Below are 115,343 nucleotides of genomic sequence, written 5' to 3'. Positions count from 1 at the left end.
CGTGCCGACGTCGGCCCGCAGGGCGACGGTGTTGGCCAGCAGCCCCACCGTCCGGTCGAAGCGCGCGTCGGTCCGGCCGGCCACGACCGTGCCGATCACCACGTCGTCGACCCCGGTGTACCGGCCGAGCAGGATCGCGTAGGCGGTCAGCAGCACCCCGAACAGGGTGGTGTCCGACGCGGCCGCGAGCACGCGCAGCCGCTCGACCACCTCGGCGGGCGGAGCGAAGACGTGGCTGCCGCTCGGCGCGCCCCGCGTCAGGGGCGGCGGAAAGGAGAGCGCCGGCGGCCCGTCGCCCAGCCTGTCCCGCCAGTACGTCCGTTCCCGATCGGCCTCCGCTCCCCGCAGGAACATGTCCTGGTCGGCGGTGAACACGCGGTACGGCACCGCGGGCGGCGCCTGCGCGGCGAACAGTTCCGCCAGCAGCAGCCCCACCGACCAGCCGTCGCTGACGATGTGGTGCATGCACAGCAGGAGCCGCCACCGCCGGGGGCCCGTGCGCAGCAGCCGGACCCGGAACAGGGGACCGGCCGCCAGGTCGAAGGGGCGGTCGCGCTCGGTGTCCGTCCAGCGGCGCACCGCGTCGTCCGGGAGCGACTCCCGCGCGGTCCCCGGCGGTTCGTCGTACCGCCAGTCGACGGCCGCGCCCTCGTCCACGACCTGGGTGAGCCGTCCGTCCCGGAGGGCGAACCGGGTCCGCAGCGCCTCGTGGCGGTCCACCAGGCGCTGCGCGGCGGCGGCCAGTTCGTCCGGCCGCAGGTCACCGCTGATCAGGCGGGCCACCGGCAGGTGGTGGACGGCCGAGGGACCGGCCGCGGCCTCCAGGTAGTACATCCGTTGCTGGGCGCTGGACGCCGGAAGTTCCATGGTGGTCTCCGCTGGGGAAGTCGAGCGAGAAGGTCGTGTGCGGTGCCTGTGACGGTGCGGGACTACGCCGGGGCCCGCTCGTGACCGGTGAGGGCGCCGTGCGCGGTCAGGAAGGAGACGACGGCTTCGGCCGTGCGCGGATCGCGCAGCAGGTCCGTGCGGTCGCACATGAGCCGCAGGCCGTCGCCCGGCGTGTGCGCCGACAGGATCCGCAGGGTCGGGCCGGTGCGGTCAGGCGGCGGTGCGTGGTGGGCGGCCAGCAGATGGGCGAGCCACCGCAGCGCGGAGTCCGTGACCGTCGAGATGAGGTCGTCGACCTCCTCGGTGGCGGCCCCGTCCGCGCGCAGGGCCGCGCCGACGTGGTCCGACAGCCGGGCCCGCGCCGTGGTGAGGAAGGCCTCGGGATCCGGGACCTGCGCGGTCAGGTGCCGCACCTCCCGGGGGTCCGGCCGGACACCGAGCTGGGCCAGGGTGTTGCCGTAGGCGGCCAGGACGGTCGCGGCGGTCACGGGTTCGGCGTCGAAGAGCACCAACGGCGCCGCACGGCCTGCGCGCCCGGCTCCGGCGGCGAGTACGGCGGCCAGCGGAGCCGAAGCGCAGTAGGCCAGCACCGCTCCGGCCGATCCCGGTGGCCGCCCGGCGGACAGCGCGGCCAGGTACCGGCCGGGCGGGAGGGGCGGCGGCGGTACGGCGAGCAGGTCGCGCGGTCCGGGCAGGCCCAGCTCGGCCACCCCGGCCTCCGGACGCTCCCCCGGGTAGTCGAGCACCAGCAGCGGCCCGTCGTGCCCGGAGCCCGCCGCGCTCACCACGGGAACCTCCGACGGGCGAAGGGGTGGCCGGGCAGCGGGGCCCGTGGGCCGGGGCCGTTCAGCGCGGCCCAGTCGAGCGGTGCGCCGCGCCGGTACAGCGCGGCGAGCCCGGCGGGTCCCCAGAGGTACCAGGCGCTGTCGGGCAGCACCCGGCGGCCGAAGTCCCGCAGCACGGGCGTCGGCGCGATCTCCACGAAGTCCCGGGTGCCGGCGGCGCCCAGGGTCCGCAGCGCGGGGTCGAAGAGCACCGGGTACCGGACCTGACGCACCAGACAGTCCGCCTCGGGGACCGTCCCCGCGGGCAGACGCTCTCCGTCGGCCGCGGAGGCCCACGGCATGCGCAACGGATGCCAGTCGAGGTCCCGGGCGTGCTCGGCCAGCCGGTCCAGGACCGGTTCCATGAGGTGGGAGTGGTACGCGGTCGTCATCGGCAGCCGCCGGTGGGGCACCCGGTGCCGGTCGAGCCAGGACTCCGCCCGGTCCATCAGGGCCTCCGGGCCCGACAGGGTGTGCGAGGTGGGCGCGTTGTGGGCCGCGAGGTCGGCCCCTGTCGCCGCCGCCGCGTCGAACGCCACGTCCACGGAAGCACTGATCGCCAGCATCCGCCCGGTTTTGGTGGACCGGGTCAACTCCTCGCGCACGAGTGCGAACCGGACCGCCTCGGCGAGCGGGAGGGCGCCCGCCGTGCACAGTGCCGCCAGTTCGCCGAGGCTGTGCCCGACGACGGCACCGGGCCGTACCCCGGCGGACTCCCACTGCCGGGCGAGCGCGACCTGGAAGACGACCTGGGCTGCCTGGGGCCGGTCCAGGACCTCGCCGAAGGGTTCCACGACGGACCGGAAGACCGGCTCGTCCCGGAGGGCTGCGAAGTCCACCGCACCGGCGCCCTGGCCGCGGAACGCGAACGCCGCAGGACCGAACGCGACCGGACCTTCGCCGTGCCGCGGCTCGTCCCGCCGCGGTGCGGCGAGCGCGGCGTCCAGGGCATCCGCCACCTCGCGGGACGTCCGCCCCGACACCGCCAGACGCGCGGCGGAGCGGGGCGGCCCGGCGTGCAGCCGCCTGGCCACGTCGCCCGCCGGGACGTCGTCGTGCCCGCGCAGCCAGTCGCGGAGCTGCTCGGCCCGGCGCCGCAGCGACGCCTGGTCCGGTGCGGCGAGCGGTACGAGCACCTCCCGCCCCGAGGCGCCCGCGACGGCGGGGGCGGGCGGTTGTTCCAGGACGACGTGCGCGTTGGTGCCGCCGAACCCCAGGGAGCTGACGCCCGCCCTGCGTGGTCCCGGGCCGGCCGGCCACGGTGCCCGTTCGGTGACGGGGAAGAACGGGCTGTCGGACCACGCCAGCCGGGGATCGGGGGCGGTCGTGTTCACCGTGGGCACCAGTTCGCCGTGGCGCAGCATCAGTACGGTCTTGACCAGACCGGCCATGCCCGCGCACGTGTCGAGGTGCCCGACCGACGGCTTGACCGAGCCGAGGCCGGTACGTCCGGTGGGACCCGGCCCGGCGGTCAGCGCCTCGGTGAGGGCCCGGAACTCGATCGGGTCGCCGACGGCGGTACCGGTGCCGTGGGCCTCCAGATAGCCGATCGTGTGCGGCTCGGCGCCGGCACGCGCCAGGGCGTGCCGGGCCGCCGCCGCGTGCCCGCGGACGGACGGGGCCGTGAAACCCGCTTTGGCCCGTCCGTCGTTGGTGACCGCCGACCCCAGGATCACCGCGTGCACGGTGTCGCCGTCGGCCAGTGCCCGCTCCAGCGGCTTGAGGAGGACCGCGGCGACGCCGTCCCCGCCCACGGTGCCGTCGGCGGCGGCGTCGAAGGCGCGCACGACCCCGCTGGGGGACAGGATGTACTCCGGGTCCGGCGGGCCGTCGGGTGCGGGCGTGCGGCGGACGGCCGCGGCACCCGCGAGCGCCAGGTCCGCGTCGCCCGTCAACAGGGCCTGGACCGCCAGGTGCACCGCGACCAGCGAGGTGGAGCAGGCGCTCTGCACGGTCACCGCCGGGCCGGTGAGACCGAGGTGGTAGGCGACCCGGGTGGCCAGGAAGTCCCCCTGGCCGCCGATGAGTTCGGCGACCGCGTCAAGGGGGTCGCCGGTCGCGTCGGCCCGCAGGAAGTACGGAGGCTGCGGACCGTAGAGGTTCATGCCGGACCCCGCGAAGACGCCGATCCGGGTCCCGTCGTCCGGGTCCGGACAGCCGCCGTCCTCCAACGCGTGATAGCAGGTCTCCAGGAGCAACCGGTGCGCCGGATCCGTCCGTTCCGCCTCGCGCGCACTCATTCCGAAGAACGCGGCGTCGAAGGAATCCACGTCGGACAGCGGCTCACCGACCGAGCAGACCCCGGCCCGCAGGTTCCGCCAGAACGCGTCGATGTCCGGCGCGCCGGGGAAGCGGGCGGCCATGCCGATGACGGCCACCCGCCGATCCACGGCCGACGGCGCACCGATCCGGACCGGGGGCCGCGGCTCGGTCCGGACGGTGCCGTCGAGATACCGGGCCAGGGCGGTCACCGTGTAGTGCTCGGTCAGTGCGGCGGCGGGCACGGGCCGGGCGAACTCCCGCTCCAGGCGCACCCGCAGCCGGGTGCCGAGGAGAGAGGTCAGGCCCAGCGCGCGGAAGGGGACGTTCCGCTCGACCGGGCCGCCGCCGAGCAGACCGGAGAGGGCCGCGGCGATGCGCTCCTCGGTGCCCCTCTCCGCGGCGCTCCGCTCCTCGGTGCCGTGTGCCGCGCCGCCGCGCGCCTCGGCGGCGGTCGACCCGACGCCCTGCTTGTCGGTGGCGGTCAAGGCATCGCCCCGCTTGTCGGCGGCGGTCGATGCATCGCCGCGCGTCCTGGTGCCGGTCATCGGACACCCTCGAAACGCCGCGCGAGGGCGCGGATCGTCGGCGCTCTCAGGAACTCGGCCATCGGCACCCGGTCGCCCGTCTCGGTGCGGATCCGCTCCAGCATCCGCACGGCGTTCAGCGAGTTGCCGCCCACCTGGAAGAAGGACACCTCCGCGGGAAGGCTCTCCGCCCCCAGTTCCAGGCACCACAGCCGGTGCACCCGTTCCTCCTCGGGCGTGGCGGGCGGACCGCCGGCCGGCAGCGTCTCGGCGACGCCCGAACTCCGCAGCAGGTCCCGGTCCAGCTTCCCGTTGGCGCCCACCGGGAGCCGGTCCACGGCGAACCAGGCCGCCGGGACGAGGTGACCGGGCAGCGATTCCGCCAGCCCCGCCCGCAGGACGGACACCCAGTCCTCCAGCGGCTCCCGCAGCACCACGTGCGCGACGAGCCGCGGTTCCGGCTCGTGCTCCGCGAGCACCGCCGCCCCGGCCACCTGGGGCAGCGCGCCCAGCGCCGCCTCCGCCTCGCCCGGCTCGACCCGGAACCCGCGGATCTTGACCTGGTCGTCGGTACGCCCGAGATGGTCGAGGGTGCCGTCGCGGTTCCAGCGGACGACATCCCCGGTACGGAACCAGCGCCGGGTTCCGTCGTCCACGAAGCGGCGCGCGGTGAGGGCCTCGTCGCCCGGGTAGCCGTCGGTCACCTGCTCCCCGCCGACCAGCAGCTCTCCGGGCACCCCGGGCGGGACCGGACGGCCGTCGCGGTCCTCGACGCGCAGCAGCACGCCGGTGACGGGGCGTCCGATCGGCGGACTCGGGCCGTCGTCCGGGGTCACCAGATGCTCGGTGACGATGATCGAGGTTTCGGTCGGACCGTACTGGTTGAACAGACGTGTCTGCGGCTGGGCCGCCAGGAACCCGCTGAGCGCGGGCAGCATGCGCAGGGGTTCACCCGCGCAGAAGATCTCCCGCAGCGAGGGCATCGGCCCGGCGCCTCGCAGCAGCGCCGCCAGCGGCGTGCCGGGCAGGCAGAGGCGTTGCACCTCGTGACGCCGTACGATCTCGCCCACGGTCGCCGGGTCGAGACGGTCGGCGTCGTCCAGGAGGACCAGTTCGGCCCCGACGGCGAGCGTCCCGAAGATCTCCTGCACGCTCACGTCGAAGCCGGGGGAGGTCCACTGGAGCGTGCGCAGCGCGGGGTGCGCCTGCGACTGCCAGCGCACCAGCGCGACCGGACCCCGGTGCGGCACCGCGACCGCCCGGGCGCCGCCCGTGGTCCCCGAGGTGAAGATCAGGTAGGCCGTCGAGCCGGGGTCGGTGCCCAGGCCCGGCGAGGTCGCCGGGAAGCCGGGGTCCGCCTGCGGGTCGGTCAGGACGAGCACGGCGCCGCTGTCGCGCACCATGGCGGTGCGCCGGGCCTCGGGCAGCGCCGGATCGATGGGGACGTACGCCGCCCCGCACTTGAGGACCGCCAGCACGGCGGTGATCAGTCCGGCTCCCCGGGGCAGCAGGACGGCCACGGTGCTGCCGGGGGACACCCCTTCGCCGATCAGACGGTGGGCGAGGCGGTTGGCGGCGGCGTCCAGCTCGCCGTACCGGGTCGTGCCGTGCGGGCCCGACAGCGCGACCGCGTCGGGCGTGGCGGACGCCGCCCGCTCGAACAGTTCGTGCAGACAGGCCGGTTCGTCGGCCGCGACGGCCCGGGCCGAGGAACCGTCCTCGGCCCGCTCGGGCTCCGCGTCCCCGGACCCGTCGTGGGACGCCACGAACCGCGCGTCCGCCTCGGTCAGTCCGGCCAGCGCGGACAGGGCGCCCGCCGAGTCGGCGAGTCCCCGGCCGAGCAGCTCCTCGACGTAGCGCAGCAACTGGGCGACCGTCTCCGGGTCGAAGAGGCGCTCGTCGTACTCCACCGTGCACCCCAGGCCGTCCGGGCGCGCCGCGAAGTAGAAGGTCAGGGCGAACGGCGCCTGCGCGCGCGGCACTTGCAGCAGCCGGGCGGACAGACCCCCTCCGCCCAGATCCGCGTCGGCCGTCTGCTCGAACTCCACCAGCACGTCGAACAGCGGGTTGGTACCCGGGACCCGCTCCGGGTTGACCGCCTCCACCACCGCGTCGAGGGGCACGTCCCGGTGCTCCAGCGCCTCCATGACCGCGCCGCGCACCCGCCGTACCAGACCGGCGAAGGACGGGTCGCCCGACAGGTCCAGACGCAGGGCCAGGGTCTCCACGTACATCCCGATCCGGTCCTCGGCGCCCGGCGGGCGGTGGGAGACCGCGGTGCCCAGCACGACGTCGTCGGTGTCGCCGAACCGGCCGAGCACGGAGGCGACCGCGCTCAGCAGCGTGGTGAACGTCGTGGCGCCGACCGAGCGGCCGAAGGCGCGGACGCGCCGGGCGAGCGCGCCGTCGAACTCGTGCGAGAGGGTTGCGCCGAGCGCGGGGCGCGAGACACCGCGCGGCCGGTCGAGGGGCAGCCGCAGCACCGGGGCACCGTCCAGCAGCCTCTTCCAGAACTCCAGACCGTCGCCGGCCGGGGGCGTGTCCGGGACCGGTGCCGGGGAGAGCGGGGGCAGCAGAGCGGCCTCGCCCCGATGGCACGCCGCGAGGTCGCGGAGGAAGACCATGGTCGACTGCGCGTCGAAGACGCTGTGGTGCGCCACCAGATACAGCAGATGGCGGTCGGGACCGAGCACGCCCAGCGCCACCCGCCACAGCGGACCGGTCGTCAGATCGAAGGGGGCCGAACCGTGCGCCGCGTGCAGCGCCGCCACAGCCTCCTCGCGCGTGCGCCCGGTGAGATCGGTGACGGGGCAGTCCGGGGTGAACGGCGGCCCGACGATCTGCCGCAGGACACCGTCCTCCTCCCGGAAAGCGGTGCGCAGCGCCTCCTGGCGGTCCACCACCGCGCGGAGCGCGTCGAGCAGCGCGTCCCGGTCCAGCGGACCCTCCAGCTCCACGGCCTTCGGCTCGTTGTGGACGGCGCGTCCCGGATCCATCCGGTCCATCAGCCACATCCGCCGCTGCTGCGGGGAGGCGGGCGCGGCCACGGCCGGGGACGGCTCGTCCGCGGCGACGGCGGGGGACGGTCCGTCAGGTGCGACGGCAGGCGACGGTTCGTCCTTGAGTACGGCCAGGTGGGGGAGACCCGCCAGCATGTCCGCGGCCGGAAGGCCGAAGTCCACGAACGCGCCCACCTCGTCCACGCCCGCCCGCACCAGCGCGTCCAGCACCGGCCGCACACCGTGCGGGGAGCCGATGAGGGCGCGGGTCGCGCAGTAGCGGTCGTAGGCGCGTTCCAGCAGGAACTCGACGTCGTCGGCCGGGGTCCGGGCGAGGTCCACCTCGACCCCGAGGCTGCGCACCGCGTTGTCGAACAGGGAGAGCGAGGACATCAGATAGGCGCGGAACGGCCCGTACGCCTCCTGCCGTGCCCGCTCGGCGTCGCCGCGCAGATAGGTGTGGACGAGGACGGTGACCCGGCCTTCCCGCGGGTCCAGCCCGCACCGGGCACGCGTGCTCCGGTACAGCGCGATGTTGCGCGCCAGGTCGTCGACGTCCTGCTGCATCAGGTTGGTCACCACGCCGACGTCCTCGCGCGCCGCCCGTTCCCAGCTCGCGGGGCTGGACAGGACGGCCACGGACAGCGGCGGCCGCGACTGCACGGGTGCCGGGAAGAGGGTCACCTCCACGGTGTCGCCGTCGCCGGAGACACCGGTGTGCGGCGCGCCCGACCACAGCCGGCGCACGGTGTCCAGGCGTTCGTACATCAGCTCGCGCCGGTCCTCGAAGTGCTCCGGCGCCAGGACGAAGTCGCCGGAGTGCCAGCCGGACGCCACGCACAGCCCGGCCCGGCCACCGGAGAGGTTGTCGACCATCGCCCACTCCTCGGCCACCCGCACGGGATGGTGCAGGGGCAGCACCACCGAGCCCGCGTGCAGCCGGATGGAGCGGGTGCGCACCGCGAGCGCGGCGGCCAGCACCGCCGGGTTGGGGAACAGCCCGCCGAAGGAGTGGAAGTGACGCTCGGGCACCCACAGGGAGTGGAAGCCGTTGCGGTCGCCGAACTCGGCGGCGGCCAGCAGCGCCTCGTACCGAGCGGGTCCGTCCCCGTGCGGGTAGTCGCCGAAGAAGTACAGGCTGAAGTCGACGGACGCGGCGGCCGGCGAACCGCCGGAGACGTCCGTGTCCGGGGTGAGCCGGGCGGTCACCGAGCGGACGGACAGCTCGTCCTCGAAGAGCGCGCGGACCGGCAGCCGCACCCCGAACCGGTCGTGGACCTTCCGGGTCAGGGCGAGCAGCACCAGCGAGTCCGCCCCCAGCGCGATCAGTGGCCGGTCCGGGTCGACGGAGTCCACCGGCAGCCCGAACACCTCGGCGACGAGGGCGCGCACGGCGGGGAGCGTTGCGTTCACGGGGTGGTTCCTTCCGGGGGCGTCAGGCGCCAGAAGGCACCCAGTCCGTCGATGTCCTCGATCTCCTCGGTCACCCCGTGGCGCTCGCGCCAGTCGTGCACGGCGTCCCGACAGGCCGGGATGTGGTAGTCGTCGACGATCACGAATCCGCCCGGTGACACCTTCGGGTGGAGGAGGTCGAGGGTCTCGACCGTGGAGGTGTACAGGTCGCTGTCGAGCCGGAGCACCGCGAGCTTCCCGATCGGCGCGGCGGGGAGCGTCTCGTGGAACCAGCCCGGCAGGAAGACGACCTGGTCGTCGAGGAGGCCGTACCGTTCGAAGTTCCGCCGCACGGTGTCCAGGTCCACGGCGATGACGTCGTTGTGGGTGTGCGCGGCCAGCGCGCGGTCGGCCGGGTGGGTGTCCGCGTCGGGCAGCGGCATGCCCTGGAAGGAGTCGGCGACCCACACCCGGCGGTCCGTCACGCCGTGGGCGCGCAGCACCGCCCGCATGAGGATGCACGCGCCGCCTCGCCAGACGCCCGTCTCGATCAGGTCGCCCGGCACGCCGTCCGCCAGCACCCGCTCCACGCAGAACTGGAGGTTGTCCAGCCGCCGTCGGCCGATCATCGTGTGGGCCTGGCTGGGCCAGTCGACGCCCAGTCTGCGGTTGAGCGAGTCGTAGACGGTGGAGGGCGCCCAGTCCGCGGGGATCGGCGGATCCTCGTAGATGGTGTTGGACAGCACCTTCTTCATGAGTTCCAGATACAGGTCCAGCGTCCGCGGGCTCATGCGTCCCCCACCGGGTCGGGCGTCTCGGTCAGTCGTCGGGCCAGTTCGCGCACGGTGGGCGCGGACAGGAAGCTGTGCAGGTCGACCCGGGCCGGGTAGCGGGCGCGCAGCCTGGCCAGGACCAGCGCGGCCGACAGGGACGTGCCGCCCAGCGACTGGAACAGCTGGTCCCGTCCGATGTCGGTGTGGCCCAGGACCGCCGACCACACCGAGGCGACGTCCCGCTCCACGGTCCCGGTCGGCGGGTCGCCGACCGCGCCGCGGCCGGCCGGGGAGGGCAGCCGCCCGCGGTCGACCTTCCCGTGCGCGGTGAGCGGGAGCCGGTCCACGGCCTGGATCCGCGCGGGCACCAGATGGGCGGGAAGCGCCGCGGCGAGCCGGGCCCGCAGTCCCGCTGTGTCCCCGGCGACATGAGCCGCCAACTGCGTCTCCCCGGCGACCTGTTCGGCCGTCACCGCGCACTCGCGCACTCCGGGCAGGCCGCCGAGAACCGCCTCCACCTCCGCCGGGTCGACCAGATGGCCGCGGATCTTGACCTGGTGGTCGACCCGCCCGAGGAAGCGCAGCAGTCCGTCAGGATCTCGTGTGACGAGGTCGCCGGTGCGGTAGGCCGTGGCGGTCCGGCCTCCGCCCGCGGTCCGCGTCGAGGCGTCTGTGGTGTGCGTCGAGTCGTCGGCGGTCCGGGCCGGGGCGTCGGCGGTCCGCGTCGAGGCGTCCGTGGTGCGCGTCGAGTCGTCGGCGGTCCGACCCGGGGCGTCGGCGGTCCGCGCCGGGTCGCCGGCGGGGACGAAGCGGCGTGCCGTCTCCGCGGGGTCGTTGAGGTAGCCGTAGCCCACACCCGGACCGGTCAGCCACAGCTCCCCGTCGACGATCCGTGCCCCGAATCCCGGCAGCGGGGTGCCGATCGGCGGCAGGTCCGGCCAGGACGCGGGCGGGCCCGTCAAGGTGTGTGCGACGGCCACATGGGTCTCCGACGGACCGTAGTGGTGGTGCAACCGGCATCCGGGCAGCTCCTCGAAGAAGCGCCTGAGCCCCGGGGTGATCCGGAGTGCCTCGCCCGCCACCGCCACCTGCCGCAGCGAGCGCGGGACCGTACCGGTGTACGACGCGACCGCGGCGAGCCGGTCCAGCACGACCGGCGGCACGAACAGCCGCTCGATCCGCCAGGCCTCCAGCAGTTCGGCCAGCCGCACCAGGTCCCGGCGTTCCTCCTCGGCGGGCAGCCGCAGTACCCCGCCGCTGCACAGCGCCGTGAACACCTCCTGCACGAACACGTCGAAGCCCAGCGGGGCGAACTGAAGGGTGCGCAGCGGCCTGCGCGAGGTGCTCGCCAGGGTCCAGTCGATCAGCGTGTCGACGGCCCGGTGGGGCATCCCCACCGCCTTCGGCCGTCCCGTGGAGCCGGAGGTGAACACCACGTACGCCAGCCCCTCCAGGGGCGGGCCGGGGTGTCCGGGACGCAGTTCAAGACCCGGGGCGACCACGAACCGGGCCCCGCTGTCGCGGTGGATCCGCCGGATCCGGGACGGGGGGTAGCCCGGGTCCACGACACAGAACGCGCCGCCCGCCCGCAGCGTCGCCAGGACGGCGACGAGCAGCTCGGCGGTGCGGCCCGTGCCGACGACCACGACCTCGCCGGGCCGCAGCCCCCGCGACGTCATGCTTGCGGCCAGCAGTCCCGCCCGCTCCCACAGCGCACCGCGGGTCAGGACGCCGTCCGCCGACTCCACCGCGGTGGCCTCGGGACGGGACCGTGCCCGCTCCTCCACCAGCTCAAGAACGCGTGATTTCACCTGCGTCTCCTCCAGGACAGGACACCTCGGGCCGCTGCCGGAGCCCGGCGGGGCCAGGACCCCCACTGCGCCAGCAGTGCACCAGAGCGGTGTTCCGGGTTCCGGGCCGAGCGGGTTCCGGCCCGGTGTCCGGCCGTTTCCGGCGCTGCCCGCCCGCGCGGGGCGGCGGCGACGCCGGGAGGTGAACGGCGCCGGGGCGCCGCGCTGTCGGAGGGAAACGCGAGAGGAGTGACCGGCTGGGGGACGCGGGAGAGCAGGGACGGTGATGGCCCGCAGGCCGTGGGCCGGCGTGCTGCGGACTGCCCGGAGGCCGCGGGCCGGGATGACTGCGACCGTCGAGGGACCGCGGGCCGGGGTGACTGCGACCGTCCAGGGACCGCGGGCCGGCGCCGCGACGACCGCCGAGCGTGGGGCGGGGGACCGGTGCCGCGTCGAACGGCGGCGTTCCCGCACCGTGCCCTCCGCGTTCCGGGGCCCGCTCGGCGGAGCCCCCCGGCGGAATCCCGACGGAGGGTCGCCCGGTACCGCCCCCACCTAGCGTGACGGCGTCAAGGCGACGCGGACCAGCCGGTCCGGGCCAGCGGGTCCGGGGGCACCGCGTGGCGTGCAGCAGACGGCCGTGGGCGAGGTGGGACCGGGTGGCGGGCATCGCGGGATGGACCGACGGACAGCGTGATCTGACACGCGCGGACGCTGAGGTGACCGGGATGCTCACCGGCCTGCGGGTCCGGGCCCCGCACGACGGCGGCACCTGGAGCGAACCGCGTGCCGCGCTCGTCCAGCGCGGCGACCCCGTCCGGCGCGGGCCCGCCGCCCCGGCCACCGTCCGCGAGGACGGCCGGACCGTCGCGGTCGCCGTGTGCGACGGCCATCTGCGCAACGCCGCGGCCCTGTGGGACGCGCTCGGCGCCGGCCGCCAGCCCGGTCCGCACCCGCCCTCCGCCTCGGAGGTGATCGCGCGGGCCTACCTGCGCTGGGGCACGGGACTGGCCGAACGGCTCGAAGGACTCTGCTCGTTCGCCGTCTGGGACACCCGGTCCGGTGACCTCGTGCTGGGCCGGGACCGGTTCGGCGTCCGTCCCCTGAGCTGGATCCGCACGCCCGGCGGCGTGGTCTTCGCCTCCGATGTCGCCGTCGTGACCGCGCACCCCATGGTCAGCCCCGAGGCCGACGCCGACGCCCTGTGCGCCCTGCTCACCCTGATGCGCGAGGACGGCCGCGGCGCCCTGAGCGGCGTCAACGAGGTCCCGCCCGCCACCGTGCTCCGATTCACCCCGGACGGCACGATCCGCGCCCGCGCCTACTGGTCCCTGGAGGCCCACGAACACGTCCTCGACGCGGACGCCACGGCCAAGGAGGCCGACCGGCTGCTGCGGGCCTCGGTCGCCGCAGACATCGAGGACGACGACACGGCCGTGCTCCTCTCCGGTGGGCTGGACTCCAGCGTGCTCGCCGGACTGGTCGCCACCGGGACCGGGCGCCGGCCGGTCACGGGCACCGTGTCCTTCGCCCGCACCACCTCCCGCATCCCCGACCGCCCCTTCATCGAGGACGTCGTCCGCTTCTGGGACTGCGACCACGAGGACGTCGTCGTCGACATCGACCATGTCCTCGACCCCGCGACCCGCGAAGAGGTGCTCGCCGCGAAGGACTACCCGACCCCCTGGGGCGACAAGAACGTCACCCCGTACCTGCTCAGCCGCTCCCTCGCCGTGCACTCCGCCGTCGGGCTCTCCGGCGAGGCCGCCGACACCATGTTCGGCGGCCTCTACGGCGACCTCGACGGCGTGCCCGAACTGACCACCTTCCCGTGGCTGGAACAGGCCCGCCGGTTCGGCGTCGCCCACGGCATCGGCACCGGTCTGTTCCACCCCGACCTGCTGCGCGTCCTCGACGTCGACGGATACCTGGAACGCGTGTTCCGCACCGCGCTCGATCGCGTCCCCGTCCTCCCGGACGACTCACCGGGCCGCCGCACCGTGCGGCAGATCGACCATCTGACCGTCACCCGGCTGCTGGAACAGACGATGCTGCACACCGAACGACTCGGCGCCGCCGCCGGGGTCCAGATGCGGTTCCCGTTCGCCGACCACGCGCTCTACACGTTCATGTACAACGTCCCGGTCGCGATGAAGTTCACCGGCGGACGCACCAAGAGCATTCTGCGCGACCTGGCCCGCGACCTCGTGCCGCCCTCCGTCCTGGAACGTCGGAAGTCCACCTTCCCCGCCCTCTACGACGACCGGTACAAGGCCTTCGTCACCCGCCGACTGCGCGACCTGCTCGACGACCCGTCGGCACCCGTGCACGCCGTCACGGACCTCGGCGCCGCCGCCCGGGTGGCCGACGACCCCCGGCTCCTCGACCGGGGCGGGTGGTTCGGGCGCGCGGACGTGGAGATGCTCCTCCAACTCGACGCCTGGCTGCGCCGCCACCGGGTACGGCTGCGGATCTGACCGGGCCGCCCCCTCCGCGGGCGAGGACGCCCCACGCGTCCGGCGCCCCTCATCACGACACCATCACGTGTGGAACCCGGGAGACGACCTTCGATGAACACCACCCCGCACACCACCCCGCACACCACCCCGATCACCACCTCACTCACGTCCCCGCACACCACCCCGCACAGCGTGCCCCTTTCCGTGGGGCAGGAGGCCATGAAGGTGGCCTGGCAGATCGATCCGCGGCAGTGGACCAACATCATCCCCGTCCCGCTCGCCGTCGACGGCGACCTCGATCCCGCCCGACTCCGCCACGCGGTCGACCGCCTGGGCACGGCGTTCCCCCAGCTCAGGGGGCGTGTGACGGGCAGCCCAGGCCGCCACCGGCTGGACTGGGGCGACGCCCCGCCGATCCCCGTCACCGAGATCACCTCGCACCTCGCCCGCGACGAGGCCGTACGCCTGGCCTGGCAGAGCCCGTTCGACCTGCGCACCGGCCCGCTGGCCCGGGTCCAGCTCCTCACCGGCCCCGACTGGAAGGTCCTGCTGCTGACGTTCCACCACATCGTGGCCGACGGCGCGTCCGTGCTGCTCCTGCTGGAGGCCCTGCGCCAGGCGTACGCAGGGGAACCGGTCGACGTGCCCGGCGACCCCCGCGCCCTCCAGGCGCACGCCCTGCGCTCGGTCCGGCTCGCGGAGGACACCGACGGCGAACGCCACCGGGCCTACTGGGCCGCCGAGCTGGGCACCGGGATCACCCCCCTCACCCTCCCGGCCACCCCCGCCGACCCGCCCCGCCCCGCCATGCTCAGCGACGTCCTGCCCGACGACCTGGTCTCCGGACTGCGCCACCGCGCCGAGACCTCCGGCGTCTCCTACGTCACCACCCTGATGGCGGGCTACTACGCCCTGCTGCGCCGTCACACCGGTGCCCAGGACGTCCTGTCGTTCCTGCCCTTCCACGGCCGCACCCTGGAGGAGACCCGGCAGCAGGTCGGCTATTTCGTCAACCTGCTCCCGGTGCGCGCCCAGGTGAGCGCGACCGACACCTACACGGACGTGATGCGCCGGCTCCGCGGACGGGTCAAGAGCGCCCTCGCCCACGGCGACCTGCCGCTGCCGACGATCATGCGCAGCGCCGGGCTGGTGGGCCCGCAGGCCCGCGAACTGACCCACCGCAGCATCTTCCAGTACTGGCACGCGGGCCTGCGCGACGGCCTGGACGTCATGGACCTGCGGCTGGACGCGCCCGGCTGCCACGCGGTGCTCAGCCTCCAGGACATCGAGAGCACCGCCGGTTTCACCCTGGCCGTCATGGTCCGCGAGGACAGCGCCGGCACCCATGTGCTGTGGAAGGACCCCGTCGGAGCCCTGGGAGAGCCCCTGCTCAAGGCCCTGGCCGCCGATTACCAGGACATCCTCTGGACCGTCGCCGACGACCCCGACACCCCGGTGGCCGGGATCCTCTCGAACCCGGCCTCCGATGCCGTGTCCGGCACCGGCCCGGCCGACCCCGCGCACACCGACGACGATGCCCTCGCCACCATGATCGGACTGTGGCAGGACGTCCTCGGCATCGACGACGTCCGGCCCGAGGACAGCTTCTTCGAACTGGGCGGCCACTCGCTCCTCGCCGAGAGCCTGATCATCGAGGTCTCCCGCCGGTTCGGCCGCGAGGTGGACCTGAGCGTGCTGTTCAGCCGGCCGCGCCTGGCGGAGTTCACCGAACACGTGGTCGGACCGCGCCCGTGAGCGGCACCGGCACCGCCCCCGACACCAGCGCCGCCCGCGGCGCCGGCCTGTGGCGCCACCCGGCGCTGCGGGCCGTGCTCGCCGCGGAGTGCGTGTCGATGCTCGGCAGCTCGCTGACCGTCGTCGCCGTGCCGTGGCTGATGCTCACCCGGACCGGATCGGCCGGTGCCATGGGCGTGGTGATGGCCGCTCAGATGGCCGGGACCACCCTGATCGGCACCCTGGGCGCCTCCTGGACCGGTCGCGCGGGACCCCGTCGCGTGATGCTGCTGGGCGACGGCTACCGCGGGGTACTGATCGCGCTCGTCCCGCTCCTGGCCTCGGCGGGAACCCTCGCGGTGCCCCTGACCGCCGCGGCGATGTTCGTCTTCGGCGCCGCGATGGCGCCCTACTCCGCAGCCCAGCAGGCCACGCTCACGGACGTCGTCGGCGAGGACGGGACACTCCTGAGCCGGGCCACCGCCGCCCTCCAGGGCGCCATGCGGCTCAGCATGACGCTCGGACCGCCCCTCGCCGGCGTCCTGGTCGCCCTGTGCGGCCCGGTCCCCGTGATCCTCGCCGACGCCGTCAGCTTCGCCCTGTCGCTGCTGGTGCTCCGCCGCTTCCTCCCCCCGGCCGTCCCGTCGCCGCCCCCTCCCTCGCGGCTGGGCCTGGCGGGCGTACGCGCCCTGCTCGCCGATCCCCTCACCGCCACCTGGTCGCTCGCCCTCGTCTGTTCCGAGTTCGCCTGGCAGGGCCTGTTCGCGGCCCTGCCGGTCATTGCCCTGGAGTTCGGCGAACGCGGGCCCACGGTCGCCGGAGCGCTGTCCGGTGCCTTCGGCGCCGCCGCCCTCACCGGAACCCTGCTCGTCGGCCCCCTGCTGCGGCACCTGTCCGCACCGGTGCTCGCGGTCGGCGGCCGGGTGCTCCTCGCTCTCTGCTTCCTGGTCCTGCCGCTGCAGCTCGGGATCACCGCCGTGTTCGGCTGCCTGGTCCTCGCCGGACTCTTCAACGGCGTCTCCAGCGCGCCGGTCGCCGCGGTACGCGCGCTGCGCCTGCCGGGCGCCGTCCGGCCCGAGGCGCTCACCGTGGCCACCGCCGTCGCCCTGGCCGGGGGTACCTGCGGACTGCTGGTCAGCGGCACGACGATCCGGGCGGAGGGAACCCGAACGCTCTTCGTCGTGCTGGCCCTGGCCCAGGTGGCGGCGGCCTTCCTGCACCTCGCGGGCTTCGCCGCGGACCGCCGTTCCACCGGTGCGGGACCCCGGACGCCTGCTCCGGGTCCGGTGCCCGACCACGACGGCGCCGACCCGATCGCGAACCCCGGGCCACCGCTGCGCGGGCAGGCGCCGGGCCGGTCGGCGCTCGCGGCCGGTGACGGCGTACCGCTCGCGCAGCCCCGCGATTCCTGAGGAGTTCCGTTGACCGCCCAACCCGCAGAGGTCCCGTCCGGCGCCCCCGCCGAGGTCCTGTCCGAAGCGTCCGACGAGGCCCCGTCCGGCGCCCCCGCCGAGGCCCCGCCCGGCCTCTGGCGCGGCGTCCCGCACCGGATGAGCATCGGCCTGCGCCACCAGCTCCGTGACGACGGTTCCCTGCCGTCGGAGAATCTGACCTGCTTCCTCTTCGCATTCCCCGGCGTCGACATCGACGTGCCCCGCCTGGAGGGGGCGCTGGCGCGTGCCGTGGTCCTCAACCCCGCGCTCGCGCACCGCTACCGGGTCGACCCCGACCACGGACCCCAGTACCGCGAGACGGACTGGCGTCCGCGGGTGGTCGTCGTCGAGCCGGTCGCCGCCGACCGGGAGTCCACCCGGGCGACCGCCCGCCGTCTCGCGGACGCCGAGATGACCAGGCCCTTCGACCTGCGCGACGGGCGCCTGCTGCGGGTCACCCTGGTGCGGCACCCGGGCGGCGAGGGCTGCGTCCTGGTCGTCACGGCCGATCACACGGTCTGCGACGGGATCTCCTACGCCCGTTTCCTCGACGACCTGTCCGCCGCGTACCGCGACGGTGCCACGACCGGAACCGACCGCGCCCGGCCCCGTGCCTCGCTGGCCCGGGTCGCCGCCGCCGAACGCCGTGCCCTGGCCGGCGCGGCCCGCGACGAACTCTGCGACGCGTGGCGCCGACGCCTGCCCGACGGCATCCCCGACATGGTGCTGGCCCGGCCCCTGTCCTGGACCGAGTGCACCCGGGAGGGCGAGCAGGCCGCCACCGTCCTCACCGGCGCCGCCTACGCACGACACGTCCGGCAGGCCGCCGAACTGTCGGTGTCCAGCTTCATGCTGGCCACCGCCAAGCTGCTGCACGCGATGCGCCCCAGTGTGCTGGGTCCCGGCCTCTCCTTCTTCTCCCCGCTGCCCGGACGCTTCGTGCCCGCCGCCCGGGACGTGCTCGGCAACTTCGTCAGCGTCCTGCCCGTCACGGTGCGGGAACCGCGGTCCGCCGACCTGACCGCCATGGCCGAAGCGGTCCGCGAGAGCGTGCTGTGGACCCTGCGCCACCAGGGCGTCCCCTTCGACGTGATCCGGGACGCGGTGGGCAACGGCGACGCCGGGAACGGGGAGTTCGCCTACCAACGCCGCTCGGTCTTCATCTCGGGCAACCCCGTCATGCGCCTGGAACTGGAAGGCGTGCGCGGGCAGTTGAGCGTCCCCACGCTGTCCGACGCCATGTTCGACCTCAGCCTGTGGATCTCGGACACCGGCGACGAACTCCGCTGCAGCGGCGTGTTCCGCAAGCGCCTCCTGGACCGTTCCCTCGTGGAGACCTGGCTCGCCGCCCTGGGCTGAGCCGGGATCAGGAGCCCCCGTGGTGCGCTCCCGGTGGCCCGGTGCGACAGGGCCGCGCCCCACGCCGTACCCATCGCTTTCCCTGCGTCCCGCGCACCGGGCGGTGGCCACGGAACGAACGGCAACGGAACGGGAATCGGCGGGTGCCAGGCTGCGATCAGTCGAACGGCCGCCGGAGCGAGGACCAGCCGCCCGGTCGCCGGCGACCCCCCTTCCCCGATCCCGTCCCTGACGGGCGTGCGCGAAAAACTGGAGGTCCACGGTATGTCGAAAGTCGATTCACGCCCGCCGCAGGGGCCGCTCGCCGAGGCTCTGCCGCGCTACCTGCGGATCCTGGACGACCCGCTGTACACCTCCCTGGTCGACCTCCAGGACCTGGTGAACTACGAGACCGCCGCGTTCTGGCGGGCCCGGCAGGTCAAGGCGCTCCACCTGCCCGTCACCACCTCCTCCATCTCCTCGCCGATGGGCCTGGGCAGCGACTCGCTGCCGGTCCAGGTGGACCTCTTCGGCGTCCCCACCTACCTCGCCGACTCCATGCAGTTCCTCCTGGAGTACGGCTGCCGCATCGCCGACCAGGGCTGCTACTACCTCATGCCGAGCTTCCGCGGCGAGGAGACCGATGCCACGCACCTCAGCCAGTTCTTCCACAGCGAGGCCGAGATCCCCGGCGGCCTCGACGACGTGATCGCGGTGGCCGACGCCTACCTGCGCCACCTCACGGAGGCCGTCCTGCGCGAGCTGGAGGGCCCCGTCGCCCGGATCGCCGGCGGCATCGAGCACCTCACCGACTTCCTCGCCAAGCCGACCGCCCGGATCACCTTCGACGAGGCCGTGACCGCCCTCGGCGGCGACCCGGAGTACTTCGAGTTCCACGACCAGTGGCGCACCATCACCAGGGCGGGGGAGCGCCGGCTCATGGAACTGCACGGTCCCGCCGTGTGGCTCACCCACTTCGACCACCTCTCCGTCCCCTTCTACCAGGCCACCGACGCCACCGGCGCCAAGGCCCTCAACGCCGACCTGCTCATCGGACCCGGCGAGGTCGTCGGCTGCGGCGAACGGCACACCGACGCCGCCCACGCCCTCGGCGCGCTCGCCGCACACGGCGTCTCGCCCGACGACTACGACTGGTACCTGCGGATGAAGCAGGAGAAGCCCCTGCACACCAGCGGCTTCGGCATGGGCGTGGAGCGCTTCTTCATGTGGGTCCTGCGCCACACCGACGTACGCGACCTGCAGCTCCTGGAGCGCGCCAACGGCCTCCCCGCCACCCCCTGACCCCTCCGGCTCCACCTCTCGGCCCGGATATCTCCCACCCCTCTCACAAGGAGCACCTCATGAACCTCGGCGACCTGACCGCCCAGCAGATCCGCGCGATGAACTACAACGAGCTGATCTCCGTCGTGCGCGAGACCAACCGCCCGCCCGGCGGCGTGAAGACCATCTCCCACCTGGCCGTCGGAGCCCACCTCGACAAGGACAGCCACGTCCTGGAGATCGGCACCAGCACCGGTATCACGGCCATCGAGCTGGCCCGTCTGGTGGGCTGCCGGGTCACCGCCATCGACATCAACGAGCGCAGCATCGCCGAGGCCAGGCGCCGCGCCGAGAGCCTCGGCGTGGCCCACCTGATCACCTTCGAGGTCAACGACGCCACCGCGACCGGCTACCCCGACGACACCTTCGACCTGGTCTTCTGCGGCAACGTCACCTCCCTCATCCCGGACCGCGCCAAGGCGCTCGCCGAGTACTCCCGGGTGGTCAAGCCGGGCGGGTTCATCGCCGCCATCCCGATGTACTACGTCAAGCAGCCCTCCGAGCAGCTGCTCGCCGACGTCACCGCCGCCATCCAGGTCACGGTGGAGCCCCTGGAGGAGTCCTACTGGCTGGACTTCTTCCTCGGCGACGGCCGCATCCCGTTCTCCCGCGAGCAGTACACCTTCGACTGGATCTCCGACGAGGTCGTCGAGTCCTTCATCCAGGACATCCTCGCCCGTCCGCACCTCGACGAGCTGAGCGCCGAGGCCCGGGAGGTGCTGGCCGAGCAGTACGCCGTCTACATGAGGCTCTTCCGCGACAACCTCGCGCAGATGGGCTACACGGAGCTCCTGGTGCGCTGCGAGGCGGACGAGCTCGGCGAGCCGGAGCTGTTCGACTCCAGCCCGGTCCTCCCGCGGCCCTGACCCCCGCCCCGCACCGGATCCCCCGGGCTCCGGTGCGGGCCCCGTCCCGAGAGAGGGCGTCGTCGTCCGTGAAGCTCCCCCCGATCGCCCACGTGGTGCCCCGGCGCCTCGGCGAGGCGGTGTCCCGCCTGGCCGACGCCCCGCCGGGCCAGGCCCTGCCGCTGGCGGGCGGCCAGAGCCTCGTCCCGCTGCTGGCGTCCCGGGACCGTACGCCCCGCCTGCTGGTCGACCTCCGCGACCTGGGGGAGCTGACCGGGGTCGGCGAGCACGACGGCCTCCTGCGGATCGGCGCCATGACCCGCCAGCACACCCTCGCCACCCACGCCCGCATCGGTGCCGCCGCCCCCCTGGTGGCCGAGGCCGCGGCCCGCACGGGCCACGCCTCCGTCCGGCACCGCGGCACCTTCGGGGGCACCCTCGCCCACGCGGCCCACCCCGCCCAGCTCGTCGTCGCCGCGTACGCCCTCGACGCGCGCCTCCTCGTCAGCGGTCCCGGCGGTGCGCGCACGACCGCGCTGCGGTCCCTCCTCGCCGGCCCGGGACTGCGGCACGACGAGATCCTCACCGCAGTCGAGCTGCCCCTGCGCGGGCCGGGCAGCGGCCAGGCGTTCGGCCAGGTGGCCCACCCGGTCGGCGGCCGGCCGGTCGCCTCGGTCGCCGCGGTCGTCGACACCGCACCGGACGGCACCGTGCTGCGGGCCGAAGTCACCGTCGGCACCCGGGTCTCCCCGCCCACCGCGGTGGACGTCACCCACCGGCTCCGGGACGTCGGCGCCGCCGCCGCGGAGACCGTGCCCACCGGCCCGGGACAGCCGCAGCGACAGGGACCTCCCGCCGCGTACTGCCGACACGCCGTACGGGTCCTCGCGGACCGCGTGCTGACCGAGGCGATCACCAGGGCACGCCGCCCAGGCGCGGGCGCACCACCCGTACCGAACGGCTCCGCCCGTCACACACCGCCCGTACCGACGGGGGAGACACTATGACCCGCACACCCGGCACCGCCCCCGAACCACTCCCGGGCGAGCCGCACCGGTGCGGGACCCTCGCCGACCACCTGCGTGACTGCCTCGGACGCAAATCCGTCCGGCTCGGTTGCGAGGACGGCGTCTGCGGCTCCTGCACGGTGCTCCTCGACGGCCGTACGGCCCGCGCCTGTACGGTCCTCGCCGCGCAGGCCGAGGGGCTGCCCGTCCGCACCGCCGAGGACCCGGGGGACCCGCTCATGCGGCACCTGCGCGAGGTGCTCTGGGCCGAACACGCCTTCCAGTGCGGATTCTGCGCCGCCGGATTCCTCATGGAGATCCACGCCCTGCTCACCGAGCACCCCGACCCCACCGAGGAACAGGTCCGGCACCGGCTCGCGGGCAACCTGTGCCGGTGCACCGGCTACGAGAGCATCGTCCGCGCCACCCTCACCGCGGCCGGCACATGGACACCCGCGCCGCCGGGCGGCGCGCCCACGCCGTCCGTTCCCGCCGCGACCACCGAGTCCGCCATCGGCACCAGCGCGCTGCGCGCCGAGGACCGCACCGTCCTCGACGGCCGCGCCCGCTTCATCGCCGACCTCGACGGACCGGGCGTCCTGCACGCGCGCTTCGTCCGCAGCACCCGCCCGCACGCCCGCATCACCGGTCTCGACCTCGAGGCGGCCCGTACCGCGCCCGGGACGGTAGCCGTCCTCACCGCCGCCGACCTGCGCGGCAGCCTCAACCCGATCACCATCGCCTGCCCCCTGGAGGGCTACACCGCCCCCGACTTCACCCCGCTCGCCGAGGACCGCGTCCGCTTCGAGGGCGACCCCGTCGCCCTGGTCGTCGCCACCGGCCAGGCGGAGGCGGAGCACGCCGCCTCGCTCGTAGTGGTCGGCTACGACGACCTGCCGCCCGTCCTGGACGCGCGAGCCGGCGCCGACGGCGCGCACCAGCCCCTCTTCCCCGACCTGGACGGCAACGTCCTCTACACCGAGCACCGCGTCCACGGCGACGTGACCGGCGCCTTCGCGCGGGCCGCCCGCGTGGTGCGCCACCGGCTGAGCCAGGAGCGGGTGCAGAACGCGCCCCTCGAACCCCGGGGCGGCCTCGCCTCCTACGATCCCGGCACCGGTCGGCTCACCTACGACGTGGCGTCCCAGTCGCCGACCTCCCACCGGCAGTACCTGTCCGACGTCCTCGGTCTGGACCTCGACCTGGTCCGGGTCCGCGTCCCCGCGAACATGGGCGGCTCCTTCGGCATCAAGGGCGGCGTGTTCCGCGAGGACATCGCCGTGTGCTGGGCGAGCCGTCACCTGGGCCGCCCCGTCCGCTGGATCGAGGACCGCCGCGAACACCTGATCGCCGCCGGACAGGCCCGGGGCGAGGAGATCGACGTCGAGGCGGCCCTGGGGACCGACGGCGAACTGCTCGCCGTGCGCGCCGATCTCGTCGTCGACCAGGGCGCCTACCCCGTGCCCCCGGTCGCCAGCGCCGTCTTCGTCGCCATCGTCGGCTGCCTGATCCCGAACGCCTACCGCGTGCCCGCCTACGAGTTCACCGGCCGCCTCACCCTGACCAACCGCACCCCGTACGTCGCCTACCGCGGCCCCTGGGAGATGGCGACGTTCGCCGCCGAACGCACCATGGACCTGATCGCCCGCACGGTGGGCGAGGAACCCGCCGACTACCGGCTGCGGCACCTCGCGCCGGTGGACGGCCCCGATCCGCGCATGATCACCGGCGCCCGGCTCAACGACGTCCCCGCACTCGGCTCCACCCTGCGGCGGGCCCGGCACGAGGCCGCCGTCCCGGAGTTCCGCACGCGGCAGGCGGCCGCCCGCGCGGCGGGACGGCTGCTCGGACTGGGCGTGGCGACCCTGCTGGAACCCGCGCCCGGCCCGTGGAGTCTGCACGAGGCGATGGGCGCCCACATGGGTCCCGAACCCGTCCGGGTCCTCTTCGGCCCCGACGGCCGCGCGCAGATCAGGACCGGACAGATCCCGCACGGCCAGGGCCACGTCACCACGCTCGGGCAGATCGCCGCGACCACCCTGGGCCTGCCGCTGGACGCGGTCGACGTCGTGCACGGGGACACCGACCTCGTGCCCTACAGCCTGGCCGGGACCGGCGCGAGCCGGGCGGCGGCCCTCGCGGGCGGGGGAGTGCTGCGCGCCTCCCGCACCCTGCGGGCCAACCTGCTGACGGCCGTCGGGCGGCGCACCGGACACGCCCCCCTCGACCTGGACGTCGTCGCCGGGAAGGTCGTCGACCGGCGCGCCGGCCGCACCGTGGGCACGGTCGCCGACCTGGCCGCCGCGTGCGTCGCCGCGGAGGGGGAACGGGCGCGGCTCGACGTGAGCGAGGTCTTCGACAGCGAGGAGACCGGCTGGGCGGAGGCCACCCACTGCTGCTGGGTCGAGGTGGACCCCGAACTGGGCACGGTCACCGTCGACCGCTACCTCGTCGTCGCGGACAGCGGCCGCATCATCAACCCGGCGATCGCGGACGGACAACTGCGCGGCGGCGCCGTGCAGGGCATCGGCACCGTGCTCCAGGAACGGTCGGGGTACGGACCCGACGGTGCCCAGCTCTCCCGCGACCTCACCGAGTACCTGCTGCCCACCACCCGCACCGCTCCGGCGATCGACGTCGTCCACCTGGAGTCCCGGCGGACCGGCGACGTGCCCTTCCGCGGCCTCGGGGAGGGCGGCGCGGTCCTGGCCCCCTCGGCCGTGGTGGGCGCGGTGGAGGACGCGCTCGCGCACCTCGGCGTCCGCCTCACCGAGCGCCATCTGCCGCCCTGGCGCGTCCTGGACCTGCTGGCGGCCCACCGGATCCCTACGCCCGTACCGGAGTACCGATGAGACTGAGCAGGATCCCGCACAGCGAACTGCTGGGCGCACCTCTTCCCGATCCCGACGACACCGAGGCCGACCTCGCGCACCACCTCGGACTGGCCCGCTTCACCGACGCCGGATTCCCCTGGTTCGCCCCGATCGGCCAGCGCCTGGTCACCCACATCCGGCAGGTCGTCCGCAGAGAGATGGAACGCGCCGGGTACGCCGAGTTCCGCGGACCCGCCGTCCACCGCGTCGAGACCCTCGCGCCGGCCGGATGGCTGGAGCGGTTCGGCGGCGAGCTGATCGGCTTCAGCGCCCCGTTCGAGCAGTACACCCTCGCCGCCACCAGCGAGGAACCCCTGCTGAGCTGGATCGGCTCGGCGGGGCTCGCCTCCCACCGGCAGCTCCCCATGCGGCTGTTCGAGTTCCGGGAGATCTTCCGGTTCCGCGACCGGCCGCAGAGCATCTACAACTCCCGCCAGTTCCAGTGCTGTCTGTTCGCCAGCCTGGACACCGACCACACCGCGTACCTCGCCAGCGCGGCACACGCCCAGCGCACCGTCCGCGCGGTCCTGGACCGCCTGCGGCTGCGCGCCGAACTGGTCCGCGACGAGGCCACCGGCGGCTTCGAGTTCATCTTCCCCTACGCCCGCGGCGACCGTCCCCGCAGCCGCACCATCCCCTACCACCGCGACGCCGCGCGCCCGAGGACCGCCGAGGACGACATCCCCCAGGGCGGAGTCGCCATGGGCTACGGCTACACGCACACCCCCGCCTTCGACGTCCGCTTCCGCGACGAGGACAACCAGCTGCGGACCCCCGTGATGGGCACCTACGGCATCGGCATCCAACGCTGCGTGCTGGCCCTGCTGGAACAGCACCGCGTCACCGAGGGCATCGCCCTGCCCGCCGCGGTGCGGCCCTTCGACGTCACGGTGACCGTCCAGGGCCGCGACCCCGGCACGACGGAAGCGGCCGAGCGGGTCTACCGGACCCTCCTCGACGCCGACGTCAGCGTCGTCCTCGACGACCGGCACGGCGCGTCCATGGGCAGCCGGATGCGCTTCGCCGATGCGGTGGGAGTGCCCTGGCGGGTGGTCGTGGGCCGCGACGCCGCCGGGAGCGGGACCGTCCGGCTGCGCGGCGCGCGCGGCACGGGTGAACCGGAACGAACCCTGACCGTCGACGGCCTCCTCGACCACCTGGCCCTGCGCGGCCACGAGGAGTGGACCGCCGGCCCCGACCGCCGCGACGAGGAGATCGGAGCGACCGCATGACCAGGCCCACCGCACCGAGCACGACCACCGCACCGCACGCGCCCACCGCACCGGGCACGACCCCGGCCGTGCCCGGCGGCGCCACGTCGGCGCGCTGGCCCGCCGCGCTGCCCGCGAACGCCACGCTGGGCGTGTGGGCCCCGAGTTCCCCGGCCCCGGTCCTCTTCCCGCGCCGCTTCGCCCGGGGCCTCGCCGCGCTCCGCCGGCGCGGACACGCCGTCGTCGTCGGCGATTCCTGCCGGTCGGCACAGGGCCCGGGCACCCTGCCGCCGGCCGCGCTCGCCGCGGAGCTGCACACGCTCCTTGAGGAGACCGACGGCGTGATCGCGGCCGTCGGAGGCTGGACGCTCACCCCCGTCCTCCCGTACCTGGACTTCGACCGCATCGGCCGCGCGGGCAAACCGCTCGTCGGCTACAGCGACCTGACCTCCCTGGTCAACCTGGTGCCCCACCGGTCCGGACTGATCGCCTTCCACGGCCCCATGGTCGTCTCCGAATGGGGCGAGGCGGACGGCCCCTGGGAAGCCACCGAGACCGAGTTCGACCAGGTGCTCGGCGCGCGCCACCCCTGGACCGAGCGGACCGTGCCCACGGCGGGCGACTGGTCGGACGAGAACCTCTTCTGGGACCGTGAGGACGACCGCCGCCGCCACGGCAACAGCGGTGCCCAGCCGCCCCGCACCCTGCGGACCGGTACGGCCGAGGGTCCTCTGTGGGGAGGCTCCCTCCTGGTGCTCGGCCTGCTGCTCGGCACCCCCCTGTGGCCCGAACCCGCCCCCGGCTCGATCCTGTTCCTGGAGGCCGACGGCATGGCCCCGGACGAGTTCTGGGCGCGCGTGGAGCAGTTCCGCCTGGCCGGCGTCCTCGACCGGGCGGCCGGTGTGGTCCTGAGCCGGATCAGCGGTCCGCGGCCGACGTCCTCCGGATTCGCCGGGCACGACGAGACCCTGCTGCGGATCCTGCCGGCCGGCCTGCCCGTGGCCGCGGGCCTCCCGCTGGGCCACGCCGACCCGATGGTCACCCTGCCGGTCGGCGGCACGGCCCGCCTGGACTGCCAGGACCCCACCGGCGAACCCCGGTTGAGTCTGCTGCGCCCGCGGCCCGCCGGGTGACCACCGGGGCCCCGCGTCCACCGCCGGTACCGGCGGGGCGCGGGGCCCCGGCCGTGACCGCGGCCCGCTGATCCGGCCCGCCCGCCCCACGGGCACCGCGTACGAGAAGAGGCCCCCGTGCTGAACATCGCCCCCGCCCTCGCCGCCTGGTGCCGCGCCGACCGCCCCTTCGCCGTGGCCACGGTGATCGATGCCACCGGCAGCACCCCGCTGCCGGTGGGCACGTCCATGGCCGTCGACGCCGACGGGCGGGTGGCGGGGAGCGTCTCCGGCGGATGCGTGGACGCGACCGTCCACGAACTGTGCCGACAGCAACTTAAGGAGGACGGCACCCCGGAGGAGGCGCAGTTCGACTCCTCCGACACCGACGCCTGGGCGGCCGGCCTGATGTGCGGCGGCGGCATCCGCGTCCACGTCCAGCGCGTCCACCCGGCCGACCGGCACCACCTGGCGGCCACGCTCACCGCGGCGGCCGAGGGGCGGACCGTGGGCCTGCTGCAGATCACCCGGAGCGCCGACCCGACGCTGGCGGGCCGCGTCCTGCCGCTGTCCGACGACGGGACCCCCGCTCCCGCCGGGCCGGTGCCGCCGCGGCTGGCCGCGCTCGCCGCCGGCGTCCACCGCACCGGCGTCACCGGGCTCGTGCGCACCCCCGAGGGCGCCGACTGCGCCGGTGCCGAGGCGCTGGTGCACACCCGCAGACCCGCCCCGCGGATGCTCGTCTTCGGAGCGGTGGAGTTCGCCGACGCCCTCACCCAGGCGGGCCGCTTCCTCGGCTACCACGTCACGTTGTGCGACGCCCGCCCGGTCTTCGCCACGCCCGAGCGGTTCCCCCACGCGCACCGCGTCGTCACCGACTGGCCGCACCGGTTCCTCGCCGCCACCGACACCGACGAACGCACCGTGGTGTGCGTGCTCACCCACGACCCCCGGTTCGACATCCCGCTGCTGCGCGACGCGCTCCGGCGCCCGCTCGGCTACGTCGGCGCCATGGGGTCGCGCCGCACCCACGCCCGCCGCCTCGAACTCCTGCGTGCGGAAGGGGTCGGGCCCGACGCCCTCGCCCGGCTGAACGCGCCCATCGGGCTCGACCTCGGCGCCACGACCCCGCAGGAGACGGCGGTGTCCATCGTCGCCGAGATCCTCGCCCGTACCCGCGGCCGGTCAGGCGCCCCGCTCGGCGGCACCACCGGCCCCATCCACTCCCGGGCCGGCGAAGTCGCGCATCCCGCGCAGCGGTGAGCACACCACCCACACCGCGGCCAGGCAGGTGCCGCAGGCCGCGATCCACAGGGTGCCCCTGATCCCGGCCGCCGACCCGCCGAGCACGCCTCCGGCCAGGGCGCCCACGGTCATCGCGCCGAAACCGACGAAGCGCACCGAGGCGTTCACCCGGGCCAGCATCGTGTCGGGGCACACCACCTGCCGGTAGCTGACCTGGGCGACGTTGTACACGACGACGCCGTACCCGGTGACGAGGAACCCGGCCAGGGCCGGGACGAGCAGCACCCCGCGCCCCGCGAGCGGCACCAGCAGCAGGGCCGGGAAGGTGACCAGCGGTACCAGCCACACCGCGCGGGCCTGGCCGACGCGGCGCACCACGCGGTACGCCGAGAGCGCCCCGAGCACCCCGCCCAGGCCCAGTACGCTCAGGACGGCCCCGACGGCGGACCCGGGGAGGCCGAGCACGCCGGTCAGGAAGAGGACCTGCACGGCGCTGAGCACCCCGGCGAAGAAGTTCGCGGTCGCCGTGCAGGCGGTGATGGCCAGCAGCGGGCGGCTGCGGACCAGGAACCGCAGTCCGGCCCGTATCTCGGCGAGCAGCCGCCGGTCGGTGCCCTCGGCGGGGTGCGCCGGGTCCGCCTCACGGACCCGGCGCAGCAGCAGGGTCGACGCCAGATAGCCGAGGGCCGTGGCCAGCACCGGCAGGGCGGGCCCGGCGAGCTGGGCGAACGCGCCGCCCACGCCGGGCCCGGTGATCTGGGCGAGGGACTGGCTGGACTGGAGACGGGCGTTGCCCTGGAGGAGACGGTCGCGGCCGACCAGGGCGGGGAGGTGGGACTGGTAGGCGACGTCGAACAGGACGGCGAGGACACCGCACACCAGGGCCACGGCGATCAACTGGCCGACCGTGAGCAGGCCGGCCCACCAGGCCACCGGGATCGTGCAGAGCAGCAGCGCCCGGCCGGTGTTGGCGCGCCGCATCAGCAGCCGCTGCCGGGCCCGGGCCACCCACACCCCCGCCGGGAGCCCGATCAGCAGGTAGCCGGTCGTCTCCGCGGCGCTGAGCAGGCCCATCTCCAGCGGGGTCGCCGCCAGAGTGGTGGCGGCCAGCAGCGGCAGCAGCGCGTTGCCGACGTACGTGCCGAACTGACTGACCGTCTCCGCCGCCCAGAACAACCGGAACGCGTGGTGATCGCGGAGCGCGGCCGACGGCGGCGCGGGCGCGGTGACCTGCTCGCTCACCACCGGGCCCCGGGCGCGGTGGCCATGACGTCCGCGAGCACCGTCACGGCCCGGTCGACGTCGGCGGCGGTGACCCCGGAGTGGGTGACCGCGCGGATGCGGCCCCGCCCCAGTTCCGCGAGGTGCACGCCGTGGGCGAGCGCGCCCTCGATGACGGAGTCGGTGGTGTGGGCGGTCTGGTCGGTGTCCACGGTGAAGAACACCATGTTGGTGCGCGGGGGTTCGGCGTCCAGGCGCAGTCCGGGGATCCCGGCGAGACCGTCGGCGAGCCGGCGTGCGTGGGCGTGGTCCTCGGCGAGCCGGTCGATCATCTCGGTCAGGGCGACGATCCCGCACGCCGCGATCATGCCGGCCTGACGCATCCCCCCGCCGAGCATCTTGCGGTACCGGCGGGCGTCGGCGATGGACTCCTCGTCCCCGACGAGCATCGACCCGATCGGGGCGGACAGCCCCTTGGACAGGCAGAACTGGACGGTGTCCGCCGGGGCTGCGATGTCGGCGGCCGGCACACCGAGGGCGAGGGCCGCGTTGAACACGCGGGCCCCGTCCAGGTGCAGGGCGACGCCGTGCGCGCGGGCCAGGGCGCCGGCCGCCGCGAGGTAGCCGGTGTCGAGGGGGATCCCGCCGAGACGGTTGTTCGGCGTCTCCAGGCAGAGCACCGCGGGCAGCGCGAACTGCGGGTCCTCCCGGTCGACGTCGAAGGCGTCCGCCACCGCGGCCAGCGGCAGGGTGCCGTCCGCGGCGGCGGGGACGGGTTCGTAGACGAGACCGCCGAACACCGAGGCGCCGCCCGCCTCGTAGACGTAGATGTCGGACTCGGCGCCGACGACGGCCTTGCCGCCGCGCGGGCCGTGGGTGAGCAGCGCGGCGAGGTTCGCCATCGTGCCGCTGGGCATCAGCACACCGGCGGCCTTGCCCAGCAGCTTCGCCGACAGCTCCTCCAGTTCCCGAACGGTCGGGTCCTCGCCGTAGACGTCGTCGCCGAGACGGGCCGCCCTGGCGGCGTCGAGCATACGGGGGGTGGGCAGGGTGAAGGTGTCACTGCGCAGTTCAACGACGTGGCTCATGGGTCGGGCTCCCTCACGGTCGGCGGATCAGGGCGGACACGGCGTCGCCGAGGCTGCGTTCGGCGGTCGCCCAGTGGGCGCGGCGGGCCTCCGCGGCGGCGGCGAGCCGGTCGAGCTCGGCGTCGGAGTCGTCGAGGGCCGCGGTCACGGACGCCGGGGCGGGGCCGCCGCCGGCCCCGGCCGCGGCGGCGATCGACGCCGGGTCCAGGGCGTCGAGCAGGGCCCGGGGCCGGTCGCCGAGGTGTGCGGCGGCGGTGTCCTCGAAGGTGCGGCCGGTCGCGAGGGCCATGGTGCTGATCTCGCCCACCGTGTGGTGCGCCGTGCGGAACGGCACCCCCGCCACGACCAGGCGCTCGGCCAGCGCGGTGGCCGCCGTGTGCCCGTCCGTCGCGCGCCGCAGCATGAGGCCGGGGTCGGGTTCCGCGCCCTCGAACATGAGGCGCAGCAGCACCACGGCGTCGGTGGTGGCCTCCAGCGCCGGCCACAGATGACCGACCGCCTCGGTGCCGACGGCGATGGCGTTGGTGTAGCGCGCCGTCGACATCGCCGCGGTCGCCGCGGTGAGCGCGCCGAGCGCGGCGGCCGCCTTGCCCTGGACGTTCTCCAGCAGGAACGGGTTGCGTTTCTGCGGCATCATCGAGCTGCTGCCGACCAGGTCGTCGGGCAGCAGGAGCAGGGGGTTCTCGGCGCTGGTCCAGGACTGCAGGTCGTGCGCGGCCCGGGTCAGGAGCACACCGAGGACGGTGCAGGCGGCGAGCAGCCGCAGCACCACGTCCCGCGAGGCCACCGCGTGCAGGGAGTTGGTCAGGGGCGCGGTGAACCCCAGCAGTTCGGTGGTGCGCGCCGGGTCGACGGGCAGGGTGGTCCCCCCGGTGGCGCCCGCGCCGAGAGGGTTCTCGCCCAGTTCGCGTCCGGCGTGCTCCAGGTGGTCCATGTCCCGTACGAGAGCGGCGGCGACCCCGGCGAGGTAGTGGCCGTAGCTGATGGGGACGGCGGGCTGGTGGTGGGTGTAGGCGGGCATGACGGTGGTGCTCCAGCGGCGGCCCCGCGCCACGAGGACCCGGCCCAGGGCGTCGGTCTCGGTCAGCAGCCGGTCGTAGGGGCGCCGTAACTGGAGCCTGAGGACGGTGGCGTTGAGGTCGTTGCGGGACCGGCCGCTGTGCAGGACGCCGCCGGTCTCCTCGCCCAGGGTGTCCACGAGGTAGCCCTCGTAGGCGAGGTAGCGGCCCCGGGGCGCGGGCAGACGACGCAGGGGGGCGAAGTCGGCGGCGCGGAGTTCCTCGATGCCGGAGAGCAGCCGGGCGGCGGTCGCGCGCTCGATGACCCCCCGCTCGGTGAGCATGACCACGTGGGCGCGGTCCACCTCGCTGGTGGGCCTCAGTTCGGTGGCCACCGGGTCCGGGGGGACCCGGAGGTGACGGTCGAAGAGGATGTCGGCCGCCGCCGGTGTCACGGCGGAGGACAGACGTCCGGTGACGGAGACGGTCATGCGGTGTCCTCCAGGGCGGTTCGGGCGCGCAGGGAGGTGCGCAGCAGGGTCAGGGCCGCGTCGGCGGCCCGTGCGGCGGTCGAGGCGTCGGGGGCGGTGGCGACGGCGTGGCCGACCCGGTCGCGGTGGTCGTGCCGCGGTGCGAGCGGCACATCCCTGGTCCCGGTGAGGACCATGGCCGTGACATGGGGCGGCGGATCGTCGAGGGCAGCGGGCGGTTCGCCGAGCACGGAGGGTTCGTCGACCACGAGGAAGCGGAGACTGGAGTGGCGCGCGGCGCGGGCCGCCAGGTCGGGGCGGTGGCCGAGGGCCGCCCCGACCTGGGCGCCGACCAGGTCGATCCCGAGGGCGGACCGCACCAGTTCGGGGATCATGCCGCCCGCGAGCCGCGGGTTGACCTCGATGACCACGGGGCCCCGGGCGGCCAGGCGCAGTTCGACGTGGGCCGCGCCGTGCCCGAGGCCGAGCGCCTCGACCGCGGCCACGGCCGTGTCGGCCAGCGACCGTGCCGTGGCGCTTGGCACCGGAGCGGGGACGTCGTGCCCGGTCTCGACGAAGTAGGGGGCGGCACCGAGGTGTTTGCCCACGACGGTGACGGGAGTGCGCCCGAACACCTCGACCGAGAACTCCGGCCCGTCCACGTACTCCTCTACGAGGAGACCGGGCACGGTCGGGATGCCACGCTCGTTGTGGGTGCGGGCCAGCAGGAGGGCGGCGTGCTCGGCGGCCTCCGCGAGACTGCCGCACAGCCGCACCCCGGTGCTGCCGGACCCGTCGGCGGGCTTGAGGACCGCCGGCAGTCCGGTGTGCCGTACGGCGGAGAGGGCCGCGTCGGCGTCGGTCACCAGGGTCTGGGCGGCCACCGGCACGCCCCGCGCGGCGAGCGCGGCCCGCTGACGGCCCTTGTGCCGGCAGCGGATCGCCGCCTGCGGGTCGGGTCCCGGCAGGCCGAGAGCGTGCGCGGCCTCGGCGGCGACGGCGACGAAGTAGTCGGAACTGGTGGTCACCCCGGCCGGGGGACCCGCGTCGAGCGAGGCGATCGCGTCGAGGACCGAGTCGGCGCTCGACGTGTCGGCCTCGACCACGGCGATCTCCTCGGCCCGGGCGTAGCCGTAGCGGGCCGGGTCCTCGGCGAGCAGCACCGGCCGGACCCCGAGATCCCGGGCGCGCCGGGCGAACAGGGGGCCGGTGCCGGAGGTGTTGGACTCCACCAGGACCAGGAAGGGATCGGTCACAGGTCCTCCACGGGTGCGGGGCCGGAGCGGCCGGCGCCGTCGCGGGTGGCGTCGTCGAGGGAGCGGCGGCGCCAGTGCATGCGCGCCCACCCTCCGACGGCGTCGTGCGGGTCGGTGACGGTACGGGGTGCGGGGGCGGCCGGCGCGTCGAGCAGACCCCGCTCGGCCAGCCACTCGTCCTGGTAGACCGTCTCCTGGTACCGGTGCCCCTCGTCCGGCAGGAACGCGACCACCTGCGCGTCGGGGTTGCGTTCGGCGTACCAGCGGGCGACCAGGAAGGACGCGCCGCTGGTGGGGCCCATGTAGAGGGCGTGCAGGGCGTGCAGTTCACGGGTGGCCCGGAAGACCTCCGCGGGGCCCGCCCAGTGCACCTCGTCGTAGGCGTCGTGGCTGACGTTGGGCGGGACCAGGCTGTTGCCGAGGCCGCGCACCACCCGCGGTCCGTCGACCTGGCCGAAGATGGCGCTGGGCGAGGTGTCCACGCCGATCAGGCGCATCTGCGGCTGGAGCAGCCGCAGGAAGGCCGCGGTGCCTCCGGTCGACCCGCCGGAACCGACCGGACCGACCAGGCAGTCCACGGCACCGACGGTCTCCGCGATCTGCTCGGCCACGGCGGCGTAGGCGTTGGGGTTGTCGGGGTTGTGGTACTGGCCGGGGACGTAGTGGTCGGGGTGCAGGGCCCGCAGTTCCTCCAGCCGGTCGAGGCGGGCCTGCTGGAAGCCGCCGTTGGGGCTGGGCTCGGCGCAGATCTCGACCCGGGCGCCCAGTTCGCCGAGCCTGCGGCGCAGCGCCGGCTCGATGGCGGGGTCGCCGACGATGACCAGGGGGTAGCCGCGCAGCCGGCACACCATCGCGAGCCCCAGGGCGAAGGTGCCCGAGGACGTCTCCAGGACCGTGGTGCCGGGGGCGAGTTCGCCGCGCTGCTCGGCCCGGTCGATCATGAAGCGGGCCGGGAGCAGTTTCATCAGGGTGAACGCGGCCACGCAGAGGTTGGGGCCGATCCGTATGAGCCGCGGCAGGACGGTCGCCTCGACGACCGACGCACTGGCCGCGGGCAGAGTGGATGATCGCATGCTCTCCGCTCTCATCATGTCGTCGTGAAGTGCCAGGTGTCGTCGATGCCCAGGGCGGCCAGGCGCTTGCGGGCGGCCTCGGTGCGGGCGGCGAGGTCGGGCAGGGCGGGGTCGAAGAGGAGCCCGGCCACGTCACCGCTGTGCGCGACCTGGAGCCCGGCCGCGCCCACCGCCTCGCTGACCCGCAGGAGCTCGGTGAGCCCGGGGACCGGAAGGTGGCGCTGGTTGATCCTGGCGCTGGCGGTGGCCACCCTGCCGAGCAGGGCGACGTCGCCGGTGCGGATGGCGCGGCGGACCGTGCCCAGCAGGGGACGGAACGCCTCGATCTCCCACACCGAGTAGCGCGCGGGCGGCAGGGTGAGGGTGTCTGTGCCCAGGCTGTCCGCGCTGGTGCCGAAGCCCAGCACGGCCAGTGGCATCAGCGGCCCGCCCATGTCCTCGATGACCTCGCCCTCCCGGTGCGCGAACAGGACGGTCCGGTGCGGGTACATGAGCGCGTCGGACGCGGTCTCCGCCGCGACGGCCAGGGCGGCGTACTGGGCGGGGCTGGGGCGGCGACCGGCGGCCTCGTAGACGGCGCCGATGGTCGCCACGACGTCCGCGGTGGACGAGCCGAAACCGCGGCTGGGCGGGATGTTGCTGGTCAGGCTGAGGGTTCCGCCGGCGGGCACGCCGCCGAGCGAGCGCAGGGTCAGCTCGGCGGCCCGGCGTGCCTTGGTCCGCCACGGGTCACGCATGACGATCCCGGTCGCGGTGTCGGACGGCTCGAAGACGGCGTGGGACGCGTAGAGGGGGCAGGGCAGGGTGATCAGGGCGCGGCGCAGGCGTCCGTCGCACTCGAAGACGCCCTGGAGGATCTCTCCGTGGTGGCCCACGCTGTGGTGGGCGCCGCGGACACGGACCGCCGTCCCGGCCGGGCCTGTGGACATGTCGTGCAGCATGGCTTCCCTCAGGGTTGGTGGATGGGGGCGCCGGTGCGGGTCACGCGCGGCCGGTGGGCTGCGGCGCGAGAGGGCGGTCCGGCCGTACGGGCAGGGTGGGCACCGCCGTGAACCGGGCGGGTATCTGGTAGTCGGGCAGGGACTCGGAGAGGAAATCGATCAGTTCGTCGCCGTCGGGGACGGCGGAGCCGGTGCGCGGCACGAGGTAGGCGTGGAGTTCACCGTCGGCCGTGACGACGGCCGCCTCGGCGATCTGGCGGTGGGCGGTGAGGCGGGTGCGGGTCTCGTAGGGCGCGACGCGGAAGCCCGAGACGGTCGGCCAGGACCCTGCCGCGCCCAGGATCTCGAAGCCGTCGTGGACGGTGTGCCGGGCCCGGTGGCCGGTGGGCACGAGCCCGGAGGCGTCGCCGTGGGCGAGGTGGAGTTCACCGGGGACCCCGGCCGGCAGCGGCTCCCCGCGGGAGTCGAGCACGGCGGCCGTGACACCGGGCACCGGGTGACCGACCGGTACGACGACCGCGGCGGGTTCCGGGGCCGGACCGAGCGGCCGGTACAGCGCCAGCGGCACCTCGGCGGTCCCGAACCCGGCCGCGAGGCGGACACCGACGGGCTCCCGCAACGCGGTGGGGTCCAGATCGGGACCGAGGGCGAGGACCGCCTCGGCGCCCCGGGCCAGGGCGTCACGGTGGTGGGCGAACAGCGTGGTGACGGTGGTGTCGGGCAGGAGCAGCGCGGAGAACGGTTCCTGACGGCCGGCCAGCAGCCCGGCCAGCGCGGCGGGGGAGTGCGGCGCCGTCTCCGGGACGACGAGCGTGCCGCCGCGGGCCAGCGTGGTCCACACCTGGAGCAGGAAGAGCGCGCTGTCGGTCGCGGCGCTCTGGAGGACCTGCTGTGCACCGAAGCCGAGGTCGTCGAGGGCGCCGAGGGCGCCGGTGAGCGCACTGCGGGTGATCCCCGCCTCGCCGACCAGGGCCAGGACGTCGTCTCGGGACGACGGGACGCGCGTCTCCCCGCCGTCCGGCACGACCGCCGGGTCCGTCGCCGGCGTCCCGGTGAAGAGGGTCTCCGTGGCCGCCGGTTCGGCGCCGGGCGCCAGCACCCGCACCGGGGCGCCGGCCCGGGCGGCGGCCAGCAGCGCGGCGACGAGGTCGGCGCCGGGGTTCAGCCGCAACGCGACGGGATGCCCGGGGCCGGCCCCCTGCCGGGACAGCGCCTGTGCCAGACGGTCCGCGCGCAGGCCCAGTTCGCGGTAGGTCATGGAGCCGGAGTCCGTCCGGACGGCCGGCGCGTCCGGGTGCTCCGTGACGCACCGCTCCACCAGGTCCACGACCGTTGCCTCGGCGGACCCGGCCTCGGCGGTGCTCGCCGTGGCCGCCCCGGTCAGCGGGAACCGGGACACCGGCAGGTCGGGCTCGTCGAGCGCGGCGCGCAGCAGGTCGAGGTAGGCGCGCACCATGCTGCGCATCGTGTCCGCGTCGAAGAGGTCGGTGGCGTACTCCCAGATGATCGTCAGCGCGTCGTCCTCGCTGCTGGGGCGCTTGCCCACCCGCTGCTCGGCGCGCGGGATCGCGACGATGTTCAGGTCCGCCTTCGCCGACCCGTTGTGCTCCATGCGCACCTCGCCGCGCAGCCCGGCGAAGTCCAGGTCGGGGACGGCGGAGTCGTGGAAGCTGAACATCGCCGAGAACAGCGGGTTGCGCGAGAGGTCACGCGCCGGGGCGACGGCCTTGACGAGCTTCTGCAGCGGCACGTCCTGCCACGCGTACCCCTCCACCGCCGTGTCGTGGACCCGTGCGAGGAGCTGCCGGAAGGTCGGGTCGTCCTCCAGGCGGACCCGCAGCGGCACCGTGTTGACCATCATCCCGATCAGCCGTTCGGCCTCGGCGAGCCTGCGGTTGGCCACCCCGACGCCCAGCACGAAGTCGGTCTGGTCCGCGTACCGCGACAGCAGGGCGGCGAACGCGGTCAGCATCGTCGAGTAGAGGGTGACGCCGAACTTCCTGGCCCCCTCGCGCAGCCGCTTGTACTCGTCCGGTTCCAGGGTCACCCGTACGACGTCGCCGCGGAAGGTGAACTCCGGCGGGCGGGGCCGGTCGGTGGGCAGTTCGAGGGCCGGCGGGGCCCCGTCCAGGACCCGCGCCCAGTGACCGAGGTAGCGGTCCATGACGGGGCCGTCCAGCCAGGACCGCTGCCAGGCGGCGAGGTCGGCGAACTGGAACCGCGGCTCCGGCGGAGCCTCCGCGCCCTCGGCGAACACGGAGTACAGCCGGGTCAGTTCACCGACGAAGACCGCGAACGACCAGCCGTCGTGCACCAGATGGTGCTCCACGTGGATCAGCCGGTACGCCTCGGGCGCGTCCCTGGCCACGACCCAGCGGGCCAGCGGGGGCTTCTCCATGTCGAACGGCTGGGCCTGCTCCCGCGCCGACAACTCCTGCCACGCGCGCTCCCGTTCCTCCTCGGACAGACCGGAGAGGTCCACCAGCGGCACCTCGATGTCGATTTCGTCCATCCCGACCGGGACCTGCACGGGCACCCCGTCGACCTCGCGGAACGCGGTGCGCAGGATCTCGTGCCGGCGCACCAGCTCGGTGAGGGCGGACCGCAGCGCGGTCATGTCCAGGACGCCGCGCAGCGTCAGCGTGGCCTGCATCCGGTACGCCTGGTTGCTGGGCGAGAGCTGTTCGAGGAACCAGACCCGCTCCTGCGGGAAGGACAGCGGGATGGGCCGGGACCGGTCCGCGTGCCGCATCGGCGGAGGCGACGGCACGGTCGCCGCGTCGTCGAGGGGAGCGCCGCTGTCGACGAGCGCGGCGATCTCGCGGGGGGTGGCGAGGCGGAAGAGGTGGGAGAGCGGGATGTCGGTGCCGAGGTCGGTGCGGATGCGGGCGGCGAGACGCCCGACGAGCAGGGAGTGGCCGCCCAGCTGGAAGAAGTCGTCGGTGGCGCCGGCCGGGGTGCCGCCGAGCAGTTCCGACATCAGGGCGGCGACCGCGGCCTCGGTGGGCGTGGCCGGCTCGTCGCCCTGGCTCACCTCGGACCTGTACGGCGACGGCAGCGCTTCCCGGTCCACCTTGCCGCTCGGCGTCAGGGGCAGCGCGGGCAGCGCGACCATGGTGGACGGCACCATGTGCGCGGGCAGGGTGCGCGCGCACCAGGCCCGCAGGTCCGCGGGGTGCGCCTCGACGTCCGGGGTGGCCACGTAGCCGACCAGGACGGTGCCCCGCGCGACGACGACGGCGTCGGAGACCGCCGGGTGCGCGCGCAGCACCTCGGCGATCTCGCCCGGCTCGACGCGGAAGCCCCGGATCTTGACCTGGTGGTCGGCGCGCCCGGCGTAGAGGTAGCGGCCGTCGGGCAGACGACGGGCGAGGTCGCCGGTGCGGTAGGCGCGGCCGTCGGCGACGGGGACGTAGCGCTCCGCGGTCAGGGCCGGCCGGCCGAGGTAGCCGCGCGTCACCCCGGCGCCGGAGACGACGAGTTCACCGATCTCGCCGGGCGCCACCGGCAGCCCCGCCTTGTCGAGCAGGTCGATGCGCACGCCCGGCAGCGGTCGTCCGATGTCGGGTGTCGCGGAACCGGTCACCTCGCCCGTGGTGGCGACGATCGAGATCTCGGTCGGTCCGTAGGCGTTGAAGACGCGCCGGCCCGGACTCCAGCGGGCCACGATCTCCGCAGGCAGCGCCTCCCCGCCGCACACCAGGGTGCGCAGCGCGGGGAGTTCGGCGTCGGGGAGCGCGGCGACCACCGACGGCGGCAGCAGGGTGAAGGTCACTCCGAGGCGGTCCATCAGGTCCACCAGGCCGGGGCCCGGCACCACGCTCTCGGAGTCGGCCAGGACCAGCGTCGCGCCGCCGGTCAGGGCGACACCGGTCTCCAGGACGGAGGCGTCGAAGCTGGAGGGCGCGAACTGCAGGACGCGGTCGCCCGGCCCCACCTCCCACTCGGTCCGCATCCCGGCGATCGTGGCGGCGACGCTGCCGTGCTCGACGAGGACACCCTTGGGCCTGCCGGTGGAGCCGGAGGTGTAGATGACGTAGGCGAGATCGCCGGGGCCCGCGGTGTCCAGGGAGACCGGGGCGGGGGCGCCGGCGGCGTCCGGGTCCAGCACGTGGACGTCCCCCGGCAGCCGGCGCGCCGCGCTCTCGTCGGCGATCACCAGGGAGACACCGGAGTCGCGCAGCATGTAGTCCAGCCGGTCCTGCGGGTAGGACGGGTCCAGCGGCACCCAGGCGGCTCCGGCCCGCATCACGGCGAGCAGGGCGGTGGGCAGCGCGGGGCCGCGGCTGACGCAGACCCCGACGAGCGATCCGGAGCCGCCGCCCGCGGCCACCAGCCGCTGGGCCAGCAGGGCCGAGCGGCGCTCCAGTTCGCCGTAGGTCAGGGAGCCGTCCGCCCACAGCAGCGCCGGCTCGTCGGGGGTACGCAGGGCGTGCTCAAGGAACGCCTCGTACAGCAGAGGAGTCTTCATCGCGTCGTACCTCGTTCGTTGTCCGCAGGGCTGGTTGCCGGGGAGAGGTCTGCGAGGAGCCGGTGCGCCTCGTCGTCGGACAGCGCCTCGATCTCGGCCAGGATCATGTCGTGGATGTACTCCGCCGTTCCGGCGACGGTCGGCCGCTCGAAGATCACGCTCAGCGGGAGCGGGACGTCGAACACCTGCCGCATCCGGTTGACGGCCCGGGTGGCGATCAGCGAGTGGCCGCCGAAGGAGAAGAAGTCGTCGAGGGCGCCGATCCGGGGCACGGACAGCACCTCGGCCCAGATGTCGGCGACGGTCCGCTCGGTCTCGTCGCGGGGCGCGACGTACTCGTCCGTCTCGTGGTCCGCGGGGTCGGGATCGGGCAGCAGCGAGGGGCTGAGCTTGCCGCTGGCCGAACGGGGCAGCGCGGGCAGCACGGTGAGCGTGGTGGGCACGGCGTACCCGGGCAGCCGCGTGGACAGGTGCTCGCGCAGCTCGCGCACGGAGGTCGCGCCGCCGTCGAGGACGGCGTAGGCGGCCAGGCGCAGGTCGCCGGAGGCGGCGCGACGGGTCACCACCGCGGCGTCCGTCACCGAGGGGTGCTCGCGCAGCGCGGCCTCCACCTCGCCCAGCTCCACCCGGACACCGCGCACCTTCACCTGGCGGTCCATCCGCTCCAGATAGGTGAAGGAGCCGTCCGGGTGCATCCGGCCGCGGTCCCCGGTCCGGTACACCCGCTCGCCCGGCCGGTAGGGGTGCGGGACGAAGGCGCCGGCGGTCTTGGCGGGATCGCCCAGGTAGCCGCGGGCCAGACCGGTCCCGGCGATGCACAGCTCGCCGGGGACGCCGGGCGGCAGCGGGGCGAGACGGTGGTCGAGGACCATGACCTCGTTGTTGTCCATGGGTCGTCCGAGGCTGACCGCGCCGCTCCCGTGGGTGTCCCGGGGGCCGCAGACGTGGAAGGTGGAGTCGATGGACACCTCGGTGGCGCCCCAGGTGTTGTCCAGGCTGACCGCGTCGCCGAACGCGGCGCGGAAGCGTTCCACGAGGGCCGGGCGCAGGGCCTCGCCACTGGAGAGGACGCTGCGCAGGTCGCGGCGGAGCGCGGAGGTGTCGGCGGGGGTGAGTTCCTCCAGGAAGAGGTCCAGGACGCTGGGGACGAACTGCACGTGGACGGCGCGGTGGCGCACGGTCGCGTCGACCAGGGCGCGCGGGTCGCGGTGCAGCCCGGGCGGCAGCAGCGCGACCGTGCCGCCGGTGATCAGCGGCCAGAGGATCTCGACGGCGGCGTCGTCGAACGGCAGGGTCGTCTTGTGCAGGACCGTCTCGCCGGGGCGCAGGCCGTGCCTGTGCTGCATCCACGCCATGCGGTTGACCCAGCCGCGGTGGGTGCAGGCCACGCCCTTGGGACGGCCGGTCGAGCCGGAGGTGTAGTAGACCGCGCACAGGTGGTCGGGGTGGACGGTCACGGACGGGGGCGCCGCCGCCTCCCGGGGGTCGACGCGGAGCGGGACGGCGCCCGCGGCGGTGACCGGGTCGGCGTGCTCGTCGCCGATCAGGCAGACCGGCGCGCCGGCGTCGGTGAGCAGGGTGACGATCCGGGCGGCGGGTGTGGCCGTCTCGATCGGCAGATAGGCGCCGCCCGCCTTGAGGATGCCGAGCAGACCGACGACCATCGCCACCGACCGGTCGATCAGCAGGCCCACCGGCACGTCCGGGCCGACCCCGTGGGCGGTCAGCCGGCGGGCGACGGCGTTCGCCGCCGCCTCCAGGGCCGAGTAGCTCGTCGTGGCGCCGTCGGCGTCGACCAGGGCGACCGCGTCGGGCCGGGCGGCGGCACTGAGGGCCACCAGCTCGTGCAGGGTCTGCGCGGGCGTGTCGACGGCCGGACGCAGCACCAGCGCGCGCAGGGCGTCCTGTTCGGGCCCGGACAGCAGCGGGATGTCGTCCAGGAGCGTGTCGGGAGCCTCGGCGACGTGCCGCAACAGCCGCTCCAGCCAGGTGCCGAGCCGCTCCACGGTGGCGTCGTCGTACAGGTCGACGTCCCAGTTCACCCCGCACCACAGCCCGGCCGCGCCCTGCTCGAAGCTGACGCACAGGTCGTACTTGGCGCCGTGGTACGGCATCGGGAGGTCGGTCACGGTCAGCCCCGGCATCCGGGGCGAACGGCGGCGGCCGGTACGGAAGTTGACGAGGATCTGGAACAGCGGGGTGCGGGACGGGTCGCGTTCGGGGGCGCTCTCCTCCACCAGCCGGTCGAAGGGCACCTCCGCGTGCTCGAACGCGTCGAGCGCCACGTCCCGGAACTCCTCGACGAACCGGCGGAACGTCAGCCGGGGCCCAGGCCGGCCGCGCAGGGGCAGCATGTTGATGAGCAGGCCCACCAGCCGCTCGGTCGCCGGGTCGTCGCGCCGCGCGTAGGTGGTGCCGGTGGTGACGTCCTGCCGCCCGGTGCTGCGGTACAGGACGGTCTGGACGGCCGCGCTCAGCAGCATCGCGGGAGTGGCTCCCGCGGAGCGGGCCAGCGCGGTCAGCGGCTCGGCGACGTTCGGCGGCAGCACGAACGCGGTCCGTGTCGCCCCCCGGCCCGCCCGTACGGCGGGGCGCGGACGGTCGACGGGCAGTTCGAATGCGGTCAGGTCGGCCAGCGTCTCGCGCCAGTGTTCGAGCCCGGGGTTCCCGGGCCGCCCGGCCTCGGCGGCGCGGGCGTCGAGGCCGGCCGCCACGACGCGGTACGGCTCCGCGGGCGGGGGGACGGGGGAGGCGGCGCCGGTGGTGAAGGCCGTGTAGTCGGCGGCCAGTTCGTCGTAGACGAGGGCGCACGACCAGTCGTCGGCGGCGACGTGGTGGAGTGTGAGGACGAGGGTGTGCTCGCGGGCGCCGTGCCGGATCAGCAGCGCGCGCACGGGGAGTTCGGTGGCCAGGTCCATCGGGGTCGCCGCCTCCGCGGCGAGGGCGGCCTCCAGCGCACCGGCGTCGCCGACCTCCGTCTCCCGCAGCCGGAACAGGCCGACAGGGCGGACCACGCCCACCGGTCCCGCCTCCGCGGCCAGCACGCCGGTGCGCAGCACCTCGTGACGGGCCACCAGGGCCTCCAGCGCACGGCGCAGGGCGTCACGGTCGAGCGGGCCGGCGAAGTGCAGACGGAGCGGGATGAGGTAGTCGGACGACGAACTGCTCATCTGGTCGACGAACCAGGTCCGTTCCTGGTCGCGGCTGAGCGGCACCTGGACCCCGGTGTGTCCGGGGGTGGCAGACATGGGCGATCAGATCCTCTCGGGCAGGGCGGCCGGGGCGGGGGGAACGGGGACGACGTCGAGCACGGCGAGGCTGCCGCGCCCCCAGGCGGGCTCGGGCAGTCGGCGCCGGTCCTCCTTGCCGTTGGCGTCCAGGGGCAGCGCGTCCAGCGCCACGTACTCGGAGGGCAGCATGTGGCGCGGCAGCCGCCCGGCGAGGAAACGGTGCACGTCGGCGGCGCGCAGCGGCCCCGTGTCACGCGGCACGACATAGGCGACGACACGTTTGTCGCCGGGCGGCGCGACGCGTGCGGTGACCAGGCAGGAGCGCACCTCGGGTGCCTCGCCGAGCGTCGCCTCGATCTCGCCGGGCTCGATGCGGAAGCCCCGGATCTTGACCTGGCTGTCGGCACGGCCGACGAACTCCACCGTGCCGTCGGGCCGCTTGCGGCCGAGGTCGCCGCTGCGGTACGCGCGCCCTCCCGACCCGGGGTCGATGACGTAGCGCTCCGCGGTGAGTTCGGCGCGGTCGTGGTAGCCGCGGGAGACGGTCTCCCCGGCGATCCACAGCTCGCCGGTCGCGCCCGCCGGGAGGGGGCGTCCGTGCTCGTCCATGACGTGCAGGCTGGCGCCGGGGATCGGGGTGCCCAGCGGCAGCGGGGACTCCACCTGGTCCGGGTGGGTGAGCAGCCGGCGGCAGATGGCCACGGTGGTCTCGGTCGGCCCGTAGATGTGCGCCACCGTCAGCCCGGGGTTGGCCTCCAGCACCCGCCGCACCCGGGCCGGGGACACCACGTCACCGCCGGTGATCACGGTGCGCAGCGGCGCCAGCGCCTCGGGCACGTCGTCGGCGATCCGGTGGAAGAGGCCCGACGACAGCCACAGGTCGGTCACCTCCTCGCGGGCCAGCACCTCGCCCAGCTCCGCGGAGGTCAGCAGGCCGTCCGGCGGGAAGGCCAGGCAGGCGCCGCGCAGCAGCACCCCCCAGATCTCCAGCACCGACGCGTCGAAGGAGAACGAACTGCTCTGGAGCATGGTCCGGCCGGGCCCGAGCGCCGCGAAGTCCTGCCGCAGCGCGAAGGCGGTGACGTTGCGCTGCTCGACCAGCACCGCCTTGGGCAGGCCGGTCGATCCCGAGGTGTACATCGCGTACGCCAGGTCCGTGGGCGCGGACAGCTCCGCCGCACCGGGCGCGAAGGGGTCGTCGCTGTCGTCACCGGTGTCGGCGGCCGGGTCGAGAACCACGCAGTCCGCGAGGGCGGGCGGCAGGGCGTCGCCGTCGCCGGAGGACACCAGGACGCGGATGCCGCTGTCCCGGCGCATGTGCGTCAGCCGCTCCTGCGGGTACGTCAGGTCCATCGGCAGATAGGCGCAGCCCGCGCGGAGCACCGCCAGGGCCGACACCACGAAGCCCGGTGACGGGGTGGCGGCCACCCCGACCAGCTCCCCGGACCGCACGCCGAGCCGGAGCAGACCGCGGGCGATCCGGGTCGCGGCCCGGTCCAGCTCGCCGTAGGTCATCCGGGTGCCGGGCGCGCGCAGCGCCACGGCATCCGGGTCGCGCACCGCCCACCGGCGGAACGCGGCGTCGATCGTCACCATCGTGCGTCCTCCAATCCGACCCCGAGGTCGTGCAGCAGTTCTCGCAGGAAGTCCTCACCGGCGTCGGAGTTGGCGGTGACGACGAGGCCCAGACCGCGGTCCGGGTCGGCCCAGGTCAGCGAACGGAAGCCGGGGACGCCCCCGGTGTGCCCGAACCACCGGCGGCCGCCGTACGGCTTGCCCGCGGTGCCCAGGCCGCCCGGAGTGCCGGGGTGGGGGCGCAGCATCTCGGCCGCCGCCTCCGCACCCAGCAGGACCGCCGGGCCACCGGTGACCGCCCGCTGGATCTCGACGGCGACCCGGGCCAGGTCTCCGGGGGTGGACCAGAGGCCGCCGGCGGCGGACTCCGGGTACAGGTGCCAGCCCTCCGGGTAGGGTTCGCCCGACGCCTGGTGGTTGCGGGCCAGCGTGGTGCCGGGCAGATCCGGCACGCGCGGCGCGAAGTCGCTGTCCCGCATGCCGAGCGGGTCCAGGACGAGCGCGCGCATCAGCGGCGCGAACTCCTGCCCCGTGACGTCCTGGAGCACCTGCTGCACCACGGTGAAGTTGCTGCTCGAGTACAGGTACGGCGATCCGGGCGGGCCCACGGGCCGGACCGGCGGGGTCAGCGAGGGCGGACCGCCGGCCAGGACCTGCGCCGGGCTGGGCATCGGCAGGCCCGCGCGGTAGCCGTCGTAGGACTGCGCCCCGAGCCCCGCGGTGTGGGTGAGCAGATGGCGCAGGGTGACCCCGTCACCGGGCAGCCGCCAGGAGGTGAGCATCCGGTTGACGTCGGTGTCGAGGTCGAGCCGCCCGTCCTGGACCAGGACCATCACGCCCAGCGCGGTGACGTGCTTGCTGATCGAGCCGACCTGGAAGACGGTGCGCTCGTCGACCTCGACCGGGTCGTCGGCCCCGAGGACCCCGAAGCCCCAGGCCCCGCGCAGGTCACCGTCGTCGATCAGCGCGATCGCCACGCCCGGTACCCGGTGCCGCAGCATCGGCAGCCTCGGGGCCGGAGCCCCCGCGAACAGCCGCCGCACGAAAGGCTCCGCCGGCACACGTGTCTCCTCGGGCGGGGCGGCGGCCAGGTCGGTGAGGTGTTCCAGGTGCCGTTCGGCCAGGTCGCGTACGGTGCCGGCGTCGAAGTGGTCGGCCGCGTAACGCCATTCGAGGTGCAGCTCGCCGTCGAGGACCGCGGCTTCGATCTCCACGAGGTGGGAGCGCCGCTGCTCCGGGTCGACGTGCTCGCCGAGCGACCGGGGAAGGGGCCGCAGCGGCGCGTCCCCGGCGGGAGCGGTGTCCCGGCGGCCGTGGTAGTTGAACGAGAGCTGTGCCGCCGGTGCGGTGCTGTCGTCCCCGCGCAGGTACCGGGCGAGTCCATGGCCGATGCCACGCCCGGCGGGCGTGCGGGTGTGCTCGGCGACCACGTCGATCCAGGCGTCCATGGCGCCGGACTCCGGCCGGGTGAGCAGCAGCGGCTGCACACTGGTGAACCAGCCGACCGTGCGGGTGAGGTCGACGTCGTCGAAGAGCGGCTCACGGCCGTGCCGTTCCACGTCGATCGCGCAGGTGTCACCGCCGGTGGCCTCGGTGAGCGTGCGGGCCAGTGCCGCCAGCATCAGGTGCTCCGGCTCGGCGCCGCGCCGCGCGGCGGCCTGGCGCAGCAGGCCCGCCGTGGCCCCGGCGGCGAGGACGACGCTCGTGGAGCGGGCCCGGCCCTCGGTGTTGGCACCGGCCTCCCGGTCCGTCGGCAGCGGCGCGGCGGACGGACGCGGCAGCGCCCAGTAGGCGGCCTCGGGTGCGAACTCCGCGCTGTGCGCGTGCTCGCCCAGCCGTCGCGCCCAGTGCTGGACGGAGGTCGTCTTGGCGGGCAGTTCACCCCCGGCGCACAGGGTGGCGAGGTCCTCGACCAGGATGTGCCAGGACACGGTGTCGACGGCCACGTGGTGGACCACCAGCAGGAGCTGCCCGGTGTGCCGCAGCAGCACGGCACGCAGCAACGGGCCCCTGGCCAGGTCGAGTCCCCTGTGCGCGGCCTCCACCGCGGCGTCGGCCTCGTGCGGGGTGTCCACGACCGTGAGCGGGTCGTCGTGGCCGCCCGCCGGCGCCAGGTCCTGGTGCCAGCGGTCCGCCCGGCGGCTCCAGCGCAGCCGGAGCGCGTCGTGGTGGTCGATCAGGGTCCGCAGCGCGGCCCGCAGGACGTCGGGTCCGATCTCCGGAGCGACGTGCAGGAGCCGGCTCTGGTTGAAGCGGTCGCGGGGCCCGACGGCGGCGTACTGGTGCTGGATCGGACCGAAGGGGACCTCGCCGGTGACCGGGCCCTGCTCGGCGTGGACGCTGGTGGAGCGGCCCTGGGCCGCCGCCTCGTCCGAGGCCGCGGCGAGGGAGGCGACCGTCGGGTGCTCGAAGACCATCTTCGGGGTGATGGACAGGCCCGCCTCACGCGCCTTGGCGACGGTGTGGATCAGCAGGATGGAATCCCCGCCCAGCGCACGGAAGTTGTCGTGCACCCCGACGCGCGGCACCCCGAGGACCCGGCACCAGATCCGGGCGACGGCCTCCTCCGTCGCGGTGCGCGGAGCCACCTGGGACTCCGGTGCCACCTCGCGGGCGGCGGGGTCCGGATCGGGCAGGGCGGCCCGCTCCACCTTGCCGTTGGCGTTGAGCGGGACGGAGTCCACGGCGACGAGGAACCTCGGCACCATCACGTCGGGCAGCTCCGCGCGCAGGGCGGCGAGCGTACGGTCCGGGTCGTCGCCGCCGACGGTGTACCCGACGAGCGTTTTCGAACCGGCCACGGTCCGTACGTCGGCGACCGCGTCCCGGACGCCCGGCGCCCGGCGCAACGCGTCCTCGATCTCGCCGAGTTCGACGCGCACTCCGCCCAGCTTGACCTGGTGGTCGGCGCGGCCGGCGAACTCCAGGACGCCGTCGGCCCGCCGGCGTCCCAGGTCGCCGGTGCGGTAGAGCCGGGAGCCGGGCGGCCCGAAGGGGTCCGGCACGAACCGTTCGGCGGTCAGCCGGAACCGGCCGTGGTAGCCACGGGCCAGCCCGGGGCCGCCGATGAAGAGTTCGCCGGTGGCGCCGGTCGGCAGGGGTTCCATCGCCGCGTCGAGGACGTGGACGGTGTTGTTGTCGATGGGCAGTCCCAGGGCCACCGCGCCCGTGTCGGGGACGGCGTCCTCGGCGGTGCACACCCGGCAGGTCGAGTCGATGGACACCTCGGTGGCCCCCCAGGTGTTGTCGAGGCTCACCCGCTCCCCGAACACCTCCAGGAACCGGCGCACCAGGGCGGGGCGCAGCGCCTCACCACTGGTGAGGACGGACCGCAGCCGGGACATCGAGCGGGCCCGCTCCGGGGTGAGGATGTCCAGGAACACCTCCAGCACACTGGGCACGAACTGCACGTGCACCACGTCGTGCCGGGCGACGGTCTCGGCGATCGCGTGGGCGTCGCGGTGCGCCCCCGGCGGCAGCAGCACGACCTGGCCCCCGGTGATCAGCGGCCACAGGATCTCCACCGCCGCGTCGTCGAAACCGAGGGTGGTCTTGTGCAGGACGCCCTCGCCGGGCCGCAGCCCGTGCCGGCGCTGCATCCACGTCATGCGGTTGACCCAGCCCGCGTGGTGCGAGGCCACCGCCTTGGGCGCGCCGGTCGATCCCGAGGTGTAGTACAGCGAGCACAGGTCGGCGGGCAGCGCGTCCGGCCGGGGACCGGAACCGGGTTCCTCCGGCCAGGCCGTGGGGTCGTCCAGCGCCAGGACGAGGGCGGCCGTGTCCTCGGGCAGTTGCGGGAGCAGCCGGGTCTGGGTGAGCACCACCCGCGCCCCGGAGTCGGCGAGCAGGTACGCCTGGCGCCGGGCGGGGTGGTCGGGGTCGACGGGCACGAAGGCGGCACCCGCCTTCAGGATGCCGAGCAGGCCCACCACGTGCTCGAAGGAGCGCTCGGTGCACAGGGCGACCAGGTCGCCGGGCCGGACACCCTCCCGGTACAGCCGTGCGGCCACCCGGTCGGCCCGCGCCCCGAGTCCGGCGTAGGTCAAGGTGTCGGGGCCGAGCCTGACGGCGACGGCGTCCGGGGTGGCGGCGGTCTGCGCCGCGACCAGGGAGTGCAGGGTGCGGTCGTCCGGGAAGGGGACGACGGTGTCGTTCCAGGTGTGGACGATCCGCTCGCGCTCCTCCGCCGACAGCATCGGGACCTCGGCGACCAGCGTCGGTCCCCCGGCGGCGCCGGGGCCGTCCTGCTCGTCCGGGCCGGGCCGGTCCTCGGTGAGGCCGGTCAGCAGCTGCACGACCTGGGCGAGCAGCCGGTCGGCGGTGACCTGGTCGTAGTGGGACCTCTCGCAGCTCAGGCTGAGGGTCAGCCGGTCGGCGCGGGTGGCCTCCAGGACCAGGGGGTAGCCGGTGTCGCGGGCCTCGCCCTCGGCGACCGGGACGACGCCCTGCGGCAGACCGCCGGGGCCGGTGTCGGTGTAGACGAGCAGGCTGTCGAACAGCCGCCGTCCCGGCGCCACCTCGCTCGCCCGCTGCACGGCCGGCAGCGCGACATGGGCGCGCCCCGCGACCTCGGTGACCCGCTGCTGGACGTCGCGCAGCAGCTCGGTGAGGTGTGCATCGGGGTCCACGTCGACGCGCAGCGGCAGGGTGTTCATCAGCAGACCCACCATCCGTTCGACCCCCTCGACGTCGCCGAAGCGGCCGGAGACGGTCGTGCCGAAGACGACGTCCCGCTCCCCGCTCGTCCGGCTCAGCAGCAGGGACCACGCGGTGTGGACCAGGGTGCCGACGGTGACGTGGTGGTGGCGGGCGGTCCGCTCCAGCTCCTCGCAGAGCGCGGCCGGCAGGGTGCGCCGGGCGTGCCACAGCCCCGTGGCGGCCCCGGTGGGACGGCTGCCGGGCAGGGGGGTGGGCCGGGTGAACCCCGCCAGGCGGGACCGCCAGTGGGCGCTCTCCCGCTCGGCCTCCTCGGGGGTGTCGTGCTCGGCGAGCCGGCGCAGGTACTCCCGGTACGGCGGCGGGTCCGCGAGGACGGGCAGCCGGCCAGTCTCGTGACGGCTGCGGTAGACGGCGAACGCCTCGGAGAGCAGGGCGTGCAGGCTCCAGCCGTCGAAGACGACATGGTGGGTGGTCCACACGAACCGGTGCCGGTCCTCGGCGACCCGGACCAGCAGGAAGCGGGAGGGCGGAGCGGCGCCGAGGTCGAAGACGGTCTTCTCCTCCGCCGCGGTCAGCTCGGCGAGCCGCCCGGCACGCCGGTCCTCCGGGAGAGCGCTGAGGTCGGCGTACCGGAAGTGCGGCGGCGCGGCGGCGCGGACGACCTGGACCGGGCGGGGCAGGTGGGCCCAGTGGAAGGTGGACCGCAGGATCGCATGGCGGTCGACCAGATGGGCCCACGCGTCCTCGAAGGCGGCCTGGTCGAAGTCGCCCTCGATGTCGACGGCGAACACACGCACGTAGTCGCCGGTCTCCGCGAGCGTGTCGAGGAACAGCCCGGTCTGCAGGGGCGACAGGGGCAGCACGTCCTCGGTGCCCTCCCTGCCCACGGTGTGCAGGAGCCCGTCCAGGGTCTCGGCGTCGAGCCCGGTGAACGCGAACGGCCGGGTCTCCGCGGGCGGCGTCGAAGCCGGTGCCCCGCCGCCGAGGGCCGCGAGTGCCGCCACCGTGGGGTGGGCGAAGATCTGCCGGGTGGTGACGGTGAGTCCGGCCTCCCGGGCGAGTGCCGAGACCGTGACCGCCTTGAGGGAGTTGCCGCCCAGCGCGAAGAAGTCGTCTTCCACCCCGATGTCGCCGGTGCCCAGCACCCGGGCCCAGATGTCGGCGAGGGCCCGTTCGACGGGTCCGCGGGGCGCGGTCCGCGCGGACGGGGCCTCCGGGGCCGCCTCCGGAGCGGGCAGCGCGGCACGGTCGATCTTGCCCGCCGGGCTGAGCGGCATCCTCTCCAGGACGACGAGCCGGTCGGGCACCATCGCCCGGGACACCTCGCCCCGCAGGAACGTCCGCACCTCGGCCGGGTCGGGTGCGTCGCCGGCGACATGGCCGACGAGGAACTCCTCGCCCGCCGCGTCCCGGTGGACCGTGACGGCGGCCAGCCGCACGTCCGGGTGGCGGGTCAACGCCTCCTCGATCTCGCCCAGTTCGATGCGGTGGCCGCGGATCTTGACCTGGTGGTCGTCCCGGCCCAGGAAGCGGATACGGCCGTCCGCCCGCCGTGCGGCCAGGTCACCGGTGCGGTACAGCCGGGTGCCGGGGGCGCCGAACGGGTCGGGCACGAACTGCCGCGCGGTCAGCCCGGCGCGCCCCAGGTACCCGCGGGCCACGCCCGCGCCCCCGAGGTGGAGCTCGCCCGGCACGCCGATCGGCACCGGGCGCATGGCCTCGTCGAGGACGTGGGCGGAGGTGTTGGGCAGGGGGAGCCCGATGGTCACCTCGTCCTGGGCGGGGTCGACGTCGTCCCAGGTGGACCAGACGGTGGCCTCGGTCGGGCCGTACACGTTGATCAGCCGCGGCAGGCCCGTACGCAGCTCGCAGGCCAGGGCGTGCGGCAGCGCCTCGCCGCCGGCGAGGCCGACCTCGACGCCGTCCGCCGCGCCGAACCCGGCGGCCAGCAGCAGCCGCCACCCGGACGGGGTGGCCTGCACGTGGGTGACCCGGTGCGTGTGGATCAGGGCCCGCTGGGCGGCGGCGTCCCAGCGTCCCTCCTCCGGGACCACCACGACCCGGCCGCCCGTGGTGAGCGGCACGAACATCTCCACGGTGGAGATGTCGAAGGACAGGGCGGTCAGTCCCAGCCACGTCTGCGGGCCGGTGGGCTCCAGCACGTGCGTCATGGCGGCCGTCAGGTGGGCCAGCGCCGCATGGGTGACCTCGACGCCCTTGGGACGGCCGGTGGAGCCGGAGGTGTACAGGACGTAGGCCACGTCGTCGCGGCCGGGACCGTCGCCGGAGCTCCCCGCCGCGTCCGCGGACGAGGGCTCCTGGTGTGTCGGGTCGTCAGCGGTACCGACGCGGACGACGGTCACCCCGTCCGGGACGGACCGCGCGGGAGGCTCCTCGCTCGCGAGGAGGACCCGTACCCCGGAGTCCGACAGCACGAAGGCGGCCCGGGCGTCGGGGTACTCGGGGTCCAGCGGGACGTAGGCGCCGCCGGCCCGCCACACCGCGAGCACCGCGGCGATCATCGTCGCCGAGCGGTCCAGACGCAGGCCCACCCGGTCACCCGGCCGCACCCCGGCGGCCCGCAGCCGCCGCGCCAGCCGCGTGGCCTCCTCGTCCAGGCGGGTGTACGTCCACTCCCGCGCGTCGTACACCACCGCCGCCGCGTGCGGCGTGCGCGTGCGCTGCTCCTCGATCATCGCGGGCACGGTCGTGGCGGCCGGGAACGCGTGCGCGGTGTCGTTCCAGCGGCGTACGACGGTGTCGTGGGCGGCGTCCGGAAGGATCGCCAACTCCCCGACCCGGGTGCCCGGTTGCTCCACGAAGGCGTCGAGCAGGCGGCCGAACGACGCCAGCAGACGCTCCGCGTCACCGGAGTCGACCCGCAGGTCGTCGTGGAGGAGCTGGAGGACGGCTCCCGCCGGGCCGGTACGGATGGTCAGCATCAGCGGATAGCCGCTGCTCTGGTGCACGGGACCCATGCGCAGCGACAGCCCGCCCAGATCGGCGCGCTCGGCCACCGCCAGGTTCTGCAGGACCAGGATGCTGTCGAACAGCTTCTTGTCGCCCGGCACGTCCGACCAGTCGTGGATGTCGGTCAGCGCGGTGTGCTCGACGTCCCGCAGCCCGGCCGACTGCCCGGCCAGGCGGCCCAGCCAGTCGTCGAGCCGCTCGTCGTCCGCCCAGCGCACGCGCACCGGAAGGGTGTTGGAGAGCAGCCCCACGATCTGCTCCACCTGCGGAAGGTCGACCGACCGCCCGGAGACGGTCAGCCCGAAGACCACGTCACGGCTCCGGCTCCAGCGGCCCAGCAGCAGGGCCCAGGCACCCTGGAACACGGTCCCGAGGGTGCACCCCCGCTCACGGGCGAGCCGCGACAGTGCCTCCGTCAGCTCCGGGGTCAGGGCGAGTTCGACCGTGCGGGCCGCTCCGGCGGGCGTGTCCGGGGACGCCGGTCGCACCACCGGGAGCGAGGTGGGCTCGACGAAACCGGCCAGGGCGTCGCGCCAGTACCGTTCGACGGCACGCGGGTCCTGCTCCGCCAGCCACTCCACGTAGGCGCGATGGGACACCGGCGCGGGCAGCTCGCGCGCGGGGCGCCCCGGAGTGCGGCGCGCGGTGACGGTCGCGAAGACCTCGTTGAGCAGCGGACCGACGCTCCAGCCGTCGGCCAGGATGTGATGGTTGTGCCACACGAGGTGGTGGCGGTCGGGTCCGGTGCGGATGAGATGGAACCGCTGGGGCGGAACCCGGAACAGGTCGAAACCCGCGTCGCGTTCCTCGGCGAGCAGCGCCTCCAGGCGCCCCGGGATCTCGTCCGCCGGGACCCGGGACCAGTCCAGGACGGTGAAGTCGGCCCGCACACGGCGGTGCACGATCTGGAGCGGGCGCTCCAGGCCCTCCCAGCGGAAGGAGCAGCGCAGCGCGTCGTGCCGGTCCAGGACGTGCTGCCAGGCGGCGATCAGGCCGTCCTGGTCGAGGTCGCCCTCGATCTCCCAGCGGTACTGGGTGAAGTAGGAGTCCCCGCCGCCGTCGTGCAGGCTGTGGAACAGCATGCCCGCCTGGAGCGGGGTGCAGGGATAGATGTCCTGGACCTCCTCGGCGGAGAGCCCGGACAGGACCCGCTCCAGACCCTCCCGGTCGAGACCGGCCAGCGGGAAGTCGTCCGGGTCCACGCCGCCGGCCGCCGCCCCGTCGTTTGACGCGACGGCGACGGCCGCCAGTTCGGAGAGGGTCTGATGGGCGAAGACCTGGCGCGCGGTGAACACGTACCCCGCCTCCCGGGCCCGCGACACGAGGAACACGGCCGTCACCGAGTCGCCGCCCAGGGTGAAGAAGTTGTCCTGCGCCGCCACCGACGGGACGTCGAGCAGCCGGCTCCAGATGTCGGCCAGGACCCGCTCGGCCCCGGCGGCGGGCGGCCTGCGCTCCGCGGGAGCCTCGTTGCGCGGGGCGGGCAGACGACGGCGGTCGACCTTGCCGTTCGGCGACAGCGGCAGGCGCTCCAGCGGCACGAAGACGGCGGGCACCATCGCCACGGGCAGGGCGGCCGTGAGGTGGCGCTTCAGCGCGTCCTCCGTGACGTCCCCGACGACGTAACCGACGAGCCGGTCCCCGGCGGGGCTGCGGTCCACCACGACCACGGCGTGCGCCACGTCCGGGTGCGCCGTCAACCGGGCCTCGATCTCGCCGAGTTCGATGCGGTGGCCGCGGATCTTGACCTGGTGGTCGTCGCGGCCGAAGAAGCGGATACGGCCGTCGGGGCGTCGCGCGGCCACGTCGCCCGAGCGGTACAGGCGCGCTCCGGGCGGTCCGAACGGGTCCGGCACGAAGGCACCCGCCGTCAGCGCCGGCCGCGCGTGGTAACCACGCCCGACCCCGGGTCCGCCCACGTACAGCTCACCCGGGACGCCGACGGGCACCGGGCGCATCGCGGCGTCGAGGACATGGACGGCGACCTGGTCGACGCCGGTGCCGACGGTGATGTCCGCGGCCGGGTCGGTGACGTCGTCGTACGTGGCCCACACCGTGGACTCGGTGGGCCCGTAGCAGTTGAGGACGCGTCCGGCCACCAGGCGCAGCTCCGCGGCGAGCGCGGGCGGCAGCGACTCGCCGCCGGTCATGGCGACCGCCAGCCGCGGCAGCCGCTGGGTCGAGGCGAGCAGGACCCGCCAGCCCGACGGGGTCGCCTGGACATGGGTGATCCCGTGCTCCCGGGCCGTGGCGACCGCGGCGTCACCGTCCTGCGCGGCCCCCTCCGGAGCCAGGACCACCCGGCCGCCGGTGACGAGCGGCAGGAACATCTCGACCAGCGCGATGTCGAACCCGATGCCGGTCAGGCCGAGCCACACGTCGTCCGCGCCGGCATCGAGCCGACGCGCGGTGCCGCTGAGGAAGTTGACGAGCCCCCGGTGCTCGATCGCCACGGCCTTGGGGCGGCCGGTGGAGCCCGAGGTGTACATCAGATAGGCGAGGTCGTCGGCGTGCGACGCGTCGTGGTCCGGCGCCGCGGGCACGGTGCCGGTGGCGAGGTTCTCGGAGCCGGGGCCGACGTGCAGCGACGGAACCGTGCCGAACGGCGCGTCCCGCCCCGGTTCGGTGACCACGAGCGCGGTTCCCGCGTCCTCCACCATGGTCCGCAGGCGTTCCCCGGGGTGGTCCAGAGGCAGGGGCAGGAAGGCGCAGCCGGCCTTCCACACCCCGAGCAGCGTGGCCACCAGCCGTTCGGAGCGGGGCAGATGGATCCCCACCAGCGCGCCGGGTCCCGGCACGGCCGCGCGGAGCCGTGCAGCGGTACGGTCCGACAGCTCGTCCAGTTCCCGGTAGGTGAGGCGGGTTCCGCCCGCGGTGACCGCGGTGGCGTCGGGCGTGGCGGCGACGACGGCCGCGAAGAGGTCCAGCACGGTGCCGTCGGGCGTCGCGGCTCCGGAGCCCAGGGAGTCCTCGACCACACGGGCGAGCTCCTCGTCGGAGAGCAGGTCCACCTGGCCGACGGTGGTGTCGGGCGCGGCCACCGCGCGGCTCAGCACCTCGACCAGCGAGTCCAGCATCCGTTCCACCGTCGCCGGCTCGAACAGCGTGCTCTCACCCACCAGGTCGAGCCGGACCCCCTCGTCGAGGTTCGCCGCGACCAACGACAGGTCCACCTTCGCGGAGGCCATGCCGATGCGCTCGCGCTCGACCGTGACACCGGGCAGGTCCCACACGTGCTCACGCGACTCGATGCACTGGTACATGACCTGCGACAGCGGATTGCGGGAGGCGTCCCGGGGATGCCCGGAGTCCGCGACCAACTGCTCGAAGGTGACGTCCTGGTGTTCCAGAGCCCCGAGAACCACCGTGTTCATGCGCCGCACCAGCGTGGCGAAGCCCGGGTCGTCGCTGACGTCCACGGCCAGCGGCAGGGTGTTCGCCATCATGCCGATGAGCGGTTCGGTGTCACCGACGACCCGGCCCGAGACCGGCGTCAGCACCGAGAAGCGGTCCTGTCCACCGCTCCAGCGGTGCAGGTAGCCCGCGAAGACCGACAGCAGGGCGGTGAAGAGGGTGACGTTGTGCCGCCGGGCGAAGTCCCGCAGCGCCGCACTGACCTCGGGGGACAGCAGCCTGCGGGCGCCGTGCCCCCAGAACGACGGGGTGGGGGGACGCACCTGGTCGGTGGGCAGTTCCAGGACCGGGGGCACCCCGTCCAGCGCCGAACGCCAGTAGGCGAGCTGCCGCTCCAGCAGGTCGCCGGAGAGCCGCTCCGACTGCCAGTGCGCGTAGTCCCGGTACGACACCGGAAGCTCCGGCAACACCTTCGCGAGGTCGGTGACCCCCCGCGCGGACGCCGCGTACAGGGCGCCGAACTCGCGGCCCAGCACACCGCACGACCACTCGTCGGCGACGCAGTGGTGCAGGTTCAGCACCAGGACGTGGGTGCTGTCGTCGCAGGTGACCAGGACGGCCCGGAAGACGGGGCCGCGCTCCAGGTCGAAGGGCGCCGCGATCTCCTCCTCGGCCACCCGCACGGCCGCCGCCGACCGCGCGACCGGGGGAAGATGCGACAGGTCGACCGTGCGCAGCGCGGCCGGGGCGGGCGGCAGCGGGACCTGACGGGGCGGGCTGTCGTCCCGGAACACCATGCGCAGCGTCTCGTGCCGCTCCACCAGGGCGTCCAGCGCCCGGCGGACCGCGTCGCGGTCCAGCGCCCCGGTCAGGCGCAGGACGCGGTGGACGCTGAAGGTGGAGTTGTCGGACAACAGGCGGTCCGCGACCCACAGGTTGTGCTGGACGGGCGCCAACGGGGCGCCCTCGGTGCCAGGACGGCGCGGTACGGCACTCGGGGCACCCACGGGCGCCGCAGCGGTTCGGGACCTCCCGAGCAGCCGCTGCTTGAGCAACTCACGCTTCTCGGCGGTCAGTTCCCTCTTCATCGCTGCCGGCTCTTCCACTCCGGCGGCTTCTCCGGTCCACGTCGTCATGGCAGTTCGGTCACCGGGCCTGGCGGAGGCTGAGCGGCCGCATGTCGGTCCAGACCCGCTCGACGTGGTCGAGGCAGTCCTCCTTGGTTCCGGAGGTGCCCTCGTCGAACCACCCGTCGGGCAGGTCTCGTCCCTCGGGCCAGATCGAGTACTGCTCCTCGCCGTTCACCACCACGCGATACGTCTGAGCCACCATGTCCTCACCTCTCGAAAAGTCATTGCGGACGTGCGATCGGACGACCGGCACCGTCACGGGCCGGCCCGGAGCCCGCCGTACCGGATCGGCCGGGCGGGTCCGCGTTGCAGAACGGGCTGGTCGTGCCGGAGCGGCCGACCGCCCGGGGCGCTACGCAGCCAGGCGGCGCACCGCCACGAGGGCGAGCGCGTCGGCGGTCCGCTCCCGGAACAGGTCGCGGACCGTGATCCGCACACCCAGCCGGGAGCTGATGAGGGACACCGCGCGGGCGGCCGTCAGCGAGTCACCGCCGATGTCCAGGAACCCGCTGCCGGTGTCGGGCACCTCCGTCGCGCCCAGCACCTCCTGGAAGACCACGGCGATCTTCCCGGCGATCTCCTGGGCCTCCTGTGTCGTGATTTCCACCGTCACCCTCTGCTCCCTTCAAGGCCGAATCATTCGGGATTCCGTGATTCCGTGGTAATGCGACCGAGGTCATTTCCATGCCCTCGACGCATTCTCACTGTGACCGCGATGCGGATGCCGGCTCCAGTCCCGCCCCCGCTCATCAACCTGCACGGCATGAAAGTGAGTGGGCGACATACGGCACCCGAGGGGCCGGTGGGGGAGGCCCTGACCAGCAACAAAGGGGCGTGGAGGCGCATGTCGGGCCGGTTGGAGGTCTTCCCGGAGTGTCACGGAAATCCGCCTCTACCGAAACTGAATTTCTGCTGGAATGCTCGGTCATCGCCGCCCAGGATCCTCTGGAACGGGCTCACGTCGGTCATGCACGGGCCGATTCGCACGGCCGGTATCGAATTTCTCGTGCGCTCGTCCGGCGAACCGCGGGAAAGCCGCGGCAGCCGTTTCACCCGTCGTCGTCCGCTCGTGGTCGAAGACCAGAAGGCGCCCACTCCGAAAGGCGACCGCCATGTTCCGAACCATGCTCAAGTCGAAGATCCACCGGGCCACGATCACCCAGTGCGATCTGAACTACGTCGGATCCCTGACCCTCGACGCCGACCTCATGGACGCCGCCGACCTGCTCCCCGGCGAGCTGATCCACCTCGTGGACATCAACAACGGCAGCCGGCTCGAGACCTACGTGATCGAGGGCCCCCGGGGCAGCGGCATCATCGGCGTCAACGGTGCCGCGGCGCGCCTCGTCCAGAACGGCGACCTCGTGATCATCATCGCCTACGCGGCGGTACCGGACGCCGACGCGGCCAAGGTCGAGCCCAGGGTCGTCTTCGTCAACGAGCGCAACGAGATCATCGACGAGGGCGCGGCCCTCAGCACGGCCCCTGGCGGCCACGGCCTGCTCGACGGCAGCGAGACGCACACGGTCTGACCGGAGGCGGACTCGGTGACGGATGGTGGAGAGGTACGCGTCGTACCCGGCGAGGCCGGCCCGGCGCGGCGGCGCTCTTCACCATCCGTCACCGCACCCGCCACCGGCACCATCGGCTCGGCCAGGGCGGCTCGGTCAGTCCTCCGCCGCCACCCGCAGCCGCCCGAACTCCTCCGCCATCGTCGCCGCCGTCCAGTGCGCGTTCAGGCCGCTCGGGTTCGGCAGGACCCACACCCGCGTCTCCCCGATCATCCGCTGCTGCGGCCCCACTTGAGCCCCGCGGTCGGCGAAGGCGGCGCGGTAGGCCGTGACGCCCACCACCGCCAGCCACCTCGGCCGGACCCGCGTCACCTTGGCCGTCAGCCGGCGCCCGCCCTCGGCGTACTCCTCGGCCGTCAGCTCGTCGGCCCGCGCTGTCGCCCGCGCCACCACGTTCGTGATGCCCAGCCCGTACGACAGCAACTCGCCCTGCTCCGCGGGCCTCAGCAGCCTCGGGGTGAAGCCGGACAGATGCAGGACCGGCCAGAAGCGGTTGCCGGGGCGGGCGAAGTGGTGACCGGTCGCCGCCGTCATCAGGCCGGGGTTGATCCCGCAGAACAGGACCTGGAGGCCGTCCGCGAGCACGTCGGGGACGAGACGGTCGCGGGCGGCCTCCAGTTCCGCCTGGGTGAAGCGGGTCAGAGGATCGCTCCGGGGGTGTATCCGGCGGCCTCGGGGTGCTGCTTGACGATCTCCTCGATCCGGCCGACGACGGCACCGACCTGGGCGGCGGCCGCGCCCGTGAAGGACAGCTTGTCGGCCATCAGCGCCGCCAGCTGCTCGCGGTCCAGCGGCAGCCGCTCGTCGGCGGCGAGCTTGTCCAGCAGGTCGTTGCGCTCGGCGCCCTGTTCGCGCATCGCGAGCGCGGTGGCGACGGCGTTCTCCTTGATCGCCTCGTGCGCGACCTCACGGCCGACGCCCGCGCGCACCGCGCCCATCAGGACCTTGGTGGTGGCCAGGAACGGGAGGTAGCGGTCCAGCTCCCGGGCGATGACGGCCGGGAAGGCGCCGAACTCGTCGAGGACCGTGAGGAAGGTCTCCAGCAGGCCGTCGAGCGCGAAGAAGGCGTCCGGCAGGGCAACCCGGCGCACCACCGAGCAGGACACGTCGCCCTCGTTCCACTGGTCGCCGGCCAGCTCGCCGGTCATCGAGGCGTAACCGCGCAGGATGACCATGAGGCCGTTGACGCGCTCGCAGGATCGCGTGTTCATCTTGTGCGGCATCGCCGAGGAGCCGACCTGGCCGGGCTTGAAGCCCTCGGTGACCAGCTCGTGCCCGGCCATCAGCCGGATCGTCTTCGCCAGCGAGGAGGGGGCGGCAGCCAGCTGGACGAGCGCGGTCACCACCTCGTAGTCCAGCGAGCGCGGGTACACCTGGCCGACCGAGGTGAACGCCTGCGAGAAACCCAGGTGGCGCGCGATCCGGTCCTCCAGCTCGGCCAGCTTCGCCGCGTCCCCGCCCAGCAGGTCCAGCATGTCCTGTGCGGTGCCCACCGGGCCCTTGATGCCGCGCAGCGGGTAGCGGCCGAGCAGCTCCTCGACGCGGCCGTACGCCACGAGGAGCTCGTCGGCGGCGGTCGCGAAACGCTTGCCGAGGGTGGTGGCCTGTGCGGCCACGTTGTGCGAGCGGCCGGCCATGACCAGCTCGGCGTACTCGCCGGCCAGCCTGCCCAGGCGGGCCAGGACCGCCGTCGTACGGTCCCGCATCAGCTCCAGCGAGAGCCGGATCTGGAGCTGCTCGACGTTCTCCGTCAGGTCCCGGGAGGTCATGCCCTTGTGCACGTGCTCGTGACCGGCGAGGGCGTTGAACTCCTCGATCCGCGCCTTCACGTCGTGCCGGGTGACCTTCTCGCGCTCCGCGATCGAGGCCAGGTCCACGGTGTCGAGCACCCGCTCGTAGTCGGCGATCGCGGCGTCCGGCACCTCGATCCCGAGGTCCTTCTGGGCCCGCAGCACGGCGAGCCAGAGCTGCCGCTCCAGCTTCACCTTCTGCTCGGGCGACCAGAGCGTGGCGAGCTCGGCGGAGGCGTAGCGTCCGGCGAGGACGTTCGGAATGCGGGGCTTGGCGGGCGCGGCTGAAGTCACGTGTACGGATTCTACTGGCGATTCCTGCAGGCCAGCTCCGCGGGCCCGCTCGTGTGAACGTACGAGACCCGCGTCACCGCTCCCGTACGTCGGCCAGCTCCGCCAGCACGTCCGCGTGGCACGGCTCCGGCGCGCACCAGCAGGCGAGGGTCCGCCCGCGCAGCTCGGCGACCAGCTCCAGCAGCTCGGGCCGCTCCAGCAGGTGGGCCCGGTACATCGCCATCACCTCGGCCCGGGTGCCGTCCCGCTTCCTCTTCGGGGTGTCGTACGCGAAGGGGTTGGACAGCGGGTGCCGGGGCAGGTCCCAGCCGCCCATCGTCCAGCGGCGGCCCACGTAGACGACGTCCGCGGGGGCGTGTTCCAGCCGGGGGCCGAACTCGTGGATCCGGCCCCTGACGTTGATCACCCGGGTGGGCACCGGAGCCGCCCTACGCCTCGTACGGCAGCAGCTCCGGGCGCTTCGGCGCGCGGCCGTCCCCCGAGGAGCGGCCGGTGAGGCGGCGGCCTATCCAGGGCAGCAGGTGCTGCCGGGTGAAGCGGGCGTCCGCGACGCGGCGCGCCACCCAGCCGGGCGGCACCGTGGCCGGGATCGGCGTGCGCCACTCGGTGTCCTCGGGGTCGTGGCCGAGGGTCTGCCAGACCGCCTCGGCGACCCTGCGGTGCCCCTCGGCCGTCAGGTGCAGCCGGTCCACGTCCCACATCCGGGGATCGGCCAGCGAGGGCGCCCCGTACAGGTCCACGACCAGGGCACCGTGCCGCCCGGCCAGCTCGTCGACGACGCCGAACAGCTCCTCCATGCGCGGCCGGAACCGCTCCAGAACCGGGCCCTGGCGGCCGGGGCTGCGCATCAGCACCAGTTGCTCGCAGGCCGGCGCCAGCCGCTCCACCGCCTCGGTGAGCAGGTCGCGGACCCGGACCATGTCGCACTTGGGGCGCAGCGTGTCGTTGAGGCCGCCGACGAGCGTGATCACGTCGGGCCGCATCGCCACCGCGACGTCGACCTGCTCCTCGACGATCTGCCCGATCAGCTTGCCGCGCACCGCGAGGTTGGCGTAGCGGAAGCCGGGGGTCCGCGCGGCCATCCGGGCGGCGAGGACGTCCGCCCAGCCCCGGTAGGAGCCGTCGGGCTGCAGGTCCGACATGCCCTCGGTGAAGGAGTCGCCGATCGCGACCAGGCTGGAGTGTGCGGGAAGCACCGGGTTCTTCTGCATGGCGACAGAGATGGTATCCCGAGGCGCATACCCGCCGGTCGGTCACTCCCTCCGGCGGCGACTCCGGCGCCGGTGCGGCCTACGCGTGCTGCCCGAACAGTTCCCGCAGCACGTCCTCCATGGTCACCAGGCCCGCCAGCCGGCCGTCGTCGCCGCGCACGCCCGCCAGGTGGGTACGGCTGCCGCGCATCGCGGTGAGCACGTCGTCCAGCGGGGTGTCCTCCCGTACCCGCGCGATCGGCCGCATGTCCCGCAGCCGGAACGCCTCGTCCCGGGGCGAGGCGTCCAGCGCGTCCTTGACGTGCAGGTAGCCGACGATCCGCCGCCCCTCGTCCACCACCGGGAAGCGGGAGAAACCCGACTCCGCCGACAGCCGTTCCAGCTCCTCCGGGGTGACGCCCACGCGCGCGTAGACGACGCGTTCCAGCGGTACCACCACGTCCCGCACCGGCCGGCGGCCCAGTTCCAGGGCGTCGTGCAGCCGCTCCTGCGCCCGGTCGTCGATCAGGCCGGCCTCGCTGGCGTCCTTGACGATCTCGGCGAGCTCGGTGTCCGTGAAGGTCGCCGAGACCTCGTCCCTGGTCTCCACCCGGAGCAGCCTGAGCAGGCCGTTCGCGAAGGCGTTGATGGTGAAGATCACCGGGCGCAGCGCCCGCGACAGGGCGACCAGGGGAGGACCGAGGAGCAGCGCGCTGCGCACCGGCTCGGCCAGCGCCACGTTCTTCGGCACCATCTCGCCCAGCAGCATGTGGAGGTAGGTCGCCAGCGACAGCGCGATCACGAAGGACACGACATGGCCCGCGCTCGTGGGCACGCCGGCCGCGTGGAACACCGGCTCCAGCAGATGCGCGATCGCGGGCTCCGCGACCACACCGAGCACCAGCGTGCACAGCGTGATGCCGAGCTGTGCCGCGGCCAGCAGCGCGGACACGTGCTCCAGGCCCCACAGCACGCTCCTGGCCCGCCGGTCGCCCGCCTCCGCGTGCGGCTCGATCTGGGAGCGGCGCACGGAGATCAGCGCGAACTCGGCACCGACGAAGAACGCGTTCACGACCAGCGTCGCGAAACCGATCAGCAGCTGTACGGCGGTCACCGCTGCCCCTCCTGCTCCGTCGTCCCGTCGCGGAGCGGCGCGTGCAGCAGCACCCGGGCCGCCCGCCGCCCCGAGGCGTCCACCACGTCGAGGCGCCACCCGGCGACCTCGACACCGTCCCCGGTCTCCGGTATCCGGCCCAGCTCGGCCGCGACCAGACCGGCCAGCGTCTCGTACGGCCCCTCGGGAGCCCTCAGGCCCACGCGGGCGAGCTGGTCCATACGGGCCGCGCCGTCCGCCGAGTAGAGCGCGCGGCCGGTCGCGTCGGCACCGGCGGGGGCGAGGTCGGGCGTCTCGTGCGGGTCGTGCTCGTCGCGGACCTCGCCGACGACCTCCTCGACGATGTCCTCCAGGGTGGCGACCCCGGCCGTTCCGCCGTACTCGTCGATGACGACGGCCATGGTGCGCCGGCCGCCGAGACGGTCCAGGAGGCGGTCGACGGTGAGGGACTCGGGGACCAGCAGGGGCTCGCGCATCACCTGGGCCACCCGGATCCGGGCCCGCTCCTCGACGGGCATGGCCACGATGTCCTTGATGTGGGCGGTGCCGACGACCGAGTCCAGGCTGTCCCGGTAGACCGGGAAGCGGGACAGACCGGTCGCCCGGGTCGCGTTCGCCACGTCCTCGCAGGTCGCGCGGACGTCCAGGGCGACGACCTGGACGCGCGGGGTCATCACGTTCTCCGCCGTGAGATCGGCCAGGTTGAGCGTGCGCACGAACAGCTCCGCGGTGTCCGGCTCCAGCGCGCCCTGCTTGGCCGAGTGCCGGGCCAGCGCGGCCAGCTCCTGGGGCCCGCGCGCGGAGGCCAGCTCCTCGGCGGGTTCGATGCCCAGGCGCCGTACCAGCCGGTTCGCCGTGTTGTTCAGATGCGTGATGAACGGCCGGAAGGCCGCGCTGAACCAGCGCTGGGCGTTGCCCACCCGCCTCGCCACGGCCAGCGGAGAGGAGATCGCCCAGTTCTTCGGCACCAGCTCGCCGACGACCATCAGGAACACCGTGGACAGCGCGGTACCGATCACCAGCGCCAGCGAACTCGCCGCCGACGCCCCGATCCCCACCGCCTCCAGCGGGCCGGCCAGCAGTTTGGCGATCGAGGGCTCGGCGAGCATGCCGACCACCAGGTTGGTGACCGTGATGCCGAGCTGCGCCCCCGACAGCTGGAACGTGAGGTTCCGTACGGCCTTGAGGGCGCCGGCCGCGCCGCGCTCGCCGCGCTGCACGGCGCGCTCCAGCTCGCCGCGCCCGACCGTGGTCAGCGAGAACTCGGCCGCGACGAAGGCGCCGCAGGCGAGCGACAGCAGGATCGCCACCAGCAGGAGGAGCACTTCGGTCATCGGGTCACCTCCGTCCCAGGATCGGACAGGGCGGTCGGGACCGCGCGGTGCCGGCGGCGGACGGGACTGGGAGGCTCGCCCATGGGTGGACGCTCACACACCTTTCAACGAGTTACGGGACGACTCAGGCAATGGTAAAGGATCGGCAAAGCGCATACTTGGTGCCCTCGGGCCAGCGGCTTCACCCGCCGCCACCTTCCCTGCGGCAGGTACCCAGCGGCCCGCCGGGCATGGTGGCGCGCCGGCGCCCATCGCGTTTCCGAGCCGCCCGTCCTGCGTTGCGCACCGCTCCGCGGCGGCCTTGGGCAGCGGCGGGCCGGACGCCCCCCGCGCCCTCGACCGGGCCTAGGCCCGTCTGGCAGTTCCCGCCTGCCTCGCGACGCCGTGCACGCTCCCCCAGAGGGGGTACCCCCACTCGCCGCACCGGGCACAGGCCCGAGTGCGTCCCGTACGAGGGCCTGCGCCCGGCACGCCGAGGGCACGCACCTGACGCCGCGAGGCCGCCCTCCGGGCGACGACGGGAAGTGTCATACGGGCCCTAGAGGGGCTTGACCCAGCGTCGCCAGTGGTCCTCGCGGAGGTAGCCACGCGCGGCCCACGTGTGGTGGGCCCGTTCGTTGGCTTCCAGGACCATGGCGTCGACGCGTCGCCCGCCGAGGGTGGCGAAGCGTTGTTCCGCGGCCTGCAGCAGGGCGGTGGCGATGCCCTGCCGACGGTGGCCGGGGTGGACGGCCAGTCGGTAGGCGGAGCACCGCCATCCGTCGAAGCCGGCTATGACGGTTCCGGCGAGGAGGTCGCCGCGCATGGCGAGGAGCAGGGCTTCGGGGTCTCGTGCGATGAGCCGGGCCACTCCGTCGTGGTCGTCGCTGATGCTCGTTCCTTCTGCGGCGTCACGCCAGAACCGCAGCACGGCGTCGATGTCCGAGAGGGTGGCGTGCCGGATGCGGAGATCGCTCATGGGCTGAGCCAAGCAGAGTGCCCGCTTGGCCGGCGAACGGGTTTGACGGGGGAGGGGAACGAACCGTCGCCGCACCCGACCCGATCGGGAGGGGGCAGGAGGGGGACCGAGCCGCCCGAACCCGCGGACCGGGAGCCGGGGGCGGTCTGTCCCGGACTTCTTCGGGCGGGACGGCGGGCAGGCCGGGCGGCCGGGGAGGCGGTGCCTCGCGCGGTCTCCGGCTGTGGGGGTGCCTCGCGAGGTCTCCGGCGGGACGGCGGGTGGGTCGAGGCCGCCCGGGAGGCGGGTGCCTCACTTGGTCCGTGGCACCGCCGGCGAGGTCGTACGGCCGGCGGAGGGCGCCCCGCTCCGCGGGCCGTGATCCTCCGCTCGCTCGGCCGTGCGGGCGATGTTGCGGGCCATGCCACCGAAGACGACGGCGTGGAAGGGGGAGATGCTCCACCAGTAGGCGTGACCGAGCAGTCCGTGCGGGTGGAACAGGGCGCGCTGGCGGTAGCGGGTGCGGCCCGCGTCGTCGGTGTCGGCGTGCATCTCCAGCCAGGCCAGGCCGGGCAGCCGCATCTCCGCGCGCAGCCGCAGCAGCCGGCCCGGCTCGATCTCCTCCACCCGCCAGAAGTCGACCGAGTCGCCCACCCGCAACCGGTGCGCGTCCCGGCGTCCGCGGCGCAGCCCCACGCCTCCCACGAGCCGGTCGGCGACGCCCCGCACGGACCAGGCCAAGGGGGAGGAGTACCAGCCGTTCTCTCCACCGATGCCCTCGATCACCCGCCACAGGGCCTCGGGTGGCGCGTCGACCGGGCGTTCCCGCAGGTCGGTGTAGAGGCTGCCGCCCGCCCAGGCGGGGTCGGTGGGCAGCGGGTCGCTGGGGGCGCCGGGTACCGAGGCGGAGGACCAGCGGGTGTCGACCTCGGCGTCCCGCACGCGTTTGAGGGCCAGCCGTACCGCCTCGTCGAAGCCGACCGGGTGGCCGGGCGGGTCGGGGACGTAGTGGGTGATGTCGTTCTCCCCGCACACCACCTCGTGCCGCAGCGACTCGGTCAGCGGCCGGGCGATGGCCGCGGGGACCGGGGTGACCAGGCCGATCCAGTGGCTGGACAGGCGGGGGGTGAGCACCGGCACCGGCAGGATCACGCGCCGGGGCAGTCCGGCGACCGCCGCGTAGCGCAGCATCATGTCCCGGTACGTCAGCACCTCGGGCCCGCCGATGTCGAAGGCGCGGTTCACGTCCGCGGGCATCCGCGCGCTGCCCACCAGCAGGCGCAGCACGTCCCGGACCGCTATCGGCTGGATGCGGGTGCGCACCCAGCTCGGTGTGACCATCACCGGAAGCCGCTCGGTCAGGTAGCGCAGCATCTCGAAGGAGGCCGAGCCGGACCCGATGATCACGGCGGCGCGCAGCACCGTGGTGGGCACCCCGCTCGCCAGCAGGATGCGCCCGACCTCCGACCGGGAGCGCAGATGAGGCGAGAGTTCCCGCTCGGGCACCCCGGCCGGGGTCAGCCCGCCGAGGTAGACGATGCGGCGCACGCCGGCGCGGGCGGCCTGCCCGCCGAACACGCGGGCGCCCGCGCGGTCGGTCTCCTCGAAGCCGTGTCCGGTGCCGAGCGCGTGCACCAGGTAGTAGGCCACGGCCACGCCCCGCATCGCGGCACCGACGGAGGCCGGGTCGGTGACGTCCCCGCGGACCACCTCCACCTCCCCGGCCCAGGGGTGGTCGCGCAGTTTCCCGGGGGAACGGGCCAGGCAGCGCACCCGGTACCCGGCGGCGAGCAGTTCGGGCACGAGCCGTCCGCCGATGTAGCCGCTGGCCCCGGTCACCAGGCACAGAGGCCGGTCCGCCGTCGTCTCCATGGCTTCTCCTTCCCCAGGGTGTTCGGCCGCCGCACCCGATGCGGATGCGGGCCGGCCCTGACCCGCGAGTACCCCGGTACGATGCGCCGGTGAACACGGAGACGAGCGGAGGGCACCCGCCGCGGCGGCGCGGAGGGGCCGCCGAGGAAGCGTCCCCCGCCGCCGGTGACCGGCGCACCGTGGCCACCGGGCCCTCCTGCCCCGGTGACCTCCCCGTCTTCCCGGGCGACCTGTCCGCCTTCGCGGTTCAGCTGCGCCGCATGCACGGCGAGGTCGGCCGGGTCATCCAGCAGTACGCGGCCCGGCAGAACCTGCACGCCACCGACGTGCAGGCGCTGGCCGCCATCCTCGATGCTCCCGAGCCGATGACCCCCACCAGGCTGCGTGCCATGCTCGGCCTCACCTCCGGCGCGGTCACCGCCTGCGTCGACCGGCTGGAGCGCGCCGGTCAGGTCCGCCGGGTGCGCGAGGACGCCGACCGCCGCGTGGTCCACCTCCACTACGCCGACGACGCCCGCGCCGCCGCCCGTACCCACTTCCGTCCCCTCGCCGACGCCCTGCGCCGGGCCGGCGCGGACTTCGACGCCCAGGAGCTGACCGTGGCCCTGCGGTTCCTGACCGCGCTGAACGACGCCCTGGCCCAGGTGCCCGGGGAGCCCGGCGGTCGTTGAGGCGCCGTCCGCGCCCGGGGGTGGCGGCACCCGCATCCGAATCACCGGCGCGGCAAGAAGCAGCGAGGGAGGAGCACCCCTCCTACGATTGCTCAATCATTGAGATTGTTTATGGTCGAGTTTTCTCTGCTGTTCGCCCCGAGGAGTCCCATGACGCCCCCGCACCGCCGGACCCGCAAGCTCGTCCCGTTCGCCCTGATCGCCGTGTGGCTGGTGGTCGGGGCGCTGCTGGGGCCCTTCGCCGGGCGGCTCGGTGAAGTCGCCACCAACGACCAGGCCGCCTTCCTGCCCCGCAGCGCCGAGTCCACCCGCGTCCTGCGCGAGCAGGCCGACTTCCGGCAGCGCGAGACCCTGCCGGTCATCGTGGTGTGGACCGCCGACGGCGGGGGTGCCGTCAGCGGGCGGCAGCGGTCGGCCACCGCGGCGCTGGCCGCGCTCGCCGGCACGCCCGGGACGGCGGGATCCCCCTCCCCGGCCCTGCTCTCGAAGGACCGCGCCGCCCTCCAGGCCGTCGTGCCGCTGAGCCCCGATCTGGGCGACCGGCTCGCACCCACGCTGCAGCGGGTGCGGGCGGCGGCCGGGACGGTGCCCGGCACCCGGGTGCAACTGGGCGGACCGGCGGCCACCCAGGCCGACCTGGCGGACGCCTTCTCCGGCATCGACGGGGTGCTGCTCGCGGTCGCCCTGGCCGCCGTCCTGGTCATCCTGCTGCTGGTCTACCGCTCCCTGCTGCTGCCGCTCGTCGTCATCACCGGTGCGGTGTTCTCCCTCGGGCTGGCGTGCGCCGTCGTCTACGCCCTGGCCGACCACGGTCTGGTGCGCGTCGACGGGCAGGTGCAGGGCATCCTGTCCATCCTCGTCATCGGCGCCGCGACGGACTACGCGCTGCTGGTCACCGCCCGCTGCCGGGAGGAACTGGCCGCCGGGCGGGACCGGCACGCCGCCGCCCGCGCCGCCGTGCGCCGCTCGGCGCCGGCCGTCCTGGCCAGCGCCGGCACCGTCGCCCTTGGCCTGATCGCCCTGTTGCTGAGCGACCTCACCAACAACCGGGCCCTCGGGCCGGTCGGCGCCGTCGGGATCGCCTGCGCCGCCCTGAGCGCGCTCACCTTCCTGCCGGCCGTCCTGGCCGTCCTCGGCCACCGCGCCTACTGGCCGGCCAGGCCCGTGAGCGGGGCCGGCGCCACCGGACTGTGGCAGCGCGTCGCGCGCCTGGTCGACCGGGCACCGCGGCGGGTGTGGGCGCTCGCCCTGACCGGACTGCTCGTCTGCTCCGCGGGTGCGCTCACCCTCAACTCGCGGGGCGTGCCGCTGGACGAGACGTTCGTCCGGCACGTGCCGTCCGTCGCCGCCCAGCAGACCCTGGCCCGGCACTTCCCGGCCGGCGCGGGCACCCCTGTGGTGATCCTCGCCGACGCCGCCACCGCCGACCGCGTGGAGCGCACCCTGCGCGACACCGCCGGCGTCGCGGCGGTGACCGCGACCGGCGCCCAGGGCCGCCCGGCGGCCCGTCCGCAGGCGGTGGACGGCCGGGTCAGGTTCGAGGCGACCGCGGACGCGGCTCCCGACACGCAGGCCGCCCGCGACACCGTGGCCCGGCTGCGCACCGCGCTGCACGCGCTGCCCGGCGCGGACGCCCTCGTCGGCGGCTACACCGCGCAGCAGTACGACACCCTGCGCGCGGCCGAGCGCGACCGCACCGTCATCGTCCCGGTGGTGCTCGCCGTCATCCTGGCCATCCTCGTGCTGCTGCTGCGCTCCCTCGCCGTGCCCGTCCTGCTGGTGCTGACCGTCGCCCTCAACTTCACCGCGACCCTCGGCGTGGCAGCACTGGTCTTCCGGGACCTCTTCGGCTTCAGCGGCACCGATCCGTCCGTGCCGCTGTACGGGTTCGTCTTCCTGGTCGCCCTCGGCGTCGACTACAACATCTTCCTGATGTCCCGGGTCCGCGAGGAGACCCTGCGGCACGGCACCCTCGAAGGTGTCCGGCGCGGCCTCGTCACCACCGGCGGGGTCATCACCTCCGCCGGTGTGGTGCTCGCCGCCACCTTCGCGGCGCTCGGTGTGATTCCGCTCGCCTTCCTGGTGCAGATCGCCTTCATCGTCGCCTTCGGCGTGCTGCTGGACACCCTGGTGGTGCGCTCCCTGCTGGTCCCGGCGCTCGTGCGGGACGCCGGGGACCGTGTGTGGTGGCCCACCCGGCCCGGCACCGGGGACCCGGACGGCCGCGGGGAGCCGGAGGGGCGCGAGGAGCCCGAGGGGCGCCCGGCGGTACCGCGACGGCGGCCGCGAGCCGTCCTCCGGCGGCAGGACGGCGCCTGACGGCCGCGGTGCGGGCGGCTCGGCGGGCCGCCCGCACCGACTCGATGCAGACTCGATGCGAGTTGCTGCCGCTGGGGTGCCGGACGGACCGTGGCGACGAGGCAGGGAGCCATCCCGCACAAGGAGCAACCGCATGACCGCACTCGCTGTCACCGAAGCCCCGCCCAGGCCCATGGCGGACCCGGACGACGATCTGGCCCTGCGTTTTGCGGCCGGGGACGAGGGCGGCCTGGAGGCGGTCTACCGTCGCTGGGCGCCCCTCGTCCTGTCCCTGGCGCGGAAGTCGCTGGGCGACGGCGCGGAGGCCGAGGACGTCACGCAGACGGTGTTCCTCGCCGCCTGGCGCGGCCGCCACGGCTACCGTCCGGGCCGTGGGCCGCTGCCCGCCTGGCTCGTGGGCATCGCCCGACGCAAGATCGCCGACGCGCTGTCCGCCCGTACCCGGCGCACGGACGTCGTTGCCGCGGCGGCGGCAGCGCACGAGTCGACCCGCCCGCCGGATCCGTCGTACACGCAGGACGCGGTCCTGAACCGAGTGGACGTCACCCGGGAGCTGCGCCGCCTTCCCGAGGCCCAGCGACGGGTCCTGTGCCTGACGTTCTACGGTGACCTGACGCAGACGCAGATCGCCCACGTCACCGGCTGGCCGCTGGGTACGGTCAAGAGCCACGCCCGGCGCGGTCTGCTGCGCCTGGGCCGGAGCCTGGACGCCGAGGTCACGGAGCGAGCACGCTGACCGGACGGTTCGCGCACCGGCCGACCGAAGGGGACCCTGCTCCGGTGCGCCCGAACCACGCCGGGGAGAGAGACACATGACCGCCGCGAACTCGACTGAGCAGCCTCGGTCCGAGCCGCCCGCCGTACCGGGCGGCGCCGGACTGACCACGGGCGTGCTGGCCCGCCGTCTCGGCGTGTCGCCCATGACCCTGCGCTCGTGGGACCGCCGCTACGGCATCGGGCCGACCGCGCGCACCGAGGGCGGCCACCGGCGCTGGACGGCGGCGGACGTGGCCACGGTCGAGGAGATGTGCCGGCTGGCGGCGACCGGTATCCCGCCGGCCGACGCCGCCCGTGCCGCCCGTACGGTCGCCGCCGGCCGGCCTCCCGCGGCGGAGGCCGCCGCCGCTGCGACGCCCCCGCCCGCGGGCCGGTCGCGGGCTGCCGGCGCGCTGCCTCTCGGAGACGTGCGTCAGGAATGCCGCGGCCTGGCCCGCGCCGCCGTACGACTGGACGCCCCCGCGCTCGAAAAGCAGCTCACCGCCGCAGTCGAGCGCTACGGCGTCGTGGTCGCCTGGCAGGAGGTGATGGTTCCCACCCTGCACGCCGTGGGACGCCGCTGGGCGTCCTCCGAGGACCAGTACGTGGAAGTGGAACACCTGCTCGCCTGGCACGTCTCCACCGTGCTGCGCCGCAGTGCGCCGCCCGCCGTCCCCGTGGTCCCGCCCGCGCCCGGCTGCGTCCTCCTGGCCTGTGTGCCCGGGGAGCAGCACACCCTGCCCCTGGAGGCGCTGCACGCGGCGCTCGGTCGCGAGGGCCTGCCGGTGCGCATGCTGGGCGCCGCGGTGCCCGTCGAGGCGCTGGACGCGGCGGTGCGCCGGCTCGGCCCGGTCGCGGTCGTGCTCTGGGCCCAGGAGAGCGCACGGGCGGCCCCGGCCCTGGTCCGGCACGTCGCCGGGCAGCGCTGGGGGATGAAGGGGACGCGGCGCGGTCCGGCGGTGCTGCTGGGCGGCCCCGGCTGGAGCCGGTCCCAGCCCGCCGGAGTGCTCAAGCCGGCCGGACTGGCACAGGCGGTGGAGGCGCTGCGCGCCCTGTGCGCCGCAGGATGAGCCCGCGGACGTGTTCCCGTCCACTCACCGCGGGCTGCCGTGCGTGCCGCGCTGCCCGAGCCGTCGGGTGCCCGCGCCCTGTCACGGCGCATCGCCCGCGCGCCGCCGCTCCTGCCGCAGCACATCGTCGAGGTCGCCGAGCCGGTCCAGGCCCTGAACCGCGCGCCGCATGCGGGCGTTGCCGGACAGCAGCCGCCGGTGGCGGTTCAGGAAGTCCCAGTACCCGGCGGTGAAGGGGCAGGCGCGCGGACCGGTGCGCTCGGTGGGCCGGTAGGCGCAGCCGTCGCACAGGTCGCTCATCCGGTGGATGTAGGCGCCGCCCGACGTGTACGGCTTGGTGGTCATCCGGCCGCCGTCCGCGTACTGGGACATGCCGACCACGTTCGGCACCATCACCCAGTCGTAGCCGTCGACGAAGCAGCGGTGGAACCAGTCGGTTACCGCGGCCGGGTCCCAGCCGCGCTGCAGGGCGTGGCTGCCCAGCACCATCAGCCGGGGGATGTGGTGCGTCCACCCGGTGTCGCGCACCTGGGCGAGCACGGTGGCCAGGCAGCGCGCGGTGAGCGCGTCCGCGTCCAGTTCGGTGAAGTACTCCGGCAGCCTCTCCGTGTGCCCGAGCGCGTTGCCGTGCCGGTAGTCCTCGCCGAAGTGCCAGTACAGGTGCCAGACGTACTCCCGCCAGCCCGCGACCTGACGAACGAAGCCCTCCGCGCTGTTCACCGGGACGGCGCCCGCCCGCCAGGCCCGCTCGGCTCGCTCCACGCACTCCGCCGGGTGCAGCAGCCCCAGGTTCAGCGAGGACGACAGCAGGCTGTGGCTCAGCACCGGATCACCGGCGAGCATCGCGTCCTCGTACGGTCCGAAGGACGCCAGCCGGTGTTCCGTGAAACGGCGCAGGGCCGACAGCGCCTCCCGCCGGGTGGCGGGGAAGCGGCGGGGGCCGTCCCGGCCGACGAACCGCACGCCGTCCTCGCGTTCCCACCGGTCGAGGTCCTCGCGTACCTCGGCGTCGACGTCGTCCTCCCGCGGCCGGTACGGACCCGGCACGTCGAGCTCACGGTCCCCCTTCGGCGGGGGCTCGCGGTTGGCGTGGTCGTGGTTGAACCGGCCGCCGGCCGGGTGGCCGCCCTCCATCAGCAGGTCGTGCTCCCGGCGCACCCATCGGTAGAAGTCCTCCTGGAGCAGCCGCCGCCCACCGCGCCCCTCGGCCCAGCCGGTGAAATCCTCGCGCGCCACCAGGAAGCCCCGGGCGGGCAGCACCCGCACCCCGGGCAGGGAGCGCACCAGCCGGAGCGCGGCGTAGGAGGTGGGGTGGCAGACCGTGACCGGCGCGCCGCTCACGGCGCGGCGCAGGCCCTCACGGTAGGTCTCGGCCCGGACGTACGTCACCCGCCCGCCCAGTTCCGCCGCGCGGTGCCGCATCGCGGAGAGCACCAGGTGCGCCTTGGCACGGTGGAAGCGGCGCCGCCGGAAGACCGACCTGGCCTCGATCATCACCACGGGCGCCCCGCGGTCGGGCCCGTTCGCGCCGGCCGGCGTGAGGAAGTGCGGGCCGAGCTGGTCGCCGAAGATCCAGTGCGGGGTGGTCATGGGAAAGGCACCTTCCGTGCGGAACGGGGCGTGGGTCGCACGTTCCAGGGTTCGCGTGCGGTGGCCGGCGCGCGTGGGGTGGCGGGCGGGCCCGGCGGGCGTCCTCCGGCCGCGGCCCTCAGACACGCCCCCGGGCCCGCTTGAAGCGGTCCAGGCCCTCAGCCAGGGACACCACCCGCTCGGGGTAACCGGTGCTCGCGCGCTCCTGCGCCGGAAGCTTCCACGGCTCGTGCACCCCGGCCGTCCTGACGTCCGCCAGTTCCGCCACCCAGCGCCGCACATATGCTCCGTCCGGGTCGTACCGCCTGCCCTGGGTGACGGGGTTGAGCACCCGGTTGGGCCGGGTGTCGGTGCCGGTGCCGGCCATCCACTGCCAGTTCAGCTGGTTGTTCGCCATGTCGCCGTCGACCAGCAGGTCCAGGAAGTGCCGGGCGCCCACCCGCCAGTCGACGTACAGCGTCTTGGCGAGGAAGCTGGCGGCCAGCAGCCGGCCCCGGTTGTGCATCCAGCCCTCGTGGCGCAGCTGGCGCATCGCCGCGTCGACGATCGGATAACCGGTGCGGCCCTCCCGCCACGCCTCCGCGTCCGCTTCCGCGTCCTTCCCACCGCGCCACCGGTCGCGGTGGGTGCGGTAGTCGCGTGCGGCGGCGTCGGGACGCGCGGCGAGCACCTGGCGGTTGAAGTCGCGCCAGGCGATCTGCCGTACGAACGCCTCCGCGCCCGCGCCGCCGCCCCTGCGGACCCGGTGCACCACCTCGACCGGTGACAGGGTGCCGAAGTGCAGGTGGGGGGAGAGCCGGGAGGTGGCGTCGCCCGCCAGGTCGTCGTGGCGTTCCTCGTACGCGGCCACGCCGGAGCGCAGCCACGCGGTGAGCCTGCGCCGCCCCTCCGTCTCACCGCCCGCGCACAGCCCGGGCGACACCCCGTTCACGGCGCCGCGCTCCGGCAGCGGGGCGGAACCCAGCCCCTCCGGCACGGTGACCGCGCCCGGCGCGTCCAGCGCGTCCCGCAGACCCTGCGCGGACCAGCGCCGGTAGTACGGGGTGAACACCGCGAAGTGGTCGGAGGAGGCCGGGGTCACCGCACCCGGCGCCACGGCCGTGCCCACCGTGTCATGCACGTACAGGCGCCGCCCGTCGGCCTCCAGCGCCCGGCGCAGCCGCCGTTCGCGCGTGTGGGCGAAGGCGCTCACGTCACCTGCCATGTGCACCTCGTCGGCGTCCGCCTCGGCGGCCACCCGGCACACCTCCGTGACCGTGTCGCCCTCGCGCAGCACCAGCCGGCCGCCCCGCTCCCGCAGCCTGGCGTCCAGGTCCCGCAGGCAGTCGGCGAGGAACGCGAGCCGGTTCGGCGCGGCGAAGCCCGCTCCGTCGACGGCCGGGTCACGCACGAACAGCGGTACCACCCGGCCTCCGCCGTGCAGGGCCGCGCGCAGCGGCGGGTGGTCCGACAGGCGCAGATCGCAGGTGAACAGGACGACCGAGGTCTGCATGGGGCTCACTTCCGCTTCCGGTGGGGGCGCTCTCGGATGGTTTCGCCCCGTCGGCCGGTGCCGGATGCGGCGGGCCGCCGGAAGTCCCCCGTTCGGGTGCCCGCGCATCCGCGGCGGCGGCCGGCGGGGAAGTACCTCGGGAAAACGCCGGGCACCCGGCGAGGAGTGGCGTCCTCAACCGGGGGACGGGCCGTGCGGAACCCGGTGCGTCCCCGCACCGTCCGACCGAGCCGACCGGACCCCTGACCGGGCACGGGCCGCCTCCGCGCCGGGTGGTGCGGGGGGTGGCGCACCTTCGCGTCACCGGGGCCGCGAGGAAGCGCGCCCGGCGTCGTGCGGCCGTCGCCACTCGGCGAACGGCTCCTGAGGAGCGAGGAGAGGTGGTGGCCGTGGCAGGTGGATCCGGGGTCGCGGACGTCGTCGTGGTGGGTGCCGGGGTCGCCGGGCTCGCGTGCGCCCGCGATCTGGCCGTCGCCGGGCTCGGCGTCACGGTGCTGGAGGCGGGCGACGCGGTGGGCGGGCGGATGCGGACCGACCGCCTGGACGGCTTCACGGTGGACCGCGGTTTCCAGGTCGTCAACCCGGCCTACCCGCAGCTGCGCCGCCGGCTGCCCGCCCGGTTCCTCGACCCGCGCCCCTTCCTGCCGGGTGTCCTGGTGCACACCGGTGACCGGCGCGTGCTGCTGGCCGATCCGCGCCACCGCCCCGACGCGGTGGCGTCGCTGCTGGCCGGGCGGCTCGCCCGGCCACGCGACCTGGTGGCGCTGGCCGCGCTCGGCGCCCGCGATGCCCTCGCCCCGGCCCGCGCACTCAAGCGCGCGCCCGAGCACACCACCCGCACCGCCCTGGCCGACGCCGGCTTCTCCGACCAGTTCGTGGAGCGCTTCTTCCGGCCGTTTCTCTCCGGAGTCTTCCTGGAGGACTCCCTGGAGACCTCCAGCCGGGTGTTCCACCTCGTCTGGCGCACCATGCTGCGCGGCGCGCTGTGTCTGCCCGCCTTCGGCGTTCAGGCGGTTCCCCGAGCCCTGGCCGCGGCCCTGCCCGAAGGCACCGTACGGCTCTCCACACCCGTGTCACGCCTCACCGACCAGGGCGTGGCCACGGCGGACGGTACGGAGCTGCCGGCGCGCGCCGTCGTCGTGGCGACCGGTGCCCGCGCCGCCGCACGGCTGCTGCCCGGCCTGGACGTCCCCGCCCACCGCACCGTCACCACGTACTGCCACGTCGCCCCGCGCTCCCCTCTGGGCCGCCCCGTCCTGCTGGTCGACACCCGCCGCCGCGTACTGAACACCTGCGTCCTCAGCGACGTCGCGCCCGAGTACGCGCCGCGCGGCAGCGCACTCGTCGCCACCTCGGTGCTGGGCGGCGACACCGAGCCCGTGCGTGCGGCCGTCGTCACGGCCCTGTCCGAGATGTACGGCACCGATGCCACCGCCTGGGACCTGCTGGTCGCGCGCACCGTCGAGGACGCGCTGCCCGCCATGCCGGCGCCCTGGCCGTTGACCCGATCCTGCCGCACCGGGCCCGGCCGGTACGTCTGTGGGGATCACCGCGGCACGGGTTCCGTCCAGGGCGCGCTGGCCTGCGGCGCACGAGCGGCCCGGGAGGTGCTGGAGGACCTCCCGGGCCGAGGCTGAGCGCCGGACGCGGCGCGGTCGCGGCGTCCGGCCCTCTTTCGGCCGGGCGGGAAAGGCACCCCGCGCCCCGGCCGGTGGCGGGTGCGGTCAGACCGGGGGCCGGGAGCGCGGTCAGGCCGGGGGCCGGGAGCCGAGGGGGCCGGTCCGGTCGGCGGACACGGGCGCGACAAGAGCCGCCTGCTGGGTGCCGCAGCGTGCGGCCAGCGCCTCCCGGGCCGCCTCGCGTGGGTGCCGGCGGCGCCAGTACGGGTTGTCGTGCGCCAGCCCGCCCGAGACACGGCCGTACATGCCGAAGGTCAGGATCAGCAGACCCATGACGAAGGAGAACAGGACGTTGGAGATCCCGAAGTCCAGGATGTTCGTGGGCCGGTCCAGGACGAACAGGTGGGCGAAGCCGCTGACCAGGAACAGACTCCCGACGCACATGTTGAGGGTCGAGGCGAGGTTCCCGCCCACCACACCCCCTGCCACCAATGCGAGTCCGAACACGACGGAGACCAGACTCAGCAGGCCGTTGGTGCTCAGGCCGGCGATGTGGGTGCCTTTCGTGTCGAAGGGACTGAGCCGTCCGGCGAAGCCGAGCGCGCCGAACACCAGCAGGATCACACCGCACAGCGCTGCGCCGTACCGGTAGACGGTGGCCAGCTTGTGATCCACGGGAAGCTCGTCACGGAGTCGCATACCAGGTCCTCCTCGGTGGGCCGTGGCGGGCGGCGCTTGCCGGCCTGCCGTTTCTGCCCTCATTTCTGCCGTGATGCGGCAAACGGTTGCAGCCCCCTGTGGACCGGGCAACCGGGAAGCATGAAGCCGATGGCCGCGGCGGCGGTGGCTGCCGCCCGCCGTCACCGGGGCCGGCGCCGTGGACCCGGGCCGGGCCTGATACGCCGGGCTGCGCCTGATACGTCGGGCTGCGCAAGCCGCCCTGGCAACCACCGCCCTGGGCAGCCACCGCCCTGAACGCCTCGATCGCCCGCCGAACCCGACGCTCACCGGCCTCGCCGCGCCGGCGTCGTGGTCAGGCCGCTGCCGGCGGACGCGACGGGGGTGGCTGAGGCGGCAGCGGCACCGGCGGACCGAACCGCACCGGGACCCCTGGGGCGTACAGCACGCTGTCGGGGTCCGCGCGCAAGGGCCGCACTCCCGCCGCCGCCAGCAGTTGCGCCGCGTCCCAGTCGAGCAGATCGCAACGCCGGAAGGTCCACCTCGGGTGTGCGTTCGGCAGGTAGTAGGTCCGCGTCCACCCGTGCTCGTGCAGCCCCCAGCGGTAGGTCAGGAACTCGTCCAGGGGCCGGGGCGCGACCGCCTCGTCACCGGTGTGTGTCCACACATGGCCGTCGGGACCGCTCCGCAGGCGGCCCCGGGTGCGGTACAGCAGGCGCCTCCCGTGCCACTGCCGGGTGATACGGGACCAGCGGTAGGGCAGCCCGAAGCCCGCCCGCGCGGCCAGCACGGGCAGCAGCCGGTCGCAGTCCAGCGAGCGGAAGACCACGCCGCGCCGCCCCAGCGCGTCCCTGCTGTACAGGCGCACGTTGACCTCGTCGAACGTGCCGAGCCAGGGCAGCGGGGGTGCAGGGCCCACGGCCAGGTCCTGCATGCGGAAGAAGACCAGCCCCGCGTAGGCCCGCTCGCGGAACAGGTCCGGCACGGTTCCGGGCGGCAGCAGGCGGGCGACCTCGAAGGGGTCGGCCTCCCAGTGCAGGAACACCAGGTCACGCCAGAACTGCCGGAACACCACGCGCCGCAGGCGGCGTGGGGGCACGGGAGTGAGGGCTTCGACGGCATGGGGCCACCGCCGCGGTGTCCGGTACTCACCCATGTCCGCCCTCCTCGTGCGAAGTTCGCCGCCCCGTCGCCGCTCAGCCCGGGAAGCGGCCCGTCGACCGCAGTTGCCAGCGGCGCTCGGCGTAGGCCAGGTCGTCCCGCCACAGCCGCCCGGCCGCGGCGCGCACCAGGGGACGCAGCAGCGGTGCGGCCCGGCGGGCGGCCGCGAAGCCCGGACGGTGCGAGGCGGCGAGCACCGCCTCGACGACGGCGGTGCGCGGCCGCCCCGCCCCGTCCGTGCCGAGCGGCGTGGCATGCGTCTCCACGACGGAGCCCGCGCCCTCGCCCTCGGTGATGTGCATGACGACCGTGCGGGGCTCGGGCGCGGTGAAGACGGCGCGGACCGGCACCACCAGCCGGCCCGCCACCTTGAAGGACACGTCGACGGTCAGCGCGTCCGGGCCGTCGTCCACCGCGCCGGGCGGCCCGCCGGGTGCGTCCACCACGGTCAGGTCGACGAACGAGTAGGGGTGGAACCACGCCCCGTGCCAGGGATCGAGCCGGTTGGCCACCACGTCCTCGGGCTCGCAGACACCCACTGCGGTGTACACGGCCGTCAGGGCGCGCGCGGGCTCGGGCCGCCGCGGTACGACCGGTGCGTCGAGCGGCTCCTCGCCGCCCACCGCGTCCAGCCGTGTCCACACCAGCACCCCGTCGTCGTGCACCGGCAGCGGCGACCAGCCCGCGTACGGACCGCCGTCCAGGGCCAGTCCGTGCCAGTGGCACACGAGCGTGCCGCAGCGCACCGGACTGTCCCGCAGGGGTGCTCCCAGGTGCGGGCAGATCCCCGGTCCGCCGACGGGGCGCCCGTCGGGGCCCCGCCACACCACGACCTCCTGCCCCGCCACGGTTCGCGCCAGCTTTCCGTCGCCCCGCAGGGCGCGGGAGGCGCCGACGACGTACCAGTTCCCGGACGGGCGGGCCTGCGCCCGTTTCAGCGCCCCGGCGATCAGCCCGGGCCGCGCCTGCTGCCAGGTGGGCCGCTGACGCTCCCAGGACACGGCGGACCGGCGCAGCGACAGCGGCAGGCGGCGGCGGTTCACGCGACCTCCTCGGTGGAGCGGACGGCCGCCGTCGGCGAGGGCACTGCCGCGGGCAGGGAGCGGGGAGCAGGGGGCGGCGGCCGGTGTCCGGGAACCGGCCGTGCGCGCAGCCGGGCCGCCGCCACCCGGACCAGCCCGTCGGCGGCGACCACCGCCCTGCGCCGCCGCGGCACCACCGACCGCCGGTGCAGCACGGTGTAGCCGTCGCGGGCCACCGCGTCCAGGATGCCGCCGTACAGGACGGCCGCGGTGCGGATGCAGGGCCGTGCCACCGGATCGAGCAGTTCGACACCGGGCACCGCCGCCCGGTACACGCCGCGGGTCAGCGCCTCGAACTCCCTGAGCGCGGCGGTGATCCTGCCGTCCGGGCGGCCCGTCTCGCGGCTCCAGGCCAGCAGCTCCCGGTCCACCCCGTGACCGGCGAGCAGGTCGGCGGGCAGGTAGACGCGCCCGCGGTCCAGGTCCTCGCCGACGTCCCGCAGGAAGTTGCTCAGCTGGAAGGCGACACCGAGCGCCGCGGCGTACGGCGCGGCCTCCTCCCGCGGCACCACCGTGCCCAGGACGGGCAGCATCTGCAGCCCGATCACCGCGGCCGAGCCGTGCATGTACGCGCGCAGGTCGGCGTAGCTGGGGTAGGCCGTCACGACCAGGTCGGAGCGCATCGCGGTCATGAAGTCCCGGAAGTGGGTGTGGTCGATGGCGTAGCGGCGGGCGGTGTCGGCGAGCGCGCGCACCACCGGCTCGTCGCCGCCGCCCTGCCGCAGCCCCTCCTCCAGTTCCTCCTGGAGCCGGGTCAGCGCCCGCACCCGCACATCCGGTCCGGCCCCGGGGTCGAGGCAGTCGACGATGTCGTCGGCCCAGCGGGCGAAGCCGTACAGGGCGTGCACCGCGGGCCGCCGCTCGACGGGCAGCAGCCGGGTGGCGAGGAAGTAGGTCCTGCCGTGCCGGGCGTTGAGGGCGCGGCAGTGGCGGTAGGCCGCGCGCAGCGCCGCATCGGTGATCCCCGCCGCGTCCAGCTCTCGGTCGGTCATCGTGTCCTGCCTTCGGTCGCGGGGGCCGTCGGGTCGGCAGGAGGGCTTTGCGGCAGCGGAGGTTGCTGTGCGGCGGCCGGGGGGCGGGCTGAGGAGCCGGCCGGGGAGTCCGGCGAGGAGGCCGGCGACTCCAGCGGTGCGGCGAGGCGGTCGCGGTGTGCCTCAGGGAGCGGGTGGACGGCCGCGGACTGCCGGCCGGCGGCCGGGAACACGGACGGGAGCGCGGAGCCGGAGGGGGCCGGGGCTCCGGTCCGGCCGGTGGTGGTGGCGGTGGTCGGGGCCGGGGCTCTGGTCCGGCCGGTGGCGGCGGTCGCGGAGGGGCGCGCACGGGTGCTTCCGCGGCCGGGTACGCCCGTGACCCGGGCCGCGGCCAGCTTCCCCGACAGCAGCACGGTCGGCACGCCCACGCCGGGCGTGGTCCCGCAGCCGGCCAGGACCGCGTTCTCGGTGCCGCGCACCACGTTGCGCGGCCGGAACGGCCCGGTCTGCGCGAAGGTGTGCGCGGCCGAGAACGGAGTACCGGCGGCGTGCCCCTGGGCGTGCCAGTCGGCCGGGGTGATCAGGCACTCCTCCTCGATGGCGGCTTCGATGCCGTCCAGTCCGCGCCGCTCCAGCTCCCGCAGCAGCGTGTCCCGGTAGCGCGGGCCGAGGTCGGACCAGGCCGCCGCGTCCGGGCCGATGTCGGTGTTGGGGCAGGGGGCGAGGATGTAGTGCAGGTGGTGGCCCGGCGGCGCGAGGCCGGGATCGGTGGTGGTGGGGCGGGTGACGAGCAGCGACGGATCGCTCATCAGCCGTCCGCCGCGGGTCAGTTCGTCGAACGTGGTGCGCCACGCCGCGCCGAACGAGATCGTGTGGTGGGCGAGATGGGGCCAGGTGCGGTCCGTGCCGGCGTGCAGCACGACCGCGGAGGGGGAGTGGCGCAGTCCCAGCGGTCTGCGCGGCCGGCGGCCGAGCAGCCGATAGGAGACGGGCAGGTCCGGAGTGAGGACGACCGCGTCGCACGGGATGCGGCCGGTGTCGCAGACGACGGCCGTGATGCGCTCGCCCGACCGCTCCAGGCGGGTCACCCGCTGCCCGAACCGCAGATCGGCGCCTGCCGCGGCGGCCGCCTCCGCCATCGCCCGCGGCAGCGCGTGCATGCCGCCTCGGGGGAAGTACACGCCGGCGACGGTGTCCATGTAGGCGATGACCGCGTAGGCGGCCAGCGCCCGCTCCGGAGGCACACCCGCGTACAGGGCCTGGAAGGAGAACACCCGGCGCAGCCGCTCGTCGCTCAGGAAACGGCCGATCCGGGCGTCCAGGCGGCCGAAGCCGCCGAGCGCCGCCAGCCGGGCGAGATCGCCGTTGAGCAGGCCGAGCGGTGAGTCGAAGTTGGCGTCGATGAACCGGCGCATCTGGGCCCGGTACAGCCGCTGAAGCCAGTCGCGCAGCCGCCGGTAGCCCGCCGCCTCGGCCGCCCCGGCGAACCGTTCCACCTCCGCGGCCATCGCGTCCGCGCCGGTGTGCACGTCGAGGCTGCTGCCGTCCGCGAAGCAGGCCCGGTAGGCCGGGTGCAGGGGGATCAGCTCGACTCGCTCGTACAGGCTGTCGCCGACGGCGGCGAACGCCTCGTCGGCCAGCTCCGGCATGGTCAGCACGGTGGGTCCGGTGTCGATCCGGTAGCCGGCCAGGTCGAGGCGTCCGGCCCGGCCGCCCGGCAGCCGCTCGCGCTCGACGACGGTGACCCGGCGTCCGGCACCCAGCAGGTGCAACGCCGCCGACAGCCCGGCGAGTCCCGCGCCGACGACCACCACGTGGTCCGTGGGACCGGGCAGGGTGCGGGTCACCGGCCGCTCCCCGCACCGCCGCGGGCACCGGAGGCGTACGGACCGTGCGCGGACCGCAGCCGTACGACGGCATCCCCGCCCGGCGGTGCCCCGCCCGGCCCGACTCCTCCTGGTCCGACTCCTCCTGGTCCGACTCCTCCTGGTCCGAATCCTCCTGGTGCCGCTCCTCCTGGTCCGCCTCCGGCCGGCCGCGCCCCGGCCGCCGCGATCAGCAGACCGCGCAGCGGCTCGGCGCCTTCCGGGTCGAGCAGGGCGCCGTCGAAGTGCCGCAGCCCCTGCGCGGTGAGCCGGTCGATCTTGCTTTCCACCGTGGCGCGCGCCCCTGTCGCGACCAGCACGTCCCGTACCTCGTCCAGACCGCGTCCGGTGAGGGACGCGTCACCGAGCCACCGGTCCAGGACGCCCAGTGCGGCGCCGTGGCCGGCCGCCTCGGCCCGGGCGCGGGCGACGGCGACCAGATAGGTGGGTTTGCCCTCCCGGATGTCGCCGCCGCACGCCTTGCCGGTCTCCAGCGGGTCGCCGAAGACGTCGTCGAGGTCGTCGCGCAGCTGGAACGCCATGCCGACACAGCGTCCGGCGTCGCACAGCCGACGTAGCGTCAGATCGTCCGCGCCCGCCGCGGTGGCCCCCAGGGCGAGGGGCCGCTCCACCGAGTACAGGGCACTCTTCAGACAGGCGGCGCGCAGTGCGCGGGGCAGGGACCGTGCCGCGGTGATCTGGCCCTGTACGTCCAGGTACTGGCCCGCCACCATCTCCGTGCGCATGTCGCTCCACAGCCGCCGCACCACCACCCCGGTCCAGGGAGCCAGCGGTGTCTCCGCCACCAGGTCGTCGGCCCAGGCCAGCGCCAGGTCCCCGGCGAGAACCGCCGCCGACTGCCCGAACCGCTCCGCTTGCTCGGGCCCCACCAGGCCGGCGTACCCGTCCGTCAGGTCCGTGTGCAGCGCGGGCCGGCCACGCCGCAGCGAGGCCCGGTCCATCACGTCGTCGTGGACGAGCGCGCATGTCTGGAGCAGTTCCAGGGCGGCCGCGATGTGCAGGGCCGCCGCCGCGGCCGTATGGTCCCGGCCGGCGCAGGCCCGCGAGGCCCACCACACCAACTGCGCGCGCGTACGCTTGCCGCCCTGAAGAGTGAAGCGCGTCACTCGTTCGGCCAGTTCCCCGGCGAACAGGGGATCCGCCAGCCGGGCGCGGCGCAGGCGCTCGGCCAGCACGTGGTCGAGCATCCGGCCCACGGCGCCGGGCACATCGGCGTCGACCTCGCGCACCTCGGCGGACCCGGCGGGAAGCGGTCCGCTCGCCACCGGGCATGCCTCGGTCCTGCCGGGTCCCTGTCCGTCGTCGGCCACCGCCCTGCGCGGAAGCGACGCCTGGGGCGCGGCCGCGATCGGCCGCGGCGCGCTCGCAGGGTGGTCCTTCGCGTGCGTGGGACGCATCCCGGTTCCCTCCGTCGTGTCTGTGTCCGTCGTTCCCGTCACCCGTCTGCTTCGGCGCGGGCGGCACCGACGGATGCGCGCACGTGGCACGCGATCGCGGCGGCCACCGGTTTCGCCCCCTCCACCGTGCCGTCTCCGGCGTTCGGCCGCTCGCCGTCGGGGAGGTGCCTGCATCCGCCGGGGTACACAATCCGGAAGACCAGGCCGGGGCATCCGAGAGCGGGCGCCGTGGCCCCCGAGCGCCCGCCCGGAGGCCGGCACCGCCGTACGACCCGCCGCCGCGAGTCGCACGCGGAGCGGATCGGAACACCGAGGAAGGGAGAGGCCGTGCCGGAGACGGACGTGGCCGTCGTGGGTGCGGGCGCCGCCGGGCTGTCGCTGGCCCACCGGCTCACCGGGAGCGTGCCAGGCCTGCGGACACCGTCCGTGGTGCTGGTCGACGCGCCGCCCGGACCGCTGCGGCCGCCACCCCGGACCTGGTGCTACTGGGCGGCGGGACCCGGTCGGTTCGACGCGGCGGTGCGGGCCGAGTGGCAGCGGCTGCGGGTACGCCCGCGCACCGGCGCCCCGGTGGAGGGGGGAATCGCCCCGCTTCGCTACCGCATGATCCGCTCCGGCGACTTCGAGCGCCTCGTCTCCCGGGACCTGGCCCGCAGCTCCAACGTCCGGCGCCTGGAAGCGACCGTCGAAGCGGTGGAGGACGTGCCCGGTGGCGCGTACCTCCACCTGAGGGACGCCGACGGCCGGGCGCGGCTGCTCAGTGCTCGGTGGGTCCTCGACTCCCGGCCGCCGGGCAGCCTGCCGGCCGCACGCACCACTTTGCTCCAGCACTTCCACGGCTGGTTCGTGCGCACCGCCCGGCCCGTCTTCGACCCGGCCGTCGTGGAGCTGATGGACTTCCGCACCCCGCAGCCCGACCACGGCCTGTCCTTCGGCTACGTCCTACCGACCGGGCCGTGCGAGGCGCTGGTGGAGTACACCGAGTTCTCCCGGCACGTCCTCACGCCGGAGCGCTACGAGGCCGCCGTACGGCACTACGCCGACGAGGTACTGCGACTCGGTGAACGGCAGGTCCTGGCCACCGAGACCGGCGTCATCCCGATGACCGACGCGCCGATCCCGCGGCAGAGCGGAGCCTCGGTCTTCCGCATCGGCGCCGCCGGCGGCGCGACCCGCCCCGCCACCGGCTACACCTTCGCCGGACTGCAGCGCCAGACGAGTGCCGTCGCCGAGGCACTGCGCCGCGGCCGCCGCCCGGTGCCGCCCGCCGCGCACTCGGCGCGCTCCCGCGCCATGGACGCCGTCCTGCTGCGCGCCCTGGACAGCGGCCGGGCCGACGGCCCGGAACTGTTCGGCCGGTTGTTCGCCCGCGTGCCCATGGCACGGCTGCTGCGCTTCCTCGACGGAGGCACCCGCCTGCACGAGGACCTCTGGGTCGGCCTGCACGCGCCCGTCGGCCCGATGCTGCGCTCCGCCCTGGAGCTGCCCCGTCTGCCCCGCCGTCCGTTCGACCCGCCCGCGCCGCCGCATCCGCCGGCACCTTCCTTCACCGAGCCGCATCCGCCGCCCGCCTAGGGCCTGGTGCGACCGTGGCGGCTGCCGCGCGACGCGGCACGCTCCCCCAGAGGGGGACCCCCACTCGCCGCACCGCCCGAAAGCCCGGGTACGGCCCCGTACGAGGGCTTCCGGACGGCACGCCGAGAGCACGCACCGGACGCCGCGCGACCGCCCTCGGACGACGACGCCACCCCGCAACAGGCCCCAGCCGCACCCGCCGGACCCCGTCCGCTTCCCCGCCGCTTCCCGCGCCGGACCCCGCCCGACCCCCCGCCGGCCCCGCCCGCCCCCGCTCACCCCGATGGAGACCGCATGACGCTGTTGCGCGACGAACGCCTCGCCGCCGCCTTCGACCACGCCTCCCGCAGCTACGACACGCTCGTGGCCGTCAACCCCGGCTACCACGCCCACCTGCGCCGCTCGGTGCGCCGGCTCGGCCTGCCCGGGCGGGGGCAGGGACTGCGCCTGCTCGACCTCGGCTGCGGTACCGGCGCCTCCACCGCCGCGCTGCGCTCCGTCCTGCCCGCCGCCGACGTCACGGCCGTGGACGCCTCGGCCGGAATGCTCCGGCGGGCCGCGGCCAAACCGTGGGCGGACGGGGTGACCTTCGTGCACGCCCCCGCCGAGCGGCTGTCCGAGGCCGGGGTGCGCGGCCCCTTCGACGCGGTGTTCGCGGCCTACCTCCTGCGCAACGTCACCGATCCCGACGCCGTCCTCGCCGCGGTGCACGGGCTGCTGCGGCCGGGCGGGCGGCTCGCCGTGCACGAGTACGCCCTGCGCGGGCGGCGCGCCGACCGCGCGGTGTGGACGCTGGTGTGCCGGGGTGTCGTGCAGCCCGTGGCAACCCTGCTGGGGGACGGGCCGCTGTACCGGCACCTGTGGCGCAGCGTGGTGGAGTTCGACACCGCAGGGCGCTTCGCACGGCGGCTCGGCGCGGTCGGCTTCGACCACGTACGCGCCCTGCCGTTGCCGGGCTGGCAGACGGGCATCACCCACACCTTCGTCGCCCGCCGGGCGCGCGGCCACCGGGAGGACGCATGAGGACGGCACACCGGAGCGCCGCGCGCCGGGGACGCGACCGGCGGGCCCGCATCCTGCCGGCCCGGCCCGGCGCCCCCAGGGTGCAGGGAAGCCCGCCGTCGGTGGCGGTGGTCGGCGCGGGCATCGCCGGCCTGGCCGCCGCCACCGCGCTCGCCGAGCGCGGGGTGGCCGTCACCGTGTACGAGAAACTGCCGTACCTCGGCGGGCGGGTCGGCGGCTGGCCGACCGAGCTGCGCGACGGCACCACGGTGACCATGAGCCGCGGCTTCCACGCGTTCTTCCGCCAGTACTACAACCTGCGCGGACTGCTGCGCAGGACCGACCCCGGCCTGGAGCGGTTCACCGGCCTTCCGGACTACCCGCTGCTGCACGCCGGCGGCCTGCGCGACAGTTTCCGGCACGTCCCGCGCACCCCGCCGCTGAGCGCGCTCGGCTTCGCCGCACTCAGCCCCTCCTTCCGCCTCGCGGACCTGCGCGCCATGAACCCGCGGGCGGCCCTGCCCCTGCTCGACGTGCGCGTGCCGGAGGTGTACGATCGGCTGGACGGCACCAGCGCCCACGACTTCCTGGACCTCGTGGGCTTCCCCGAAGACGCCCGGCACCTGGCCTTCGAGGTGTTCTCCCGGAGCTTCTTCGCCGATCCGCGTGAGCTGTCGGCGGCGGAGATGGCGCTGATGTTCCACATCTACTTCCTCGGCTCCGCCGAGGGTCTGCTGTTCGACGTGCCCCGTGCCCCCTTTCCGGCCGCCCTGTGGGACCCGCTCACCGGCTATCTGGCCCGGCACCGCGCGCAGGTGCGCACCGGCACGGCCGTCGAGCACGTCGCGCCCACTCCCGACGGCGGTTTCGTGGTCTCCTCCGAAGGGGACGAGCGCCGTCACGACGGGGTCGTCCTCGCCCTGGACGGCGCGGGGCTGCGCTCGCTGGTCGATCGCTGCCGGCACCTGGGCGACGCGCCCTGGCGCGAGCGGATCGGACGGCTGCGTACCGCCCCGCCCTTCCTGGTGAGCCGGGTGTGGCTGGACCGGCCCGTCGCACCCGACCGGCCCGGATTCCTCGGAACCAGCGGTTTCGGCGGCCTCGACAACATCAGCGTGCTGGAACGCTACGAGGACGAGGCGGCACGCTGGAGCGCGCGCACCGGTGGTTCCGTCGTCGAGCTGCACGCCTACGCCGTACCGCCGGGAGCCGCCCGGGACGTCGAGGAGAAGTGCCTCCTCGACCAACTGCGCCGCGTCTACCCGGAGACCAGCACGGCCACGGTGGTCGACACCCGCCACGAGTGGCGTGAGGACTGCCCCCTGTTCCCGGTGGGCGGCTACGCCGACCGCCCCACCGTCCGCACCCCGCACCCCCGACTGGTCCTGGCTGGCGACCTGGTCCGCACCGGCCTGCCCGTGGCGCTCATGGAACGGGCGGCCACGAGCGGCTTCCTCGCCGCCAACGCCCTGCTGGAGGGGTGGGGAGTGCGGGGCCAGACGCTGTGGACGGTGCCCGACCGCGGGCGGAGCGCGCTCCTCAGGGCCCTGGCCACACGGGGGCGGACGCCCGCAGGCGGCGAACGGCCGCACTGAACGGCCCGACGGGCGGCACACGGACGCGTCGGACCGCATCCGAGCGGGTCGGCCCCGGCCGGCGGCAGCGCCTCCTCCGCCGGGCGCGGTACAGCGCGGTCGGCAGTGCGGCCAGGCCGCCCGGCCTGACCGGCATGCCGAGCTCGGCGGGACGAGGACCACGTCCTACCCGAGTCCCTCGGCGCGCCGGCACCGCACGCCACTCACCGGCCCATGCCTGGGCGAGCAGGTCGGCCCCGAAGTGGACCGGACGCGGCATGGACTCGTGGTCCAGGACCGCGAGGTGAGCCGTGCGCCTGGGTTTGCTCACTCGTGCGCGATGGCGGCCAGCACGTTCATGCGCGAGGCGCGCAACGCCGGCAGCAGCGCGGCCACCACTCCGACGACGGCCGAGCCGATCACCACCGCGACGATCGTGCCCCACGGGACGGCGAGGGCCTTCATGCCCTGGAGTGCCAGGACCTGCTGGGTGCACACCCCCCACACCAGGCCCAGCGCGAGCCCCAGCACGGCGCCGAACACCGCGATCACCACCGACTCCAGCCGGATCATCCGGCGCAGCTGCCGCCGGGCCAGCCCGATGGCGCGCAGCAGCCCGATCTCCCGGGTGCGCTCCACCACCGACAGGGCCAGGGTGTTGACCACCCCGAGCACCGCGATCACGATCGCGAGCCCGAGCAGCGCGTACACGAGGTAGAGCAGCACGGCGATCTGGTCGTGCACCAGCTTCTTGTAGTCGGCCTGGTCACGGACCTGCACCTGTGGGTACGGCGCCAGCGTCCGCTCCAGCCGTGAGCGCAGTCGGTCGGCGCTGGTGCCCGGGGCGCGGTTGACGTACAACGCCGAGTCCTGGCCGCCGGGGACGTACTTCTCCACGGTGGCGATGCCGAAGAACAACCCGCCCTGCGTGCCGAAGCCGCCACCGCCGCCCTGGTTGGTCAGGGCGCCCACCCGCATCTCGGCGGTCCTGCCGCCCTGGAACTCGACCGGCAGCACGGTGCCGAGGCGCACCCTGTGGTCCGCAGCGAAGTTGACGTCCATGCCGAGGCTGCCGTCGGCCAGCGCGGCCGCGGTGTCGCCGCCCTGGTAGGCGACATGGGCGACCTCGTCGACCTGGGAGTCGTACCCGGCGGCCGTCGTGGTGACCCGCTTGCCGTCCGGCAGCCGTACCGCCACCGGCGCGAACCGCTGTCGTACGACCAGCCCCACGCCCTCCGTGCCGCGGACCTTGTCGGTGATCTCCCGGGTGAACGGCAGGAAGTTGCCGTTCTGGACGACGAAGTCGGCGCCGAGTGTCTTGTCGATCTGCTGGTCGAAGGACTTGGACATGGAAGCGCTGGCCACCGACATCCCGCCGACCAGTGCGAGTCCCACCATGAGCGCGGCGGCGGTGGCGCCGGTACGGCGCGGGTTGCGCAGGGCGTTGCGCTGGCTCATCCGGCCGACCGGGCCGAACAGGGCGGGAAAGGCCGCGCCGAGCACGCGGATGACGGGCCGGACGAGCAGCGGGCCCGCGATGACGGTCGCGATCAGCGTCAGGATCACCCCGACGCCCAGCAGCGAGGCCGCCGACGCCGTTCTGGCCGCGGTCGCACATCCGACCAGGGCTGCGGCCCCGAGCGCTCCGACGGCCGAGCCGGCGATCGCCCGCGCCCTGAGCGGCTTGCCCACACCGGCGATGTCGGCGTCCACGAGCGCGGCCATCGGCGACACGGTGGCCGCGCGCCGGGCGGGCAGGTACGCGGCGACGAAGGTGACGCCGACACCCACGGCGTACGCCGCGACCGGTGTTCCCCAGCCGATGACCATCTCGGCGGCCCTGAGGTTCATGCCGAACGCGCTCATCAGCCTGATCAGCCCGAACGCCAGTCCGATCCCGGCGCCCAGGCCCAGCGTGGAGCCGGCAAGACCGAGCAGCACCGCCTCGGTGAGCACGGAGCGCCGTACCTGCCGGCGGTCGGCACCCAACGCGCGCAGCAGGCCCAGTTCGCGGGTGCGCTGGGCGATCAGCATGGAGAAGGTGTTGACGATGAGGAAGACGCCCACCAGGGTGGCGATGCCGGCGAATCCCAGCATCACGTACTTGATGACGTCGAGGAAGCCGCCGAGGTCCGCGGCCGACGACTTCGCCTGCTCGTCGGCGGTCTTCAGGTCGTACGTCCCGGTCCCGATCGCCGCGCCGATCCGGTTCTTGAGCCGGGCGTCCGGCACCCCCTGGGCCGCGTCCACCGAGATGCCGGTGGCGCGGCCGGGCGAGCCCAGCAGTTCCTTCGCGGCCACCGCCGGGTCGAGGAAGACCAGGGCGGCGCCGGGGTTGGTGGTGGTGAAGGTGGCGATGCCGACGACCTCGACCGCGAAGGTGCCGGGCTGGGCCTGGACGGTGAGTGTGTCGCCGATGCGGACGTGCTTCTTGTCGGCGGTGTCCGCGTCGAGCAAGGCCTGGCCGGCGCCCTGCGGGGCGTGTCCCGAGGTCAGCTTCAGGGGGCTGCGGTGGCTGAGGTACCAGTCCGTGGCGATGGTCGGGGCGCCGGTGGTCGGGCCGACCGACTTGTTGCGGCTGTCGACCACCACGACGTTCTGGACGGACACGTCCGCATGGGTCGCGGCGACGCCGTCGACTTTGGCGATCTCGCCCGCCAGCGCGGCCGGCACGGTCTGGACGGCACCGGTCGGCACGGACGACTTCAGATCCGCCTTCGGCTCGACGGTCACATCGGCGGAGGTGGAGGCGAACAGCCGGTCGAAGGTGCGGGTGACGGTGTCGGAGAAGATCAGGCTGCCCGCGACGAACGCCACGGACAGCACGATGGCCAGCGCGGACAGCATCAGCCGTCCCTTGTGCGCCAGGAAGCTGCGCAGGGTCGCCTTGAGCACCGGGTCAGTCCTCCTCGGGCCCGGCGGAACCGCGTCCCACGTCGAAACGCTTCATCCGTTCCAGCACGGCGTCCGCCGTCGGCCCCTCCATCCGGTCCACGATCCGGCCGTCCGCGAGGAAGAGCACCAGGTCCGAGTGGGCCGCGGCGCCCGGGTCGTGGGTCACCATGACGACCGTCTGGCCGAGCTGGTCGACCGCCTCCCGCAGGAAGCCCAGCACCTCCAGACCCGCCCGTGAGTCCAGGTTGCCGGTCGGCTCGTCGGCGAAGATCAGCTCCGGGCGGGAGGCCAGCGCCCGCGCGCAGGCCACCCGCTGCTGCTGACCGCCGGAGAGCTGCGCGGGCCGGTGCTTGAGGCGGTCCCGCAGCCCGAGCGTGTCGATGACCTGGTCCAGCCACTTCTCGTCGGGCTTCTTGCCCGCGATGTCCATGGGCAGGGTGATGTTCTCGGCCGCGTTCAGCGTCGGGATCAGGTTGAACGACTGGAACATGAACCCGATCCGGTCCCGGCGCAGCCGCGTCAGCTCGCGCTCCCTGAGGCCCGTTATCTCGGTGCCGCCGAGCCAGACCTGGCCGGCCGACACGGTGTCCAGGCCCGCCAGGCAGTGCATCAACGTGGACTTGCCGGAGCCCGAGGGGCCCATGACCGCGGTGAAGCGGCCGCGCGCGATGTCCACGTCCACCGAGTCCAGTGCGAGCACCGCCGTCTCACCCGCTCCGTACGCCTTGGTCAGCCCGCGCGCCCGGGCCGCGACCCCGTCGGCGGCGGGCGCCTCCGCAGCTGCTGTGGACAAGACTGCCTCCCCGGTCATGCGACGGTCCCCCGACCTCTGTGTCCGGGGCGAGCGTAGTGTGACCCGTCGCACAGCCGGTATCACTTTTCGATTCCGATGCGCGCTGGCATTGCTAGCGCATCCGCGCTAGCTTCGAGACATGGCGAAGACCCAGCTGAACGTGCGCGTGGACGAGGGCACCGCCAGGGCGGCCCGCGAACGCGCTCTCGCGCGCGGTGTGAGCGTCAACCGCTACATAGAGGAACTGGTCATGCAGGACACGGGTGAGGCCGGCCGTACGTTCGTCGAGGCCGCCGCCGATTTCATGAAGCAGTACGAGTCCGTCTTCGCCGAGGAGTTCGGCGAGACGCACGGTACCGACACGTCTGACAAGACCGAAGGCCGTCACTGATCCTTGAGCGACCTGACGATCGACCTCGCCTGGCTCCTCATGCTCGCCGAACAGAAGACCCCCGGTGACCCGCAGGTCACCGACTGGGGTGCGCTGATCGCCGCCGTCGCCAGGCACCGGGCCGAGATATTCGACGTCCCCGTCTACGACACCCCGCAGGCGCGCGCCGCCGCCCTGCTCCAGCTGCTGATCCACGTCCCGGCCCTGGAGCGCTCGAACGCGCTGTTCGCGTCCTCGGTCGCCTACGCCTACCTGGTCGCCAGCGGCCTGAAGGTCGTCACCTCGCCCGAGCAGGTCCGCGACCTGGCCCGGCTGGTGAAGAACGGCGAGGCGAGCGTCGCCGACATCGCCGAGGAACTGCGCCGCTGGAGCCTGTGACCGGTCCGCGGGCCCTCGATCAGGCCTCAGCAGGCTTGCGGGCGACGCCCAGCGCGCAGTACGAGGAGGGCAGCCGCGGGCCGTTCTCCGGCAGGAACACCCGGCGGTACGGGCCGAGTTCGAACCCGGCCGCGCGCAGCTCGGCGACGGGCTCCCGGGACAGATGACAGCCGCCGACCAGCAGCGGCCACACCGTCCGGTCCAGGGCCCGCTGGCTGAACCGCATCGCCGGGCCACCGCCCGCGCCGTGCTCGAAGAACCGCAGCTCACCGCCGGGCCGCAGCACCCGCCGTACCTCCGCGAGCGCCCGCTGCACATCCCGGACGCTGCACAGCACCAGCGAGAGCACCGCCGCGTCGAAGGCCTCGCTCTTCACCGGCAGCGCCTCCGCCGCGCCCGGCACCACGTCCACCGGGACATTGGCGCGCACGGCGGCCTCCGCCGCCAACTGCCGCAGGGTGTACTCCGGTTCGATCGCCACGACCTCCGCGACCGAACCGGGGTAGCGGGCGAAATTGAGCCCGTTGCCCGCGCCGATCTCGATCACCCGCCCGGACAGCCCGGAGAGCAGCCGCTCCCGGATCGCCGCCATGCCGAGTCCGGTCTCGGCGGCCGTGCTGCAGCGGGCGTAGAAACGCGCGAACAGCGGGTGGTGGACGGGATCGCGCACCGGTGTCCCGGCGCCGGCGGACATCAGCCGCATGACGGACCTCCCGACGGAAGCGGGTCTACGGTGATTGTCCCCCGTCGCGGCCCGTCGCACCCCCGCTGCCGCGGACGGTTCAGCCGATGAAGTCGCGCACCTGCTCGTAGACGCCGTGGTCGTCGTTCATGTCGGTGTGGGAGATGCAGCCGACGTCGACGTTGGTCGCCCCGCTGAGCTCCGCCGAGGTGTCCGGGTCGATCGCCGCGTCGCAGTCCGACCAGTACGCCGCGTACGAGACGCTGCCGGGCGTCTCGTCACCGGAGTTCAGGGCGGTCAGGAACGAGCTGCCGGTCGTCATCTCCTTGCAGGAGGTGTACAGCCACCCGCACAGCGAGGCGACGCTGGTCCCGTGGTTCACCCCGGCGACCGACACGAAGTGGTCCACGTACGAGGTCCCGCCGAGGTTCTTGAGGTAGTAGCGGCTGTTGAGCGCACCCATGGAGTGCACCACCAGGTCCACCTTCGAGGCGCCGGTCTTGGACAGCACGGACTGGATGTAGGTCGCGAGCGTCGAGGCGGTGGTGACGTTCGACTTCGTCCAGTCGTAGGAGATCGCGTACAGCTCGGAGGACGAGTAGCCGTCCGCCTCGAAGTCCGCGATCCAGGTGTTCCAGCTGCTGGAGTCGCTGCTCAGACCGTGCACGAACACGATCGGCTCGTGGCTCGCCGCCTGCGCGGTGCCGACGGTCAGGGGGAGGGACAGAAGGAGCGAACCGGCTATCGCCGACAGAGCGGTTGCGATGCGACGCTTGGCGCGTTGCATGATGCCTCCTGAAACGGGTGGGGTCGTTCAGGAGTGTCGGGACGGGTCTACGCGCGCCGCATCGGCGAAGTCGCCAGTCTTTACGTATGAACTAACTCGCCAGTAACGTCATTCGTGTGGTGATACCGGTGAACCCCCCACACCTTGACCGCACTTCGCCACCGCAGCCGACCGGGGCGGGGCCGTGCCCTGCTTCGGCGCTTCCCGAGGGCGTCCGTGTCCGGGTGACACGAGTCGTGTACGAGGATCAGCGTGCCGTGGCCGAACTCGTGCCGCGCCTCACCGAACGGCAGGCGGCCGGCGCCGACCCGCTGCCTGTCGAACCGGCCGAGCTGGCACCGGAGTTGCTGCACGCCTTGCGCCGGGAGATCCGTGCCCTGCCCGACGAGACCCGGCTGCTGTTGCTGCTCGCCGCCGCCGACCAGTACCCGGTGGCGACCCACGCCTTCCTGCGCGCGGTCACCGCCGGCCGGCTCGACACGCGCCCGCTGGAGGCCGCCGAGGCGGCCGGGGTCGCCCACGCCGGTGCCGGCGGGGTGTTCTTCCGGGACCCCTGGACCCGGATCGCCGCCTACGGGACCGGCTCACCGGCCGACCGGCGCGCGGCCCACCTGCTGCTCGCCCGGGTCCTCGGTGGTCAGGGCGAGGCGGCCCGCCGCTCCTGGCACCGGGGCGCCGCCGCACTGGGCCCGAGCGCCCGGCTCGCGGCGGAACTGCGCACCGCCGCCGACCGGGCCCGCTCCGAAGGGCGTCCGACGCTGGCCCGCGCCCTCGCCGAACGGGCCGCCGACCTCTGCCCCGACCCGGCCGAGGAGGCCCGGCTGCTCGCCCTGGCCGCCGCGGACGCCTGGCGCTCCGGAGAGCCCGACCGGGCGAGACGGCTCGCCGCCCGTACGGACAACTCCGCCCTCGACGGCGTCCTCGCCCTCAGAGCCGGCAACGCCGCCGAGGCCTTCGACGCCCTGCTCACCGCCGCCGTCAGGCAGGAACGTTCCGCCGATGCCGTGGAACTCCTCGCCCTCGCCACCGAGGCCGCCGTCTACACCGGCGACCTCAGACGCTGCCGCGAGGCCCATGTCCTCGCCCAGTGGCTCGACCTCCCGCCGTCCGGCATCCTCGCCGCCCTCGCCTGTGCCGTCGAGGGCCGCTACGCGGACGCCCGGGTGCTCCTCAAGGGCACCGCGGGCCGCTGCGGGCCCGGCGGCGACCCCGGCCCCCTGGTCCACTCCGGCATCGCCGCGCTGCTGCTCGGCGACCACACCCGGGCCGTCACCGCCACCCTCCGGGCCGCCGCCTCCGCCCGGTCGCGCGGCGTCCCCGGGACGGTCGCCCAGGCCATGGAGTTCCGCGCCTACGCCGACTTCTGGACCGGCCGCCCGCGGGCCGCCGAGGCCGCCGCCCAGGAGGCCCTGCGCCAGGCGTACGCCACCGGGCAGGACAACGGGGCCTGCCACCTCCAGGCCGCCCTCGCCATGTTCGCCGCTGTCACCGGCGACGAGGAGGCCTGCCGGGAGCGCGCGGCGGCCGCCCGTGCGCACGCCCTGGCGCACGGACTGGGCCTGCCCGCCGCCCTCGCCCAGTGGGCGCTCGCCTTCCTCGACCTGGCGGGCGGCCGCTTCCCGGCGGCCGCCGCCCGGCTGCGCGCCCTCGCCGGGTTCGGCCCCGGACACGGTCACCGGGCCATCCGGCACCTGGCCACCCCGCACTACGTCGAGGCCGCCGTCCGCACCGGGGACACCCGGGTCGCGCGCGCCGCGCACGCCGACTACGACCGCTGGGCGACCGCCGTCCGCAGCGCCGACGACCTCGCGCTCAGCGCCCGCTGCCGGGCCCTGCTCGCCCCCGGTGCCGAGGCGGTCCAGCACTACCGCTGCGCGCTTGACCTGCACGCCCGGGGCACCCGGGACTTCGAACGCGCCCGCACCGAGCTGCTGTTCGGCGGTGCGCTGCGGCGGCTGCGGCAGCGCACCGAGGCCCGCGACCGGCTGCACAGCGCCCTGGAGGCCTTCGAGTCCTTCGGCGCCCCGCACTGCGCCGCCCAGGCCCGTGCCGAACTCCGCGCCCTCGGCACGGCGTTGACACCTGTCAGCGGTGCGGCGGACCCGGCCGCCGTGCTCACCGCCCAGCAGCTGATGGTCGCCCGGATGGCCGCCGAGGGCGCCACCAACCGCGAGATCGCCGACCGCCTCAATCTCAGCCCCCGCACCATCGACCACCATCTGCGGGGGGTCTTCAGCCGGTTGGGGATCCGATCCAGGATCGAACTGGTACGGCTGCTGGGCGCATCACCCTAGGCCGTCGGTCGGGTGCGGCTGTGTGGGGGCTGGTCGCGCAGTTCCTACCCCCAGCCTTCGGCCGGGGGTACCTGCAGCGCCCCTTCTTTCAAAGGCGCGGGGGACTGCGCGACCAGCCACGACGGCCCGGCACCCGACCGCCGCGGCCCGCCCCTACGGCGCTACCCGTCCCCGGAACGCCTCCGCGTCCCAGTTTCCGTCCAGCCGGGCCGACAGCCAACTCGGGGCTGCCGCACGGAAGTCGGCGGGTGCGAGGGCTCCGGCCCCGGCGGGCAGCGCGCCCAGCAGGGGTGCCCCGGCCACCTCCGGCAGGTCGGCGACGTTGCACCGCGAGGCCAGGTCGGGGGAGTTCGGCCAGCTGCCGATCACCACGCCCAGCAACTCCAGTTCCCGCGCTCGCAGTTCACGGGCCGTCAACTCCGTGGTGTTCAACGTGCCCAGCCCGGCCGACGCCACCACCAGCACCGGCGCGTTCAGCAGCCGGGCCGCGTCCGCCAGTGTGCCGCCGGCCGCGTCGAACCGGACGAGCAGCCCGCCCGCGCCCTCGACCAGCACCAGTTCGTGCTCGGCGGCCAGCTTGGCCGCGGCCTCGGCGACGTCCCGCGGCTGCACGGGGGCCAGCCCCGCCCTGCGGGCCGCCGTGCCCGGCGCCAACGGCTCCGGGAAACGGGCGACTTCGGTCGCCGTCACGGCGCCCGCGAGCCGCGCGACCTCGTCGGCGTCCCCGCGCTCGTCGGGTCGTACCCCCGTCTGCGCGGCCTTCAGGACCGCCACCGAGCGGCCGGCCGCGAGCGCGGCGGCGGCGACCGCGGCCGTGGTGACCGTCTTGCCGACCTCCGTGCCCGTCCCCGTGATCACCAGGATCGGCATGCTCATCCCTCCCGCGCGGCGGCGCACACCGCGCGCGCGATCCGCGCCACGTCCGCGTCACCCGTGACGTACGGCGGCATCGTGTACACGAGGTCGCGGAACGGCCGCAGCCACACGCCCTCGCGGACGGCGGCGGCCGTGGCGGCCTCCATGTCGACCTCGTGGTCGAGTTGTACGACCCCGATGGCGCCGAGGACCCGGACGTCCCGGACCCCGGGGAGCTCCCGGGCCGGCGCCAGGCCCTCCCGCAGCCCCGCCTCGATCCGCTTGACCTCCGCGAGCCAGTCCTGGCCGAGGAGCAGCCCCAGCGAGGCGCAGGCGACCGAGGCCGCGAGCGGGTTGCCCATGAACGTCGGCCCGTGCGCCAGCACCGGCACCTCGCCCCGCGAGATCCCGGCGGCCACCCGGGACGTGCACAGGGTCGCGGCCATCGTCAGGTAGCCGCCGGTGAGCGCCTTGCCGACGCACATCACGTCCGGGGCGACGGCCGCGTGGTCCGCCGCGAACAGCGCGCCGGTGCGACCGAAGCCGGTCGCGATCTCGTCGAACACCAGCAGCACGTCGTGCGCGTCGCACGCCTCGCGCAGCACCCGCAGGTAGGCGGGGGAGTGGAAGCGCATCCCGCCGGCGCCCTGCACCACCGGCTCCACGATCACCGCGGCCAGCTCGTGCGCGTGCCGCTCGATCATGGACCGCAGGTGCTCGGCGTACGCCTGGTCGTACGCCGCCGGCGGGGCGTCCGCGAACACCTGGCGGGGCAGCACGCCGGACCAGAGCTCGTGCATGCCGCCCTCGGGGTCGCACACCGACATCGGCTGCCAGGTGTCGCCGTGGTAGCCGCCGCGCCAGGTCAGCAGGCGCTGTTTCGCGGGGCGGCCGAGGGAGCGCCAGTACTGCAGGCACATCTTCACCGCGACCTCGACCGACACCGACCCCGAGTCGGCGAGGAAGACGTGCTCCAGGCCGGCCGGCGTGATGTCGACGAGGAGCTTCGCCAGCCGGACGGCGGGCTCGTGGGTGAGCCCGCCGAACATGACGTGGCTCATCCTGCCGAGCTGGTCGTGCGCGGCCGCGTCGAGCACCGGGTGGTGGTACCCGTGGATCGCCGACCACCACGACGACATCCCGTCGACCAGCTCGCCGGAGCCGTCCGCGAGCCGCAGCCGGACCCCGCTCGCCGACTCCACGACGAGCGGTTCGGACCGGCCGGGCATCGGGCCGTACGGATGCCAGACGTGCCGGCGGTCCAGCTCCAGCAGCTCGGGGACGCTCAGGCCGGGATCAGGCATTGGGCGCGAGATCCGTTCCGGCCCCCCGGCGGCGGACGGCGACCAGGTCGGTGCGCGGCTCGCCGGCGGCGGGGACGGCCACGGTCTCGGCGGCACTTTCGTGGGAGCCGCACACCGAGCCGCAACCGCCCTCGGCGTGGGACCCGCACCCGGCATCCCCGGATCCGTGCGACCCGCAGCCGCCGCCCCGGACCTCGGCCCGGTGCTGCGGCAGCGTCACCTCGTCGGAACCCTCCACCACGAAGCCGGCGTCCGCGATCATCTCCAGGTCGGCCTGGCCGGCCTGGCCCTCGGTGGTCAGGTAGTCGCCGAGGAAGATGGAGTTGGCCAGGTGCAGCGCGAGCGGCTGCATGGTGCGCAGGTGGACCTCGCGGCCGCCCGCGATGCGGACCTCCACGTCGGGGCAGACGAACCGCACCATCGCCAGGATGCGCAGGCAGCGCTGCGGGGTGAGGTTCCACTCCTTGGCCAGCGGGGTGCCCTCGACCGGGATGAGGAAGTTCACCGGAACGGAGTCCGGGTCCAGCTCGCGCAGCGAGAAGACGACGTCGACCAGGTCCGCGTCGCTCTCGCCCATGCCGGCGATCAGACCGGAGCAGGCCGACAGGCCCGCCGCGTGCGCCTTGTTGACCGTGTCCACCCGGTCGGCGTACGTGTGGGTGGTCGTGATCTCCCCGTAGGTTCCCTCGGACGTGTTGAGGTTGTGGTTGTAGGCGTCCGCGCCCGCCTCGCGCAGCCGCTCCGCCTGGCCGTCGGAGAGCAGGCCGAGACAGGCGCACACCTCGACGCCCTCGTTCTGCTCCTTGATGGCCTTGATGGTGCCCGCCACCCGGTCCACGTCCCGGTCGGTCGGACCGCGTCCGCTGGCCACCAGGCAGACCCGCTTGGCGCCCCCGGCCAGGCCCGCGGCGGCCGCCTTCGAGGCCTCGTCGGGTTTCAGCCAGCTGTACTTGAGGATCCCGGTGGAGGAGCCCAGCCGCTGCGAGCAGTAGGAGCAGTCCTCCGGGCACAGGCCCGACTTGAGGTTGACCAGGTAGTTGAGTTTCACGCGCCGGCCGAACCAGTGCCGGCGCACCTTGCCGGCCGCGGCCACCACGTCGAGCACGTCGTCGTCGGAGGTCGCCAGTACGGCGAGCGCTTCCTCGCGGGTCGGCAGCTCGCGCCGAAGCCCCTTGTCCACCAGCGTGTTCAGCAGGTCCATGAGAGCCGATCCTGTACTACGAGGCTGCTCCGGGCCAAGGAGAGTTTGCACAACCCTGTCAGTTCGACGTGTGGGTATTGCCACACACTGGGTGACTGGTCGTCCCGCTAGGGTCTGTCCACTGCCTACAAAACCACCGGAGGGGTCATGGCGTTCGGCTGGATCGACGAACAGGCGGAACAGCGCCGCCGCGCCGGACTCGTACGGACCCTGCGCCCCCGCCCGGCCGACTCGCCCCTGCTGGACCTGGCGGGCAACGACTACCTGGGCCTCGCCCACCATCCCGAAGTCGCCGAGGGCGCCGCCGGCGCGGCCCGGACCTGGGGCGGCGGCTCCACCGGCTCCCGGCTGGTGACCGGCACGACGGAGCTCCACACCGAGCTGGAGCGGGAGCTGGCCGAATTCTGCGGGTTCGAGGCCGCCCTGGTCTTCTCCTCCGGCTACGCGGCCAACCTCGCCGCCGTCACCACGCTCGGCCCGTACGGCTCCCTGATCGTCTCCGACGCCCTCAACCACGCCTCCCTGATCGACGGCTGCCGGCTGGCCCGGGGCGCCACCCAGGTCGTCGGGCACGCCGACCCGGACGCGGTGCGCAAGGCTCTCGGGACGCACGAGGGGCCCGCCGTGGCCGTCTCCGACACGGTCTTCTCGGTCGACGGGGACGCGGCCCCGCTGGCGGCGCTGGCCGAGGCGTGCCGGGAGCACGGCGCCGGGCTGCTCGTCGACGACGCCCACGGGCTCGGGGTGCTCGGGGACGGCGGGCGGGGCGCGCCGTACGCGGCCGGGCTGGCCGGGGCCGACGACGTGGTGGTCACGGCGACCCTGTCGAAGTCGCTGGGCAGCCAGGGCGGGGTGGTGCTGGGTCCGGCCCGGGTGATCGACCACCTGGTCAACGCGGCCCGGACGTTCATCTTCGACACCGGTCTTGCCCCCGCCGCGGCGGGGGCGGCGCTGGCGGCCCTGCGGCTGCTGCGCCGCGAACCCGCGCGAGCGACGCGGGCCCGCGAGGTGGCCGCGGAACTGCACGCACGGCTGACCGCCGCGGGTCTGGAAGCGGTACGTCCGGACGCCGCGGTGGTCTCCGTGCGGGCCCCGTCCCCGGAGCAGGCCGTGCGGTGGGCGGCCGACTGCCGGACGGCAGGCCTGGCCGTGGGCTGCTTCCGTCCGCCGTCGGTGCCGGACGGCATCTCACGGCTCAGGCTGACCGCCCGTGCGGACCTCTCCGGGGCCGAGCTCGAACGCGCTGTACAGGTGATCGGCAAGACACGACCATGAGTCGGCGTGACACGGCCGGGCCCGGCTCGACAGCGGATACGGAGTCGGGAATGGATGGGTGCGAGTCTGATCGGTTTCGTTCGAGTCTGATCAGGCTCTTCTGGGGCTGATCAGCCGGCGAGTGCCGCCGTGAAACCCGCCCAGCTCTCGGGGGAGAAGAGCAGTGCGGGTCCGGCCGGAGCCTTGGAGTCGCGCACGGCGAGCAGTCCGGCCGTCGGGCCGGAGCGCGGCCGTGCCGTCTCCACGCAGTTGTTCGCTCCGGTGCTGTAGCTGCTGCGCAGCCACCGCAGTCCGTGCAGATCAGCACTTGAAGGTACGTTCCGAGGCAGTGCAGTCATGGTGCCTCCTTACGCGCCGTCAGCTATTGCGGCGATGTAATCCAACGAGTCCTCGGGGGAAAGGGCGTGGATCCGGAGCGTGTCGAAGGCCTCCGTGTAGGCCTGGAGGTCTTCTTTCCGCTCCAGGTAGAGGCTACTCGTCAACTGGTCGATAACAACCACGTCCAGATCAGAAGTGCTCGGAAATGAGAAGATTACGAAAGGCCCGGTGATGCCGATGTGTGCACCCGCCGCGAACGGCAGTACCTGGAGCCGTACTTGGGGCAGCCGGGCCGCCTCCATCAGCCGCTGCAGCTGCCGCGCCATCACACCGGGACCGCCCACCTCGCGGCGCAGCACCGCCTCGTCCAGGACCGCGCTCAGCTCCAGCGGCGGATCGTTGCGCAGCACGTCCTGCCTGGCCAGGCGTACCTCCACCAGGGTGTCCAGGGAGTCGTCGGCGCGCCCGTCCATGGCCGCCCGGGTCACCGCGCGCGCGTACTCGGGAGTCTGCAGCAGCCCCGGTACGACCAGGGTCTCCAGCGTGCGCATCGTGCCGGCCTGCGACTCCAGGCTGATGAAATCGCGGTAGGCGGGCGGCAGGACGCCACGGTAGGCGTGCCACCAGTGGTGCCGGCCCGCCGTGTCCTCCGACCCCGCCAACACCAGCAGCAACTCACGCAGTTGCCCCTCGACCACGCCGTAGGCGTCCAGAAGTAACCGCACATCGGCCGGTTTCACACCGCTGGCGCCGGTCTCGATCCGGCTCACTTTCGACTGATGCCAGCCCACCAGACGGGCGGCCTCACCGCTCGTGAGGCCGGCGCCGGTGCGCAGGGTGCGCAGCTCGGCGCCCAGTTTCCGGCGGCGTACCGCGGGACCGTTCTGCATGGGCTACTCCTTACTCCTTCCGAGCCGCCCAAATACGGTCTGAGGTCGCAGAGTTCACCGCTTCGAGCGACAGATATATGCATATCTTGGTGGATCGCTCCCCGTGACCGGCCCGGTAATGGCAGTCTGGCGAAGAAGCACCAGTCCGGGACCGTACTCGAACCATCCGCTCCGTGTCGGACTCCGGTCCCGAGGAAAGGGACGACGTCGCCATGGCAGACCACCTGGAAGCATCCGTCACTCTGCCGAGCGATCCCGCCTCGGTCTCCGCCGCCCGTGCCTACGTGCTGGACACTCTCGTGGAGTGGGGGCTGCCGGCGGAGACGGAGACCGCGGACACCGTGCGCCTCATCGTCTCCGAACTCGCCACCAACGCGGTGCAGCACACCTTCGGGCAGTCACCCACCTTCACGGTGGACCTGGTGCTCGACCGTGACGAGCAGCTGCGCATCGGGGTCACGGACGGCCATCCGCGCTTCCCCAAGAGACTCCCCGCCGCGGTCCAGCAGGACAACGGGCGCGGCATGGTCATCATCCGCTGGCTGACCGCCGAGTGCGGCGGCAAACTCCGGGTACGCCCCACCCGGGAGGGCGGCAAGACCGTCTCCATCGAACTGCCCTGGACGGTCCCGGCGGGCACCGTCACGGCGGCGGGCCAGCAGGAACCGTAGCCCCGGGTTCCCGCCGGCCGCCCGTCGTGGGAACGGGTCAGCTGACCCGGCCGTACCAGACGCTGCGCGTCCAGATCTTCTGGAGCCTGACCACGTCCCCGGTCCTCGGGGCGTGCCAGATCTTTCCCTTCCCGGCGTAGATGCCGACGTGGTACACGCTGGACCCCGAGTGGAAGAAGACCAGGTCCCCGGCCTTGCGGTTGCCGGCCGAGATGTGACGGGTCTTGTTGTACTGCTGAGCCGCCGTACGTGGCAGGGTCTTGCCCGCCTTCTTGAACGAGTACAGCGTCAGCCCGGAGCAGTCGAACCTGTTCGGTCCGGTGGCGCCCCACCGGTAGGGCGAGCCCTTCTTCGAGGCGGCGACCTGAAGTGCCTTCGTCGCCATCGTGGCGGCCGAGGCGTCGGAGGCGACACCCGGTATCACGATCGAACCGCCGACGGCGGCGATGGTCAGCGCCGAGGCCGTACCGGCCCGGGCCATCAGCGACGGAACACGATTGAGCGCAGTCATGCGCAACCCTTCGTCAGCCGCCTGTGAAGGATGACCTGTCGGATTCGGGCTGGCGAAGTTGCCCGGCCGTGTCGCCACGGCTTCACCCCAAGGGCTGCTCGGCCCGGTCATGGTGCGACCGTGCCGGCGACCCGTCGTGCTTGGGTCCTCCACTCCTGCCGATGCACTTCTGTCGACGGGTCAATCCGGGCGGCGGCAGGACTCGGCGTCCGCCCGGACCGCCCCGCCGCTGTGGCGGGGGCTTGTCGTCAGACAGGGATCTTCACTCACGTGTGTCCGAAAATCCCAACGGAATCGGGGATTTGTGGGGTTACTCACCACCCACCCGTTCGGGTGGACAGCCCTGTGTTCGATTATCCGTCAACTGGCCTGCGTAGCCCCGGACCTGCGCGGAAACCGTCCGCGGGCACCCCCGCACAGGCAACCTGAGCGACCTCGGCGGTCGGGTAAAACCACGCCACGCTCCGCCGAACGGCGGTAACCCCTTTGGGTCGTTTCGGCTCCGGCCCGCTCGTGCAGTCGACGGGCCGGACCGGAGTCCGGCGGGTGTCAACCTACGCAGTCGGGCGGGAGCGCGACGCGAGCGGTCCGGCGCTCGCCGTCGAGCACCCGCAACGCGCGTGCCAGCGTGTCCCCGTGAAGCTCCGTCTCGCCCCGCAGATGCATCAGGGCCAGCGCGTCACGCAGCTCGGACGCCGCGCGCACCAGCGCCTGCGCGGCGCGCAGACCCCGGTAGGTGTCCTCGTTCCGCGCCGGATTGATCCGGCCCAGTAGATCCACCACGTCCAGATAACGGTCGATCAGCTCGCCCTCGGCGCGGGTCAGCGCCGGCAGCGGCGGCAGCTCCGGTGGCAGCATCGGCCGCTCACCCCGCGTCCGGCAGGCCGGGCAGGGCCCGGCGGGTGGGCACCACCCGGTCCACCAGCCCGTACGCCAGCGCCTGCGGCGCGTCCAGGACCAGGTCCCGCTCCAGGTCCTGGTGCACCTGTTCGGCCGTACGCCCGGTGTGGCGGACGAGCATTTCCTCGACCATCGCCCGAACCCGGTCCAACTCCGCCGCCTGGATGGCCAGATCACTCGGCCGGCCCTGCACCGGTTCCGGCAGCGACGGCTGCTGGAGCACAATGCGCGCACCGGGCAGCACGGACCGCTTGCCCGGTGTGCCGGCCGCCAGCAGGACCGCGGCCGCCGCCCCGGCCTGCCCGAGGCAGACCGTCTCCACGTCGCAGGTCACGTACTGGACCGTGTCGTAGACCGCGGCCATCGCGCTGTAGGACCCGCCCGGGGAGTTGATGTACAGCGAGATGTCCCGCTCCGGAGCCGTGTACTCCAGGTACATGAACTGCGCCAGCACGTCGTTGGCCGAGACCTCGTCGACGGGGGCGCCGAGGAAGACGATCCGCTCCTCCAGCAGCTTCGCGTACGGATCCAGGGTGCGCTGTCCCGCCGACGTGCGTTCCGTGAACTCGGGCAGGACATAGCGGGCGGACGGTCGGGTCATGGCGTACCCCTCCTCGCGACTGAGACTGCCCGGGAGCCGGGCTCTCTGTTGAAAACGTACAGGATGTACAGATCATTGAGAGGGGATTCCGCTGTCGCCGAACAAGATGTGATGTCGGGGGTGCCCCGTAAGCTGGGTTCATGGCCTACGAGATTCCGGTGACCCAAGCCAGGGCTGAGCTCGCCGAACTGATCAACAGGGTGGTGTACGGCGGTGAGCGCGTCGTCGTGACGCGCCACGGCAAGCCGCTGGTCGCCCTCGTCTCCGCCGCCGACCTCGAACGCCTCGAAGAGCTCCCGGAGCCGGCCGAGGAGCACGTGGACCACGTCGTCAGCTCGGTCTCCACGGTCCGCGAGACCGCCGCCGTACGTCCCGAACGCGGCCGCTTCGGCATCGCGGCGGAGCACCGGGGGGCCGCGGGCTCCTGAACGAGCGACGCCCCCGAAGAGGGGCTCGGGGAGGAACTGCGCGACAACAGGCGCCCCCGAAGGTGCGCTGGGGGTACCCCCGGCCGAAGGCTGGGGGAGGAACTGCGCGATCAGCCGCGACGGCGCCGCGGACGAATGACTGCGCTGCGCACCGTCGCACGTTCGGCTGAGCGCCCGGCACGTGTGAGAACGCGTGTCGTCGAGGCGACCCCGACGGCCCGTGCTCGCCGGTACTCCCCGAGCATCCGGGTGAGGGCCGTTCGGGTGTCTCGTGCTCCCGTGCGCCGGTCGTGGGGCTCATGCGCCGGTCATGAAGTGATCAAGGCCCGGTTAACGTCGCCGAAACTCCGGCAAACTAGCCTGCCGATCCACGCCACCTGGGGTTTTCCTGGCCGGATTGGGTCCGTGAGCCCAATCCGTCGCGGTGGCCGCGGCAACCGGGCCCCGCACGGTCCGGAGCGAGGACTGTGAGGTGGGACGTGCAACTGACCCCGCACGAGCAAGAGAGGCTGCTGATCCACGTGGCGGCCGACGTGGCCGAGAGGCGCCGGGCCCGCGGGCTCAGGCTGAACCACCCCGAGGCGGTCGCCCTCATCACGTCGCACATCCTCGAAGGCGCCCGGGACGGCCGTACCGTCGCCGAACTCATGGCCTCCGGGCGCAAGCTGCTCACCAGGGACGACGTCATGGAGGGCATCCCCGAGATGATTCACGACGTCCAGGTCGAGGCGACCTTCCCGGACGGCACCAAGCTCGTCACCGTCCACGACCCGATCGTCTGAGGAGACCGCCGATGATTCCCGGAGAGGTGCTCTTCGCCGACGGGCCCGTCGTATTCAATGCGGGGCGTGAGGTCACCCGGCTGACCGTCCTCAACGCCGCCGACCGTCCCGTCCAGGTCGGCTCCCACTACCACTTCGCCGAGGCCAACCCGGGACTGGAGTTCGACCGCGGCGCGGCCCGTGGCAAGCGGCTGAACGTCGCCGCCGGCACCGCCGTCCGGTTCGAGCCCGGCATCCCCGTCGACGTCGAACTCGTCCCGCTCACCGGCGCCCGGGTGGTCCCCGGGCTGCGCGGCGAGACCGGAGGTGCCCTCGATGCCTGAGATCTCCCGTGCCGCCTACGCCGACCTGTTCGGACCGACCACCGGTGACCGGATCCGGCTCGCCGACACCGACCTGGTCGTCGAGATCGAGGAGGACCGCTCCGGCGGACCCGGACTCGCCGGGGACGAGGCGGTCTTCGGCGGCGGCAAGGTCATCCGCGAGTCCATGGGCCAGTCGCGCGCTACGCGCGCAGACGGCACCCCCGACACGATCGTCACGGGTGCCGTGATCATCGACCACTGGGGCATCGTCAAGGCCGACATCGGCATCCGCGACGGCCGCATCACCGGCATCGGCAAGGCCGGCAACCCCGACACCATGGACGGCGTCCACCCCGACCTGGTGATCGGCCCCGAGACCGAGGTCATCGCCGGCAACGGGCGCATCCTCACCGCGGGCGGCGTCGACGCCCATGTCCACTTCATCTGCCCGCAGATCGCCGACGAGGCGCTGGCGGCCGGGATCACGACGCTGGTGGGCGGCGGCACCGGACCCGCAGAGGGCTCGAAGGCGACCACCGTCACCCCCGGCCCCTGGCACCTGGCCCGGATGCTGGAGGCGATGGAGCAGTACCCGCTCAACATCGGCTTCCTCGGCAAGGGCAACACCGTCTCGCACGAGGCGATGTTCTCCCAGATCCGCGGCGGGGCACTGGGCCTGAAGCTGCACGAGGACTGGGGGTCGACCCCGGCCGTCATCGACGCGGCCCTGACCGTCGCCGACCGGACCGGCATCCAGGTCGCCATCCACACGGACACCCTGAACGAGGCGGGCTTCGTGGCGGACACCCTCGCCGCGATCGGCGGGCGGGGCATCCACGCGTACCACACCGAGGGTGCGGGCGGCGGTCACGCCCCGGACATCATGACCGTCGTCTCCGAACCGCACGTGCTGCCGAGTTCGACCAACCCGACCCGGCCGTACACGGTGAACACCGCCGAGGAACACCTCGACATGCTGATGGTCTGCCACCACCTCAACCCGGCGGTGCCGGAGGACCTGGCCTTCGCCGAGTCGCGGATCCGGCCGTCGACCATCGGCGCGGAGGACATACTCCACGACCTCGGCGCGATCTCGATCATCTCCTCCGACGCCCAGGCCATGGGGCGGGTGGGCGAGGTGATCCTGCGGACCTGGCAGACCGCGCACGTGATGAAGCGACGGCGGGGCGCGTTGCCGGGGGACGGGCGGGCCGACAACCACCGGGTACGGCGGTACGTCGCCAAGTACACGATCAACCCCGCGCTCGCGCAGGGGCTGGCCCGCGAGATCGGCTCGGTCGAGACCGGGAAACTCGCCGACCTCGTGCTCTGGGAGCCCGCGTTCTTCGGGGTCAAGCCGCAGGTCGTCCTCAAGGGCGGCCAGATCGCCTACGCGCAGATGGGCGACGCCAACGCGTCGATCCCGACGCCCCAGCCGATCCTGCCGCGCCCGATGTACGGCGCGATCGGGCGGGCGCCGGCCGCCAACTCCTTCAACTTCGTGGCTCCGCTCGCGATCGAGGACGGGCTGCCGGAGCGGCTGCAGCTCGGGAAGCGGTTCGTCGCCATCGAGTCGACCCGCGGGGTGACCAAGGCGGACATGCGGGAGAACGACGCGCGCCCGCACGTCCGGGTCGACCCCGACAGCTTCGCCGTGCACATCGACGGGGAGCTGGTCGAGGCCACACCGGCCGCCGAACTTCCCATGGCCCAGCGTTACTTCCTCTTCTGAGAGCTGGTGGGTGCGGTGTCCCGTGCAGCGTTGCTGGTACTGGCCGACGGCCGGTTTCCCGCCGGAGGGCATGCGCACTCCGGCGGGGCGGAGGCGGCCGTGAAGGCCGGCCGGATCACCGGGGCCGCGAGCCTGGAGGAGTACTGCCGGGGGCGGTTGCACACGGCGGGGCTGGTGGCCGGGGCGTTCGCGGCGGCCGCGGTGCTCGGTGCGGACGCACGGGAGCTGGACGCCGCGGCCGACGCGCGGACGCCGTCGGCCGCGCTGCGGGGTGCTGCGCGCAGGCTCGGGCGGCAGCTGCTGCGGGCCGCGCGGGTGGCCTGGCCCTGTGCCGAACTCGACGCGCTGGCCCGGGAGTTCCCCAAGGGGGCGCATCAGCCGGTGGTGCTGGGCGTGGTGGCCAGGGCGGCGGGGCTCTCGGCGGAGGACGCGGCGTACTGCGCGGCGTACGAGTGCGTGAGCGGGCCGGCGACGGCGGTGGTGCGGTTGCTGGGACTGGATCCGTTCGAGGCGACGGGGGTGCTGGCGCGGTTGGCGGGGGAGGTGGACCGGGTGGTCGACCGGGGGGTGGAGGCGGCGCGGGGGGTGGCCGGCGGGGTGGGGGTCGAGGCGCTGCCCGCGGCTTCGGCGCCGTTGCTGGAGATCGGGGCGGAGTGGCATGCGGGGTGGGCGGTGCGGTTGTTCGCGTCGTAGGGGTTCTCTCGCCCCCGCCGCCCCTGCCCGTCCCGTCCCTCCAGGGGGTGGGCCCCCTTCGACCGCCCGCTCCAGGGGCTGCCGCCCCGGACCCCCGCATCGGCCTCCGGCCTCGTCCTCGAACGCCGGACGGGCTGGAGGGGGGTCGGATGTCGCCCTCAAGGGCCGGGAGTTGCAGGAACAGGCCGATCAAATGGCTGGGTATTACTAAGGAGCCGTACATGCATCTCGACCACGATCACCACCACGGTCCTGCCGCCGTCAGTGCCGATGCCCGTCGGGCCGACGGGGCCCGTCGGGCTCTGCGGATCGGGCTCGGCGGGCCCGTCGGGTCCGGGAAGACCGCCACCGTCGCCGCCCTGTGCCGGGCCCTGCGTGCGGAGTTGTCGCTCGCCGTCGTCACCAACGACATCTACACGCGCGAGGACGCCGAGTTCCTGCTCCGGGAGGCGGTGCTGCCGCCGGAGCGGATCGCCGCCGTCGAGACGGGGGCGTGTCCGCACACCGCGATCAGGGACGACATCTCGGCCAATCTGGAAGCCGTGGAGGAGCTGGAGGACGAGGTCGGGCCGCTGGACCTGGTGCTCGTCGAGTCGGGTGGGGACAATCTCACCGCCACCTTCTCCAAGGGACTCGTGGACGCGCAGATCTTCGTGATCGACGTGGCGGGAGGCGACGACATTCCGCGGAAGGGCGGGCCGGGGGTGACCACCGCCGACCTGCTGGTCGTCAACAAGACGGACCTGGCGCCCTACGTCGGGTCGGACCTGGCGCGGATGGCGGTCGACGCCAAGGCACAGCGCGCCGAACTGCCCGTCGTCTTCCAGTCGTTGCGCAGCGAGGCCGGCGTCGCGGAGGTGGCCGCGTGGGTGCGGGAGCGGCTCGTGGCGTGGGCCGGATGACGGGGACGGGCGTACGCGCCGTCGCCCGGATCGTCGCACGGGACGACGGGCGGGGCGGCACCTCGCTCCCGGTACTCGAGGGCGAGGGGCCGCTCGCGCCGCGGCGTACCCGGGGAAGCGGGGCCGGGGCCCGGGTGATGCTCGTCGGGGCGATGAGCGGACCGCTCGGCGGGGACCGGTTCGGGATCGAGGCCCGGGTCGAGGAAGGGGCCCGGCTGACCGTCGGGTCGGCCGCCGCGACCATCGCGCTGCCGGGGCAGGGGAAGGAGGAGGCGCGGTACGACGTGCGGCTCGATGTCGCTGACGGGGGCGAACTGTGCTGGTTGCCCGAGCAGTTGATCTCGGCCAAGGGGAGCGATCTGTACGTGACGACCCGCGCCGAGGTCGGCGCGCGGGGGCGGCTCGTGGTGCGGGAGGAGCAGGTGCTCGGGCGGGTGGGGGAGGAGCCGGGGCGGCTCGGCAGCCGGCTCACCGTGCGGGTGGCCGGGAGGACCGTGCTGGACCAGGAGCTGGCCTGCGGGCCCGGGGCGCCGGGCGGCTGGGACGGGCCCGCCGTGCTGGCTGGACACCGCGCGGTCGGTCAACTCATCGTCGTACGGCCGGAGTTCGCGGAACGGCCGGTGGGGGCACGGATGCTGGGGGAAGCGGCCGCGCTCACCCCGCTCGCCGGGCCCGCGGTGCTGGTGAGTGCGGTGGCGGCCGACGCGCTGCGGCTGCGCCGGGTCCTGGACGAGGCGTTGGCCCAGTTGGGCGGTTGATCGCTCAGCGGTACGTCCGGGTCCGGTTATCGGATTGGTAAAGACGGCTGTTGGGCCCTGTTCTCAGGCACCTCACAGCCGGAAGGATCTCCCCTGACCATTCGTCATGATGTTCGGGGAGGGGCCCACTTGAGGGACAACTTCAGATCGAGGAGCCGGACGCTGGCGCTCGGTTCGGCCGGAGCGCTCGTCACCGCCGGCCTGATCGCCGGCGCCCTCGCGGCACCCGCCGCCGGCGCCGAGGCCCGGCACGGCGGCCAGGACCGCGCACAGCAGGGCGCGGCGATCGCGGCCGCACGGGCCGCCAAGGCCGGGATCGACTGGGCCGACTGCCCGGCCGACTGGGCCCTGACCAAGCCCGTCCAGTGCGGCTGGGTCAGCGTGCCGCTCGACTACACCAAGCCCTACGGCAAGCAGATCAGGCTCGCCGTCGACCGAATAGGCAACACGGGGACGAAGGCGGAGCGCCAGGGCGCCCTCGTCTACAACCCCGGCGGCCCCGGCGGCTCGGGCATGCGCTTCCCGTTGCGGGTCACCACCAAGAACCCCCTGTGGGTCAACACCTCGAAGGCGTACGACTTCGTGGGCTTCGACCCGCGTGGCGTCGGCCACTCCGCGCCCATCTCCTGTCAGGACCCGCAGGAGTTCGTGAAGGCGCCCAAGGCCGACCCGGTGCCGGACACCGAGGCCGACAAGACCGCGCAGCGCAGGCTCGCCAAGGAGTACGCGGACGGCTGCGCCGAGCGCACCGGCCGCGCGATGCTGCAGCAGATGACCACCGCGAACACCGCCCGCGACCTGGACGTCATCCGGGCCGCGCTCGGCGAGAAGAAGCTCAACTACCTCGGTGTCTCCTACGGCACCTACCTCGGCGCGGTGTACGGAACGCTGTTCCCCGGCCACGTGCGCCGGATGATCGTCGACAGCGTCGTCAACCCGTCGCGGAAGAACATCTGGTACCAGGCCAACCTGGACCAGGACGTCGCCTTCGAGGGCCGCTGGAAGGACTGGGAGGACTGGGTCGCCGCGCACGACTCCGCCTTCCACCTGGGGACCACGCGGGACGCCGTCCAGGCCAAGTGGCTCCAGCTGCGCGCCACCGCCAAGGCGAACCCGATCGGCGGGGTCGTCGGACCGGCCGAGCTGATCGGCTTCTTCCAGAGCGCCCCGTACTACGACTCCTCGTGGGTCCCGGTCGCCACCGTCTTCGCCAAGTACTACGCCGGTGACACCCAGGCCCTGGTCGACGCGGCCGCCCCGGACCTGACCGACACGGCCGGCAACATCACGTCGGAGAACGGCAACGCCGTCTACACCGCCGTCGAGTGCACCGACGCCAAGTGGCCCACCAGCTGGAAGAAGTGGGACCGCGACAACACCGAGCTCAACAAGCAGTACCCCTTCATGACCTGGGCCAACGCATGGCTGAACCTGCCGTGCGCCACCTGGCCGGTCAAGCAGCAGACCCCCGTGGAGGTCACCACCCACAAGGGCCTGCCGCCGGTGCTGATCGTCCAGTCCACGCGTGACGCCGCCACCCCGTACCCCGGCGCCGTCGAACTGCACAAGCGCTTCAAGGGCTCGCGTCTCATCACCGAGCAGGGCGCCGGCTCGCACGGCGTGACCGGCCTGGTCAACCCGTGCATCAACAGCCGGGTCGACACCTACCTGCTCACCGGCAAGCTGGACGGCGCGGACGTCACCTGCACCCCGCACGCCACCCCGCAGCCGTAACCACCGTTCCCGTACGACGACGAGGGGCGGCCGGAACAACTCCGGCCGCCCCTCGCTCCTGCGTCCACCGCCTCAACTCAGCGGCGCCCGCGGGAACCTGCGCTCCTTCTCGCCCTTCGCCGCCTGCCCGGCCTTGACGACGGCCGCGTACTCGTCGACGTACTCCTGCTCGGACAGGGTCAGGATGGCGTACATGATCTCGTCGGTGATGGCACGCAGGACGGCCTTCTCGTGCTCCATCCCGGCGTAGCGGGAGAACTCCAGGGGCTTGCCGAAGCGGATCACGACGGGGTGGAGGTTCGGGATGACCTTGCCGGGCGGCTGCGCCTCGAAGGTGCCGATCATCGCGCAGGGGACCACCGGGACCCCGGCCCGCAGCGCCATCACGGCCACCCCGACCTTGCCCTTGTACAGGCGGCCGTCGTGCGAGCGCGTGCCCTCCGGATAGATGCCGAGCAACTCGCCCTTGCCCAGCACCCCGAGCCCCTCCCGGATCGCGGCCTGGCCCGCCTCCTTGCCGGAGCGGTCCACCGGGATCTGCCCCGCGCTGCGGAAGAAGAAGGCGGTCAGCCGGCCCCGCACCCCCGGCCCCGTGAAGTACTCGGCCTTGGCGAGGAAGGTGATGCGCCGCTTGAGGACGGCCGGCATCAGGAAGTGGTCGGAGAAGGAGAGGTGGTTGCCGGCGATGATCGCCGGTCCCGTCGCCGGCACATGTTCCAGCCCCTCGATCCGCGGCCGGAACACCACTCTCAACAGTGGCCCCAGCAGTACGTACTTGAGCAGGTAGTAGAACACGGCTCGCCCCTCACTTGTTCTCTTCCCCAGGTTGGCTGGGTGCCGGGTCGGACTCTGGCGGCGGCTGTCTTCGCCCGTCCCGGACATGGGGTGGCTGAGACTGTCTGGATCTTCGGCTCAGTGTCTCAGCGATACGAGGGCGAGTCACTACGGGCGGATGCGGTCGGACCGGGCCGCCCGGTACTACGCCGACGTGGGCGGCTTTGGGGAGCGGAGCACGAGCAGGGTGATCTCGCTGGGGGCGAAGACGCGGAACGGCGGGCCCCAGAAGCCGGTGCCGCGGCTGGTGTACAGGAGCGTGCGGACGCCGTGCCGGGTCAGCCCGGCCAGGGCGGGTTGGTCGAGCCGGACCAGGTGGTGGAAGGGCCAGATCTGGCCGCCGTGGGTGTGCCCGGAGAGCTGGAGGTCGACGCCGGCGGCTGCCGCCCGGTCGACGAACTTGGGCTGGTGCGCCAGGAGCAGGACGGGCAGGTCGGGGTCGGCGCCGTCCAGGGCACCCGCGAGATGGGCGCGGTGGCCGGCCAGGCCGGAGGACTCGGCGGTGACGTCGTCCACCCCGGCGACCACGAGGGTGTCGCCGCCGCGTTCGAGCAGCAGGTGGCGGTTGCGCAGCGGCTCCCAGCCCAGCTCGTCCATCAGGTCGACCCAGCCCTGGGCCTCGCTGTAGTACTCGTGGTTGCCGGTGACGTAGACCCGGGCCCGGGTGGCCCGCACGGTACCGAGGGGGGCGGCCTGGGCACGGCGGCGTTCGGCCGTGCCGTCCGCGATGTCGCCGGTGTGGCAGACCACGTCGGCCTCCAGGGTGTTCACCGTCTCGCACACCCGTGCCGACCAGCGCGCGCGGTCGAGCGGGCCGTAGTGGGTGTCGGTGATGAGAGCGACCCGGAGGCCGTCCAACCCGGCTCCCAGGCGGGGCAGTTGCACGTCGAGGCGGCGTACGCGCGGCACGCGGCGGGCTTCGGCGTATCCCCAGGCGAGCAGTACGGCGGTGGTGCCGAGGACCGCCCAGGCGACGATGCGGGCCCGGTCCTGGCCGGCGCCGACGCCGGCCACCGCCAGGGCGAGCCGCAGCAGGACGCCGAGCAGGACGGACCAGGTGAACAGGACCCAGCTGGCGCCCAGCAGGGTGTCGCCGACTATCGCCGCCCGGTCCTGCTGGCGCCTGCCGTGGCCGCGCACCATCGCGAGCGGCATGCCGACGAGGCCGAGGGCGAACAGCGCGGTGCCGGCCGCCGTGACGGGCAGCGGCCAGTGCTGGCCGGCGTACAGAAGCAGCCAGCAGGGCACGGCCCACAGCAGGACGGGGGCGATCAGGGGGAGGAAGCGCATCAGGCGGAGCAGCCTGCTCTGCCGTGGAGCCGGCGCCTCGCTGTCGGCGGGTCGGGTATTGCTGGTGTCGGTCACGCTTGCCCTCTCTGCCCACGCTGCCGTCCCGCGCACTGTATCCGGTCGCCCCGGGACGTTTCCGCCCCATGATCGCGGTCTGCCGCGGCGGTGCCGCCACCGCCCTCCGCGACCGCACCGCATCACATCTCACGTCCTGCGGGCGGCGTGCGTCTACCGGTCAGGAGAAGGGAGACGCGGATGAGCACGCGACCCACGGCGATCGACAGCCGCCTCGGACCGGTCACGCCCGTAGCCCCCCCCCGCGGACCGTCGCCGTACGCGGCGGCCCGACAGCTGTGCGACCACCTGGCGGGGCGCCGCCGGACGGTCGTTCCGACGGGAAACCGTCCGGGCCAGGGAGCCGTACGGGCGGGACGACCTGTTCCGCAGCACCGTCGACATGGCCCGGCACCGCTGCGGCGAGGGCCGGTACCGGTACTTGGACGCGCCGCACCCGGAACCGGTCGAGTGGTTCCGCAGGTCACGCTCAGGGTGTGCATAGGATGGGCTCGATGCGTCCCACCGAGCCACCCGCCCACCGACCGCCGCACCGGCGTCGGGGTGCCCTGCTCGTGCTGGGGCTGCTCGCCGGGCTGTTCGGCATGCACGCGCTGGCACCCGGCGGCCTCATGGCCATGGGCGGCGGGCACGAACGGACCGCTCCCCGTCCCGCCGTCGTGATCACCGCGTACGACGGCTGCTCCGGCGACGACGGCCACTGCGGCGGCGACCGCGCGCACCACGCCGACGCGACCTGCGCCTCGGGTGCGGTGAGCGGCGGACCGGCGCTGCCCGCGCCGGTCCCGGACCCGGTCCCCGTCCCCACGGCCGCCTGCCTGGTCACCGTCCGACCGGCCGGCGCGCCGGCCGGCGCACGAGCACCCCCCGACCTGGCCGAACTCCAGCTCCTGCGGATCTAGAGGCACCCGAGCCGGCCGTGCGCGCACAGCGCACCGGTCGTGCTCCCGCGTGCCCCCTCACACTCGTCGCAGGAGATCCAGCATGACCAGCACACGTACCCGTACCGTCCTCGTCGCGCTCACCGCGACCGCCGCCCTCGCGCTCACCGCCTGCGGCAGCGGCAGCGACGGCGCCGGCACCGCACACGCCTCCCACTCGGCGGCGGCCGGCGCCTCCGCCTCCGCCGATGCCCACAACGCGCAGGACGTGTCCTTCGCGCAGAGCATGATCCCGCACCACCAGCAGGCCCTGGAGATGGCCGGGCTCGCCGTCGACCGCGGCTCCTCCGCCCAGGTGCGCGGCCTCGCCGCCCGCATCGAGAAGGCCCAGGACCCGGAGATCAGGACCATGACCGGCTGGCTGAAGGCCTGGGGCGAGGACGTGCCCATGGCGGGCATGGACCACAGCGGCCACACCGGCATGACCGGGATGATGTCCGACAAGGACATGACCATGCTGAAGCAGGCCAAGGGGACGGACTTCGACTCGATGTTCCTGACCATGATGGTCGACCACCACCGGGGCGCCGTGGAGATGGCCGAAACCGAGCAGTCCAAGGGCGCCTACGGTCCCGCCACGAGCATGGCGGACGCCGTCGTCACCGCGCAGAGCGCCGAGATCAAGGAGATGAACAAGCTCCTCGGCAAGGGCTGACCCAGGCCGGGGTGCGCGAGGACGCCCTCCAGCTCCG

At 74.2% G+C, this 115,343-nt stretch carries 83 protein-coding genes and 1 riboswitch (1 of these 84 running past the window's edge); of the genes, 35 read left to right on the top strand and 48 right to left on the bottom strand.

Translation table 11 applies throughout. The features are described 5' to 3' along the window. From AB0472_RS18835 to AB0472_RS18810, 6 genes are all read right to left on the bottom strand, one after another. Positions 1 to 867, bottom strand: partial view of an amino acid adenylation domain-containing protein gene (locus tag AB0472_RS18835; RefSeq protein WP_366357577.1) — the beginning only. It extends 5,931 nt beyond the left edge of the window; 867 of the gene's 6,798 nt are visible here — the first part of the coding sequence; its start codon is at positions 865 to 867; the stop codon falls past the left edge of the window. 62 nt (positions 868 to 929) lie between these two features. Beyond that, positions 930 to 1,676, bottom strand: coding sequence for a hypothetical protein (locus AB0472_RS18830; RefSeq protein WP_366357576.1), 747 nt, complete (start codon positions 1,674 to 1,676; stop codon positions 930 to 932). Continuing rightward, positions 1,670 to 4,519: a beta-ketoacyl synthase N-terminal-like domain-containing protein gene (locus AB0472_RS18825; RefSeq protein ID WP_366357575.1), complete on the bottom strand. Its 2,850-nt coding sequence runs from the start codon at positions 4,517 to 4,519 to the stop codon at positions 1,670 to 1,672. Before AB0472_RS18825 ends, AB0472_RS18830 begins: the two co-directional genes overlap by 7 nt. Then, on the bottom strand, positions 4,516 to 8,910 hold the full coding sequence (locus tag AB0472_RS18820) for a MupA/Atu3671 family FMN-dependent luciferase-like monooxygenase (RefSeq protein WP_366357574.1): 4,395 nt from the start codon (positions 8,908 to 8,910) through the stop codon (positions 4,516 to 4,518). The genes AB0472_RS18825 and AB0472_RS18820 overlap by 4 nt, the downstream gene beginning before the upstream one ends. After that, entirely contained in the window at positions 8,907 to 9,680 is a 774-nt protein-coding gene (locus AB0472_RS18815; RefSeq protein ID WP_366357573.1) for a TylF/MycF family methyltransferase, read from the bottom strand. Before AB0472_RS18815 ends, AB0472_RS18820 begins: the two co-directional genes overlap by 4 nt. Continuing rightward, entirely contained in the window at positions 9,677 to 11,473 is a 1,797-nt protein-coding gene (locus AB0472_RS18810; protein WP_366357572.1) for a non-ribosomal peptide synthetase, read from the bottom strand. Before AB0472_RS18810 ends, AB0472_RS18815 begins: the two co-directional genes overlap by 4 nt. A gap of 638 nt (positions 11,474 to 12,111) precedes the next feature. Between AB0472_RS18810 and AB0472_RS18805 the strand changes: the two genes are divergently transcribed. The 11 genes from AB0472_RS18805 to AB0472_RS18755 all read left to right on the top strand — a co-directional run bounded on the left by AB0472_RS18805 (position 12,112) and on the right by AB0472_RS18755 (position 28,068). Beyond that, entirely contained in the window at positions 12,112 to 13,929 is a 1,818-nt protein-coding gene (locus tag AB0472_RS18805; protein ID WP_366357571.1) for an asparagine synthase-related protein, read from the top strand. Between the two features lie 93 nt (positions 13,930 to 14,022). Then, complete coding sequence (locus AB0472_RS18800) at positions 14,023 to 15,666, top strand: condensation domain-containing protein (RefSeq protein WP_366357570.1); 1,644 nt, start codon at positions 14,023 to 14,025, stop codon at positions 15,664 to 15,666. After that, positions 15,663 to 17,057 (top strand): MFS transporter, encoded by a 1,395-nt coding sequence (locus AB0472_RS18795; protein ID WP_366357569.1) that lies wholly within the window; start codon positions 15,663 to 15,665, stop codon positions 17,055 to 17,057. The genes AB0472_RS18800 and AB0472_RS18795 overlap by 4 nt, the downstream gene beginning before the upstream one ends. A gap of 9 nt (positions 17,058 to 17,066) precedes the next feature. Then, positions 17,067 to 18,437 (top strand): condensation domain-containing protein, encoded by a 1,371-nt coding sequence (locus AB0472_RS18790; RefSeq protein ID WP_366357568.1) that lies wholly within the window; start codon positions 17,067 to 17,069, stop codon positions 18,435 to 18,437. A gap of 264 nt (positions 18,438 to 18,701) precedes the next feature. Then, positions 18,702 to 19,718, top strand: coding sequence for an amino acid--tRNA ligase-related protein (locus AB0472_RS18785; protein ID WP_366357567.1), 1,017 nt, complete (start codon positions 18,702 to 18,704; stop codon positions 19,716 to 19,718). Positions 19,719 to 19,777: 59 nt separating this feature from the next. Further along, positions 19,778 to 20,623 (top strand): class I SAM-dependent methyltransferase, encoded by an 846-nt coding sequence (locus AB0472_RS18780; RefSeq protein WP_366357566.1) that lies wholly within the window; start codon positions 19,778 to 19,780, stop codon positions 20,621 to 20,623. A gap of 68 nt (positions 20,624 to 20,691) precedes the next feature. After that, positions 20,692 to 21,609, top strand: coding sequence for an FAD binding domain-containing protein (locus AB0472_RS18775; RefSeq protein WP_366357565.1), 918 nt, complete (start codon positions 20,692 to 20,694; stop codon positions 21,607 to 21,609). Further along, entirely contained in the window at positions 21,606 to 24,461 is a 2,856-nt protein-coding gene (locus tag AB0472_RS18770; protein WP_366357564.1) for a molybdopterin-dependent oxidoreductase, read from the top strand. The genes AB0472_RS18775 and AB0472_RS18770 overlap by 4 nt, the downstream gene beginning before the upstream one ends. Beyond that, positions 24,458 to 25,714 carry a His/Gly/Thr/Pro-type tRNA ligase C-terminal domain-containing protein gene (locus AB0472_RS18765; RefSeq protein WP_366357563.1) on the top strand — a complete coding sequence of 419 codons (1,257 nt, stop codon included), beginning with the start codon at positions 24,458 to 24,460 and terminating at the stop codon, positions 25,712 to 25,714. Before AB0472_RS18770 ends, AB0472_RS18765 begins: the two co-directional genes overlap by 4 nt. Further along, positions 25,711 to 26,826, top strand: a complete 1,116-nt coding sequence (locus tag AB0472_RS18760) for an LD-carboxypeptidase (protein ID WP_366357562.1) — start codon at positions 25,711 to 25,713, stop codon at positions 26,824 to 26,826. Before AB0472_RS18765 ends, AB0472_RS18760 begins: the two co-directional genes overlap by 4 nt. A 117-nt stretch (positions 26,827 to 26,943) precedes the next feature. Then, entirely contained in the window at positions 26,944 to 28,068 is a 1,125-nt protein-coding gene (locus tag AB0472_RS18755; protein ID WP_366357561.1) for an XdhC/CoxI family protein, read from the top strand. On the opposite strand, the gene AB0472_RS18750 is transcribed toward AB0472_RS18755, so the two are convergent. The 12 genes from AB0472_RS18750 to AB0472_RS18695 all read right to left on the bottom strand — a co-directional run bounded on the left by AB0472_RS18750 (position 27,991) and on the right by AB0472_RS18695 (position 57,099). After that, positions 27,991 to 29,292: an MFS transporter gene (locus AB0472_RS18750; RefSeq protein WP_366357560.1), complete on the bottom strand. Its 1,302-nt coding sequence runs from the start codon at positions 29,290 to 29,292 to the stop codon at positions 27,991 to 27,993. The two genes, AB0472_RS18755 and AB0472_RS18750, sit on opposite strands and share 78 nt — an antisense overlap. Next, the gene (locus AB0472_RS18745) at positions 29,289 to 30,359 is read right to left on the bottom strand and encodes a GntG family PLP-dependent aldolase (RefSeq protein WP_366357559.1); all 1,071 of its coding nucleotides are present in this window, start codon (positions 30,357 to 30,359) and stop codon (positions 29,289 to 29,291) included. Before AB0472_RS18745 ends, AB0472_RS18750 begins: the two co-directional genes overlap by 4 nt. A 13-nt stretch (positions 30,360 to 30,372) precedes the next feature. Continuing rightward, positions 30,373 to 31,848, bottom strand: a complete 1,476-nt coding sequence (locus tag AB0472_RS18740; protein WP_366357558.1) for a lyase family protein — start codon at positions 31,846 to 31,848, stop codon at positions 30,373 to 30,375. Then, a complete protein-coding gene (locus tag AB0472_RS18735) occupies positions 31,845 to 33,083 on the bottom strand; it encodes an ATP-grasp domain-containing protein (protein ID WP_366357557.1) in 1,239 nt (412 codons plus the stop codon). The genes AB0472_RS18740 and AB0472_RS18735 overlap by 4 nt, the downstream gene beginning before the upstream one ends. Further along, complete coding sequence (locus AB0472_RS18730; protein WP_366357556.1) at positions 33,080 to 34,156, bottom strand: pyridoxal-phosphate dependent enzyme; 1,077 nt, start codon at positions 34,154 to 34,156, stop codon at positions 33,080 to 33,082. The genes AB0472_RS18735 and AB0472_RS18730 overlap by 4 nt, the downstream gene beginning before the upstream one ends. A gap of 14 nt (positions 34,157 to 34,170) precedes the next feature. After that, positions 34,171 to 35,085, bottom strand: coding sequence for a GHMP kinase (locus tag AB0472_RS18725; protein ID WP_366357555.1), 915 nt, complete (start codon positions 35,083 to 35,085; stop codon positions 34,171 to 34,173). Between the two features lie 52 nt (positions 35,086 to 35,137). Then, positions 35,138 to 39,568: an amino acid adenylation domain-containing protein gene (locus AB0472_RS18720; RefSeq protein ID WP_366357554.1), complete on the bottom strand. Its 4,431-nt coding sequence runs from the start codon at positions 39,566 to 39,568 to the stop codon at positions 35,138 to 35,140. Next, on the bottom strand, positions 39,565 to 42,816 hold the full coding sequence (locus AB0472_RS18715) for an amino acid adenylation domain-containing protein (RefSeq protein WP_366357553.1): 3,252 nt from the start codon (positions 42,814 to 42,816) through the stop codon (positions 39,565 to 39,567). Before AB0472_RS18715 ends, AB0472_RS18720 begins: the two co-directional genes overlap by 4 nt. A gap of 6 nt (positions 42,817 to 42,822) precedes the next feature. After that, on the bottom strand, positions 42,823 to 44,394 hold the full coding sequence (locus AB0472_RS18710) for an amino acid adenylation domain-containing protein (RefSeq protein ID WP_366357552.1): 1,572 nt from the start codon (positions 44,392 to 44,394) through the stop codon (positions 42,823 to 42,825). Beyond that, positions 44,388 to 56,492, bottom strand: a complete 12,105-nt coding sequence (locus AB0472_RS18705; protein WP_366357551.1) for an amino acid adenylation domain-containing protein — start codon at positions 56,490 to 56,492, stop codon at positions 44,388 to 44,390. Before AB0472_RS18705 ends, AB0472_RS18710 begins: the two co-directional genes overlap by 7 nt. 10 nt (positions 56,493 to 56,502) lie before the next feature. Further along, complete coding sequence (locus tag AB0472_RS18700; RefSeq protein WP_350782525.1) at positions 56,503 to 56,688, bottom strand: MbtH family NRPS accessory protein; 186 nt, start codon at positions 56,686 to 56,688, stop codon at positions 56,503 to 56,505. Positions 56,689 to 56,838: 150 nt separating this feature from the next. Continuing rightward, positions 56,839 to 57,099, bottom strand: coding sequence for an acyl carrier protein (locus AB0472_RS18695; protein ID WP_366357549.1), 261 nt, complete (start codon positions 57,097 to 57,099; stop codon positions 56,839 to 56,841). Positions 57,100 to 57,598: 499 nt separating this feature from the next. Between AB0472_RS18695 and panD the strand changes: the two genes are divergently transcribed. Beyond that, a complete protein-coding gene (gene panD, locus AB0472_RS18690) occupies positions 57,599 to 58,018 on the top strand; it encodes an aspartate 1-decarboxylase (protein WP_366357547.1) in 420 nt (139 codons plus the stop codon). A gap of 135 nt (positions 58,019 to 58,153) precedes the next feature. On the opposite strand, the gene mug is transcribed toward panD, so the two are convergent. The 8 genes from mug to AB0472_RS18650 all read right to left on the bottom strand — a co-directional run bounded on the left by mug (position 58,154) and on the right by AB0472_RS18650 (position 66,588). Further along, a complete protein-coding gene (gene mug, locus AB0472_RS18685; RefSeq protein ID WP_366357683.1) occupies positions 58,154 to 58,699 on the bottom strand; it encodes a G/U mismatch-specific DNA glycosylase in 546 nt (181 codons plus the stop codon). Then, on the bottom strand, positions 58,696 to 60,141 hold the full coding sequence (purB, locus tag AB0472_RS18680) for an adenylosuccinate lyase (protein ID WP_366357546.1): 1,446 nt from the start codon (positions 60,139 to 60,141) through the stop codon (positions 58,696 to 58,698). Before purB ends, mug begins: the two co-directional genes overlap by 4 nt. Before the next feature lie 73 nt (positions 60,142 to 60,214). Next, the gene (locus AB0472_RS18675) at positions 60,215 to 60,559 is read right to left on the bottom strand and encodes a DUF4326 domain-containing protein (RefSeq protein WP_366357545.1); all 345 of its coding nucleotides are present in this window, start codon (positions 60,557 to 60,559) and stop codon (positions 60,215 to 60,217) included. Positions 60,560 to 60,569: 10 nt separating this feature from the next. Then, positions 60,570 to 61,352, bottom strand: coding sequence for an SGNH/GDSL hydrolase family protein (locus AB0472_RS18670; RefSeq protein ID WP_366357544.1), 783 nt, complete (start codon positions 61,350 to 61,352; stop codon positions 60,570 to 60,572). Positions 61,353 to 61,431: 79 nt separating this feature from the next. After that, positions 61,432 to 62,445, bottom strand: a complete 1,014-nt coding sequence (locus AB0472_RS18665; RefSeq protein WP_366357543.1) for a hemolysin family protein — start codon at positions 62,443 to 62,445, stop codon at positions 61,432 to 61,434. After that, on the bottom strand, positions 62,442 to 63,779 hold the full coding sequence (locus AB0472_RS18660; protein WP_366357542.1) for a hemolysin family protein: 1,338 nt from the start codon (positions 63,777 to 63,779) through the stop codon (positions 62,442 to 62,444). Before AB0472_RS18660 ends, AB0472_RS18665 begins: the two co-directional genes overlap by 4 nt. A 538-nt stretch (positions 63,780 to 64,317) precedes the next feature. Next, the gene (locus tag AB0472_RS18655) at positions 64,318 to 64,737 is read right to left on the bottom strand and encodes a GNAT family N-acetyltransferase (protein WP_366357541.1); all 420 of its coding nucleotides are present in this window, start codon (positions 64,735 to 64,737) and stop codon (positions 64,318 to 64,320) included. Between the two features lie 291 nt (positions 64,738 to 65,028). Further along, positions 65,029 to 66,588 (bottom strand): SDR family oxidoreductase, encoded by a 1,560-nt coding sequence (locus tag AB0472_RS18650; protein ID WP_366357540.1) that lies wholly within the window; start codon positions 66,586 to 66,588, stop codon positions 65,029 to 65,031. A gap of 230 nt (positions 66,589 to 66,818) precedes the next feature. Between AB0472_RS18650 and AB0472_RS18645 the strand changes: the two genes are divergently transcribed. From AB0472_RS18645 to AB0472_RS18630, 4 genes are all read left to right on the top strand, one after another. Then, the gene (locus AB0472_RS18645; RefSeq protein WP_366357682.1) at positions 66,819 to 67,259 is read left to right on the top strand and encodes a MarR family winged helix-turn-helix transcriptional regulator; all 441 of its coding nucleotides are present in this window, start codon (positions 66,819 to 66,821) and stop codon (positions 67,257 to 67,259) included. A 150-nt stretch (positions 67,260 to 67,409) separates the two neighbouring features. Then, positions 67,410 to 69,578: an MMPL family transporter gene (locus AB0472_RS18640; RefSeq protein WP_366357539.1), complete on the top strand. Its 2,169-nt coding sequence runs from the start codon at positions 67,410 to 67,412 to the stop codon at positions 69,576 to 69,578. A gap of 133 nt (positions 69,579 to 69,711) precedes the next feature. Then, positions 69,712 to 70,314, top strand: coding sequence for a sigma-70 family RNA polymerase sigma factor (locus tag AB0472_RS18635; protein WP_366357538.1), 603 nt, complete (start codon positions 69,712 to 69,714; stop codon positions 70,312 to 70,314). A gap of 76 nt (positions 70,315 to 70,390) precedes the next feature. Then, entirely contained in the window at positions 70,391 to 71,404 is a 1,014-nt protein-coding gene (locus AB0472_RS18630) for a cobalamin B12-binding domain-containing protein (RefSeq protein ID WP_366357537.1), read from the top strand. A gap of 81 nt (positions 71,405 to 71,485) precedes the next feature. On the opposite strand, the gene AB0472_RS18625 is transcribed toward AB0472_RS18630, so the two are convergent. Then, positions 71,486 to 72,994, bottom strand: a complete 1,509-nt coding sequence (locus tag AB0472_RS18625; protein ID WP_366357536.1) for a cryptochrome/photolyase family protein — start codon at positions 72,992 to 72,994, stop codon at positions 71,486 to 71,488. 118 nt (positions 72,995 to 73,112) lie between these two features. Continuing rightward, complete coding sequence (locus AB0472_RS18620) at positions 73,113 to 74,486, bottom strand: deoxyribodipyrimidine photo-lyase (protein WP_366357535.1); 1,374 nt, start codon at positions 74,484 to 74,486, stop codon at positions 73,113 to 73,115. Between the two features lie 383 nt (positions 74,487 to 74,869). Here AB0472_RS18620 and AB0472_RS18615 point away from each other — a divergent pair, with 383 nt between their 5' ends. Continuing rightward, positions 74,870 to 76,123 carry an NAD(P)/FAD-dependent oxidoreductase gene (locus AB0472_RS18615; protein WP_366357534.1) on the top strand — a complete coding sequence of 418 codons (1,254 nt, stop codon included), beginning with the start codon at positions 74,870 to 74,872 and terminating at the stop codon, positions 76,121 to 76,123. A 111-nt stretch (positions 76,124 to 76,234) separates the two neighbouring features. On the opposite strand, the gene AB0472_RS18610 is transcribed toward AB0472_RS18615, so the two are convergent. From AB0472_RS18610 to AB0472_RS18585, 6 genes are all read right to left on the bottom strand, one after another. Next, positions 76,235 to 76,804 (bottom strand): DUF4383 domain-containing protein, encoded by a 570-nt coding sequence (locus AB0472_RS18610; RefSeq protein WP_366357533.1) that lies wholly within the window; start codon positions 76,802 to 76,804, stop codon positions 76,235 to 76,237. A 334-nt stretch (positions 76,805 to 77,138) separates the two neighbouring features. Continuing rightward, positions 77,139 to 77,939: a DUF2071 domain-containing protein gene (locus AB0472_RS18605; RefSeq protein WP_366357532.1), complete on the bottom strand. Its 801-nt coding sequence runs from the start codon at positions 77,937 to 77,939 to the stop codon at positions 77,139 to 77,141. A 40-nt stretch (positions 77,940 to 77,979) separates the two neighbouring features. Continuing rightward, entirely contained in the window at positions 77,980 to 78,987 is a 1,008-nt protein-coding gene (locus tag AB0472_RS18600; RefSeq protein ID WP_366357531.1) for a DUF5914 domain-containing protein, read from the bottom strand. Then, the gene (locus tag AB0472_RS18595) at positions 78,984 to 80,018 is read right to left on the bottom strand and encodes a phytoene/squalene synthase family protein (protein ID WP_366357530.1); all 1,035 of its coding nucleotides are present in this window, start codon (positions 80,016 to 80,018) and stop codon (positions 78,984 to 78,986) included. The genes AB0472_RS18600 and AB0472_RS18595 overlap by 4 nt, the downstream gene beginning before the upstream one ends. Continuing rightward, positions 80,015 to 81,844: a phytoene desaturase gene (locus AB0472_RS18590; RefSeq protein WP_366357529.1), complete on the bottom strand. Its 1,830-nt coding sequence runs from the start codon at positions 81,842 to 81,844 to the stop codon at positions 80,015 to 80,017. The genes AB0472_RS18595 and AB0472_RS18590 overlap by 4 nt, the downstream gene beginning before the upstream one ends. Then, on the bottom strand, positions 81,841 to 83,280 hold the full coding sequence (locus tag AB0472_RS18585) for a polyprenyl synthetase family protein (protein ID WP_366357528.1): 1,440 nt from the start codon (positions 83,278 to 83,280) through the stop codon (positions 81,841 to 81,843). The genes AB0472_RS18590 and AB0472_RS18585 overlap by 4 nt, the downstream gene beginning before the upstream one ends. Positions 83,281 to 83,607: 327 nt before the next feature. On the opposite strand from AB0472_RS18585, the gene AB0472_RS18580 reads away from it, so the two are divergent. From AB0472_RS18580 to AB0472_RS18570, 3 genes are all read left to right on the top strand, one after another. Next, positions 83,608 to 84,855 carry a lycopene cyclase family protein gene (locus AB0472_RS18580; protein WP_366357527.1) on the top strand — a complete coding sequence of 416 codons (1,248 nt, stop codon included), beginning with the start codon at positions 83,608 to 83,610 and terminating at the stop codon, positions 84,853 to 84,855. A gap of 294 nt (positions 84,856 to 85,149) precedes the next feature. Next, positions 85,150 to 85,878 (top strand): class I SAM-dependent methyltransferase, encoded by a 729-nt coding sequence (locus AB0472_RS18575; protein ID WP_366357526.1) that lies wholly within the window; start codon positions 85,150 to 85,152, stop codon positions 85,876 to 85,878. Next, positions 85,875 to 87,452 carry an FAD-dependent oxidoreductase gene (locus AB0472_RS18570; RefSeq protein WP_366357525.1) on the top strand — a complete coding sequence of 526 codons (1,578 nt, stop codon included), beginning with the start codon at positions 85,875 to 85,877 and terminating at the stop codon, positions 87,450 to 87,452. The genes AB0472_RS18575 and AB0472_RS18570 overlap by 4 nt, the downstream gene beginning before the upstream one ends. 306 nt (positions 87,453 to 87,758) lie before the next feature. Here the strand turns inward: AB0472_RS18570 and AB0472_RS18565 are convergent, their stop codons facing one another. Next, positions 87,759 to 90,326, bottom strand: a complete 2,568-nt coding sequence (locus tag AB0472_RS18565; RefSeq protein WP_366357524.1) for an FtsX-like permease family protein — start codon at positions 90,324 to 90,326, stop codon at positions 87,759 to 87,761. A 4-nt stretch (positions 90,327 to 90,330) separates the two neighbouring features. After that, positions 90,331 to 91,119: an ABC transporter ATP-binding protein gene (locus tag AB0472_RS18560; protein WP_366357523.1), complete on the bottom strand. Its 789-nt coding sequence runs from the start codon at positions 91,117 to 91,119 to the stop codon at positions 90,331 to 90,333. A 139-nt stretch (positions 91,120 to 91,258) separates the two neighbouring features. On the opposite strand from AB0472_RS18560, the gene AB0472_RS18555 reads away from it, so the two are divergent. Then, positions 91,259 to 91,510: a toxin-antitoxin system HicB family antitoxin gene (locus AB0472_RS18555; protein WP_362585581.1), complete on the top strand. Its 252-nt coding sequence runs from the start codon at positions 91,259 to 91,261 to the stop codon at positions 91,508 to 91,510. Positions 91,511 to 91,513: 3 nt separating this feature from the next. Beyond that, entirely contained in the window at positions 91,514 to 91,888 is a 375-nt protein-coding gene (locus AB0472_RS18550) for a fic family toxin-antitoxin system, toxin component (protein WP_093505843.1), read from the top strand. Positions 91,889 to 91,907: 19 nt separating this feature from the next. Here AB0472_RS18550 and AB0472_RS18545 read toward each other — a convergent pair whose 3' ends face one another. Both AB0472_RS18545 and AB0472_RS18540 read right to left on the bottom strand, forming a co-directional pair. After that, on the bottom strand, positions 91,908 to 92,591 hold the full coding sequence (locus AB0472_RS18545; RefSeq protein ID WP_366357522.1) for a class I SAM-dependent methyltransferase: 684 nt from the start codon (positions 92,589 to 92,591) through the stop codon (positions 91,908 to 91,910). 79 nt (positions 92,592 to 92,670) lie between these two features. Beyond that, positions 92,671 to 93,357 carry a triacylglycerol lipase gene (locus AB0472_RS18540; RefSeq protein WP_366357521.1) on the bottom strand — a complete coding sequence of 229 codons (687 nt, stop codon included), beginning with the start codon at positions 93,355 to 93,357 and terminating at the stop codon, positions 92,671 to 92,673. A 116-nt stretch (positions 93,358 to 93,473) separates the two neighbouring features. On the opposite strand from AB0472_RS18540, the gene AB0472_RS18535 reads away from it, so the two are divergent. Further along, positions 93,474 to 95,651: a LuxR C-terminal-related transcriptional regulator gene (locus AB0472_RS18535; protein WP_366357520.1), complete on the top strand. Its 2,178-nt coding sequence runs from the start codon at positions 93,474 to 93,476 to the stop codon at positions 95,649 to 95,651. Between the two features lie 153 nt (positions 95,652 to 95,804). Here the strand turns inward: AB0472_RS18535 and bioD are convergent, their stop codons facing one another. From bioD to bioB, 3 genes are read right to left on the bottom strand one after another with little or no spacing between them, the layout of a single operon-like run. Then, the gene (gene bioD / locus AB0472_RS18530; RefSeq protein ID WP_366357681.1) at positions 95,805 to 96,521 is read right to left on the bottom strand and encodes a dethiobiotin synthase; all 717 of its coding nucleotides are present in this window, start codon (positions 96,519 to 96,521) and stop codon (positions 95,805 to 95,807) included. Positions 96,522 to 96,523: 2 nt separating this feature from the next. Next, on the bottom strand, positions 96,524 to 97,810 hold the full coding sequence (locus AB0472_RS18525) for an adenosylmethionine--8-amino-7-oxononanoate transaminase (RefSeq protein WP_366357519.1): 1,287 nt from the start codon (positions 97,808 to 97,810) through the stop codon (positions 96,524 to 96,526). Then, positions 97,803 to 99,011, bottom strand: a complete 1,209-nt coding sequence (gene bioB, locus AB0472_RS18520; protein WP_366357518.1) for a biotin synthase BioB — start codon at positions 99,009 to 99,011, stop codon at positions 97,803 to 97,805. Before bioB ends, AB0472_RS18525 begins: the two co-directional genes overlap by 8 nt. A gap of 147 nt (positions 99,012 to 99,158) precedes the next feature. Here bioB and AB0472_RS18515 point away from each other — a divergent pair, with 147 nt between their 5' ends. Next, positions 99,159 to 100,286: an 8-amino-7-oxononanoate synthase gene (locus AB0472_RS18515; RefSeq protein ID WP_366357517.1), complete on the top strand. Its 1,128-nt coding sequence runs from the start codon at positions 99,159 to 99,161 to the stop codon at positions 100,284 to 100,286. A 110-nt stretch (positions 100,287 to 100,396) separates the two neighbouring features. Here the strand turns inward: AB0472_RS18515 and AB0472_RS18510 are convergent, their stop codons facing one another. Beyond that, positions 100,397 to 100,624, bottom strand: a complete 228-nt coding sequence (locus tag AB0472_RS18510) for a DUF397 domain-containing protein (protein WP_366357516.1) — start codon at positions 100,622 to 100,624, stop codon at positions 100,397 to 100,399. A gap of 9 nt (positions 100,625 to 100,633) precedes the next feature. Further along, positions 100,634 to 101,494, bottom strand: a complete 861-nt coding sequence (locus AB0472_RS18505) for a helix-turn-helix transcriptional regulator (RefSeq protein WP_366357515.1) — start codon at positions 101,492 to 101,494, stop codon at positions 100,634 to 100,636. A gap of 212 nt (positions 101,495 to 101,706) precedes the next feature. On the opposite strand from AB0472_RS18505, the gene AB0472_RS18500 reads away from it, so the two are divergent. Further along, positions 101,707 to 102,165, top strand: coding sequence for an ATP-binding protein (locus AB0472_RS18500; RefSeq protein ID WP_366357680.1), 459 nt, complete (start codon positions 101,707 to 101,709; stop codon positions 102,163 to 102,165). Between the two features lie 37 nt (positions 102,166 to 102,202). Here AB0472_RS18500 and AB0472_RS18495 read toward each other — a convergent pair whose 3' ends face one another. From AB0472_RS18495 to AB0472_RS18485, 3 genes are all read right to left on the bottom strand, one after another. Next, complete coding sequence (locus AB0472_RS18495; protein WP_366357514.1) at positions 102,203 to 102,676, bottom strand: C40 family peptidase; 474 nt, start codon at positions 102,674 to 102,676, stop codon at positions 102,203 to 102,205. A gap of 3 nt (positions 102,677 to 102,679) precedes the next feature. After that, positions 102,680 to 102,864: riboswitch (cyclic di-AMP (ydaO/yuaA leader) on the bottom strand. Positions 102,865 to 103,225: 361 nt separating this feature from the next. Next, the gene (locus tag AB0472_RS18490) at positions 103,226 to 103,534 is read right to left on the bottom strand and encodes a hypothetical protein (protein ID WP_366357513.1); all 309 of its coding nucleotides are present in this window, start codon (positions 103,532 to 103,534) and stop codon (positions 103,226 to 103,228) included. A 7-nt stretch (positions 103,535 to 103,541) separates the two neighbouring features. Further along, a complete protein-coding gene (locus AB0472_RS18485; RefSeq protein ID WP_366357512.1) occupies positions 103,542 to 104,177 on the bottom strand; it encodes an ATP-dependent Clp protease proteolytic subunit in 636 nt (211 codons plus the stop codon). A gap of 140 nt (positions 104,178 to 104,317) precedes the next feature. Between AB0472_RS18485 and AB0472_RS18480 the strand changes: the two genes are divergently transcribed. The 8 genes from AB0472_RS18480 (at position 104,318) to AB0472_RS18445 (ending at position 111,511) form a co-directional block, all read left to right on the top strand. Then, the gene (locus AB0472_RS18480; RefSeq protein ID WP_293996298.1) at positions 104,318 to 104,605 is read left to right on the top strand and encodes a type II toxin-antitoxin system Phd/YefM family antitoxin; all 288 of its coding nucleotides are present in this window, start codon (positions 104,318 to 104,320) and stop codon (positions 104,603 to 104,605) included. Between the two features lie 479 nt (positions 104,606 to 105,084). Continuing rightward, the gene (locus tag AB0472_RS18475; protein ID WP_046730081.1) at positions 105,085 to 105,387 is read left to right on the top strand and encodes an urease subunit gamma; all 303 of its coding nucleotides are present in this window, start codon (positions 105,085 to 105,087) and stop codon (positions 105,385 to 105,387) included. Positions 105,388 to 105,398: 11 nt separating this feature from the next. Beyond that, positions 105,399 to 105,710 carry an urease subunit beta gene (locus AB0472_RS18470; protein WP_366357511.1) on the top strand — a complete coding sequence of 104 codons (312 nt, stop codon included), beginning with the start codon at positions 105,399 to 105,401 and terminating at the stop codon, positions 105,708 to 105,710. Further along, positions 105,703 to 107,424 carry an urease subunit alpha gene (locus AB0472_RS18465; protein ID WP_366357510.1) on the top strand — a complete coding sequence of 574 codons (1,722 nt, stop codon included), beginning with the start codon at positions 105,703 to 105,705 and terminating at the stop codon, positions 107,422 to 107,424. The genes AB0472_RS18470 and AB0472_RS18465 overlap by 8 nt, the downstream gene beginning before the upstream one ends. Before the next feature lie 15 nt (positions 107,425 to 107,439). Next, on the top strand, positions 107,440 to 108,117 hold the full coding sequence (locus AB0472_RS18460) for an urease accessory UreF family protein (protein ID WP_366357509.1): 678 nt from the start codon (positions 107,440 to 107,442) through the stop codon (positions 108,115 to 108,117). 221 nt (positions 108,118 to 108,338) lie between these two features. Next, positions 108,339 to 109,019: an urease accessory protein UreG gene (ureG, locus tag AB0472_RS18455; protein ID WP_366357508.1), complete on the top strand. Its 681-nt coding sequence runs from the start codon at positions 108,339 to 108,341 to the stop codon at positions 109,017 to 109,019. Continuing rightward, positions 109,016 to 109,777 (top strand): urease accessory protein UreD, encoded by a 762-nt coding sequence (locus AB0472_RS18450; protein ID WP_366357507.1) that lies wholly within the window; start codon positions 109,016 to 109,018, stop codon positions 109,775 to 109,777. Before ureG ends, AB0472_RS18450 begins: the two co-directional genes overlap by 4 nt. A gap of 129 nt (positions 109,778 to 109,906) precedes the next feature. Continuing rightward, on the top strand, positions 109,907 to 111,511 hold the full coding sequence (locus AB0472_RS18445) for an alpha/beta hydrolase (RefSeq protein ID WP_366357506.1): 1,605 nt from the start codon (positions 109,907 to 109,909) through the stop codon (positions 111,509 to 111,511). A gap of 72 nt (positions 111,512 to 111,583) precedes the next feature. Here the strand turns inward: AB0472_RS18445 and AB0472_RS18440 are convergent, their stop codons facing one another. Beyond that, positions 111,584 to 112,306, bottom strand: a complete 723-nt coding sequence (locus AB0472_RS18440; RefSeq protein WP_366357505.1) for a lysophospholipid acyltransferase family protein — start codon at positions 112,304 to 112,306, stop codon at positions 111,584 to 111,586. A 183-nt stretch (positions 112,307 to 112,489) separates the two neighbouring features. Further along, on the bottom strand, positions 112,490 to 113,710 hold the full coding sequence (locus AB0472_RS18435) for a metallophosphoesterase (protein ID WP_366357504.1): 1,221 nt from the start codon (positions 113,708 to 113,710) through the stop codon (positions 112,490 to 112,492). Positions 113,711 to 114,204: 494 nt separating this feature from the next. Here AB0472_RS18435 and AB0472_RS18430 point away from each other — a divergent pair, with 494 nt between their 5' ends. Next, on the top strand, positions 114,205 to 114,612 hold the full coding sequence (locus AB0472_RS18430; protein ID WP_366357503.1) for a DUF6153 family protein: 408 nt from the start codon (positions 114,205 to 114,207) through the stop codon (positions 114,610 to 114,612). Between the two features lie 82 nt (positions 114,613 to 114,694). Further along, on the top strand, positions 114,695 to 115,306 hold the full coding sequence (locus tag AB0472_RS18425; RefSeq protein ID WP_366357502.1) for a DUF305 domain-containing protein: 612 nt from the start codon (positions 114,695 to 114,697) through the stop codon (positions 115,304 to 115,306). The last annotated feature ends 37 nt before the right edge of the window (positions 115,307 to 115,343 follow it).

It is taken from the genome of Streptomyces sp. NPDC086777, from assembly GCF_040702065.1.
GTDB lineage: Bacteria > Actinomycetota > Actinomycetes > Streptomycetales > Streptomycetaceae > Streptomyces.
Note: the sequence above shows the minus strand (reverse complement) of the source record. Positions and strands in the feature narration are given on the sequence as shown.

Excerpts from the sequence above, each read along its gene's own strand:
- AB0472_RS18670 (WP_366357544.1), bottom strand. The coding sequence starts at position 61,352 with ATGCAGAAGAACCCGGTGCTTCCCGCACACTCCAGCCTGGTCGCGATC.
- AB0472_RS18465 (WP_366357510.1), top strand. The coding sequence starts at position 105,703 with ATGCCTGAGATCTCCCGTGCCGCCTACGCCGACCTGTTCGGACCGACC.
- AB0472_RS18800 (WP_366357570.1), top strand. The coding sequence starts at position 14,023 with ATGAACACCACCCCGCACACCACCCCGCACACCACCCCGATCACCACC.
- AB0472_RS18485 (WP_366357512.1), bottom strand. The coding sequence starts at position 104,177 with ATGACCCGACCGTCCGCCCGCTATGTCCTGCCCGAGTTCACGGAACGC.
- AB0472_RS18745 (WP_366357559.1), bottom strand. The coding sequence starts at position 30,359 with ATGAGCCACGTCGTTGAACTGCGCAGTGACACCTTCACCCTGCCCACC.
- AB0472_RS18540 (WP_366357521.1), bottom strand. The coding sequence starts at position 93,357 with ATGCAACGCGCCAAGCGTCGCATCGCAACCGCTCTGTCGGCGATAGCC.
- AB0472_RS18815 (WP_366357573.1), bottom strand. The coding sequence starts at position 9,680 with ATGAGCCCGCGGACGCTGGACCTGTATCTGGAACTCATGAAGAAGGTG.
- AB0472_RS18605 (WP_366357532.1), bottom strand. The coding sequence starts at position 77,939 with ATGGGTGAGTACCGGACACCGCGGCGGTGGCCCCATGCCGTCGAAGCC.
- AB0472_RS18490 (WP_366357513.1), bottom strand. The coding sequence starts at position 103,534 with ATGCTGCCACCGGAGCTGCCGCCGCTGCCGGCGCTGACCCGCGCCGAG.
- AB0472_RS18495 (WP_366357514.1), bottom strand. The coding sequence starts at position 102,676 with ATGACTGCGCTCAATCGTGTTCCGTCGCTGATGGCCCGGGCCGGTACG.
- AB0472_RS18570 (WP_366357525.1), top strand. The coding sequence starts at position 85,875 with ATGAGGACGGCACACCGGAGCGCCGCGCGCCGGGGACGCGACCGGCGG.
- panD (WP_366357547.1), top strand. The coding sequence starts at position 57,599 with ATGTTCCGAACCATGCTCAAGTCGAAGATCCACCGGGCCACGATCACC.
- bioD (WP_366357681.1), bottom strand. The coding sequence starts at position 96,521 with ATGCCGATCCTGGTGATCACGGGGACGGGCACGGAGGTCGGCAAGACG.
- AB0472_RS18470 (WP_366357511.1), top strand. The coding sequence starts at position 105,399 with ATGATTCCCGGAGAGGTGCTCTTCGCCGACGGGCCCGTCGTATTCAAT.
- AB0472_RS18650 (WP_366357540.1), bottom strand. The coding sequence starts at position 66,588 with ATGGAGACGACGGCGGACCGGCCTCTGTGCCTGGTGACCGGGGCCAGC.
- AB0472_RS18515 (WP_366357517.1), top strand. The coding sequence starts at position 99,159 with ATGGCGTTCGGCTGGATCGACGAACAGGCGGAACAGCGCCGCCGCGCC.
- AB0472_RS18480 (WP_293996298.1), top strand. The coding sequence starts at position 104,318 with ATGGCCTACGAGATTCCGGTGACCCAAGCCAGGGCTGAGCTCGCCGAA.
- bioB (WP_366357518.1), bottom strand. The coding sequence starts at position 99,011 with ATGGACCTGCTGAACACGCTGGTGGACAAGGGGCTTCGGCGCGAGCTG.
- AB0472_RS18720 (WP_366357554.1), bottom strand. The coding sequence starts at position 39,568 with ATGAAGACTCCTCTGCTGTACGAGGCGTTCCTTGAGCACGCCCTGCGT.
- AB0472_RS18500 (WP_366357680.1), top strand. The coding sequence starts at position 101,707 with ATGGCAGACCACCTGGAAGCATCCGTCACTCTGCCGAGCGATCCCGCC.
- AB0472_RS18630 (WP_366357537.1), top strand. The coding sequence starts at position 70,391 with ATGACCGCCGCGAACTCGACTGAGCAGCCTCGGTCCGAGCCGCCCGCC.
- AB0472_RS18640 (WP_366357539.1), top strand. The coding sequence starts at position 67,410 with ATGACGCCCCCGCACCGCCGGACCCGCAAGCTCGTCCCGTTCGCCCTG.
- AB0472_RS18620 (WP_366357535.1), bottom strand. The coding sequence starts at position 74,486 with ATGCAGACCTCGGTCGTCCTGTTCACCTGCGATCTGCGCCTGTCGGAC.
- AB0472_RS18595 (WP_366357530.1), bottom strand. The coding sequence starts at position 80,018 with ATGACCGACCGAGAGCTGGACGCGGCGGGGATCACCGATGCGGCGCTG.
- AB0472_RS18525 (WP_366357519.1), bottom strand. The coding sequence starts at position 97,810 with ATGCCTGATCCCGGCCTGAGCGTCCCCGAGCTGCTGGAGCTGGACCGC.
- AB0472_RS18715 (WP_366357553.1), bottom strand. The coding sequence starts at position 42,816 with ATGTCTGCCACCCCCGGACACACCGGGGTCCAGGTGCCGCTCAGCCGC.
- AB0472_RS18725 (WP_366357555.1), bottom strand. The coding sequence starts at position 35,085 with ATGTCCACAGGCCCGGCCGGGACGGCGGTCCGTGTCCGCGGCGCCCAC.
- AB0472_RS18705 (WP_366357551.1), bottom strand. The coding sequence starts at position 56,492 with ATGACGACGTGGACCGGAGAAGCCGCCGGAGTGGAAGAGCCGGCAGCG.
- ureG (WP_366357508.1), top strand. The coding sequence starts at position 108,339 with ATGCATCTCGACCACGATCACCACCACGGTCCTGCCGCCGTCAGTGCC.
- AB0472_RS18765 (WP_366357563.1), top strand. The coding sequence starts at position 24,458 with ATGAGACTGAGCAGGATCCCGCACAGCGAACTGCTGGGCGCACCTCTT.
- AB0472_RS18625 (WP_366357536.1), bottom strand. The coding sequence starts at position 72,994 with ATGACCACCCCGCACTGGATCTTCGGCGACCAGCTCGGCCCGCACTTC.
- AB0472_RS18740 (WP_366357558.1), bottom strand. The coding sequence starts at position 31,848 with ATGACCGTCTCCGTCACCGGACGTCTGTCCTCCGCCGTGACACCGGCG.
- AB0472_RS18575 (WP_366357526.1), top strand. The coding sequence starts at position 85,150 with ATGACGCTGTTGCGCGACGAACGCCTCGCCGCCGCCTTCGACCACGCC.
- AB0472_RS18585 (WP_366357528.1), bottom strand. The coding sequence starts at position 83,280 with ATGCGTCCCACGCACGCGAAGGACCACCCTGCGAGCGCGCCGCGGCCG.
- AB0472_RS18660 (WP_366357542.1), bottom strand. The coding sequence starts at position 63,779 with ATGACCGAAGTGCTCCTCCTGCTGGTGGCGATCCTGCTGTCGCTCGCC.
- AB0472_RS18610 (WP_366357533.1), bottom strand. The coding sequence starts at position 76,804 with ATGCGACTCCGTGACGAGCTTCCCGTGGATCACAAGCTGGCCACCGTC.
- AB0472_RS18700 (WP_350782525.1), bottom strand. The coding sequence starts at position 56,688 with ATGGTGGCTCAGACGTATCGCGTGGTGGTGAACGGCGAGGAGCAGTAC.
- AB0472_RS18430 (WP_366357503.1), top strand. The coding sequence starts at position 114,205 with ATGCGTCCCACCGAGCCACCCGCCCACCGACCGCCGCACCGGCGTCGG.
- AB0472_RS18825 (WP_366357575.1), bottom strand. The coding sequence starts at position 4,519 with ATGACCGGCACCAGGACGCGCGGCGATGCATCGACCGCCGCCGACAAG.
- AB0472_RS18710 (WP_366357552.1), bottom strand. The coding sequence starts at position 44,394 with ATGGTGACGATCGACGCCGCGTTCCGCCGGTGGGCGGTGCGCGACCCG.
- AB0472_RS18555 (WP_362585581.1), top strand. The coding sequence starts at position 91,259 with ATGGCGAAGACCCAGCTGAACGTGCGCGTGGACGAGGGCACCGCCAGG.
- AB0472_RS18655 (WP_366357541.1), bottom strand. The coding sequence starts at position 64,737 with ATGAGCGATCTCCGCATCCGGCACGCCACCCTCTCGGACATCGACGCC.
- AB0472_RS18770 (WP_366357564.1), top strand. The coding sequence starts at position 21,606 with ATGACCCGCACACCCGGCACCGCCCCCGAACCACTCCCGGGCGAGCCG.
- AB0472_RS18730 (WP_366357556.1), bottom strand. The coding sequence starts at position 34,156 with ATGCGATCATCCACTCTGCCCGCGGCCAGTGCGTCGGTCGTCGAGGCG.
- AB0472_RS18785 (WP_366357567.1), top strand. The coding sequence starts at position 18,702 with ATGTCGAAAGTCGATTCACGCCCGCCGCAGGGGCCGCTCGCCGAGGCT.
- AB0472_RS18760 (WP_366357562.1), top strand. The coding sequence starts at position 25,711 with ATGACCAGGCCCACCGCACCGAGCACGACCACCGCACCGCACGCGCCC.
- AB0472_RS18450 (WP_366357507.1), top strand. The coding sequence starts at position 109,016 with ATGACGGGGACGGGCGTACGCGCCGTCGCCCGGATCGTCGCACGGGAC.
- AB0472_RS18505 (WP_366357515.1), bottom strand. The coding sequence starts at position 101,494 with ATGCAGAACGGTCCCGCGGTACGCCGCCGGAAACTGGGCGCCGAGCTG.
- AB0472_RS18635 (WP_366357538.1), top strand. The coding sequence starts at position 69,712 with ATGACCGCACTCGCTGTCACCGAAGCCCCGCCCAGGCCCATGGCGGAC.
- AB0472_RS18545 (WP_366357522.1), bottom strand. The coding sequence starts at position 92,591 with ATGCGGCTGATGTCCGCCGGCGCCGGGACACCGGTGCGCGATCCCGTC.
- AB0472_RS18780 (WP_366357566.1), top strand. The coding sequence starts at position 19,778 with ATGAACCTCGGCGACCTGACCGCCCAGCAGATCCGCGCGATGAACTAC.
- AB0472_RS18510 (WP_366357516.1), bottom strand. The coding sequence starts at position 100,624 with ATGACTGCACTGCCTCGGAACGTACCTTCAAGTGCTGATCTGCACGGA.
- AB0472_RS18425 (WP_366357502.1), top strand. The coding sequence starts at position 114,695 with ATGACCAGCACACGTACCCGTACCGTCCTCGTCGCGCTCACCGCGACC.